Here is a 115,343-nt window from a genome sequence, read left to right as displayed (position 1 = left end):
ATAGCCATTTGAAATCTTTAAAGAGTTCTAAGTCTTCTTCCAAACGCCTTTCATAGTAAAATTTATGATTGCGAAATGCTTGATTATTTAAAGATGTATAAATCGCTACATCTTTTTTTAAGTTTTTGAAGTCTGCCTTCCTAACCTTGTATAAATTGTGAATGCGTTCACGGAGTTTAACGTTCTTATCAGAGTCAAACACATCCATTTTCCCTATATAATTTACAAGTCTTGTTTCTTCATTTGCGTGCTTTTGAAAATACTCTATATAGTAGGGTGGGTTATAGGAACTTCCGAAGCTTTGTAACTTGTCGTAGCAGTTTGCCAACAATCCTAAACCATAATTCACATGAAAATCAAGACCGACTAATATTTTACTGATGCCGTATTCTTGTGCTAGTTTCCTGCCGTAGTCTATCATTTTGTCGATAGCTACTTGGTGATTAGGTAAAGCCTCGAAAAATGTTAATTGTAATGTATCAGCCATTCTATCTACTACTGCAAAAGTACAGGCCGCTACTACTTTTCCAGAATCAACAATGACTATAGGTGTAATCCTACTGCTTTTGCAAATAGTCGCAGCTCCAGAAAGAATCCCCTTTAGAACTGAGCTCGTATTATCTCTATAATAACTATTGTCTTTATATACTTCCTTATATAAATTCAAATATTGGCCGATCATTTTTTTGTCAACAACTTTTATCTCCATTGCTACACCTCATAAGAAAACTGGCTTGTGTATCATACTATTATAACTGTTTTTCCCCTAAAATAGATAGCTCGAAATAATTGTTAAGCTGCATTCGAAAAAAAACCAAAAACAAAAAAGAAGAGTCGGCCTGGGCCAACTCTTGGTCTTGCATATATTTTATTCTAATTTTTTGGCATGCCTTGGTGACTGCTGCCTTTGAGGTCCCACGCATCTCAGCGATGTCTGACTTACTGTAGCCCTGCATCAGCAGAATGGCTATCTCTTTCTCGCTTGGTGTAATTGTTCGGATTGCTCCGAAGGATTTGGCAAATTCAAACTCATTGTACTCTTCACACACCGCGCCTACGGCTAATTCACCTTGCTCAAACTGCTCTATGTGTGTTATAAACATGTTTCGTCTATTTTGCAGGCGCTGGTAGTCCTTGATTACATTATCTGCAACACGGTAGAAGAACGTGGTGAAATTTGCTCTGTCTGCATCATAGGAAGGTAATACGCGCCATAGCTTCTCCATAACCTCCTGACGAACATCATCAAAGCTATGGGATGCAACGTTACTCTTCATACACAGGCTAATGAATATTTTTTCGACATTTGTGAAAATCAACTGGAATAAGCTGTTCTTAATTTCTCGGTTGGTAGTTTGGTTGTATTGCTTAATCAAATTTTTCATATGATATCAACCTCCTAAATGGATTTTGAAAAAATCATATGGAATATACTTGAAACAAATCGTTTAACTAAATTATCATAATTATTATCAAGAATCAATACTTTTTCTGCAAAAAAAATTCCAATTTTAATTGATTTGATGGTTAACTAATTTTTCCCTTCTACGTATAACAACGAGAACAGCAAATACAACAATGGATTGATATAGGGGGCATAAACATGGAAGATGCAATCACGTTAGCAGAGGCATTGCCATTACGAGCAAGTATTAAAAATACAATTGCAGATTTGCAGTCTGAACGAAATCAAGTGGCGACTGTTATCTATGAAAAAGGGGATGACTACGAACTACCATCACGTAACTTTGAACAGGTAACTGAGGAAATAGAACAAGTAGCTCAAGATTTGAGAATGCTAGAAAACAAGATTGCCCTAGCAAATTTACAAAACACTGTCGATTGGAGCGATGAAAAACTCTCTATCCACGAAGCGATTATGCTAGCTCAATATCTACGCCAAGAAGCTAATGAGTTATTAATGTATAGTAAGAAGAAAAAGGTGTCCGTTCATAGAGATAGCTACGGAATTAACCTGTCCAAATCTTCTATTCAAGAGAAAACTCTTTATGACCCTGACACTGTTCGCAACGAATCCGTCAAACTGACAAGAAAAGCAAATAAGCTGTCTTCTATGATTGATGCTGCTAACCACTCAATCACGATTAACTTTGATGCAGACCGATACATGGGTTACTAAAACCTATGTATCGGCTCTATCTAAAGCCACAGGAAATTGTAGACACCGCTTTTAGTAGTCATTTGAGCGTATCAAATGCATACTATTACATTTGATCATTTGGATAACTTAGCCAAACGGATCACGATTAACTCCTTACAAATTAACGCACTTACAACTTACGAACGGAATATACAATTATACTTGTCTCGTTTCCTGTAGCTTTATATGGAGTCTAATCTCCAGATCTACACCATCTAGCAAAGTTCTCACAATTATTAAAGATAATATTATAGCTAACCTCTCCCAATCTCTTATAGGCGCGCCTCACAATTTCTGCTTCAGAATAAGAGATAGGGCTACTATATTTACTTAATCTATGTATCTTATTTCCTTCTGAAAACTCTGAAACAGATACCAATTCAACTCTATTTTTCGAATAGTGGATTACATTATTGCTTCCTACATAAATTCCATGATGAGTAAAATCAACACCAAAAGATTTTAAATAAACATATATATGATCCCCATCTACGAAAGTATCAGGTTCATTAAAATTACTATCTATAAACTTATTAATATTGTTACTTTTTATAGAGTTACCTATTGTGCCTACAGTGTTATCTATTACATCACTTGCCTTGTTACTTATTTTGTGTACATTTCCAACCGCTTTACCTAAATCTTCATTTATCCCATATGCAATTTTCTCTACACCTTTCTGTAATGAATTGTTAATTGGTTTCCCAATATTATTTCTAATAAAGTTATATAAGCCCACATACTCACCCCATTAATTATTTGCTTGTTAGAATATATTTCATATCATTTTATTTAGTACAAAGCCACGTATTTGCTAATAAAAAATTGAGCCATTTAATTCATTCTCCTTTAATAAATATCTTGTTTGCAAACGAATCGAATCCCTGTATTTAAAAATTTTCACAGCAAAACAACCCTTGAATATCAAGGGTTGTTTTGACTGTTGTATGGTGGGCGCAAACGGGCTCGAACCGCTGACCCCTACCTTGTCGAGGTAGTGCTCTCCCAGCTGAGCTATGCGCCCATATTAAGTTGGTGCCGAGGACCGGACTTGAACCGGTACGAGATTTGAGCCTCGCAGGATTTTAAGTCCTGTGTGTCTGCCAATTCCACCACCCCGGCTAAATGAAGCTTGGCAAATGCCAAGCTCTTTAGCAATGACTTGCTATTTAATTTGGTTGGTGGGCCCACCAGGATTCGAACCTGGGACCAACCGGTTATGAGCCGGTTGCTCTGACCGGACTGAGCTATAGGCCCTTTAAAGTGGCGGAGCTGACGGGATTCGAACCCGCGATCTCCTGCGTGACAGGCAGGCATGTTAGGCCTCTACACCACAGCTCCACTCAGTCGCAAAATTCCAGCGACATTTAATAGAATAACATATATATTCTCTCAAGTCAATATTTCTAGACAAGTTTTTTCAAAAAGTGGACATGTTATTTTTTCCAACATGTCCACTCCAATAATAACTTTCCAACTTTAAGCTTTCTAACTTTCACTTTTATATCCTAATCTACAAAATCGAATTCCATCTCTACGATGCGGATCGTATCGCCTTCTTTAGCGCCTGCTTCACGTAGTGCAGCATCAACACCGATGCCTTTTAATATACGGGCGAAGCGGGTGACGCTATCCTCACGACTAAAGTCTGTCATGACTACAAGCTTCTCTAGGCGCTCACCTTCAACGACAAAGGTTTCGTTATCTTTACGAATGGTAAACGGTTTTTCCTCTGCTTCTGCACGATAGATTTTGTAATCCTCTGTTTCTTCGCCAATATCTTCATAAAGCAGAATATTAGGCAGTTCTCTAAGTAGAGTCGATATATCTCTAAGTAGTGGATCTAGACCTTTGCGGGTTAAGGCCGATAATTCATAGATTTTTATATCTTCAAGGCTTTTGCCTTCCTGCTTATATTGTTCCTCTAGCTCTTCTTTAAATATCTGTAAGTTATCTGCAGCGTCTGGGATATCCATTTTATTGGCGACGATAAGCTGCGGACGCTCCATTAGCTTTGGATTATAAAGCTCAAGCTCTGCATTGATTTGCATAAAGTCTTTAAACGGATCTCTGCCATCGACAGCAGCCATATCAATCACATGAACAATCACTCGGGTACGCTCAATATGTCGTAAGAATTGATGTCCGAGTCCAACTCCTTCATGTGCCCCTTCGATAAGTCCAGGCAAGTCAGCCATGACAAAGCTATCCTCTTCGTCAACCTTAACGACCCCGATATTTGGTTGCAAGGTAGTGAAATGGTATTCAGCGATTTTCGGTTTAGCTGCTGATACTACAGACAGCATTGTCGATTTCCCAACGGACGGGAACCCTACCAGACCAACATCAGCTAATAGCTTCAGCTCTAAAATAATTTCAAACTCTTCACCAGGCTCGCCCTTTTCAGCTATATCAGGCGCTTTGTGACGAGAGTTAGCAAAACGGGTATTTCCACGTCCTCCACGACCACCTTTAGCAATAGTTGCTTGATCTCCGTGGCTCACCAAGTCCGCTATAACTGCACCAGTCGCTTCATTTACCACCACAGTACCTGGCGGAACACGCACTATAAGGTTGTCCCCTTTAGCACCATGCTGATTCTTAGTTCTTCCGTTTTCACCCTTAGGCGCACGGAAATGCTTCTTGTATCGGAAGTCGACAAGTGTGCGTAACCCTTCATCCACTTCAAATATAAGGTCTCCACCCTTACCGCCGTCACCACCTGCAGGGCCTCCATCAGGCACAAAGGGCTCACGACGAAAGGCGACCATACCATTACCGCCGTCGCCACCTTTGACATATATTTTTACCTTATCTACAAACATGTTTCCACCTCATATGTATAAATCATTCTCATTTCTGATTATTAGCTATTGTAGAACAGCAGCTCCCATTCAAAGACCTCTGAATCCTGGTGATGCTGTCTTAGTTCCACATTATACTTCTCTAGACGTTTTTTCAAGCAACTTACTGCTTTGTTGTCTTCCGCTAGCTCCTCGCCATAAAGCGAGAATATTATTTTTGGAACCTTGGGCTTTGTAACATTATCGACTGACATAACAATCTGAATATGGTTTAACCCCTGCTCCTGAGCCGCTAGGCTTGTAATCGTACTTAATATTATTGCTAATAATTCTTCTTCATTACGTTTTGTATATTCTAATAAATGTATACGTCGACTGCTACTATAGAAATCAAATTTCAATTCAGGAAAGCGCATAGTCATTGCAATAAGATTTGCACTTAACCGATCATTACCTAAATTCGATAAGCGGCTTTGCATTTGATATTCTCGCGCTATTGCCTCAATGTAATCAATAATCTTTTCCGTTTTTTCTAGTTTGGCATAGGCATGAATAACTTGTATATGATTAACCATATCATGACGTAGTTCTGTCAACATTTTTAATACCTGCTTGTGTGGTTTATTCATTTTTAGTATTTCCATATTCATAACAACCAACCCTAACATATCTTATTACTTAATAAACACATTTCACCGTATTCAATAAGTATGTACTTCCTTTATTCGACAAAGATACATAAAATCCCTTTTAAAATAAGAAAAAGATAATAGCGCAAACGAAATCAAGAACCATTTTAAAGAGTAAAGAGCCAAAAAAAAGATCTGGCTTTAGACCAGACCTTTCTCTATAGGTTTTATGCTTCAGCAGATACTGGGTAAACGCTTACGCGTTTTTTATCGCGACCTAATCTTTCGAAAGCAACAACACCCTCAGCTTTAGCAAATAGTGTGTCATCTCCACCAATACCTACGTTATCTCCAGGGTAAATCTTTGTACCTCTTTGACGTACAAGGATACTTCCAGCAGATACAAGCTGGCCATCTTGACGTTTAACTCCTAAGCGTTTAGCTTGACTGTCACGACCGTTCTTGGAACTACCTACTCCCTTTTTCTGAGCAAATAATTGTAGATTCATTTGTAGCATGTAAGCCACCTCCTTATACGTGTTTCGTTTTATATTCGATATATTCACTATAATTATCTTTAATTGCTTGAATACCTAAGACCATACTCTGTAAAAGTAGCTGCATTTTCTCTTGCTGTAATAAATCCTGTTGTTTTGGAAAATGACATTCTAGTATTCCTAAATCAGATGTTGGTTCTAGCTTAATCCCTAATAAGTGAGAGATGCTATTTACAGTATTCAGTGTTAATACTGATACGGCTGAACAGACAATATCTTGTCCTTGATCTGCATAGCCCGCGTGACCATGGACTTGAAAAGATACGACTTCGTCAGCTCTGTTCTTGTATACGATAATTTCAACCATAGGCTAAGTACTACCTTACTACTATGCGTTGATAGCTTCGATTACAACTTTAGTGAACGGTTGACGGTGTCCTTGCTTACGGCTGTAGTTCTTTTTCGGCTTGTATTTGAAAACTACGATCTTCTTAGCGCGACCATTCTTCTCTACTTTGCCTGTTACTGTTGCATTAGCAACTGTTGGGCTACCAACTTGAACTTGACCGTCTTTAGAAACAAGTAATACCTTGTCAAAGCTCACTGAATCTCCAACTTCTGCATCTAACTTCTCAATGTAAAGCTCAGTGCCTTGTTCTACTTTGTATTGCTTGCCACCAGTTTCGATAATTGCGTACATGTACTGCACCTCCTATTAGACTTAGACTCGCCGTCGAAGGTCTATAAGGCTATATAGCTTATAATTAAGCTGTATACTTATAGTTTAAAACCTTGTACGTGCGGTTGAAGCATGCCGGAGGAAGACCCCAATGGCACACTGCTCAAAATATAATATCACTTTTCCACATACGCTGTCAATAGCTACGCTTACTCTTAGTAAGTTATAATTCTAATATAGCGCTGCTGCTTCCTTTTCATCTCCTGAATAGATAATGTTAAAATGCTCGATATCTACAAATTCCTTCTCACGTATAAAGATGCGTTTGCCAAATTGCTGCTCGATAAACTGCTGATTTTCATTATTAGCACCTTTAAAATCAGCTGCTATCCGTGGATGCATCTCGACAATAATTGCTTCGTCCTTCGTGTGTCGTAGGTAATGACGGATTTCTCTATCAATACGATTGGCTATCGCAATATCTGACAAGACTTTCCCAGAGCCATGACAGGTTGGACAGGTATCTAGAAGGACATCATGTAAGCTTTTTCTTATTTTTTTACGTGTTATTTCTACTAATCCGAGTCTTGTGATACCTAAAAGATGTGTTTTGTTGCTGTCCTTTTGTAGTTCTTCCTCCATGACCTGCAAGACTTTTTGCTGGTTTTCCTCGACATGCATATCAATGAAATCGACGATGATAATGCCACTGATGTTACGTAAGCGTAGCTGTGCCGCTACTTCCTTGGCCGCTTCAACGTTCGTACTAACAACTGTGTCCTCGAGATTTCGCTGGCCTACGAACTTGCCAGTATTTACGTCAATCACAGTAAGAGCTTCTGTGTGATCTATGATTAGATAGCCACCATTTTTCATCCAAACCTTTGACTTTACAACCTTAGATAATGAATCTTCAATTCCATAGTGGTCAAAGATTGGAGCATCACCTTTGTAATGGGTTACACTCGAAATTAGGTGGGGAGCAATGTTTTCAAGTATTTTTGATATTGCCCGATACTCATCATGTGTATCGATAACTATTTCTTCGACATCCTCAGTTAAAACATCCCGTATTACCCTTGGGACAATTTCTAAATCACGATGAACCAAGCTTGGGGTTTTCTGAATTTTAACTGTGCGTTGGATATTCTCCCAGATCCCTAAAAGTAGCTTGTAGTCCATTTCAATCTGCCGACGGTCAACGGTATTTGCTACTGTGCGTAGAATCATCCCTAGTTGATCTTTTTCAAACAGTGATTGAGCTATCTCTTTAAGACGGCTGCGATCCTGCTCATCTTCAATTTTCCTCGAAATTCCAATATGCTTAGATAGCGGCATTAGCACAATGTAGCGCCCAGGTATATTGATATTGACTGATACGCGGGCCCCCTTAGTTCCAAAGGGCTCCTTGACCACCTGTACAACGACCTCTTGACCCTGCTTTAAGATCTGATTAATTTGCACATCATCGGTCGTTCCCTGTTCCTCTAAATGGTTCGCCACGATTGCATCGGAAACATAGAGAAAGGCGTTTTTTTCTAGCCCTATATCTATAAAGGCTGCCTGCATTCCTGGCAGAACGTTACTGACACGTCCCTTATATACATTGCCCACAAGCCGCTCACTTAAAGGCCTTTGAATATAGATTTCCCTTAGAGCTTCATCCTCCAGGACACCAACCCTAAATTCCCTACTATCACAGTTTATAATCAGTTTTTTTCCCATTGTCCATCTCTCCAGCTTTAATATCCTAACATCTGAACTAAGTTTTCCTTATGATAGAAACGGTTTCTTTATCATCTGCTCTTCCATGATGCCAAGGTTTTTTCTATGGATTTGATAGGGAGCTTCTGGCAGTTCACCGTAAGTACGCAGCACTTCGATAATTTCATCAGGACGAACGTTAGCCTCACTTCCTGATTTCACAAGTGCTCGGACGACAACTTTAGTGTCGTCGCTATCTGCTTCTGTGATGCATTCAATCTGGTATACAAACGGCTTTATGTCAAGCTCCCGCTCCTTTTTCTTACTAAACCTAGATATTACCCAGCTGTCTTTTAGGTTTATTTTGTGCAAGGCTGCCTGCAGCTGCTCTTGGAATTTTGCAAGTGATTCTGCACGTGATTTAGCAAGTGATTCTGATTCTGCAGAAGCTTCTGAGTTTTGTGTTTCTGGGTATATATAAATCTCATACTCTGCAGCATTAATTACGCTCATTAAGGTTTTCAGCTTTTTCGGTTCTTCTCCTAATTCATAGAGGTGCGCTTCTTCGATTCTGAGTCCTTCAGGAAGAATTCCGTTCATCTGCTGCATAAATTCGTCTGGAGTCATCGGCTCATTAAGGTCAATATCAAGAAATTCACTTTCACTGGTGGTCCCAACTCCTAAGGCAGAGCCAAAGGCTAGCCGTGGATGGGGATTAAAGCCTTGACTATAGGCAATTGGAATCCTTGCCCGCCTTAGGGCACGACCAAACATTCTTTGCAAATCGAGATGGGAGATGTAGCGTAGACCATCTCCTTTTGAAAAGCGTGCACGCATCGTTCTTATCACTGAACTTCCTCCCCCTTCCAGACAACAACATCTACACCTAAGGACTGACATACTCCGCAGCCTGTACAGTTTGCGGTCCGACAATCTTCAATTGTCTTACCTACTAACGCCCGCTCGTATTCAATCTCTAAATATTTCTTACTAACCCCCGAGCTAATATGCTCCCAAGGAAGAATTTCATCATAGGCAAAATTTCTAAAGGCGTACCACTCTGGATCTATCCCTACCTCCTGATAAGCCATCAGCCATTCACGATTACGGAACTGCTCTGTCCAGCTATCGAACTTGCAGCCGTTCTTCCAAGCTTGGTAAATAGCCTTAGAAAGTCTACGGTCACCTCTAGAAACAGCACCCTCTAGGAAGCTAACATTTGGATCATGCCAGTTATATGTGATGGCTTTAGATTTTATCGCATTTTGTAATACGGAGCGACGACGCTGCAGCTCATTCTTAGATAGTTGTCCAACCCATTGAAATGGCGTATGGGGCTTTGGTACAAACAGCGAGGTGCTTACTGTAACCTTAAGTCCACGGGTTTTGCCTTTATTTACACTACGATAGGCTTCTACTACCTTCTCTGCTAGCTCAGCGATGCCAACTATATCCTCATCCGTTTCTGTCGGTAAGCCGAGCATGAAATACAGCTTCACTTGCTTATATCCAGACTGAAAAGCACTAGTCACAGCGTCAATCAAGTGCTCTTCGTTAACTCCCTTATTGATAACATCACGCAGTCTTTGACTACCAGCCTCAGGGGCAAAGGTAAGCCCAGACTTACGCATTTGTTGTAGCTCTTCAGCTAGCTTGACGGAAAACTTGTCCGCCCTTAACGATGGCAGGGAGATGCCGATTTTCTCTTCCTTAAATTCATCTAGTAGCTCATGGATTAACTCCTGAATTTGTGAATAATCGTTGCTTGCTAATGATGTCAACGATATCTCATCGTATCCTGTCTTATCCACTAATGTGCGGGCAATTTTTCGAAGATTTTCCTTCTTGCGCTCACGAACAGGTCGATAGACCATACCCGCCTGGCAAAAACGACAGCCCCTAGTACATCCCCGTTGAATCTCTAGCATGACTCGGTCGTGGACAACGTTCAAAAACGGAACAACCAAATCCTCTGGATATTCAGTAGCATCTAAGTCCCTTAGCACCCGCTTCTCAACCTTAGCTGGTATCGAAGGGTGATTAGGTGTAATAGAAGCAACCCTACCGTCATCCTTATACTCAACGTCATAAAAGCGTGGCACATACACACCAGGGATTTTTGCTAATCTTAAGAGTGTCTCCTCCCTGGAAATCTGTTTGCCAGTGGATTTTTGTTCTGCTTTTATCTCCTTGTACACATCAGCTATATCTATAACTGCCTCTTCACCCTCACCGACCACGAATAAGTCGAAGAAATCAGCAATCGGCTCGGGGTTAAAGGCACATGGTCCTCCTGCTAGTACTAACGGATGCTCTTCAGTACGATCCTTAGCATACAAAGGTAAATCTGAAAGGTCTAGCATATTTAAAATATTGGTGTAGCTCATTTCATACTGTAATGTAAAGGATACAAAGTCGAAATCCTTAATCGGCGTTTTCGTCTCTGTGCTCGTCAGTACTTGATTGTGGTTGCGGATCTTTTGCTCCATATCGACCCACGGTGCAAAAGCGCGCTCCGCATAGTATGTATCCCTTTTATTTATAATGTGATATAAAATTTTATAACCTAAAAAAGACATCCCAACCTCATACACATCAGGGAATGCCAAGGCAAATGTTACATCCATTTGTGCGTGATCTTTCATCACTATATTCCACTCGTTACCAGCGTACCTAGCTGGTTTTTCTACTTGCGTCAGTATATCATGCTGACAAATCTTCTCCATAATTTCCTCCTAAAAACTTATCCAAAATAGTATCGCTTTATTGTATCAAAGAAATCCCCCAACTTACAAGTTTCCTTGTCACTAACTATGATTATAAAGTTAGCATGTGTTTATAAGTTTAACATGTCCTCCATCGACATGTGCAACGGTACCTGTTCGTCAAAAACCTTATGTAAAATCTCATTATCCGTGAGCGTTCCTATAACTTTATTATTATCCATAACCCAAACAATAGTCGTAATCCCTGGGGAAAAGACCTTGATTATATCTGATATTTTCTCATCCTTGTTTGTTGATATGTGCTTTATTTGCTCAGAAGTCGTCTTAGCTGAAGCTTGCTTATAATTCTTATGTAAAAGGGCATACATCTGTTGGTATTTCATTTGTCTCTGATCCATAAAGGTTGCTAAGAGCAAGAATGCACCTAGAATTAGAAAAGTGACGTTCAAATAACCCAGTGCAAGCATAATTAATCCCACAAGCACAAGAATAGCTCCGATGATATAGCTTAGCCGATATGCCATTCTCGTACCTTCTATCCATCCATGCTCCTGACATACCGTAGCCCGATAAATTCTCCCACCATCCAAAGGTAACGCTGGGAGGAGATTAAATCCCGCTAGCAGCATATTTGCTTTAATAAAGAACATAGCTAAATCCCGCTCGATAACACCAAACTGGAACAGCACCAAAGCTATCATTATCATAATAATATTATTCATCGGACCTGCGATGGCTACGAGCTTTTCTTGCCTAGGCCAGCCTTGGAAGTTCCAATCAACCTTTGCTACACCGCCAAATGGTAGAAATTCGATTTCGGTAACTCGCCAACCAAAGCTACGGGCAACAAACACATGCCCCAGCTCATGAATGATGACAATGAGAAAAAAGAGCAGTGCTTCAAAAACCTGCCCTGAGTAACCTATATAGATGAGGAATACTAGAAAAAGCCAATGTATACGAAGTTTCATGCTGAACCACCTTATGGCAAATAAGCTTCTGGGTCGACTGCTTTACCATCTTTGATAATCTGGAATAGTAGCAGTTCAACATCATCAGTACTATCTACAGTTGCAATGTGTTGACCTTTTCCTACCGTGTCACCTTCTTTTACTACGATATCCTTCACTCGACCGTACACAAACGTTAAATCCTGTTCACCCTCAACATAAATCAGCAGCTCTTCCTTGTCGTTATAGCCAATCTGAGTAACCTTACCACTGGCTACTGACTGCACCTGTTTATTATTTAGAGCGATGAATTCTAGAAACGGCTTATCTTCTGTAAATCTTTTCACTAATAAACCTTCTATTGGTAAGCCAAGCTTATTATCGATAGAGGCTCCGCCATTTTGCTGAGCTGGCTGCCCAGGATTTTGCCCAAATACTGGGATTGCGTCTGGGTTTGTCGGGTACTGGTTAAAGTCATTATATAAGCCTGGGTCAGTTGAAGTCGGTGTCGGTGTCGCGATTCCCTCGTCAAAATTAAAGAAATCATTCTCAAGGTTTAGGGCCTCTAGAACTCCCTCCCAGTTATAGTCACGTTCAACAACATCATTAATAAAGGTTACACTCGATTGTGCCCACGGTGCCGAAAGCTGCTGTAGAGACAAAGTAGAGACAACGAGCATAACAGCAATAGCCGATTGCCAGATCCACTTATTGTTATTTACCTGTTTAGGAATTGGTAATCGGTTCATTTGCTTGTCAGCTTGTCTGTCAAATGATTCCTCGTAGTCGTCTCCAAATTTTAATTTGTCAATCAATTGCTCCCGTCTTCTTTTTACACCTTCTAATTTAATTCGCATACCAATCACCTACTATTTAGGATACTTGTCTATTTGTACAATCCTATGCAGCAGCATTTTAAGATATGCAATAAAAAATAGCCCCCGCAGGAGCTACTTAAATAGTTTCTTAAGCTTTGCCAAAAAGCTATCGTTTTTCTGACGAATGTCTAACAGTGGTACTGTCTGACCAGTGATACGTTTAGCGATATTACGATATGCCTTTGATGCTAGTGGTTCAGTTTGAATGGCAACTGGCTCACCCTTGTTGTTAGCACGTAGAATATTATCATCATCAGGAACTACCCCAATTAGCTCTACAGCCAATATACTTACGATTTCATCGATATCTAGCATATCCTCTTCAGACATCAGTCGCGAATTGGCACGGTTAACAATTAAGTCCATGCGCTTCATTGCTTGCTTTTCTAATAAACCAATCACCCTATCGGCATCTCGCACGGCCGTAGCATCAGGTGTCACAATAATAATTGCGCGATCAGCCCCTGCAACAGCATTCTGGAAGCCCTTCTCAATCCCAGCAGGACAGTCAATAATCACATAGTCGAAATCTTCCTTAAGCTGTGCAATAATTTCTCGAACAGCCTCTTCTTCTAAAGCGTTTTTGTCCTTCGTCTGTGAGGCAGCTAGTAAATATAAGCTTTCAAAGCGCTTATCTTTAATAATAGCTTGCTTTAGCTTACAATTCCCCTCAGCCACATCAACAATATCATAGATAATTCTATTTTCTAAACCGAGGGCAACATCTAAGTTCCTTAACCCTATATCTGTATCTACTAAACAAACCCGTTTGCCCAGTATAGCTAGTGCTGAGCCAACATTAGCAGAGGTCGTTGTTTTACCAACTCCGCCCTTACCAGAAGTTATAACAATTGCTTCACCCATCTAATTCACTCCCTATATTAAATCATTGCTGGTTTTTTGTGTTTAAACTGAATTCTATATTCGTCAAAATAGGCAGTGGTTACACAAGTAGTTTGTGCTTTAAAATCGCCCGCCTGCGTCTTACCAATGCAATCTGCAATCCGTACCTGCGCATTACCCCATGCACCTGCAGATATAACCCGCTGCTTGTCTCCCTTAGAGCCTGCATGTACAGATCCGCCTAGTATTCTGCCCATAACTAAGATATCTCCTGTGGCCAGTACCTTAGCCCCTGCATTCACATCCCCAAAGATAACCAGGTTGCCGTCATGCTCGAGGACTTGCCCAGAGCGGACGGTACCACGATAGATTCTCGCTGTGTTCTCGTCGATTAAATGTACCACTGATTGTTCCGTTGTCTGTGTATTTGTGTCAGTACTAGCATCTTGTCCATTAGTCTTGTCAGCATTTGCTACCACAGGCTCAGTCGTACTAGATTTAATTCTTGTTAATATTAAATTCTCCTTAAGGGATATAATCTCCTCTAATAGCTTGCGTTGTTTTTCATCTAATTCACGTCTACCACAATCAATCTTAATACGAACCATTGGACCGGTAAGTAAAGTACTCAATTCTCTACGCACCTTCTGCTTTAGCTCATCTGCTACATGGGAAAAGGGCTCTTGATCATTTAAAATAAATGCCAGTCCTTCATTACTACCTTTGATTGTTACTAGACTCTTTTTGGGCTGCAATTCTTTCTCCGTCATTAAGAACTTCCCTTCCACAGTATAAAAGTAACAAAACGTATTTTTCTCATATTCTATTCTATATTTCTATTCTAATTTTCTAATGTATTTCCTTATTCGATAACTGACTCAATTTCTCCTGCCAGTAAATTGACCTATTTTTTATTTCTCAATCTGACAAATTTCTCGTACTTTATATATAAACAAAAACCCCTTATGAAAATTCAGCTTTCCATAGGGGGCATAACTTTATTCAATATCTATATTTTGTAAGTGGAAATACTCTTCAAGGATTCTACGGGCTATCATACCGCTTGTATCAGAACCTCCACCGCCATTTGGTACAATTACCGAAACTGCAATCTCTGGATTTTCATATGGAGCATATCCGACGAAAGTCGCATTTGTTCTCCCCTCCACACCAGTCTGAGCAGTACCAGTTTTCGCTGCCACAGACTCTGGAAAGCCTAGGAAAGTGTTATACGCAGTTCCTCCCGGCATTGTTACCATCAGCATTCCTTCCTGCATTACTCTAATATGCTGAGGGTCAATATCTACAACATTGAGCACGTCTTTATCCCGCTCTAGCAATGTTCTACCCCTATTATCTGTAACTTCTTTCACTAAATAAGGAGCTAAGCGTTCACCGCCATTAGCGATTGTGCTGGTATATTGTGCTAGCTGCATTGCCGTTAAGGTCATATTCTGACCAATAGCCGTAAAAGCCAGTTCACCGATTTCATTAACATTCATCGGCCAACCTGAACTATCCTTCGGTAGATCTATGCCAGTCTTTACACCAAGGCCAAACATTGCGAAATACTCCTTAAAGGTATCAATTGCAGGGTGTAAATCACGATTTCGCTGCCAATCAGATTTTAAGCTCTCCCTTAAGGTCGGCGGTGCATTACGCACACGACTCCAGTTCATATGCTGGGAATTTGGATATCCACTAATCCATAGGGCTATTTGGTACATATATACGTTGTTCGATACTTGAATAGCTTGCTTTGGATCGTTCCAGCCGTGTCCGCCACGATGCCAGGCCCAGCTTCTAAATGGGCGGCTCCAGTTGCCAATATACAATGAACCATTATCAAAAATTTGTGTATTTGCATTAATGACCCCTTCTTGGAGCCCCATCAGTGTTGTAGCCATTTTCACCGTCGAGCCTGGTTCATAGGCTGCATCAACAGCACGGTTTAAAAGCGGCAGATTACCCTCTGAAGTAAATAAATAATCGACTGTTTCCTGGGATAACGGACGTTTTGTAAACACATTTGGATCGTAGCTTGGATAGCTCGCCATCGCTAGAATTTCTCCAGTAATCGGATTCATTGCCACAGCAACGGCTTCTTTAACGTCTGGAATTGGGTCACGTTCACGTGTCCTAAGGATTTCTAGCTGTTCCTCAATAATCTTTTGCGAAGCTTCCTGCAGGCGTTTATCGATTGTTAGGGTTAAATCTGCACCCCTAACTGGTGCTTCCATACTAAGCTCGCGAATCGGCTGTGAAAAACGATTAACCTCAACCACTCGCTGACCTGCTGTACCACGTAGGAATTCCTCGTACTGCTTTTCCAAACCATCAATACCGACCTTTTCATCAAGACGATAGCCCATGTCTCGATAGAAATCCCTCTGATGCTCTGGAATCGGGCTTATATATCCAATAGCATGTACAGCTAAATTACCATAGCGATATTCACGGATTGGTTCTACAACAACATTGACACCTGGCAGCTCGTCCTTGTGCTCAGTGATATAAGCAACTACCGTTTGATCAACGTCTGTTTTTAACTGTCTCGGTAAATATCTTGGCAACCTACGTGGTGCCTTATAGTCCATGGCACGAAGAATATCCTCCTGCGGCAAATCTAATACTGTCTCAAGCCTAGCAGCAATTCCTTCGTAATCGACAAGGACATTAGGTACCTCTGTAAAAGTTACAACAAATGCTGGTCGATTAGACACCAGTAGTTCACCGTTACGGTCCATCATCCAACCGCGGGGTGCTGGCATCGAAAGGGTCGTTGTACTGTTGCTCTCGGACTGCATCAGATACTCTTCGCCCTTTACTAATTGCACACCCGCTAACCTTAATAGCAATATAGTGAAAAAGATAAATACAATAAAAAATAACAGATTCAGCCTACGGGGAACATGGGACTCTTCATTCTTCATTAAAAATAACCCCTCGCCTTTCTAGTAATGTTATAACTGGTTGATAGACTATGGCTGCTACGCCAGAACTTAATAACACACTTCCCCAAAAGTAGCGGTCAAAGGATTGACCAATCGACAAGTCAATCAGACCAAACATGGAGTTTATACCCCATATAATAAATTCAAATGATAATATACCCAGTAAGACTGATATGACAAAAACTATAATACTCTTATCAATAAACAACCTAAAGGTAATATTCGCCCAATAAGCAATGAATCCATAGGTAAATGCATAAAGCCCTATATAAGTACCAAATATAATATCCTTTAACAAGCCAATCACAAATGCAAACAGTACAATATTCTTATCCTCGCGAAATATACACAAAAACATTAGCACAATTATTGCTAGATTAGGCACAACAAAATGATTTACTGGTGTCACCATAGGAAAGAAAATAGACAGGAGGGTAGCTTGGAGAAATATTACTAACAGCATTATAGCTCCACTTAGTAAATAATACACTACGATTCCGTCCCTTCACCTACAGTCTGTTCATCCTCTATCCTATCTATTGTATCATTAAATGAATCATCAATCACTAGTGTTTGTCTAATTACCATAACCTCATTTAATGAATGGGTAGAAACAGCTGGTTTGACAAAGACACTCTGGGTCAGTCCACCTTCCGTTCTCCGTCCTGCCTCAACAGTACCAATTACTAGCCCTTTTGGAAATACTTCACCTAGTCCTGATGTAACGACTAAATCGCCACGCTCAAGCTGGACATCAGGGCGAATCATACTCATTTGTAAAAATCCATGCTCAGGTAGATATTCTTCAATTACCCCAAAACTCTCGTCCTTACCAAGGATGACAGCGGAAATACCAGAGGGAGCGCTACTATCAGTAATTAACAGCACCTTAGCACTGTAATTAGATACCGTATATACCCTACCAATTAGCCCCTCTTGATTAATGACCGCCATATTACGTTCAATCCCGTGGGCGCTTCCACGGTCGATTGTAATTAGGTTATCCCAGCGTGCCGGGCTTCGTCCAACAACATTCGCTGCCACTAGATCGTAATCACGAATTGATTCCTCTAAATCTAGTAGCTTACGAAGCCGCTCGTTCTCATCATTAACAATCTTTAACTCCGCTTGAATGAAAGCCATGCTGTTTAACGTATTTCGAAGTGCATGGTTTTCTTCATACAGGTTATTTATCCTACGTATATCGTCATATAAGCCCGCTACATAATTAGCGGGCTTATATATCATTTTTTGAATAAACGCTGATGTATCTAATATAATTTTTTCGGGTAATGTGACTTCCTCTCGCCCCTTAACCGTAAGACTCATCACCAATGCCAAGACAATGATGGCAATAAAGATAATCATCCAGCGGCGCTGTCCAAACCAGTTCTCCAATCTCTACACCCCAACTATTTACTTCGATTTTCCTGAGAACCCTGCCTTTGATGTGAATAAGTGGATATTTTCGAGAGCTTTACCTGTACCAATTGCTACACAATCCAGGGCCTGCTCCGCTACAATCACTGGAATTCCCGTTTCTTTAGATAACAGACGGTCTAAATTCTGTAATAACGCACCGCCACCTGTCATTACGATTCCACGATCTATAATATCCGCCGCTAATTCTGGCGGACTCTTTTCTAATGTTACTTTTACAGCCTCAACAATGCTATATACCGTATCTGCGAGTGCTTCACTAATCTCAGCAGACGATATATCGAGTGTTTTCGGTAGACCTGTTACAAGGTCACGTCCTCTTACACTGGTGCCTTCTTTATCGTCCATAGCGATTGCCGATCCGATAGTCATTTTTAGCTGTTCTGCCGTACGTTCACCAATCATCAGGTTATATTCACGCTTAATATGTTGAATAATAGCGTCATCCATTTCATCACCAGCAACACGAATTGATCTACTAGTTACGATTCCACCTAGTGAAATAATTGCTACCTCCGTTGTTCCACCGCCAATATCTACAACCATACTACCCGTAGGCTCATGTACTGGTAATCCCGCACCAATAGCGGCAGCCATCGGCTCTTCAATAGTATAAGCTTCCCTAGCTCCAGCTTGAATCGTAGCATCCTCGACAGCACGTTTCTCAACGGCTGTAATTCCCGAAGGAACACATATCATAACCCGTGGCTTTCTCGAGAAAAAGCTTTGCTTTTTATTTGCCTTCTTAATGAAATATCTAAGCATCGTTGCCGTAGTTTCGAAGTCAGCAATAACACCATCACGCATTGGGCGGATAGCTACAATATTGCCAGGGGTACGACCAATCATGCTCTTTGCCCCTTCTCCAACGGCTTCAATTTGTTTAGAATCGGTACGCATTGCTACTACCGATGGTTCATTTAAGATTATTCCTTGTCCTTTTGCATACACTAAAGTATTGGCAGTTCCTAAATCAATACCCATATCACGACTAAAACCAAACATTTATTTATTATCTCCCTTCAAAATCCCTGCTGTAGTTACATATGCCCTTTTTCTTTTAGACTATAATAGGTATTGTCTCCAATGATTATATGGTCTAAAACATCAATTCCAAGAATCTCTCCTGCTTCTACTAATCTTTTTGTGACCACAATGTCTTCCCTGCTGGGATTTGGGTCACCACTTGGATGATTATGTACACAAATTAGAGAAGCACTGCTACGCTTTAAAGCACCTTTAAAGATCTCCCGCGGATGAACAATTGATGAATTTAGACTACCCATTGTAATTCTTTCATGACCGATAACCTGGTTCTTCGTATTTAAGTAGATACATACAAAGACCTCTTGCTTCAAATGACGGAGCTCGTCCATCATATAATCAGCTACATCTTCAGGCCCCTTAATGATGAAAATTGCGCTGCGCTTTTGTCTAGCAATCCGACGACCAAGTTCAATCGCCGCCATAATTTGTACCGCCTTCGCAGTACCAATACCTTTAATAGCAGTGATTTCCTCAATGGTAGAGTTCACTATACCGTGCAGCCCTTCAAAATGGGTAAGTACCTGCTCAGAAAGCCTTTGTACAGGTAGCTTATTAGAGCCTGTGCGCAGAATAATTGCTAATAAATCCGTATTAGACATACTACTTGGTCCATAATGCATCATTCGCTCTCGTGGTCGTTCTTCTGCTGGTAGGTCTCGAATCATACATGTTTCCTTAACAACCGATTTCTCCATTTGGGAAACCTCCTACCATTATAATATAAAATTATAATATTTTCACATCAAACACCTGTAAAAGCTCCGCTGTTTTAAAAAGCGGCAGACCAACAACATTAAAAAAGCAGCCACGAATCCCTTTGACAAACAGAGCGCCATGCTCTTGCACGGCATAGCTGCCTGCCTTGTCCAAATAATTAGCCTTAACTAAATATGCAGCCATTTCTTCGTCAGTAATCTCTTTAAAATCAACCTCTGTAAGCTCATAGATTGATTTCTGCTCCTTAGTCTGTGCGTCAATTACTGTAACACCAGATATCACGAGGTGTGTCTTGCCAGATAGCTTGCGAAGCATCCCCTCTGCATCATTAGCGTCCATAGGCTTACCTAGGATTTCTTCACCAAGGACAACAATAGTATCTGCCCCGATAACAATTCCTTCGGACAAGTGTGCCGCTACTGCTTCCGCCTTCAATGCACTAAGCCTTTGTGCAAGCTCCGCTGGAGTTAAAGTACTAGCGTCACGTGTAGCTTGATCTTCATCAACAGCACTGACCTTCACTATAAAAGACAAACCCAACCCCGCTAACAATTCCTTACGTCTTGGAGACTGGGATGCTAATATTATTCGACTTTGCATTTATGAATCCCTTCTTAATTTGGAGTATTTTCCCTATTTATATCTATTATAATCTACGGTAAATCCAAAAAGCAATTCCTAATCCAATGGCACTGGCAAGATTGATACTTAGTATGATATCAATGTCCCAGACTAAAATTAATAAATCTCCAGCTGGACTCCAACGAATTTCCTTCGATTCAAAAACATAAGGTACTCCTAGTTTGCCTAAAATGTCTCCAATAATACTTCCCAACAGCAAGCCTATTAATAGTAAAATAACTAGGATTGCTTTAGATGGTGTGGCTCTTGCCATTGAACTTCTCTCCCCACCGTATAAACTGTGAAACAAACTGTGAAAACGTTATAAACCCAACATAAAAAACACTACCTATTGCTACGCTTGTAACATAGATAGTGTAACAGAAGCAACGCTTGTCTACAACAATGAAATAGTCCTATTTAAAATCAATGTTGCACTAGTTAGAACACTTAGTAAGTTTTTAGTAAACCTTACATTTACTTAGAAGCACTAACAAATGCTCTTGTAATACCCAGCCTAGCTGACTATTTTCAGAGCGTGAACCAGAAATTACTCCTTCTAGCTTTATAAGTTCAGCAGTCCAAAAAAGCAGCGTCTTATCTTGATTGTTGGCACCGTAGGAGCGTAGCTGCTCGATTGTTTCTAGCAGCTCTTTTTGTTTGCTAACTAGAGCCTGCGTACTGGTAAAATCACCCTTACCATTAATCCAGTCGTAGCTAGTCCCTTGTAGTTGCTCTAAATAGTCTAGAATCTGATTATTTAATTGCTCTTCATAAACTGCTGCATCTGCTTCAGGCAAATCTAATATAATTGTTTCAAACGTCATATTAAGTTCACGGTTATATAGTTCTACATCAATAAAGCTAAGCTGGCGTGATACACTATTAGTCATATTCCAGTCTAAAAACCCAGCAGCCATGGCCCGCGCAGGCTGGCTGTCTAGCATTTGAATTCTAATATTATGATTGCGAAATGTACTAATTATCGGAGCAGCATAATCTGGTTTATTAAAGACACCAGCCTGAATAAAGCTCCACTTCATTTCATGAAAAGTAATTGCTCGTTCTATAAGCTTTTCTACAGCTTGTCCAGCGCTTTCTAGGTTACTATCTAAGCTATTGTTGTCATCTGCGTTATTGCTATTATTTAAGTTGTTGCTACCTTCTAAGTTATTACTATCTTCTAAGATGTTCTCCTGATTTTCGTACATTGCAGCTAATGTTGAAGCTTGTACAACTTGTGGTAATTCAGGATTTATTTCAGTATTTGCTTGTCCAGTAAATATAGATAGAAAAAACATCCCTAACAATATACCACAGCCACTAGCTAATAGGGTTGCAAATACATAGGGAAGTAGTTTTTGTTTAAGATTCATATTAATCTCCCTCCACAGCTTGTCTACTGCTTACTCACATGTCTACTGCTTATATACATGTCTACTACTTATATATATGAAGGGAGATCGTTTTTTAGAACTATTAATTTTTTGAAATCATATTCAGTTGAAGCTGAGCATCATTTACAAGCTGTTCACTTGGATTTAGGTCTATAATCTGTTGGAAATCTGCAGTTGCATCGGCTAATTCGCCTAACTCAATATAAGCTAAACCTCTTTGGTAGTAGGCATTAGCATGTTCAGGGTTATAGGCAACTACTGTCGAGTATTCATTGGCAGCTTCACGGTATTGACCCATACGAAAATATGCATTTCCACGATTAAAGTAAACAAATACATATTCATTATCTATTTCAATCGCACGATTTAACGCCTCTGTCGAGTGGTCAAACTCACCCATACGCATATAGGTTGTACTTTTTTGGAAAAATGTTTCAGCATCAGCTGGATTTAACTCCGTTGCCCGTTGGAAATCGGCAATTGCATTCTGAAAGTCATTTATCTCCTGGTATGACCTACCTCTATAGAAATATGCCTCAGCATTATCTGGCTCTTGGGCAATGATTGTATCTAGCTCCTCAATTGCACTAGGGTAATACCTTTTTTCCATGAACTCAATAGCTTGCTCTAGGCCGTTCTCTAGTTCCCTTGGTTCAAGTGGGTCTGGCTGTGCTTCAAACGAGTAAATGCTGATAGCTATAACAAGAACAATAACGAGAACAACTGCGAAAAATATGCTTGTCTTATGCATAGTCGAACCCCTCCTTAATCACGGTTTCTAATTGTATATTTACGCTATTTCAACTACTAAGCTTGTAGCTACCATACTAATAGATACATAGCAATTCCTACTAGAAGAATACCTCCAATTAACTCCGCTTTATTTCCTATAATATTCCCTAAACGTTTACCAAGAATAAGGCCAGCAAAAGTCATAAGCCCTGCAACGACACCAATAATAAGTACTGACGCAAATACATTCATACCTAATGCTCCTAGACCAAATCCTACGGCTAATGCATCAAAGGAGACACTTGCCGCTAGAATCACCACACCAAGGGGTTTTGCTAATAGTGACATATCTACGGCACACTCACCAGTTTCTCCCCTGATTCTATCCCTAACAAAGGCGATTATATAATACCCACCAATGACGAGCAAAACTATAGCTCCAAAAACATTAGCCATTGTCCCGATAAATTCCCCAACCAAATGACCCAGAAGCATTCCGATTAGTGGTGCAAGTACGTGAAAAATACCAACAGTTATCGATATTATATATATTTGACGTCTGCGTATACCACACAAGCCAATTCCTACACATACAGAAAAGGCATCAATTCCTAAGGCCACTGCTATTAAAAAGATTGTAATAAAACTCATGTTTTCCTCCTGCATACTGAAGCCTAGCCAAGCTACACTTCCCATCATATTGTAAGGAGTACCCATGTGAGTACTCCCTATTGTACTATTGTATTATTTAAATTCTCATATATACTACCATATTTGCGGTACTAGCAGCTCAAAAAGATGCTCCTGTAGCTGTACATTGAAGCTATCCCTTGCTTCTATAATGTCTAGGTAACGATTAGTGAAATATTTTAGTTCATCATGCCATTTCTGAAGCACTTGGTATTCCTGATTATCATCGAAGGCAAGAATTATATCTAGCTGCTCTCTAATTTGTTCCGATGTATTCATAAGTTCTCGAATTGCCTCTGAACGCCTATCTGCATCCGTCTCCTCTAATAAGTAGAGACTAGTATCTGAAACCAACCGCAAATACCCAGTCATGCGTTCACCGAATAGACTAAGGGCTTCTTCATCAATGCTCTTTCCTTCGAGCATCATATACTCGGATTTAGCTTGAATTGAGCGAACATACATTGAAAAATCTACGAACTCCTGATGCTCCTTAATGCGCCCTAGCATTCTGTCGGCCTGTCCTTGTGAGCTACCTGCAAACACCATTAGTAGTATTGGCTCTCTTGATATCTGCTCTGCATAAAAACCTGCGTTGATGAACTTATTCACATTAGCCTCAGCAATTGCAGCATTACTATAGGCACCTGCTTGAATGAAATACCATTCACCAGGTACATAAGAAGCCTCTGTTGTAATTATCTCATATACAGGCTCAACTGCTACCTGATTGTTATCAGGGTCTAGTAGGTCGATTGATGGTACATTAGTCTCTGAGTCTTGACCTGGTTGTTGTACACTTGGATTTTGAATGTTTAAAGTGGCATTACTCTGTTCCGCTGTCCTTGATAAATAGGACATTGCTAGCATAAAACCTATCCCTACTGCAAGTACTACAACTACTACCACAGCAATCCAGAAGTGATCTTTTTGTTCATTTTCCTTATCCGTCGTTCGTATCCTATCACGGGAAAGACTTGGTTCCTCTGCCAAACCTAACTCTTTTCGCGCCTGGTAAATTTCATCTTGGCTCTGTTCAAGAGATTTCCTCACTTTATAAAGAGGCATGATCTTATCCATCTCTTGCTCAGCCTTTTGCACGAGCAAACGCGGAAGCATTGACCACGGCATTTCTTGTTTATTGTTTTTTCGTAGTAATTCCTTAACAACACCAATATGAAGGATTCGATATTGTAAATCCCTTGCCAAATCTTCAGTTAAATCACTCATATCTTTGACGTGTTGTAGTAACTCCTGTGCCTTTGTATATTGTGCTGTTTCTAAGTATATCTCTACCGACTCAAGAATTACCTGCTGCTTAATAGCTGGCGGCAGAACCTTCTTTTCTAGCATTATTTTAGCTTTGTCTGCAGCTTCATCATAACGCTTGGCAGCCTTGAGGCTTAACATTTCTTCTATATCATTATTGATTGTCTGCACATCTTCAAATACACCAGCAGGTATATTATCAGCTTGTTCATTATGCTTAGTATAATCCCCATCTCGTTTCTTCTCGTCCATCATCTTCCCTGCCTTCAGCAAGCTTTGCTATATTCCTATGAGATAAGTCTCGTTTATAAATTTTATCATATAATAGACAAGTTTACACCTACTGAATAACTAGCTGACAAGTTCCAATTTCCAATTCTATAGTAATACAAGTAAGTGCAGGGCGCTCAGATACTTCAGCACCACTTAAAGTCACTGGCGGCGACAAATCCATTTTAATTCCCTGGTCAGATAAATTAACTACAAATATACCATTATGCAAATTCAAAAATTCCGTTACAGATGCGTCGGCCAACTCATTTTTTTCCGTTATATCCATGCCTGAATAACGGCTAGCAAAAGCTACATAAGTACTTTCTGGAAATACCATGTAGGAAGACATGTTTATTGCCCCTGATAAACCCTGTTTTACAGCCACATGCTGTGGATTTATTTCTTGATTCTCTACCTTTATGACTGGAGCTGAATCTATAAAGCGAATCATATTTCTAATAAATAGTTGTATGTATTCTTGATATAAGCCTTTGTTTTCTTGGGTTGGGATATTAACGAAGGCCTCCACTATCTCATCTATTGAGCCACTTTTAATTGCCTTCATTTGAACTTCTGATAGATTAGCATCCTCTTTATAAGCTTGTAAAGCTTTTTCTAAGGTCCGCAGATCCATTAACCCTTCGTCTATAAGAATTTGACTAAGTTCAACCTTGCTTGACTTCTGTAAGTTTAATAGCATTCCAACCTGCTCATCCGTCAAATAGTTAAGCTCAACTGCAAGCTCGCCAAAGCGCTTATCCTGAGTTTTTTGCTGATTATGGATTTGCTCGACCTGGTCAGCTGTTAAAACACCCTCACTAACTGCTAAAATACCAAGCTTAAGCTTTGTACTTTTTTCCTGCGAAAGGGCATGCTCCAATGTGTCCCTAGAAATATAGCCTTTGTTTAAGAGAAAACTACCAAAATATTGACTAAGCATCAAAATTCACCTCGCAAGGAATGAATTTATCTATCATTTGCACTAGGGTATCCTTTTGCCATGGTTTCTGCATAAAATCTGCTGCCCCTGCCTGAAGTGCATCCTTAATTACTTCCTTCGTCCCTACTGATGTTAACATCACGACCTTTGCATCAGGGTCTAACTCACGTATTTTACGCAGGCATGCTATACCATCTAGCTTCGGCATAACCACGTCAAGAAACACTAAACTGGGCCTCTCCTGCTTATATAATTCATAAGCCTCTTCCCCATCCTTAGCTTCAATTAAGTCAAAGGTATAATTACAGCTTGAAATAAAATCCTTCAATTGCATGCGAATCAATAGTGAATCGTCACAGATTAATAGCTTCTTAGTTTTTGACATTGTGTTATTTCCCCCTTGGTCTGCAAACTATTTTACAAATTCTATATAGACATCATTTCTACAAGTGTATTCATTTCTCCTTCTAAAAAAGCTATTTTTCTTCAAGTAAAAAAGCCCTCGATGAAGAGGGCGACAGTATTTTTTGATTTCTATTAAAATGGTGTTATGCTTCCAGAAGCTAAATTCCCTTCTAAAGCACTATATGGCCTAGCTTTTGCGTCATTAGTAACGTTAGTAAAATCTATTGTTAGGTTATCAATATAAATGTGATTACCGTCTTCATAGGGATAAAGCTCAAGAAAGATATCGACATTAGGGGCTGAATTATGCATTACACGCAATAACGCATTTTGTGCAAATATATTCTTACCTGCTTCTAAATAGATGTAGCGCTCTGCCACCATATTGACTCCCCTAATATCGATGTTGCCTAATGTTTTAATATAAATTTGTTCCCTGGCGTTATTCGAACTCCCCGAAGATGCAAATGTAACACCTTCTTCGATAACGATATCCCCCGTATCAGAAGTAAGCATTAAGCTCGTCTGACCACTATGTTCAGATATTAGTTCTACGCCCGTTTCTATTGTTATGCCTTCAGGTGCATAATACTCATAATCATTATAGCCAGACTGCGTACCCACGCCAGAGGTAATAATTAACTTCGTCCAGTTAGGATCCTCATCTGTAGTATTTATTATTGGTTGGAATGGCATAGGCTGTAAATTACCGTCACTATCTTCATATAACACAATACCGTCACCACCTTGGCTTAAATCGTCTTCTACAGAAACAACAATCCGCCATTGTCTTTGGGTGCCATCCTCTGCCGTAACTGTATAGTAGAACGGTACTACCAATGAATTACTGAAGTTATTGACTGTTTCACCGCTTACTTGAGGTGTACCGTCGATAGTTGCTGTAGCTCCATCTGATAATACAAACTCTGCTATTAAGCTCTCTAAATCAGCGCCACTCGTTACCTGAATAATTACCATACTATCTTGGTCACGTATTTCTGCTGCACTTACAGTATAGCCTGGAAACTTATAATGAAGAATACGAGCTGCACTAGATAAATCCCCAAGTGCAGGTACAGAATATCCTACGCCGATTCTTCGAGCAATTTCAAATTCGTGTTGCTCTGGTGTTGCTGAACGCAAAAAACCACTTTTATTTATTAACCAAACTTGGACATTAAAGATATTGGTATCTGTTTGCTCCATAGTAAATGGACTTGCTTGGCTTCCGTCTATTGTATCTATAATTGTTTGATCACTAGTGTTCACACGACGAATCAATGCCTGCCTATCCGCATCGTAATAGTAAACTATCATATCTCCATTTGCTTGTGTAAACTGATAATATTCATTACCTCCAATAGTTGTAGTTGAAACATCCGTCGATTGTTGAATATCCCGAGTCATCGTATTGATAGTATTACGGAGATCATTACGAACATCAACATTTCCCGACTGAGTTCCAACTACGATTAAGCCAGAAAAAAGCATGCTATAAGCAGCACCGATTACAAACACAGCTAATACCATAACCACTAGAATCTCAATCAGTGTAAACCCGTCGCGGTTTTTACTACGCTTATGAACCCGTGCATTCCTAGCCATTCTCTCACCCCCAAAAAGAAGCTTTTATGTATGCTTTTAATAAATTATTAATGCACCTCTTGCCAATAGATAATCTCACCTGCCAAGGTCATTATTACTTCAATAGACATCGAACGTTCTCGAATCCCGCTAGTTGGCTCAGTTACACCTGTTGAAAAGATAATAAAGCTCTCGTCGCCGCTCATATAAATTGCCGACACTTGATACTGACCAACCAAACCTGTAGTTTGTCCAGCTATTCCATCATCTATAGATATATTAATTGTCTCAGGTGAGTTGGGAAAATCATCATTGGTGACAATCTCAAAAATAGCACGTTCTATGCCTGCTTCAGCCAAGTACTTAGCAAGCACACGTTCTTCTGTTGCCATTCGTAATCGTATTTCATTATTAAGTGCCATTGTTAATGAACCAATCAGAATCATTAATAGAGCTACAACACCAATTGTGATAAACAAAGCTGTTCCTTTGTTGTTTGCTATACACTTCACTCCAACCACCCCCTACAAACACAAGGTATCTAGTACTCAACAAGCAGCTTACCACCAAGCAATATTGGTTGAATATTCTCAGACTCCACTTGAACTACAATTTGATACAATGCAAATCTTCTGTCTTCGTCATAATTTAATAACGATATCGTAGTATAACCGTGACCATATGTATTGTTTATTGTGAAGCTGCTCCCAATAGCGTTACTTTCAGGATCTAATCCACTAATTACAAGTCCATGATTAGCGCGTAAGTGTTCAATTTGATTCTCTGCTTCGATAATCGCAGCCAAACGCTCTTTACTGGAAGCACTAGCCCTACTTGTAGTGTGGTAAACACCCACAACTGCACCGCCTACAATCGTAATAATTACCATTGCGACTATCACTTCCATTAAACTAAATCCTTGTGTATCTTTGAATCGTTGTCCCACGATTACCACCTCGCTACGCTACATTCTTGTCTAGCTTCTAGCCATTTTATTCGAACCCACATATTTCTGTGTTTTGATTTTACCACAGGGGCAGAAACGTTACACTTTTAAGCATATTTATTTGCACACAAAAAAACCAGAGCTGTTTTGGCTCAGGTTCTTTGTAATCACTTTTATTCAAATGGATAATCTTCTACATTAGAGAAAAAATCTCCTACACTTTTAAATGTAACATCTGTACCACCACTAGTAACATAAAATCCGTTCTTTGCAATCACTGTTCCTGTAAATGAACTACCACCGAATGTTACCCTTCCATTCCTTGAGAATAATACCCCACTTAAACTACTACTGCCGATTCCTGTAATTGTTATATCACCCTCTGCAACAATAACTACGTTGCTCGCCGATGGCCTCCATGCTGTTGACGTATAGCTAGAAGCGTAAATTTTCATATTGCTTTCTAGCAAACCACTCGAAACATAGTTATTTTGTTCATACCAGCTTGCATCTCTTAATTGTGGAATCCCATGCGCTGGAATTGCCATAATAGGTACAGTATCAACTTTAGTGGCAGGAAAGTTTGAATGACTAGTATTGAAATAACTTGGGACAGAAATGTTTCCAGTATAATAAATATGACCATTAGTACCATTTAAAAAATTATTAAAACTCCTGTCAGTGCTTATTATAAAATCACCATTAACATATACATCTCCATGCACCCAAGCCTGACCAAGATCAAAATCACCATTAATGTAAACAGTACCATATATGTTTCTCTGACCTGTTCCATTAATGTAGTTTCCATTAATAACTATATTTCCAGGACTAGAGCTTGAACCTATGCTAGAGTTCACATTTATCATATTTGCATTTCCATCTATTAATATATTACTAACATTAATATTAGAACCACCATTAAAATTACTACTATTAACACCACCAGTTATAAACATTGTTGATTCTAATCCAATAATATTACTTCCTGCAAAGTGCAGTTGACTACCAAATACAAAAACGCTATCAATGAAATCTAACCATTCAGCATCAGGTAGATTGGGATCTGGGCCTAATCCTGGAAGTAAATTACCTTGCATGTTTATACGTAATGCTTTTTTCGTTTCTGTTTTGTTATCTTCTGAAAAGGCGTTATGAATCGCCGAACCTGAAAAAATATTCAACAATTGTACTTCTGTATCAACTTCATACTGATAGTCTCTCATTATACCCATTAAATCAACACTTAGAAAAAATCGGTAAAAATCGTTTCTTTCTTTACGCTCCACCTGAAAATTTACATCAAATAAAATCTCTGTAGGCACCCCGGGTAGGAGTCGACTTCCTTCTGCCGAGCGGTATTCAATCTGATAATCTTGATTTAGAAAAAGGTACCTATAATCAGCGTTATCAGCTTCATTTTCTGCAATTATTTCTTCCACACTTTTCACCTGGGCAGGATTGATAAGCTCCACTTCCCTAGCCGTGCGTATTTCATTAACAATTGCGTCAATCGTAGCCCGGGTCATTTGTTGCGTTTGCGATTTAGTAGTACCTTTATTATAGACAACAAATTGGTTCTGCCATAAAAATTGATAGGTAATTGTAGAGATTATTCCTAAGATAACCATAGCAACAATTAATTCAACAAAGGTAACGCCTTTTTTGTTCTCTAGATATGTTTTCATTCTGAAAACCTCACAATGCTTAGTCCATATAGAATTTCATCAATTGGGCAAATATGCACGAACTGAAATTGTTCGTTGTTCACTTTCATGATTAATAACAATCTTGTTGGCTGGTCTCGTGACCACATTTCCGTTAGTAGAGAAACGAATGAAACCTTCGTTATGTGGATATTCAACGTAAGTAATATCGAATTCCTCACTATATATGTCACCATCGTTTTCTTCATCAAACCCGAATACCAACACTTCTTCCATTACCGTTTGTACCTGAGCTAAATCTTGACTTCGGTCTCCCATCCAGCCTACTGTCTGATAGCTCCCAATAAACAGTCTAGAAAACGTCACAACAATCACGCTCAATATCACTAATGCTACAAGCACTTCAATCAAAGTAAGTCCTTCTCTATTGGAAAGTCGTCGGTGCAAATCCTCCACCTCCTAGACCAGTATCTACACACGTACCTAAATCAATCTCCTGCGGATTATTGATTTTTATCAGCTTATTCTGAATATCATAAGCACTACTTAGGTCCGTTCCATCTTCAAAATAATAATAGCCTGATTGTAATTCTGACAACATGACTTTCTCTTCGATTCGGTTCTGTCCATGGGTATCGTATACCCAAATCTTATCACTAAAGTAGACTACGCCTCTCTTTTTATCATCCTCTTGCGTTGGTAGCTCGCAGCCGATTGCTTCATTTGTTCTTAACACAATCGCTCCTACTCGTGATGGACTATGCTGCTCTAATAGAATTTCCCCAGAAAAATAGATGAAATTTGCATATACATACTGTAATCCATCATGATGGTCAACTACCATATCATCTAAAAAGTAAATGGCAGGTGCAGCTATCGGTCGTGTACCATTGTTATCCATAGCAATTTCATTATTGCTTCTAGATCTTATAATAACTGGTTCATCGCTACTGTGCCCTGGATTTCCAGGCTGTATCTTCCCGCTAGGATTTAACCATTGATTCGTCCTGTCTTTTGCGTCTAGTTCATTCCAGAAGCTATCATTTGAGTCAGGAAATGTACTCGGAAATCCACCAGCATTGTAAACGAAATTACGAATTAAGTACTGCGTACCTGATCTATATTTTCCACGGACGACAATGCTGCCTGTTGTTCCTGGTGCCCCTGACGGATGCTCGCTAATCACACAGACGATAATCTCGCTATCGGTAGCACTAGGATTATCTGCAAAGAATATATCGGCAAGTCTTTTTCTACTCGTATCATAATAGCCTTCAATGCCAGAACTTACTGACATTTGCTCAAGGCTAAAATCTCCCTCCTCAGGCGTACCATAAAAATAAAACGAATATGGTCTACCACCAATCTCATATTCGCTATTACGCATTAAATCTAAGGCGAGTTCGACTCCACTCCGTGCCAAATAATAAGCTTGAAGGTTATGATCTTCTCGTGTCGTTTGATTAATCTCTGAATAAGTGTATGTGGCAAAAGCACCGCCTACAATTAATAACGATATCATCACCATAACTACTAATGGCAATGCAATTCCCCTTTGATTTTTTATATTACAAAACACGGATTGTATCCTCATCGTCTCACCTCAAAAATGTTACTAAACGTGTGTACTAATTACTACTTAAATCAGTACTACTTCTATTAAACTTCTTACATATAAGTTCAGGTGGTTGATTCCCCTTACCAGGTACGAATATATACTGCTCATCTGATAAATCCCAAAGTAAGCTTGTTCTATCCTGCAACTCTTCTAAACTACTAGGATAACTATTGTAAATACTATGATAATAAACAACTGCATTACGAAATGCGACAAGATTATTCTCACATATTCTCTCGTCTAACTGACTTGTAGAATAATGAATAAGTGCAAGAACAACAACACCTATAATTACTGTATATATTATGACTCTATACAACGAGAAGTCTTTATTTCTACTTTTTGATTTAGCTGCATCTTTATCTTTCTCAACATTCCACTTTCGGTTTGTGTACATGTGGCTCACTCCCTAAGATTTTTGGAGCGTGTATATAATGCATGATAATAAATTGGTAAAAATAGTGATTTCATTTAGAAAACCCGACCCCCTTTAAGGGATCGGGTTATGCCCGTAAAAGACTAAGGTGTAGGTGGGTCATTTGGCAATAGTCTTAAATATATTTCCTTAGGAAAACCTGAACCAACAGTTCCGGATTCAACTACATCATCATCAGAGAAAGTATTTTCAAGTGTATCAAAAGCTTTCTCTGGTACTTGAGGTACTAATAAGAATGTTCCATCACCAGTATCCAACGAATCAGCGCCACTAGGTCCTATTATAGAATAATATCCGCCAAAAGGAGCAGTACCTAGAGGTTTCTCAAGCATTGCCATAAATGCAGCATAATCATCAGCATTTTCGCCTGTAACATTACCATTAGACTCTACATCAAACGTAATATCCGCAGCTGGATTCTCAGAAGTAACCAACAACGCCGCTGTTTTAGCTGCTCTGTACTCAGAAACTACAGCCGATGCTCTACTTTTCTCAATCTGTGCAAAGATGTTTGGCGTGATTATCGCCGCTAGGATACCTATGATTGCAATTACTACTAATAGCTCTACTAATGTAAAACCTTTTTGATTTTTCTTCTTTCTTTTTTGGAAGAATTGCATGTTTTCACTCTCCTGTTATTTTTTGTTTTGAATTTTTTGATAGGCTTGACTACATTATACGTGATAAGAGTGATAAAGTTTCCTAAATTATTTCTCAATTTTTCTTTAAACATCTTTAAACGCATAAAACCGAGCCAAACTTACCTTTTTACTAATGAAAGAAATAAGTGCGGATCGGTTTCACTATTAGCTCCCTTTAACCCAAGTGACCAGTTACAGATTAAAGTTCCTAGCATTCCATGTTTTGCATTTGTAATTTTTAATATTTCTAATATAATTCTACCATCTAAAGCCCTATAAATCAATAAATTAAACGTTATTTATAATTCTTTTTTACCAGGACAAACTTCCTTTTTGTTCCATGTTTTATAGCTTCATAAAGTCGCGCATAGCTAGACCGCTTGCAAGGCTAAATGATGGATCAAGTTCTCCATAGACTCCCACTAAAACTGGCAAGCCAAGTTCAGCCTCAAGTGTGGTATCTAAGCCTTGGAGCTCGGCGCAACCACCAGTAATGATAAGTCTATCAAGTCGTACCTTTGCTTGCATTTGATAGAAGTCTATTGAACGCTGGATTTCCTGCGTAAGAGACCCTAGGGTATCGCTTATCGATTGTACAATTAAGCTGTCACTATAATCATCAGTAGATTCAGGACTTGCTAGTTCTATTACGTTATCCTGATTAAGCTTTTGTTTATGCTTTAAGTCGATTGCTGCGGCTACTTCTTTACCTGCAGATTGAATTATCGCTTCAGTCATCTGCAGTCCAGCAATCGGAATTGTTCTTGTAAACTGTATATTATCTTCTTTAAACACTACTAAATGGCAGTTGCTGTGACCCATATTCAAAATTGCTTGGTTCTTCAATGTCTCATCGTAATAATAGGAGTACCAGAGACGATAAAGGGCTAAGGGTTCAATTTCAATTCCATATGGATTAAGTTTAGCTTCCTCTAAAACCCTACAATAGGTATTGATAATGTCCTTAGGTACAGCTGCTAATAAAAGGTTATAGTGAGGTGCATTATCGACTGTAACCTCGCCTAGAATACTATAATCTAGATATAGCTGGTCAATCGGAGTCGGAATATACTTATCAGCTTCGAATTCTAGTGCTTGGTCTAGCTCATCTAAAGGCATAACAGGCAACTTTAGCGTCCGTGTAATAACATGCTTACCACTTACCGCTACATTAAGAGTCGCTCCGCTCTTTAATTTACCTTCATCCTTAAGCTCTAAGAGAGCTTTGGTTACAGCAGAAACGTCCTTAATTGCTCCATCAACTAAAGCATTAGCTGGAATCCTTGCCATGCCATATGTTAAGACTTCATGGTGGTTTTCCTCATCACCCTTTTTAAGCTCCACCATCTTAATAGAGAAGCTACCAATATCCAAGCCTATATGATCAATTTTTCTCTGTAGCAATCGACGTAAAATTTTCATATATATCCTTGCTCCTCTACTATAGTAAAACTAGCAATCAATTAAAATAATGAAAAATAATAACTAATAAATGTATTACCCCATAGCAGGACTAGCATCGCAGCAATAACTAGAAATGGGCCAAAGGGGATTGGTTTGCCCTTCTGATATCCATAACGAACAATCTGATATAGTCCATAAACACAGCCAATTAATGATGCTATAAACAGCAGTAACATCATTTGCTGCCAGCCTGTAAAAAGTCCAATAGCAAAGGCGAATTTAATATCACCGCCGCCCATTCCACCACGTGAGGCAACGGCTAAAAACCACAGGATTCCCCCGCCTAGTAGACTACCTATTAATGCCTGGATAATTGGAATAGTAAGACCCAGTAAACTCGTACCTATTCCTATAATAAATATAAACAGGTTAATTTCATCTGGAATAATCATGTGCTCGATGTCGATTATAAATATTGCTATAAAACATGCTGCTAATACCCAATAAATAATAGTCAACCAGCTAAAACCCGTAATCATAAAAATAATAATAAATATAATTCCCGTAAACACTTCTATTAACGGATATCTAATAGATATTTGAGCCTGACAGCTAGCACACTTACCCCTTTGCCAAATATAACTTAGCACTGGAATCAATTGCTTCCACGTTAAGGTAGTTTCACAAAACGGACAATAGCTTCTTGGCTTTATAACGGACTGCTCATTAGGGAGTCGGTATATAACTACATTTAAAAAACTGCCAATTACTGCACCAATTATAAAAATATAGCCATAAACCAATGCCATCATATATTATCCCTTTCACCTTACAATAGATAAACAATCATTACCTCAAAATCAGATTAAAATTCGCAAAGGCTGCAGTTAAATCCCTATAGTCACCAATACCATCTTCACTACCGATGAACTCTACCCTAACCGTTAATCGTTTAGCATTCTCTAGTCCGTCAAACTTTATCCATCTAGCATAATGTGCAGGTTTTACTGGATTGTCCTCATTAATTCTTAGTGCCGGACTATCTATTAAGCGATCATCGGCATAAAAGCTGACAATAAAATTACTTGAGCTATTCTGTGTATGGTCTTCTACCCCAACATAGGTCTCAAAGCCCTTGTATTGCTGATCTAGCTTAACAACAAACTCCGCACGGCTAGTACCCTGATTGTCCACTAACAGACCAGAGCTAAACTGACGTTGAGCAATGCTTACACGCTGATCAGTTGACAGGTAAAACGGTCCTACATTTCTTAACACTGACAATTGACTAATAGAATGAGATGCGGCTTCTAGTCTTGGTGTCGTCAGAATAACTCGACCATCCTTCTCGTCCCAATCAACTCCAACTCCTAACGCTTCTGAGACTGTTCTTAGTGGGACCATAACCCGCCCTTGATCTACAATCACGAAGGAATCATCAGTGCTCTCAATCTTTTCTCCGTCAACGAAGATATTAATCGTCTTGTATAGCACCTCTAGTTGTGTACGGATTTCTGATGACTGAGCAGAAGCTATAGTTATAAAAAAACTAGTAGAAATAATTGCAATAGCTAAAATTAGTAACTTCTTCATGCGTCTTTTGATTTTTATACTTTTTTCATTATCATAACGTTCTTGCCGCATTTCGGTTCCTCCTGTTAGGCGGTTTTCGTCTATCTTGGAAAAGTCATCTATCTTACTTCTCGTTGCGTTGGAAAATCATACCGTGGAGTCCTTATTGACTCTTGGAATCCTGGGTCTTGCTGTGACGGTGGTTGTTCAATTATTGGTTGTTCAACACCGTCTGTTACAACGGGAACTGTAGGATAAAAAATATTCCCACGGGACTCAAGCTCCAGTAAACGCTCCTTCGTATGCCTTGCCTCTTCAACACCAAATGCAAATAATTGAAGCTCTAACCAAACGTTTTCAGTGCGATTTGGGACAAAGGAATCGTAATAATCTAAACGCATATAGGTTGGCTGAAGTGCCTTTTCCTGGTTATCAAGGTAATGCAAATATTCTTGCATTGATTCAGTTGAGCCCTTTGCTTTTAACGTGTAAGGGACTTCCCAAATGCTATCTCGCCCTTGGATTGACCCTTGATTTAAGGATAGCAGTTGAAACTTCGGGTCTCTAACTTGCGACTGATTTCCAAGCACAAGTAATGGATCACCCTTAAGCACTTCCCAATCAAAACGCTTCATAGACTCTTCTATGGAAGAACGTTTTTCTAGCATCCTCTGCTCTACATCCTTCCCACCTCCAATAGTGCGCTGAAGTTGGGTAATATTTGCTTCAATGCTAGTTTTCTTCCCCTTTAAGCTTGTATACTCAGGAACAAACCATCTGAAAATAGCCCAATAGGAAGCTAGTAATGCTATTACAACAACTAACACTACAAGGAGCTTACGATCCCGTTCAGTCATGGTTAATTGTATATCTTTTAGCTTAGCAAACATAGACCATCCTACCTTCTACTGAGTTATACGACCTTGTATTGAAAACTCTATTAATGAAACAGTATCAAGCGTAATTTCTGCTGAATAATCGATTACAACCTTATCTGTATAAGAAAGCTGATTTAATATATAGGCAAGCTGTCCTACCGATGCCACAGATTGACTATAGCCTTTCATATTAAAGTGAAGGCGTTCATGCTGTAAATTTACATTAGTCTGTTCTGTATCTTGACTATCTGAGTCATTCATTACCTGATACAGTTCAATGGTTGTATACCAAATGTCTTTAGGTGTTGATTCTGTAACATCCTTTAAAAACTCATTAAGCGGTATTGACTGTACACCTAAAGTGTCATATTTCGTCCACTGCCCTTCTAGCTTTACAAGCTCCTCTTGAATCGACAGCAATGATGCACTCTGTTCGGATAATAGTCTTTGCTGACTTTCTAGTGAAGTTATTTCCCGTTCTAAGGCATACAATTGATATTTCCCAAGAAATAAAAAGGCAATGAAGCTTATGACGAAAAGGCTAATAATTGCCTTCTGCAAAAAAGCCTTCGTGTCTACTTCGTACCTTTGCTGATATTCAATTGGCAGAAGATTCATCTTTTTACTTATCATGCTATTGCCTACCAATCTGTTAAATTTCTACTAGAGTTATATAAGCTTGTCTATAAAAATCTTCGCTGAATTACATATATCAATGTTGATGTAATTTTATATAGCATATTATATTTATCATCATAGCATATACAGCTAAAAATGTTGATGGATTTATATACCATCAAACATAGCAACCATCGGTAATAAGAACGATATTACAATCCCACCAATAATTACTCCCATAACAACCATAATAATTGGCTCAAGGGCTGAAGATAGCTTACTAACGGCGTTATCGATTTCACGGTCATAGAAAAAGCTAATCTTCTCTAGCAGCATATCAAGCTCTCCTGTTTCCTCTCCGACAGCAATCATATGTAGCGCCATCGGTGTAAAAACACCAGAGTCTCGAAGTGGATCAGACAAACCTTGTCCATCTCGAATACTGTTTTTAGCTTTCTCTAAGCTTTCAATCATTAGTGTGTTGGCCGTAGTCTTCTTAACAACTTCAATGGATGTGATAATTGGAACACCACTTTTTAAAAGTGTGCCGAGGGTTCTGCTAAATCTAGAAATAATTAATTTCTTCTGTAAATCGCCAAACACAGGTGCTTTTAAAACTATTTTATCTATCATGCGCTTACCTTTCGGGTCATTGAGGAAGCGTCTAAATAAATAGACCGTTAGAATCAGCATACCGATATGAATATACCAATAGCCTGTTAGCATATTACTTAAGGCAATTACAAACAGTGTCGGTGCTGGTAGCTCCATATCCATCCCTTCAAAGATTCCAATAAACGAAGGTAAAACAAACACTAGCATAAAAATCACGGCTAAAATAGCCATTGAGAAAACAACTGTTGGGTAGGTAAGGGCCGACTTAACCTTCTCTTTAATTTCGTCTTCCTTCTCAAAGTGATTAGCCATGCGCTCTAGTACTTCTTCAAGCACACCACCGACCTCACCAGCTTCTATCATGCTCGTGTACATAATAGGAAACACCTTAGGATGCCTAGCCATTGCCTCGGATAATGTCATGCCCCGCTCTAGGTCCTTAATAACCTCTTTTAAAGCAGCTTGCAAGGTTAGATTTTCTACCTGAACCTGCAGGATAGTAAGGGCCCTTAATAACGGAACCCCTGCATCTATCATAGTCGAGAACTGCCTACTAAAAATAGCTAAATCTTTTGTCTTAACCATTTTCTCAGAAAAAGGAAGCTTAAAATTTGTTTTCGTAGTTGCCTTTTCGACTTTTGTAACTATTAAGTTTTGCGCCCGTAATTGACCGATGACAGCTTGACTAGAGTTAGCTTCAATTGTCCCCTCTACGACCTTCCCTGTGCGATCCCTTGCTCGATATCGAAATAATTCTGCCACGATGCATTCACTTCCTAGTCTGTTAATACGTTATGCTAGTCCTACTTTAAAAATTATAATTTATTATACGCTAATTTATTATCAAAAAGAATTAAGGGAACATTAAATTATCTTTAACTTCTACCATATCACTATTCTCTACCAAAGATTACCCAGGGATTTTGTAGTTGAAGCTGGACTAGCCGTTGCGTTCTCCTTATCTACAAATAGTTTGTCTGCAGTTTCTTGCGAAATAAGGCCTCTTTGCAATAATGCTTTCAACGCTTGGTCCATGCTCTGCATACCGTACTTGCCGCCAGTCTGAATCGATGACGGAATCTGGTGTGTTTTACCTTCACGAATCAGGTTGCGTACAGCAGGTGTTACCGTCAGAATCTCCATGGCTGCGACGCGCCCGCCCTCTTGCTTAGGAAGTAGCAGTTGAGCAATAACTCCTTGTAATGTGGCAGCTAGCTGAATACGAATCTGCTGCTGTTGATGTGGAGGAAATACGTCAATAATCCTATCAACAGTTGAGGCCGCAGATGATGTATGCAATGTACCAAAGACTAAGTGACCTGTTTCTGCAGCAGTAATAGCCGTACTAATAGTCTCTAAATCACGCATCTCACCAACAAGAATAACGTCTGGATCCTGACGCATAGCTGCTCGTAAAGCCGAGGCGAAACTCTCCGTGTCCTGATGAATTTCCCGTTGATTGATGACACTGCCTTTATGTTGATGGATAAACTCCAATGGATCTTCAAGGGTTATAATATGCTCGTTTTTATTTTCATTGATATAATCTATCATTGCCGCCAGCGTCGTAGATTTACCACTTCCTGTCGGACCTGTAACAAGAACTAAGCCGCTGCGTTTGTTAGAAAGCTCTCTAAACACAGGTGGCAGGTTTAATTGCTCCATGGTTAATATCTTTGTAGGAATAATACGCATTACAATTGCTATATGCTTTTGCTGCTTGAAGATATTAACACGAAAGCGTGCAACACCTTGAATTTCAAAGGAAAAATCCAAATCACCTTTTTGCGCTAGCTTCTGCTGTTGGTCACGGTCTGTCACCTGCTGCATTAGCTGCTCCATATCTTCATGGGTCAACTTACGATTAAAGGCAGCTTGGTATTTACCAGCTGATGTCAATCTCCCGTGTAGTCGATACATTGGTGTTGCATTTACCGTTAAGTGGATATCCGATGCACCAATTTTAACAGCCTCTAGCAATATATCCTTCATTATCATTTCTTGTCACCCCCACAAATAATAACTTCAATTGTAATTCATGAGTTGAATTGGTCTTTATTTCATTTTACTATTTTATTTATTCATCTGTATAGGATACTCTGACAACTTCATTTAAGGTGGTTATACCAGCTAGTGCTTTCTGGATACCATCTTTCTTCAGTGTTATCATGCCCTGCTCTACAGCGAGCTCTTTAATAACGTCTGCCGATGCTTTAGTAGCAACTAGCTTACGTATTTCTTTCGTTAGTGGCATGAATTCATGGATTGCTGTTCTCCCTTTGTAGCCTGTATTATTGCAGAAGCTACATCCAGCTCCGTGATAGACCGTCACTGGCTCCTTTTCATCTACTCCGATAAAAATGCGCCATGGGTCTCCCTCTGGTAGCTGTGAGCTCTTCTTGCAGTCTGAGCAAATTGTTCGCACTAAACGTTGACCTAATACACCAACTAGTGCTGATGCAACTAAAAACGGCTCCACCTCTAAATCTAGTAGGCGTGTAAGTGTACTTGCTGCGTCATTTGTATGCAAGGTACTAAGTACTAGGTGTCCTGTAGTAGCTGAACGGACTGCTATTTCGGCAGTCTCGCGATCACGTATCTCACCAACCATGATAATGTCAGGGTCTTGGCGAAGGATTGAGCGCAGACCATTGGCAAAGGTCATACCAACCTTCGTATTAACTTGAATTTGGTTAATACGATCAAGTACATACTCGACTGGGTCTTCGACCGTTACGATATTTTTTTGATTGTCATTAATTTCATTCAAGGCTGCGTACAGTGTGGTTGTTTTACCACTACCAGTTGGACCTGTTATTAATATTACGCCATAGGTTTGCTTTAACGTTTCTCTAAATCGTTCTTCCACCTGCTGATTCATGCCTAGTTCATATACAGAAAACAACACATTAGTCTTATCTAATAAACGTATAACTACCTTTTCTCCAAAAATTGTTGGTAGTGTTGAAATACGTAGGTCAACGTTGTTGTTACCTGACTTAATTTGTATACGTCCATCCTGGGGTACACGCTTCTCGGAGATATCCATATCTGCCATAATCTTAATCCTAGATACCAGCGATGGATGTGTTTGCTTGGGTAATTCCATCATATCTTGGAGGATACCATCAATCCTATAACGTACACGTAGTAGTCTTTCTGCAGGCTCTATGTGAATATCTGAAGCCTTTTCTTTAATCGATTGTTGGATAATAGCATTTACTGCCTTAGTAATCGGTGCTTCATCTGTAGCGTTTGCTAGCTCATCAAGGTTAATCGTATCAGTGATGCTATCATCTTGCTTCTGCATTTCTTTAAGCTGTCCACCAAAGGCTTGACGTACTGAATCTGTCAGACCAAAGTATCTAGAAATTACTCTATCGAGCTCATGCTCAGTAGCAATCACAGGCTCCACCTCATAGCCCGTAGCCATTTTCACATCATCAAAGGCTACTAAGTTTAATGGATCTGCCATTGCTAAACGTAAAGTATTATCGCGCTTTTCAATTGGAATAATTTTATGCCTTCTTGCTAAATCTCCATCAATTAGCTTAACAATTTTCGGGTCTAATCGTAGCTTGTGCAGGGCAATCTGTGGAATACCCAACTGAAACTCTAGCACTTCGTTTATACTCTGCTGGGTAATAAAACCAAGCTGAATTAGCGCCTCCCCTAAGCGTACTCCCATTTCCTTTTGAACTCTCAAGGCTTCCTGAAGCTGTGATTCCGTTATTAGATTAGATTCTACAAGTAAATCTCCTAGACGTTTTTTCCCAGGTTTAGCCATGTTGTACCTCCGCAAATATTAATTATCTATGCTAATTATAAACCGTTATCTGCTTTATTGTCATTCAATAATTATATATAAAAAAGACCCCATGACAAAAATCATGTGGGTCGGTTTCACTACTAGCTCCTTCTAACCCAAGTGACCATAATAGAGGTTAGATGTCATAACTCCCATATTTATATGTATTCTACAAAAAAGTGATAATTCCTTTAAATTATTATAAAAAATTAGGTATTAAGGCTTCCAAACTTTTGTAGAGTTCGGTCCTTTTGTACTACCTATTGCTTGTCGTACCTTTTCCACCATTTATGTTATTTGCATTTCTATGTCGTTCTCCAATTTCTATAATTCTAGGAACTGAATCGTAGGAATTACTAGTAATCAGCTCTTGTTGTGGCTGGTTGTTAGAATCCCATACCCTATACAAATCGATTGTATATCCCACTTCCCCAGCTCCGACTACATGCTCACTCAAAGGACTTAATGCTGTATTTAAGTAATACTCAACTTCAGGCTGAATAGTTCGTTTGTTTCTCGTTTCTAATGAGTAGTTGATATAATCTGTCTGATTGCCGAACACCTGAACTTCAACCTTATTATCGAGAATTTTCAAACTGACATACATGTTTCTTCTTTTAGAGTTTGTCAGTTTTAAATCTTCTGATTTCTTAACTACGGACGCATCATACCCTAGTGGCGCATATGGAACTGGACGACTGTTATTATGATGCTCCATAATGTCTAGTCCTGCCTTAAGCGCAGCAACATAGAGGGTAGTAGCAACCTGTGACACACCACCACCGTAGCCCTCTGAGCTTGAATCATTTTCCACTCCTGGTGCAATCGTGTATCCATTGTTAGCAGTATATGGACTAGCTAGCTCATTAAAAGAAAAGGCCGCCTGTGGTGAGATTACAAAATGTTCTATACGCTCGACTGAACGCATCATGTTATGAAGCTGGTTCCTATCTGTCGTATCAATTACTGTCGTATAGGTAGCAAAATGGCGATTAACGTCATGCAACTCCCTTGCTGACACCCTAGGCATCACCTCATTTAAAGCTACCTGAAAGTAATCTGCTGGAAATGCGTAAGCGATAGCGTTCTGAATCTCCATAATCAATTGCTCAATATTTAGGACTGATCCTATTTGCTCAGCTGTTTTTTCGATTCTATTGCCTACTTTATAAACAGTAGCATCGATGACAGGTATATTAACTTGAGTCGCTATCTCTTCTAAATACTCCTGTAATTTTAGGCGGTCATATTGAAAGACTAATGGAATGTGCTGGCGACTAGAGAGAGATGTCAAGGCAAATGCTTCCTCTACTGTTGTCTCTACGTCATAGCGAATCTGCAATTCTACAACTGGAATAATCCATAATTGCTCATCAATTTGAATAGTAATCTGTTTGCTATCTATATTAATTAATGCTCGCTCGATAGCATCTATAGCACCTTCTTTTGTCATATTTTCTAATGGAACACCTGCTACAGAGTAATTATTTTCCATGATGGGACGTTCATTTTCATTAGTGTCCACTTTTTCAGTAATTAAATATGCCATATTACTAATCACTAATAAAGGGACTAGAAAAATGATAAATAATAGCACGCTTTGAGGTACTTGGTGTCCTTGCGTTTTTTTGTTCATCCCATCTTCTCCTTTAAGCCTTACACGCTGTCTCGCACATTTACTTAATTATTACTTTCACTTAATTATTATTAATCCGATACGCTCATGCTTAGTTCTAATAATTTGTTACGACCTAAAGCCTTAACCTCTAAAACTTGCTCTTCGGTCAAAATAGTTCCTGCTTGTATAAGCACTTTGCCATCCTCGCCTAAGAAGTCTCTCGTTACACGCTTTCCTTTTAAAAACAAAGCTTGTCTGTCTTCAAATTGTTTGGCAACATCAGCTGTTGAGTCGTTTGACTCTGCCTTTGACTCTACCTTCGGTTCTGCTTTCGGTTCTGCTGCCACTGCTTTTGGCTCTGCCATTGGAACATCCGCCACCTTAGGAGTAACAACTGCCTCATAAACGTTTGCTTCTGATATTGGTTCAGGCTTTTTTTCTGGTGCTTTTTGTGGAGCTTCTGGAGCTACAACTGGTTTTACTTCAGCTACTTTTACTGGTTCAACTGCAGCTCCACTAGACTTTTTTCCTGCTGACACTGCCTTTACAAAATCGTCAAAGGAAACTAGCTGCTCTGCAATATTCTCTACAACTACAACTACTTCTTTACCGAATGTCAAAATACTCTCTTCTAATATTACTTGACCATCAACTTCATTATTATTAGTTAAAACGCAGCCCAAGATTTTTCCAGACAGTTCATCTATATAGTACTCACTTACATTGCCTAATAATGAACCCTTCTTCGTCATAACCTTATTATTAACAATTTGTACATTCTTCTTAAGCATATCATGTGCTGATGGTGTGTCTGATAATTCAACAATTGAAGCATCGCTTTCAATTGTTACTGCGTAGTCACCTATACCTTCAATTTTCTCAAATGGAATTGCTTTAATACCAAATTCAAGGCTTAAAGTCTCTACGATTAGGTACTCTACAATCCCCTTCTCTGCATTAATTAATAGACTTCTAACATTCCCTACCTCTTTACCATCCATTATACTGAATATTGGAAGGCTTTTGATTTCGCTACTTTTTTTCATCTTTTAGTCACTCCTTCAAGATTTATATTATTTTTTGATTGTTATTGATTTCATCATCTGCTTGCATCTGTATCAATCTTGGAATCGACGACCATGGTAGTTCTACTTTTTTGTTCTTCACTAATAATTTCTTTACTATTTTTATCTTCTCAATTCTAAGATCTGTTTCATGTAAAACATCCTTAGACGGTTCACCAATTTTGTATACTTGCTCTAATTGCTCTAGAGCCAGTCCATAGTCTGGTAACTCTAAGTATAGGTCTGCCAATTCGAATGTAACCATCTGTCTCATATGATTCGGTAAACTCGTTGTTTTTTGCAGCTTTTTAGCAATGGCTATGGCTTTATCATACCTACGTAAGGATTTCTCTTGAATTAATTCGTCAAATGCTACAAACATTTCACTGGCTGTTAGCTCGACTGTAGCATCAGGAGCTAGTGCTGCAGGTACTTCAGGCTCTGTTGATACTTCTACTTCAGGCTCAGATGAAACTATAGTAGCATGTTCTGCTACAGGCTCTGATGATACTTCAGAAACAGATTCTGCTGCTTCTACAGCGGGCTCTGATGTAGCCTCAGCAGATTGTATTGCTACAGGCTCTGGTGGTGCTTTTGGAGCTGATTCAGATTGAGCTATTTCTGGTTTAGCCTGTCCTTTTTTACTATATTCGTTTAAAGCTACTGCAGCAATAATAGCTAATCCTATATAAATTATTGATGCAGTTACTATATCTATAACACTTAAAATCTGCGGTGCAAACAAGCCTACAAGGGCTGCTGACCAAAAAGTATATTGTCCTAAAGGTTGGCTAAGGATTTTAAGCCGGCCATGTAACAAAAGGTATGTGATTATAATTGTTGTTACATATATTCCATAATAATATCCCATAGGACAACCCCCTAGTTCGTATAAGCTTCAGCAAGTCTATATTCAACATGTCTTTATTCGACAAGAATATCTATATTTCCTCTAATTTTTACAAAAGATTACTATAGAACTAAATTATCAATTCTATCAACTAGATAATTTATCTCTGGTTTACTAACCTGGGCATCAGCTCCTACGACTTCTCCCCTATGACGAAGCGTATCTGTAATTAAGGATGAGAATATTACTACTGGTAACTGACGTAAGATAGGGTGATCTTTTATTTTTTTTGTAAAATGGTGTCCATCCATCTTAGGCATTTCGATATCTGTTATGACAAGCTGTATATGATCGGCAATATTGTGTCCATAATCATTTACTAATTGCTCTAATCTATCCCATGCCTGCTTACCGTCATGGTAAAAATGCAAATTGTAAAATCCAGCTTGATTTAAGGTTTGCTTCAATAGTTCACGTAGCATAACAGAATCCTCTGCTATTAAAATGTGTTTATTGGATCGCTCACGCTCACCTAGCTCTTTTACAGTTTCTACATTAATTCCAGATTGTGGGCTCATTTCTACTACTATTTTTTCGAAGTCTAATAATATTATCAGACGGTCATCCATTTTAATAATACCTATGGTTGTACTTCTATCAGCATCGGCAAACTCAGATGGCTTCTCAATTTGTTCCCAGGAAATTCTATGAATGCGATTTACACTATGAACATGGAAAGCAACCTTAATCTTATTAAATTCAGCAATAATAATTCGATCGTCCTTCGGATTGTTCGAAGGTGGATAACCCATTACCTTTGCTAAATCAACGATTGGGAGCACTTCCCCACGGAGTTGAATTACACCTTCGGCATGGGGGTGGCTGTTAGGAAGCTGCGTAACCTTCTGTGTTGTTACTATTTCACGTACTTTCATTACATTAATTCCAAAGCTACCATTACCAATACCAAACTCAATAATCTCAAGCTCATTGGTACCCGTCTCTAATAAAATTCCTTTTTCCTTGTCCTTCATCCCATATCTTCCCTTCGGTAATCTTCCCATTTTTAAAATCTATATTTCTTATTCGCCTTATGTTTTGATTTTCCTCTTATTTTTTGCGCATTTACATGTTATTCGTTACATATTTAGCTAAATCAACAGATGCTTTCCATATATCACCAGCACCCATAGTGAGAACTATATCCCCTGGCTTCATTTGTCGCTTCATTCGCTCAATTATTTCTTCCTTAGTTTGTACGAACTCCGCTCGATGATGACTATTTTTGCGAATCATTTCAACAAGCTTCTCAGCACTTACACCATCTATCTTTTTCTCTCCTGCTGGTGAGTAAATATCTAACACGTATACCTCGTCTGCATCTGCGAACGCTCTACTGAAATCGTCAAATAAGAAAAATGTGCGTGTGTAACGCTGCGGCTGGAAGATTGCTACTACATGCTTACCGCTAGCCTTCGCTGCTGCAAGTGTTGCTTGAATTTCTGTTGGGTGGTGGGCATAGTCGTCAACGATTGTGATATCGTTTGCCTCTCCCATAATTGTAAACCTACGTTTTGCCCCCTGGAAGCTTTCTATCTTCTGCTTTGCAGTTTCAAATGATACTCCCGCTTCCATACAGGCTATAATTGCTGACAGAGCATTAAGTACGTTATGCTTGCCTGGTACTTTCAGTTGTACACTTCCGATAAAATCTTGTTTTCTATAAACATCAAATGATATATGACGACCTACCTGCTTTAAGTTGTCTACATAATAGTCTGCGTCTGTAGATAGTCCAAATGTGATGATTTCACATGCTAAATCCTTCGTCATTTCCCGCAGGCATTTATCTTCATAGCTAATAATAGCACATCCATCGTGCTTGATTTGCTGTAGATATTTTCTATAGGCTGCCTTTAGATTTTCAAATTTCCCGTCATAGTTCTCTAAGTGATCTGGTTCAATGTTTGTAATCACAGCAATTTTAGAAAAATAGTTTAAAAAGCTGCCGTCACTTTCGTCAGCCTCAGCTATTACATATTCACTTAATCCTGCCTTGGCGTTACTTCCTAAACCCATAACCTCGCCGCCAATAACGAAAGTTGGATCTTGACCACTCTTTTCCATTATATATGCTATCATTGAGCTTGTTGTCGTCTTGCCGTGAGCCCCCGCTACGGTTATTCCATCCTTTCGGTTTAAAATTCTCGCCAGCATTTCAGACCGATGGATAAGGGGTATCTTCTTCTCCAGGGCTGCCATCAGCTCTACATTATCCTTTGGTATATCTGTCGAATAGATAACCAAATCAGCTCCTGATACGTTTTCTGCATCATGCCCAATGTAAACCTGTGCTCCCTTTTCTTGAAGTCTCTCTGTTAAATCTTTTTTTACTACGTCGGAACCCGTTACTTCGTATCCCCAATCGAGCATAACCCTAGCAATGGCGCTCATTCCATAGCCACCAATTCCTACGAAGTGTAATTTTTGTGAATTGTTCACTCTTTCACCAGCCTCTGCTCTTTATTCGTCCACCAATTACGCGCTTCGGAAATCATGTACAATGAACCAGCGACGCAAATAATCTCATCCTGCTTCGCCGCACGCAATGTAATCTCTATAGCTTTAAAAATATCTTTCTCTGTATATATGTTTATGTCTCCTAAGCTACTTAATGTTGGCAATTCTTCTATGTTTTCCTTAATCTTATTCTCAATCTCTTTTTTAAATTCTTCCTCTACTAATTCGACAGTGGCGCTGCGTTCACTGATTGGCATTGTAATTACGATTGTACTAGCTTTTTCTATGATAAATTGTATCATTTTATCAATTTTTTTGTCTTGGAGAAACCCAATGCACCAGATATATTTTTTATCAGCACCAAACTGTGCCTCTAAGGAACTTGTTAGTGCTTGAAAGCCTTCTGGATTATGAGCACCATCAACAATTACTAGCGGATTTTTCTGCATAACTTCAAAACGCCCTGGCCAGAATGTTTCCATTATACCTTCTTGGGTCTTCGCAGCTTCTAATGTGATTAGTTCTTGCTCCTGTAGGATTTTCAGGGTAGCAAGTGCAACAGCCAAATTATCTGCCTGATAGCTTGCAGTTAGCCTTGTTGGCCACGTATCTACGTTAAGAAACTGTCCGTTATTAAATCCAAGTTGTTCATTGTCAACTCTAAATTGTTCGTTATCAAATCTGAATTGCACACTCATTTCTTCTAGGCTAATATTATCTATTTTATTATAGAAATCCTTGCCCAATTCGTATAATTTCGAGTTTTTTTGCCTACTTTGCTCTCGAATTACGTGTACAGCCTCTAGTTGTTTAACTCCACTTATAACTGGAATCCCATTTTTAATAATTCCAGCTTTTTCGAATGCTATATCTGCTAGGCAACTACCTAGTATATTTATATGGTCGTAACCAATATTTGTGATTACAGATATTATTGGGCTTACAACATTAGTTGCATCAAGCCGTCCACCAAGCCCCACCTCAAGCACTACATAATCTATGTTCTGCAAGGAGTAGTATAGTAATGCCATTACCGTAATTACTTCAAATTCAGTAACGTCGCCAAACTCGTTCTGTGGCATAGAATTTATGACCTGATTAACCTGCTCGGCTACCAAGCACAAGCTTTGCTGGTTAATATCAGCTTGATTAATTGCTATCCGATTATTAAAGGCCTCCAAATACGGGGAGGTGAAGAGTCCTACCCGATAACCATTTGCCTCGATTGCCTTGGCTAGATATTTACAGGTTGAACCCTTACCGTTAGTTCCAGCCACATGGATAATCTTTAAGCTCTTCTCTGGATTATCAAGCTCATCTAATAACCATTGAACTCGTTGTAAGCCTGGACTAATACCAAAACGTTGAAATGATTGCACCCATGCAATGACCTCTTGTTGTGAGTTGAATTTATTTAAGCTCATTAATGCGTTCCTCGACCTTTTGCAGCTTCGCTTTATAGTCTGCTTCCTTAGCGCGCTCCTGGTCAATTACTTGAGCTGGTGCTTTGGCAACAAATTTCTCATTATTTAGTTTGCCTTGGACGCGATCAACCTCAGCCTGGAGCTTTTGCCGTTCTTTCTCCAAGCGTGCGATTTCCTTGTCTTTATCAATTAACCCTTCTAAAGGCAGGTAAATCTGTGCCCCTGATGTAACAGCAGTCATTGCCTTCTCTGGCGTTTTGAGTTCTAAATCTATGTCTAAACTCTCAGTATTACATAACCCCTGCAGGTATGCCTTGCCCGATTCAAAAATCTGCTTGTGGTTATCAGTATTTGGTTTGATAAGTAAAGCTATTTTTTTGCTTGGTGGTACGTTCATCTCTGCGCGGATATTACGCACATTTCTTACTGTATCCATTAGGACCTGCATTTGCTCGGCTGCTTCCGTGAATACAAGCTGTTGACTGTACTCAGGGAATGGCGCAACAACTAAAGCCTTGCCTTCATGCGGTATATGCTGCCAAATCTCTTCTGTAATGTAAGGCATATACGGATGTAAAAGCTTTAATATCTTATCTAAAACGTAGCAAAGCACTGATTTTGTATTCGCTTTCGCAGTTTCATCCTCAGCATTTAATGTAAGCTTCGCCAATTCGATATACCAATCACAGTAGTCACTCCAGATGAAATCGTAGAGTACGCGACCTGCTTCGCCAAATTCATAACGTGTTAATAGGCGGTCAAAGTTTTTAACTGTTTCATTAAGTCTGTGTAAAATCCATTTGTCAGAGGTTTTTAAGTCGCCTGTAAGGGAAACCTGCTCATATTGTAAATCGCCTAAGTTCATCATTACAAAGCGAGAGGCGTTCCAGATTTTATTAGCAAAGTTACGGGAGCTTTCGACCTTGTCCCAATTAAAGCGCTGGTCGTTACCAGGTGTAGTTCCAGTGGCAAGCATGAAGCGCATTGCATCCGCACCGTAGTTCTCTATAACCTCAAGTGGGTCTACGCCGTTACCTAATGATTTGGACATTTTACGGCCTTCTGCATCGCGCACTAGTCCCGTAATTACGACGTCGGAGAACGGTTTTTGATCCATGAATTCAAGGCCGCTAAATATCATTCTAGCAACCCAGAAATAGATTATATCGTAACCTGTAATTAGTACATCCGTCGGGTAATACTTGTTTATGTCCTTGGTATTCTCAGGCCAGCCTAGGGTCGAAAACGGCCATAGTGCCGAGCTAAACCAAGTGTCTAAAACATCCTCGTCCTGGGTAATGTTCGTACTATTACATTTTGTACATGCTGATGGTGTTTCCCTAGCAACTATAACCTCATTACAGTCAGCACAATACCAGGCAGGAATCCTATGCCCCCACCATAATTGACGGGATACGCACCAGTCACGGGTGTTTTCCATCCAGTGTAGATAGATTTTCGTAAAGCGGTCTGGTACAAAGCGTACATCATTTTTCTTAACGACATCAATAGCAGGCTCAGCTAGCGGTTGCATTTTTACAAACCATTGGTCAGACAAATAGGGCTCGATAACCGTACTACAACGATAGCAATGACCTACAGAATGGTCGTGTTCTTCTACTTTTTCTAATAAGTCTAGGTTTCTTAGCTCTTCAACAACTTGCTTACGCGCCTGATAACGCTCCATACCTGAGAACTTGCCTGCATTATCGTTCATGTAACCCTTTTCATCCATGATCGAGATTGGAGTTAGCTTATGACGCTGCCCAATCTCAAAATCGTTCGGATCGTGGGCTGGAGTAATCTTCACCGCACCAGAGCCAAACTCTGAGTCTACGTATTCATCAGCAATTACTGGTATCTCACGGTCCATCAATGGCAATAAGACTGTTTTTCCAATCAAATGGCTGTATCGCTCATCCTCTGGATGTACAGCTACAGCTACGTCGCCAAGCATTGTCTCAGGACGTGTTGTAGCAACTGTTATATAGCCACTACCGTCTGTCGCAGGATACTTAATATGGGTTAACTTACCCTGCTTATCCTCGTGCTCAACCTCAATATCTGAGAGGGTTGTTTCACAACGTGGACACCAGTTAACGATGTAATTACCACGGTATAAAAGGCCCTTCTCGTATAATCTTACGAACACTTCCCTAACAGCCTGGGAGCAGCCTTCATCCATTGTAAAGCGCTCTCTTGACCAGTCGCAGGAGCAGCCCATCTTTTTTAACTGATTGATGATTATATCACCGTATTTATTCTTCCATTCCCAGGTTTTTTCTAAAAATTTCTCACGCCCTAAGTCGTAACGGCTCAGTCCATCTTGGGAAAGCATATTCTCAACACGGTTTTGCGTTGCAATCCCTGCATGGTCAGTCCCTGGCAACCAAAGTGCATCATAGCCTTGCATGCGTTTCCAGCGAATTAGGATATCCTGTAATGTATTATTTAAGGCATGCCCAATATGTAGGTTAGCTGTAACATTTGGCGGTGGGATAACAATCGTAAATGGTTTTTTATCGGAATTATTATCGGCCTCAAAGTATTTACCATCTAACCAAAATTGATAGGTTTTTTCTTCTATTTCCTTTGGATTGTATTTCGTTGGAATCTGTTCATATAGATTAGTTTGCATGTTGTAACCTCCTAAAATTATATCTTCAATAGTTGATTTTAACTTCGTGTGTAGAACGCAAAAAAGCCCCTGCGTCTTAAAGGACGAGGAGCTCGCGGTACCACCTTTATTCGTATGAAATAGATATACTAATGCTATCATTTAATGTTCCATACACTCTTTAATACAGATAACGGCTGCAACCGACTTTCCCTACTACAATTTCAGAAAAGCAACGATGTGGACTACTTCCCTTTGGTCGTTGATGGAGACCTCTCAGCCGTGGGTCACCTTTCTGTAAAAAACGAGTCAAAACTACTACTTCCACATATTGTGTTAGTCTAATTATTCACATTCTAGTAGTAGTTTAAACTTGTTTCGTTATAAAAGTCAAGCAGAAGGGATTCTAATTCTCATTCCTGCTCTCCACTCACCATCTTCTAGCTGTTTGTTAGCACTTAGCAGCTCTAGTCTGCTAATTTTATAGGTTTCAACGATTTTATTGATATCATCATCTTCTTGAATTACATAGTATTTAACTGGTGTAAACTTCTCCTCACTATTCCAAGCCTTCCACCATGCTGATTTCGTAGGAGCTTCATCTGTTGCTTCTCCGCCTTCTTCGCCTTCAGCTACTACTTCTTTCTTCACCAAGTCCTTAGTTCCTATTTTCGAAAAACGAACCTTCACTTTTAATGGAGTCTCTAAAATCTCCTCCATTTCTTGTTCTTGATCGCTGACTTCACTATCATTAGCTTGATCTTCACTTACCAGTTGTTCACTAGCTTGGTCTTCAGCTTGGTCTTCAGCTTGGTCTTCAGCTTGGTCTTTGCTTGCTTGGTTTTCACTTGCTGCTTGATTGTTAGCTTGCAGCTTACCTTCAGTAATCTCTTTCTCTGCAGCTACGTAATCAGTAGCTTCTTGTTCGTTAGTTTGCTGGCTAGCTTGGGCTGCTACAGACGCTGCTGCTTCCGTTTCCTGCTGAGCCTGTTCTTCAGCAGCTTTTTTCTTAGCTTCTACTTCCTTTTTAGCTTGTTCCTCAGCGGCCTTCTTTTTAGCCTCCGCTTCTTTCTGGGACTGTTCTTCAGCAGCCTTTTTCTTAGCTTCTGCTTCCTGCTGGGACTGTTCTTCAACTTGTTTGCTAGCCTGCTCTTGACGTGCTAGCATTTCCTTACGCAACTTGCTTGCCTGATCATCATATTGCTGTTCAGCTCGTTGTGCTTGATCTTCTAAAAATGAGTACGGTTTATATGCTGGTGTGTTTGTTGGTACTGACTGTGGAGTTGGCTGTGGTGCTGATTGTTGTAATGCTTGCGCTTCTGACGCCGAAAAGTCAGATTGGTTTTCATTATTGTTATACCATGGGAACGCCCAGCGCTTTTGGGAGAAGTCTTGTTTCCAGTCGTCCTCAGTAGCGCCTGTGTTCGAATCAACCTGATGGTTGTCTGAGTCCCTAATAAAGGCATTAGCATCTATATTAGGATTGTAATAATTATCATTATGATTACTATCCTGATTAGCTTGCTGCTGTTGGTTTGATTCTAGCTGTTGATTGGTATCTAGTTGCTGATTAATTCCTTCCACTATAATCCTACATTCAATCTGAATTATACCCTCGTCTTTAATTACAGTTCTAACATCCTCAACATTCACCTTCACTTGATCCTTAACTTCTATCCGTTCAGCAGGAATCATTACTCGCACAGGAAATGCCTTATCTAGCTTTTCTTCGCTAGCTTCTGGTTTTGCTAGCCATGGTTGATTTACACCTGACTTAATGTCTGTCGGCGTTGATTTCATAACAGGCTTGTATTTCCCCTTTAATAAGAGCATACCAGTTAGTGTATACATATAATCATCTTCTCTTAGTTCAACCTTAGGAATCAGATCTATTTCAGTAATTGAATCGACACCTGGACCGGTTACCTCCAATTCATCTTGAAACTGGATCTCGAATACATTCGATTTCATATTTTGATTACACCTCCATAAATAAACAAGCTTATAGTCTTTGTACACAAACTATTGACAATCACTAAAGTATATGAAGGAAAAGCTAAAAAATACCGCCGATTGATTAATCGACGGTATTTTTTAGAGTATATTACTATTGAATTACTTATTATTATAGTCTTTTCATCGCATTGTAGGTTGCTTCGATTGTCCTATCGATATCTTCATCGGAGTGGACAGTTGACATAAAGCAGGATTCGAACTGTGAAGGTGCAATATATACCCCTTCTTCTAATAGGTTACGGTAGTATTTAGCAAAGCGCTCTAAATCTGATTTAGCTGCTGTCTGATAGTCGTAGACTTCATTCTCATTAAAGTATAGACAGAACATAGAGCCTAGCTGGTCAGCATAATATGGAATTCCTAGGTCCTTAGCATTTTTTTCAATCCCAGTAGCTAGGCGCTTAGTCTTCTCCACTAAGCCTTCAAACACCCCTGGCTGACCGAGGATTTTCAGGGTTGTGTATCCCGCAATCATAGCTAATGGATTTCCTGATAGAGTTCCTGCTTGATAAATTGTTCCTGCTGGTGCTATATGCTCCATGATTTCACGTTTACCAGCGTATGCTCCAACTGGCATTCCACCACCGATTACTTTTCCTAAACAGGTTATGTCTGGGTCAATGTTGTATAGGGCCTGTGCTCCATTATAGTGGACACGGAAGCCACACATTACTTCATCAAATATTAGTAATGCACCATAGTCTTTCGTTATTTTACGGATAAATTCTAGATAGCCTGGCTTAGGAGTTACTAATCCCATGTTCCCTGCCACTGGCTCCAGGATAACTCCCGCAATATCGTCACCGTACTTCTCAAAGGCGAGCTTTAAGCTTTCCTCATCGTTATATGGCACCGTAAGTGTATGGGTTGCTACGCTCTCAGGTACTCCTGGACTATTCGGTAAGCCAAGGGTTGCAACTCCTGAACCAGCTTTAATTAACATGCTGTCAGCGTGTCCGTGGAAACAGCCTTCGAATTTAATAATTTTATTACGCTTTGTATAACCACGAGCTAGGCGCAATGCGCTCATAACAGCTTCAGTGCCTGAGCTAACCATGCGTACCATTTCAACTGATGGCAAGATATCAATTACTAGCTTTGCCATTTCTGTTTCTAATTCTGTTGGGGCTCCGTAGCTTGTTCCTTTGTCTGCATACTCTTTGATGGCTGCTACTACTTCTGGATGGCTATGACCTAATATAAGTGGTCCCCATGAACCTACGTAGTCTATGTACTCGTTCCCATCGACATCAGTAAACTTAGAACCTTTAGCTTCCTTGAAAAAAACTGGGTGTGTACCCATAGCGCTAAATGCACGAACTGGACTGTTTACACCACCTGGTATAACCTTCTTTGCTTCTTCAAAAGCTTTTGCAGAGTTTGGTCTAATCACAATTAGCCTCCTATTTAATATGTTTATCTTCCCAATCCTGAATATCTTGAGCAAAATATGTAACTCTTATTTTCTTAAACTCTCTCAAAGAGTATAAGGCGCTACGCTCATGAATATCCACTGTGTTCGCCATATCCTGTAATATGTTTTCACAGTCTTCTCGGTCACGGCCATGAATCATCGTAAATACGTTGTACGGCCAGTCTGGATAGCTAGGTCTTCTATAGCAATGGCTAACGGCTGAGAATTTAGCTAATGTTTGTCCGACTTCGTCTATGCGCTCCTCTGGCACTGCCCAAACTCCCATGGTGTTAACTTGAAATCCTGCTTGACGATGATGGAGTACAGCAGCAAATCTGCGCATATGACCCGTCTCTTTATATCGTATCAAATAGTCTAGTAATTCATCAACGGATATACCGACTTTATCAGCGACTTTGTCAAATGGCCTCGAAACAACCTCTAGGTTACCTTGTACTTCACGAATTAGGCGAATCTCTTCATCAGACAGCTTCGTGTCTGTCGGTGCTGATTTATGATCATATACTGGCTCATCAGACATACGAGCGCCACCGTTGCTTTCTAAATCTAGCTTAACACCTATCTTAAAAAGCTTAAGTGTCGGTAACAAACGGATTGAGTCTACGCCCGCAAGCTTTCCTAATAATTCTACCGATCCCGTTAAACCGAGCTTGCTATCTGGTGGTATAGCAATCGTAAACCACAGATTAAATTCATGGGCCCGCTCATAATTATGACTAACTCCTGGGTGCTGATTAATTATTTCTGCCGCTGCCTCAAGCTGCTCAGGCTTAACCTTAGCTGCCACAAGGCTTGAGTTATACCCTAGGCTTTTAGTATCAAAAATAGGGGATATCTGACGAATTACCTTCTGCTTTTTTAAGTTTTCGATGCGACTCATAACCTCTTGTTCTGAGACATCTAAGCGCCTCCCCAACTCTAAAAACGGTTCTGCCACTAATGGAAACTGTGACTGTAATTGGTTTAATAGCTTTTTATCAATTGTATCTAATTGGTATTCTACCATCTAATATTCAACTCCTGAAATGTAATACGTATACTTTAGCCAGGGTTTATTTGCTTTCTTTTAACCATTTAGCTATATCTTTTGCGAAATAGGTTAGAATTATATCTGCACCTGAGCGCTTAAACCCAATCATAGTCTCCATGACTACAGCCTGTTCGTCTATCCAACCGTTTTGGGCAGCCGCCTTAATCATTGAATATTCTCCGCTTACGTTATAGGCCGCTACAGGCAAATCAAAGCTTTGCTTTAACTCTTTAATAACGTCCATATACGCTAATGCTGGCTTAACCATTAAGAAATCCGCACCCTCTTCAATATCTGTTTGGGCTTCGCGAATCGCTTCTCTAACATTAGCTGGATCCATCTGATAAGTTTTACGGTCACCAAACTGCGGTTTTGAATCAGCAGCATCACGGAAAGGACCATAGTAAGCTGACGCGTATTTAACAGCATAGGACATAATCGGTACGTCAACAAATCCATTATCATCTAAGGCATTACGGATTGCATACACACGACCATCCATCATATCTGAAGGGGCTACAATATCAGCCCCTGCTTCTGCATGGGATACTGCAACCTTTGCTATTAATTCTAGTGAGTTGTCGTTAGTTACATAGCCGTCTTCTACAAGACCACAATGTCCTAATGGATTGTATTGGCATAGGCAAACATCTGTCACCACTAGCATGTCTGGAGCAAGGTCTTTGATTCTACGAATTGCCTGCTGTACAATACCATCCGCTGCGTAGGCTTCCGAGCTAATATAGTCCTTTTCTGCTGGCAAACCAAACAGAATAACAGATTTAATATCTAATTGCTCTAGCTCACGCACCTCTGCCTCTAGCATGTCAATTGATAGATGGAATACTCCAGGCATTGATGGCACTTCATTCTTTTGCTTATTGCCATGCACCACAAAAATCGGATAAATTAAATCGTCTGTAGTAACAATATTTTCTCTGACTAAGCTACGCATTGCAGCAGTTTTTCTTAATCTTCTATGTCTTTGAAATGGTTCCATGCGTTACCCTCCCAAACTTCGATTTGTTTCAACATCTATTTTTTTGCTACTTCAATAGTTGCATTTACTAAGCCGTTTAATGTGGACTCTTCAGCTTCAATTGCTACTTCAAAGCCTAGCTTTTGACATGTTTGTGTTGTCATCGCACCAATGCTGACAATCTTCACGCCTTTAATTAGCTCTAGCACATCTTGACCAGTACTAGTTAATGCTTCATAGAAATTGCTAGCTGTTGATGAGCTTGTAAAGGTAATAATTTGAATTCTTTTCTCCTGTAATAGCTCAACCACTTCATCTGCGTTACTTGCATCCATCTTTGTCTCGTAGGTATCTATTTCTGTTACCTCTAGTCCACGCTTCTTTAGCTCTTCTGGAAGCATCTTGCGCGCAATGTCGGCACGTGGAAGCAGGACTTTTTGTCCTGGCTTAAGCTGATCTTCAATAGCATCTAGTAAGCCTTCAGCGATGAATTGTGCTGGAAGCACGTCTACATTTAAACCATAACCTTCAAGGATTTCTGCTGTTTTTGGTCCAACACAGGCAATTTTAGCATTGCCAAAGTTACGGATATCGACCTTGTTTTCTTTTAAATATTTCATAAAGTGTGAAACACCATTAGGGCTTGTAAAAATTACCCAGTCAAATGTTGAAAGCTCATTTAATGCTGCATCGATAGGCTTTCTATCAACTGGAGGCAATATTTTAATAGTTGGGAACTCATACGGCTCGCCACCAAGCTCTTCAATCATATCAGATAGGTCGCTTGCTTGACTTCTAGCCCTAGTAACAAGAACGCGTTGACCAAACAACGGTTTCTTTTCGTACCAGTTAAGCTTCTCTCTTAATTTAACTACTTCACCAACTAAGATAATTGCTGGTGATGTGAACTGCTCACGCTCAACGATTTCTACAATTGTCTCAAGGGTACCTGTTAGTGTCCATTGCTCTGGACGTGTTCCCCAGCGAATTAGTGCTACTGGAGTTGTCGCTGGACGACCGTGCTTCACTAGGTTACTTACGATACTAGGAAGATTAGAGATTCCCATATAGAAAGCGATAGTGCCTGTAGCAGTCGCTAATTTAGACCAATCAATATTAGATTCATTCTTCTCAGGGTCTTCGTGTCCCGTAACAATTGCAAATGAAGAGTTATAGTCTCTATGTGTTACTGGAATACCTGCGTATGCTGGAACGGCAATTCCTGATGTAATACCAGGAACGATTTCAAATTCTAAACCGTTATCTACAAGTAGTTCAGCTTCTTCACCTACTCGACCAAAGATACAAGGATCTCCACCCTTTAAACGGGTAACAACTTTACCCTCTAAGGCTTTATCTACAAGTAATTGATTGATTTCCTCTTGGCGTAATGTGTGGCGATCTGGCTTTTTACCAACATAGATTAACTCACAATCAGTACTTGCATGGGCTAATAATCTTGGACTTGATAAACGGTCATAGACTAAAACCTCTGCCTTTTTAATGCACTCTAAACCTTTTACTGTAATTAGACCTGGGTCTCCAGGGCCTGCTCCGATTAAATATACTTTTCCCTTAGACATTGGCAATCTCCTTTGCTTCCTCTAGTATCTCTGCTGCTCCCTCTGCTTTTAATAGTGCAGCTACTTCGACTCCTAATGCTACTGGATCTTTACCTGTTAGTGTATGCTTAAGCACCTTCGATCCATCTATTTTTGCAACCATACCCGTTAGTGTTACCTGCTCGCCATCCCATGTGCCGTATGCTCCAATTGGTACTTGGCAGCCACCTTCTAATTGCTTCAAGAATGAACGCTCTGCAAGTACTGCCTGTTCAGTCGGTACATGATTAAGATGGTTTAATAAATCTAATACTTCCTTATCATCAGCACGGCATTGAATGCCTAATGCTCCTTGGCCAACTGCTGGCACACAGATAGTAGCGTCAATGGCCTCTGTGATTTGCTGTGATTGACCTAAGCGGTTTAACCCCGCACATGCTAATATAATTCCTGCTAAATCCATTTCATCGATTTTGTTAATACGAGTGCCTACGTTTCCACGAATAGATGTGATTTCTAGGTCAGGACGCATATTCAATAGCTGTGCACTTCTACGCAAGCTGCTTGTTCCAATGCGAGCACCTTCTGGTAAAGTATCCATCGTGTACTGGTTGTCCTTAGTAACTAAGGCGTCCCTCACGTCTTCGCGAACAGTAGTTGCACCAATCACAAGACCCTCCGGCATTTCTGCAGGCATATCCTTCATACTATGAACAGCAATATCAATTTCCCCATCAAGTAATGCCTGCTCAATTTCTTTGACAAATAGACCTTTACCGCCAACCTTTGAAAGGGTAACGTCTAGGATTTTATCTCCCTTAGTGACAATTTTCTTTACTTCAAATTCTACCGGCAAGTTCAGTTTGCTAAGTTGAGCTATTACCCAGTTTGTCTGTGTTAGTGCCAATTCGCTCTTTCTACTACCAATAATAATTTTTCTCATAATTACCTCCAAAGTCGTTAGTCAATTCTAAAAGTCTCAATTTAAGATCTAATTGCAATTTATTATCTAGTTGCAGCCACATTGGTCAGTTAGAATCAGTTCTTTTGTATATGAATGTATAATTGCTCTTGCTTCTTCGATGCGCTGTTCACGCAGCAACTCTAAAATAGGGGATTGAACAGCCTGTTTGAAAATTTGTCTGCGCGTTTGTTCATCTGGCTCATTTTTCAACAACCATTCTCGCAGCTGCTGCATCCAGTCTAAAAACATTTGGTATTCATCACAGAAGTGTTCTTCAAGCTCTTCGCGAATTTGCTTCGCTAATGCAGGACTAGCACCTGAGGTTGAAATACAAATCTGTAGCTTGCCTTTGTCAATTCTTGAAGGAACAATAAAATCACATAGCTCCTGGTTATCTATAGTATTTACTAAAATAGAGTGCTTTTGGGCATCTGTGTATACCTGCTGATTAACTTCCTGTGAGTTGGTAGCTGCATATACTAGGAATGCGCCGAGTAAGTCACCCACTTCATAATACCTAGGCTTCCACTCTACCTCTCCCGCTTCAGCTAAAGCTGATAAGGTTTTCGTAATATCTGGACTAATAACTTTTACCTTAGCTCCATCCTCAAGTAAGGTCATGACTTTACGTTCAGCGACATTACCACCGCCAACAACGACACATAGTTTGTCCTTAATTCTTAAAAATATCGGGTAAAATCTCTCCATAGGCATAACCCTAAACCCAATGGTGGAAGGATGATACCCACCTAGAGAGGAAGTAATTAAAGATAATAAAAGCAAAACCTAGCATGTTTAATATTGCTAGCTTACGTCCCTGCCACCCAAGTGCCACACGTCGGTGTAAATAAACACCATATACTATTAGCACTAAGCTACTAATAATAAATTTCACATCTGTCCAAATATAAATACTGTTCATATAAGCCCAAATCGTCCCTAATACCAAGGATATTAGTAATACAGGAAACGCTATAAGTGCTAGTAAGTATGAAAACTTATCTAGTTTATCTAGCGGTGGGATTTTTCTATACAGGTTAGAAAATACCTGCTTGTTTTTTAGCATTCGTACCTGTAACAAATACAAACACGAAAACAAAAATGATATAAAAAATAGCCCATAGCTAATAAACGCAAATATTATATGAACGACTAACAAATCACCTTGCAGCAATTCGTTAACTCCAGGATCAGCCTGTCTGCTGACAAATAAATTCAGAACTACAATTGCGAATCCTACGGCGTTTGCCATAAACACAAGTAAATCAACTTTATATAAATAATTAATTATAAGACTTAATGTAACTAGCATCCACGAGTAGAAAAACAGAGTTTCAAAAAGTGTCAAAATAGGTATTTGTCCAATTTCCTTCATACGCATGTGGAAAAACACAGTTTGGAATATCCAAACTACGACTAGTAAACCAAAGGCTAGACGGTTGGCTTTTTTATTGCTTTGGATAAAATCATAAAAATATAATGTAACACTTAAAGCGTATATGACTATCATTACAATATAAAGCCATGCATAATCACTTAAAAGCATTAACCAACCCCCCCATTACTTAACAAGTTACTTATTAGATTAACAGCTTTTATACAATCAAAATTAACAGCTTTTATTTATTGGACTAAGCAGGTTACTTACAAGCGGCCAATGGAAGCTAGGTACTTCTCAGATTTTACTGAGCATACTGTAGATTTAGGCTTACGATTCCCAAGCTTAACGACATTGGCCTTATAACAGGGTTCTTCTAAAACGCCAAAGATTTCGGCAATCAATTCAATTTGTTCCTTTGAATATTTCTTGCCTGCTACTTCTTTTGCATGGGTGATAGGCTGCTTTAGAATCTGATTAATAATGCTTTTTGTATGCTTGCGAATTACTTTCTTCTCACGTTCTGATAGGTCTGGAAGCTTATTGTATAAGCTTTCCATTGTGTTTTCATAGATAGCATCTGTTTTGTGCTTTAAGGCTTTTATCAGTGGGATTACCTCTAGGGTGTCAAGCCAAGTGCTGAAATTATCTATCTCCTCTTCGATGATTGTATCGATGACGTTAACTTCTTGCTCACGTAATTTCTTATTCGCTTCTACAACACCTTCGAGCTCGTCAATATCATACAGGAATACACCATCTACCTCATTGATTTCTGGATCCAAATCACGAGGAACAGCTATATCAATCATAAAAATCGGACGATTTTTACGTCTAATCATTACTCGCTCCATAATCTTTTTGTCAATGACAAAGTCAGTGGCCCCCGTTGAACTTACAACGATGTCCACTTCTGATAATGAGTCTTCAATATTCTCCCACTCTACCGCAATACCATTAAATTTCTCAGCAAGTTCCTGTGCTCGCTGGTATGTACGGTTTACTACATAAACCTGTTCAACGCCTGAGCTATTTAGATGCTTTGCCGTCAATTCACTCATTTTACCAGCGCCGATAATTAATACTTGCTTATCGTTTAACTGACCAAAAATCTTCTTTGCTAGCTCTATTGCAGCATAACTAATAGAAACAGCATTCTTCCCAATATCTGTTTCAGTATGACAGCGTTTACCAACACAAATCGCGTGTGGTAGTAGCTGTTTAAGAATCGTTCCTATTGTGTTATTTGCTAATGCAACATCATATGCCTCACGTACCTGTCCTAAGATTTGTGTTTCACCAAGCACCATAGAATCTAAACCACAGGCAACTTTGAACAAATGAATTATAGCTCGTTCGTTAGCATGGGTATATAGATATTGCCTAAATTCAGAACGATCAGTGTTGAAATACTCTTGCAGAAACATTAATAGGTTCTGCTCACCACAATGAATATTATCAACAATGAAATAGAACTCCGTGCGATTACACGTCGCTACTAAAGAACACTCCATAATACTATTCATTGATCGTATTTTTTGTAGAACATCAGGAACTTCATCTTTGGTGAATGTGAATTTTTCCCGAATCTCTACCGGTGCAGTTCGGTAATTAATACCAGCGGCCAAAATGTACATTTTTCTAAATTCACCCCATCAATTCATCGCTTCAGAATAATGCTTTACTTTTTTATTATTATATCATTGTATAAAAATCAGAGTATGACTGTTTTGTGAACAAATTGCTACAGATATATGACACATATAACAATACACACATTTGCCCAGTTCATAATATCATATAGATATATTAACTATGTAAGGAGGCTTTAACATGCATACTGTCTATGATACTAAATTATCTTCCTATAGTCCAAATAAAGATTTACATTTTTTATTAGGCCATACGATTTTACATTTCCCGCCAGGATGTTTCCACGATGCGGCTATTGTATCATCTTTAGCTCAGGATTATAACCGCAATTATAAATCTTCAGAAAAATTCAAAAGCTATAAATTTCGCTATAAAAACCGCTAATATATAGCTCCATTACAAAAGGGCTGTTGTACAACAAACTTAAAGTTTGCTGTAAACAACAGCCCTTGACTAGCTTATCAGCTTCCTGCGGGTTTTTGTTCCTGTGCTTCTTCTACTCCATCCGCTTCCTCATCGGTAGCTTCTTCATCTTCAGTTTCTTCTTCATCATCTTCAGTCTCATCATCTTCTGCAGCCTTCTTCGGTTTATCGCCGTTTTGTTCAATATCCTCTCGTTCCTCAATCGTCTTGAGCATATTTTCTAACTGCTCACAACCTAACATATTAACCGCTACCATTAATAGAAGAATAATTAACAATATTTTCTTTTCATTAGTCATATTAGCTGCTCCTATCTTGGCGCCTGCGGAAATATTGGTGCGCGTTGCTCGAGCTGGTGACGCATTTCCCCAAGTCTATCTTCATCAATATCGACACCTCGCCCTGGTTGTAGATCCTCATATAGCTCTTGTTGTCGCTCATCATCTACAACTGGTACTTGAGGTTCATTAAGTGGTCTATCTGGATAGTCTGGTTCAGTAGCTGGTGCTTCAGGTCGCTCAGCTGGAGAACAAGCAACTATTAAGGAAATTACAGCAAACACTAACATTATAGATAACAACATTTTCTTAAGCTTCATAATTCTCACCTCTTAATCAATAATTAGTACTATTTTTAGCTTGAGGAGGTTTTTTATGTATACAAAAAAGTAGCCATCATATTGTGATATGATGGCTACTTTTTCATATTAAATCATATTTCAATCTTGTGAGTAATTATTTGAGATTACTGCTCCCAGTCCCATTTCCAATCTTCAAACTGCCAAGGCCACTTGTTCTCTTCGTTCCACTCTGTTTCTGGGAATCCAATTACGCGACATTCATCGTCAAATTTATAGGTATGGTTTTGATACCAACCTCTATCATTACCTTCAAATCCACGCATTCCATCGATTAACTCACGAATATCTTCAGTTGAACCGTATTGACCTCCGTGACAAGATGCACATAATTCCTCCACAGTGCCATGTAATAACTTACCTTCATTATTATTTTCATGAACACTATGGCAATCAGTACAAGCCATCCAAGACTTAGTTCCAATGTAATGATCCATAAATTGCTGGCGTGATGCACGGGCTTTGCCGTCTGTAGCAACACGGGAAGTTCCTTCACCAAACTTCACTTCCATTGGTCTAAAGAAGTCTAAAACATTATCCCCAGGACGGAAGTTCAGATTGTCTTGACGAGGTGTAGTCTCACCATGCTCATCTAAAGTTGTTCCACGGATATGACATTGTGAACAATTATGAATTTGTTGATCTACAGTTAAATGCACAGTAGGATTAACAATTAAGTTTTCACCCATAGGGTTTGCAGCATGATTAGAACCAGGTCCATGACAGTTCTCACAGCCTACTCCTAAGTTTGCAGTCGTTTCTGCTATAGTTAAGTTCTTGTCAGCTTCCCACTTTGGTAAGTCGAAGCCTGTTACGTGACATGCGATACAGTTAACTTCAAAGATTCTTGCTTGGTTACGATCTCTCCATTCGTAGTTATGACTCCAATCTACAAAGCTATATTGGTATTTTAACATACGAGTTCCATAACCATCGCCTAAGTTAACAGCAAACGCTTGGCGGCGAACTCCTGCACCTACATGGAAAACATCAACTTTCATAGAGTGTACTAATTCTTGCGCTTCATTATAGAAATTAGCTACAAATACTCTATCTTCACCACTTAGACCATCGAAAACAACATAGACTCCACCTACACCTTGAAGGCTAGTTCCATCTTGAAGCTCAATGTCTCTAGTTCCCTCAATTCCAGTCTCTTCGTTCTCATCAAATACCACTGGATTTCCAAACTCGTTTAACATCTCAGTTTGCCATGTGTCTACAGGCTCTTGTCTGATGTTGTTCGCATCTCCAGTTTTGTTTGGATGCGATGTTACCATAAACTTGTCTTTCATGCTACCGTGACAAGTTAAGCAGTTGTCCATACCCATGTAAGTTTCATTAGGCAAAGCCTTACCTTGAATGTGATATTTCAAACACAATTCATTAAATGACTTATTATGTATCGTCACATTCTTAAATCTATTTTTTCATAATAAATTCACTAAATCTAGTGACATCCGTCACTTATTTAGAATTGTTTTTATTTTTATATTACACGTGTTAAATGTTATGAATGGCTCTATAATTAGAGTGATGCTAAGTGTTTGAAAAAAACAAAAGACCTCACAAAGGAACAATTTCCCCAGTGAAGTCTTCATAAATTTTTTATATATGATACGTTTTACATAGTCTCTGTTGCTTCTGTTGCTGCAGGTACTTCTTTCTTGCCAAATTTGTCTTTAACAAATACAACAACATACTCTAAGACAATGTATGCAATGATAATGATACCGAAAGCACCAAAAGTCATCGCCCACTCAACAAATGTTGGTGAGTAGCTAAGAATCTTAATTGGTCCTTGGCCATCTGGTGTAAGTGATACTATCTGTCCTGCTGTTACTGTATTGTGTCTAGCAAACATCATTGCTATCAATACTAGTACGCTTGACATCATTATTGCACGTTGGTTATTAGATAATAGGAATACCACAGCTAAAGCAAGTACTAAAATCCCAACTTCCATAACCCAGAAATTGATTGCATAGTCCCCAAACAGAAGGAAATTAGCAGCTTCTTGTCTTTCTAGATTTGAGCTAGTTAAGCCCATAAAGATATGGAATGCATTTAATGCAAAGTATCCTAGGATAAAGTATCCTAAAAGCTTTCTGAACTGATTTACTAAGTGGTTTGTATTAGCACGACTTTGCTCACGATCTACAAAGTAATATAGAATAATTAATGCTGCAGCACCTGTTACTAGTGCTGAAACAATCCACATGATTGGCATCATTGGAGCAGTCCAGTAAGATCTAGCAACTAAAGATCCAAATACTAATCCTAAGTTACTTGTAGCAGAAACACCAGTGATAATAGCTACAATTGCAAGATATCTTGAAAGTTTTTTGTAGCCTAGTGCGTAAGTAAATAGCTCTAAAATCAAGAATACTAGATATGCACCATATAACATACCCATCAATACGAATACCGACTTAAAGTTTGGTGATAATACTAGATAAATTGCCATATTCAATACGTATTTTAACTCTAAAGCGATAATTATGAATGCAGTAATCATAGAAACAATCGCTAAAATAACTGGTCTTAGACCCATTGATTCATATGGTTTGAAATGGAATACGTGAGCTAACGATGATAGTAAGCATAGCCCCGTACAGCCAACTGCGAAATAAACATAAGCTGTAATTAATATACCCCAAGGAACTTCATCAGACGTTCCCCAAACACCGTGCCCATATAAGAACGACATTACTCCACCATATGCAAATATAACAGCCAGAACAGCAGCAAAACCTAGTAGAGGAATGTTCTTATTAAAGCGACTAGGCATTGGCGTTTCTTGGTGTAGTGCTTCTTTCATGTTTGTCTCCCCCTTTATTATTTTCTCTTATAATATATTTTCGGCTCAGTTCCTAGCTCTTCTCTTAAACGTACAAGATTTTCACTAGCAACAACTTTAGATATTTCACTATTTGGATCGTTTAAGTCTCCGAATACACGAGCTTCTACTGGACATTGGATAACACAAGCTGGTCTATGTCCACCTTGAACGTATCCATCGCAGAAACGACATTTTTCAGGAGTCTTCCATTTATAACTCCAAAACCTTGCATTATATGGACAAGCAGCCATACAGCCCTTACATGCTATACATTTTTTATTGTCCATAACTAGAATACCATCTTCATTTAAGTACGTAGCAGTTGTTGGGCAAATTTTAGCACACGGCGGATTTTCACAGTGATTACATTGTGAAGTGAAATGCTCCGGTACACCGTTAGCACCAACGTAGTCTCTTTCTAATTGAATGAATGTTTCATCTGGTGGCATATCCCATTGCGTGCGGCAAGCTTTTTGGCATAATCCACACCCAATACATTTAGTATTATCAATAACCATGCCATACTTCCTGCCAGAATTCGAACCTGAAGCTTGAGCCAAGTTGTCAACCGACATCAATCCGCCAGAAATGAGAGCGACGCCAGCGCCTGTAACAGCAGTTGTCTTAATAAACGAACGTCGCGAAAGCTGTCTTTTCATGTTTCTTCCTCCCTTTATTTTTTCTCTTTTTGTTTTTGTTTTCCCCAGTTGAAGTTTAAATTATGAATTTTAAAGATGTGATTAATATTACATTTCCTATCATACTATATTATGAAATAAAATTGAACTACTAATTTTATTTAATCTTCTACACAATCATGCTACTAGTTTTTTATAGTAATTTATAGCTAGTTATTATTCCAGGCACCCATCATCACTAAGATTATTTCATAGTAATTAATTGTGATATTTACATCATTTATAGCTAGAAAGTAACTTTTTATTTATGAAACATCAAAAATTTTTATATTAATTTTGGTAAATTAAAAGTAATTATTGGCAGTGTTGGCAGCTTAAAACTTAGAAAAAAGGGCACTAATGCTATGATTAGTAACCCTTTTTCTTCTGTCAAAAAAACCACTTATAATATAGCTTCACAATATTGTATAGCTATTATTGATTCCAAGGCTCAGCGCCAGTGAATGTTTGCTGTCCTTTACCTTCGAAGTAAGAAGCTTCCCAAGGCCAGATAGATACCCAATCAGCTTTGTCTGCAGCGTTACCGCCAGATTTTAATGCCCATGTGTATTGCTCTGGTGATAAACCGAAGCTACGTCCTTCTTCGTCAAAGTTAAATATGTGTTGGCTATGACCAGTTCTTCCACCTTCATTATCCCAGTTACCAAAACCATAACCAGACCACCCTGTGCGACCATTTAAAACTTTCATGTAATCTTCTGATTTATCTCCATGACATGCGATACATGCATCAACTGGTTGAGAACCTTTAATACTCTTGTTGTTTGGATCATTACCTACATTATGAGAGTCATGGCAATCAAAGCAAGCTTGTTGTCCATGAACTGTTTGTCTCTCAAAGATGTAATCTTGCAAACGGATATCCATGTCATGCTGATGGTCACGTCGACCTTTACCATCGATTGATGTTGCACGGTTACCAGTACCCCAAGCTGGGCGTACATAATCTTGCACATCTAAGTAGTCATGAGTTCCTAACATAAATCCACGTAAATCGTTAGATTCCTGACTTAAATCAAACTTATTTTTACCGCCAGTACGTGTATGACATTGTTCACAAACCATTTTACGAGTCGGGTCGTCATAAGACAATTTAGCTGGGTTGATAATTTTTCCTTCAGCCATTGGGTTAGCAGCATGATCAGCACCTGGTCCGTGACATGCTTCACAGCTAATACGCAAGTCTGCTGCAAAGAAGTCACGCAGGTCTTCACGCTCACCATTCTTATACTCTTCTAAAGCATCTTCCCATGCATAAGCATCAAAACCGGTTACGTGACAAGCGATACAACGCTCTTGCCATGATCTGTGCTCACCATATGAATAAATTGACGCTCCAAATCCACGCATTTCAACTGCTAATAATTTGTAACCAGCGCGATCTAAGTTACCTTCGAATTGAACTGTTTGAGACTTGTCAATTGTCCAAGAGATTCCACCGTCTTCAGTAGTAGATAACCAAGCTTCACGAGGTCCACCATCGTAGTAAACCATATAACGTTGCTTACGAGTAGCACCTACAACGAATTCTACATCTTCAATAGCAACTTTCTCTGTACTAATGTAAAGAGTATTTCTGTCTTTTTGATCTAAGATTACATAAGTATCAAGTTCATCCCACTGTGGAACTACATCTTCCCAGATGTTCTCTAAGCTTCCACCTAGACGTGCTGGTCCTTCAGTTATTTTAATTGTATGCCAAGATGTTTCCCATTTTTTGTATTGATCTTGGTGACACATTTGGCATGCATCAGGACCAGTGAAGCCGCTAACATATTCATTGTAAACAGTTCTATGGTCTGTTGCAACTGGGTCTGGTGTAACTGGCTGATCAGGTGCTGGTGCTGGAGCTGGATCTGGCGTCGCAACTTCATCTGCACAACCAACTACAACTAGAGCAGCAATCACTAACATCGCCATTAATACTAATAAACGATTTTTGCTCATTTCAATTTTCCCACCTTTTAAGTTTTTGTGTTTTTGATGAATTCACATCTTAATCACATTTTGACATACATCACACTTCCTTCATATTGTCATAAGTCCATTAATATAGGGAAATTTTGTCCTCTTGTTTTTTTGCAATGATTTTACTTAATTACTTCAATCGGAGGAGTATATTTGTCACTTTCTTTTAAATAATTATAAATAATTGATATGCCGCTTTATTTATAGGCGTTTCTAAATCTATTGGAAAACTAGATTGAGAGTTTTTTTAATTTATAAATATCATCAGCAATTGTTATATTTATAATCTTGTTGTTTAATATGTCACTTTTGCTCCACATGTCAAATGTCATCTTTTTTGCATTGCATTTGTACCATAGATTTTTTTTCATATAATTATAATTCTATATACTTTATAAACTGGCGTAAAATAAAGAAAAACCTAGTAAAGACGCAGAATTTGCTATATTAATATTAAATCTTCCTGTATAATGACATATGAAAATATGCTACATTTTTTCTTCATAAATTCCTGGCAGGTGATTAACATTATATTTCAAGAATTCTTTATTACCTTTCGCTCAGAAGTCTTTATGGTATACGGTTTAGCTTTTTTCCTTATGGGTTTTGCAATTGCTTTACAGCCTAAGAATTTTAGTAATATACCATTAGCTAAGAGCCTAAAATTTTTAGCACTATTTGGTATAGCGCACGGACTTGTTGAGTGGGGTATTATGTTTATTCCATTTCAACGTGAGTACTTATATCTCGACGGAATTAATAACATCATCGTATTTAAAACATTTTTAAATTCATTATCATTTATGTTTCTATTTATGTTTGGAAGTAGTTTGCTTTCGGAAACGAAGCAGCGCTGGAATGGCATCCATTATATACCAGTTGTGATTTTTGGCATGTGGTTTATGCTCTTTATTTTATCAAATATTTTCTATTATGATGATTTTCGTACGTGGATAAACTCAAGTAACGCCTGGTCACGCTATTTATTGGCTTTACCTGGTTCAATAATATCTGCATACGCAATATACCTACAAATACCTTTGTTAAAGCAACGGCGTTTCAAGGTCTCTAGCTCGAAATTGCAAGGCTTTAGTGCGGCGTTCTTACTATATGCTTTTGCTGGAGGATTGATAGTACCTGAAACTACCTTTTTGCCCGCTAGTGTAATCAACACGAAATCGTTTTTCGAGCTAACTGGTATACCAATATATCTAATCCGAGCAACTAGTGGAGTATTAATGGCCTATTATGCTGTATTAATATTAAGAATCTTCAAAATTGAGATAGAGCGTCAGCTTGAGCAAGCACAAATTCTTAACTCTGTATACAATGAGCGTGAACGTTTTTCACGCGACCTCCATGATGGTATAATTCAATCGGTATATGGTGTAGGTTTATACCTTGAAAACGCATCTATGTCAATGGATAAAGAACCAGAAAAATCAAAATCACACATAAAAACTGCGATTGAAAAACTAGATGATGTAATAATTCAAATGCGTAATTACATTAACAACCTTAGGGCACAGTCTAGTAATAATACTAATATTTTAATAAATTCAATTTTTGAAATCATACATGATTTCAAAATTCACTCAAAAATCAATGTTGATTTTGCCTACGATGAAGCTTTCAATAAGTTTTATCCATCTGGTGATGTAACTCAAAACATTAAACTAATAACATTCGAATTATTAACTAACGTAATTAAACACGCTCAAGCAAGCAATGTGAAAATTAAACTTAAAAGCAATAATAATATTATTACATTAATTATTTCTGATAATGGTAAGGGTTTTAATGAGAGGAATTTAAAAAAGCGCACCTCACAGGGCTACCATCAAGGCCTAAACAACATTAAAGAAAGGGTGTATTCTTTAAAGGGTTCACTATCTATCAATAGTAAGCCTAAGCAGGGTACTACAATTGAAATTGAAATTCCGTGGGAGGATGATTTGGATGACTAAAACGACAAAAATTTTACTTGTGGATGACCATGAAATTGTCCGCTTAGGGCTAAAGGGCTTGTTAGAGCAAGAAGGACAATACGAGGTGGTCGGACTAGCAGAAAATGGTAAACAAGCTGTAGAGATTTATAAAGAATTGCGACCAGACTTAACACTAATGGATATACGTATGCCAATCAAAAATGGCATAGAAGCATGTAGGGCAATTAGGGATATTGATACTAACGCTAAGGTTTTAATGCTAACATCTCATACTGACGAAGAGGCCATGTACTCATCAATTCTTGCAGGTGCTGTCGGCTACGTTAAGAAAAAGATTGGATTTGATGAGCTTGTACGTTCAATTAACCAAGCATTATCAGGAGTGCATATCCTAGATTATGACGGCACGCAAAAGCTAATTCAACGCATGCAGCTTGAGTCAAAACAAAAAGAGCTAACCGACCAGGAGCATGAAATTCTTAATTTGATTGGCGAGGGTATGACCAATAGAGAAATTGGTGAAGTGCTATGCCTAAGTGAAAAAACGGTCCGTAATTATGTAAGTAACGTGTTCAGTAAGCTCAATTTCTCTAATAGATCACAGGCAGCGGTTTACGCAGTCCGAAAAAATATGTTTGATGAAATCTAAAATATTTTTGATGGAATCAAAAAGGAAGCTAAAGGCTTAGTACAAGCCCCTAGCTTCTTTTTTTATTAATCATCTATAGTTGAGACATCCCCAGTTGGAATATTTAATTCCTTAGCTTTTAAGACTCTACGCATAATTTTACCACTTCGGGTTTTAGGAAGCTTGTTTCTGACCTCAATAATTCTCGGTCGGGCATGGGCTGCAAGTCTTTCTCTTACGAAGTTCATAATATCCTCTTTTAGTTCGTCAGATTCATGAAACCCCTGGCGCAAAGTAATATACGCCTTAACAACCTCTCCGCGAACGGGATCTGGTACACCGATAACCCCTGCCTCTGCGACCGCAGGGTGCTCTACAAGCTTACTTTCTACCTCGAATGGGCCAACACGTTCACCCATTGTGTTAATTACATCATCAATACGACCCTCAAACCAATAGTATCCATCTTCATCCTTATAAGCTGAATCCCCTGAGATGTACCAGCCATTGACGAAGTAATCTGCATACTTACTTGGATTATTCCATATCGTCTTCATAAGTCCAGGCCATGGCGGCTTAATCGCTAGGTTACCTAATTCATTAGTCCCCATTGGTGTTCCGATATTATTAACGATTTCTACTTCAATTCCTGGTATTGGCTTGCCCATAGAGCCTGGCCTTATCTCTAAAGCTGGGAAATTAGCAATTACTGACGAACCAGTTTCAGTCATCCACCAGTTATCATATATCGGGACACCAAAAGTATCCATACCCCACTTTATTAACTCTGGGTTTAGCGGCTCTCCTGCAGATAATATATGTCTTAAGTTTGATAAATCATACTTTTTAGCAATCTCTGTTCCTGCTGCCATGAGCATACGGAAGGCAGTCGGAGCACTAAACCATACAGTTACTTTGTGTTTGGCTAATGTCTCATACCAATGCTCTGGATTAAATCTTCCCCCACGCATAACTACTGGGGTACCGTTAAGCCATGGTGCCCACATTCCTGCACTTGTTCCTGTAATCCAACCCGGATCTGCAACACACCAATAAATGTCAGTAGGTTTTAAATCATAGACCCATTTACCCGATATATACATATGAACCATCGCATAATGACTTAACAAAACACCTTTAGGCTTACCAGTCGAGCCCGACGTGTAATGAATCATCATCGCATCTTCTTTGTCTAGCCACTCGACAATAGGCGTGCTATCATGACGCATAATTTCTTGATATGCAACCTGCCTTTTACCTTCATCTACCTCATCCGCGCCAACAATAATAACGCGCTTAAGCTCTGGCAGCTCATGAAGTGGAACACGTTCAAGTAGTTCTGGGCTAGTTACCAAAACCTTTGCTTCACTATCTTCTAAACGGTCCTTAACTGCCTTCTCCATAAAAGCTTCAAAGAGCGGCCCTGCAATCGCACCAATACGAATCGTACCAAGCATCGCAACATAGTACTCTGGTGTACGAGGTAAAAAGATAAATACGCGATCACCCTTAGCAACACCAAGACTTTTGAGCCCTCGAGCAAATCTATTTGATAGTTTTTGTAGCTTTTCGTATGTATATTGCTCGTCACGGTCACCATCGCTGTAGTAAAGGGCTATATCGTTGGCTGCTCCCTGTTCACATTTCCGATCAATTGCTTCGTATACAATATTACACTTGCCAGATTTATTCCAGGTAAATTCCTTTTCAGCTTCTTCCCATTTAAAGGTAGCTCTTGCTTGCTCATAATTCTCTAGATTAGGAGCTATTGCCATATTTATCATCCTTTCTAAAACGTATCGATCTTCTATATATTATATGTTTCCTTTATTTTAATATAAATCTTTAGAAATAACCAACATTAAACGCAAATCATAGAAAAAATGTAACAAGAGCAGAGATTTACATCCCTGCTCTGTTGAGTCTTTGAGCCAAAGCTTATATTAGCCGAAGTTTCTATTAGTTGTATTGCTCTAGGTACGCATCATCACGGGCACCTTCGCCCCGTTGAATATCCCGTGGCGCTTCATATAATTCACCAAGCCTGGCCATTTCAGCTGCTTTACGTGCCTCATGGGCTTGCTCAATCGCTACTCCCAGTACCTCTAATGCAAGTGTAGGATTATGTGCCCCCGTACTGTTATCAGCAATAAAGAAATCTACCCTAAGCTGCGCACGACGCTGCAAATATCGCGCCTCTTCTAAGCTTTGTTCATTATAGTTGCCTTCCTCTAAAGCAAGAGCTATTTCTTCTATTGCATCAACTAAAGCATAGGCAGCTATATCTAGTAGTCGTTTTGTCTTATCTTGACGGTCGTAAACCTGTTGCCGTAACCAGTCTACACTTTGTATATGGCACGTACGACAGGATTCATTTAATGTGTTTAATGGACTTTGCCAATGGTGAGATGACATCTTTGTATTACCAACCCTCACATACGGCATATGACAGTCAGCACAACTAACACCAGCTTGACCATGGGTACTTAAGCTCCAGAGCTCAAATTCAGGATGTTGAATTTTGATTACTTCAGCCCCAGTAATAGCATGGGTCCAGTCGTTAAAACCTATATCATCGAAATACCTTTCAATATCATCTGGGTGAAAGCCGTTGTCCCAAGGGAAAATTAGGTACTTATCATCTGGTCTAAAGTAGTATTCTACATGGCATTGTCCACATACATAGGAACGCATTTCCTGTTGCGTTGCATCAGCGACATCAATGCCTAAGCGATCCATAGCCTCGATAAAAGCTGGATTTCTTACAGTCAAGCTCATATCTTCAGGATTATGACAATTTAGACAACCAATTGGATGCACTACTTCCTCCTCTAAATCACCCCAAGCCATTGAGTAGTAATCTACTCCTTCCCTTTCAATTATTAGGTGGGCTTGTGATGATTTACAGGTCCAGCATACAGCAAGTGGTCTACGACTTTCATGAATATGTCTGATATCTTCAACGGAGTATACATGTCCACGATCTTCAAGGTAATCTTCAGCAAAGCCCATACCACCATAGATAATAGGTAAATATGGATACATGATGGTTTTATCCTCTGGTACTGAGCCGTTATATCTTGTCGGGCGCATTTCATAGTTTCGTTGATAGCTCTCCCAGTGTTCAGGATAGAACTCACCCCATACAGAAGCGTCGGCTTCATCGTCAGCTATTTGACCTGGAAAAACTTCAATTTGTGGTTGATATTCAGGCTGTACTGCTAAAGAATAGGCGATATACCCACCCATTACAATAGCAATTGCTACAAGCATTATTATTGCTACTTTTTTTGCATTTTTCATTAATTAACTCCTCCATCTATGAACGTCTATCATTCTAACTATGAACTTCTATCACTATGACTATGAACGTCTATCATTCTGAATAAACTCACCATGTGGTGTGTGTCTATGGCAGTCTATACATGTCTTATGATCACCTAACTCACCTATTAGGTTTGTTTTATTAACTTCTTCGAAGTGGCATCGAACACAGTTATCTTGAATAATTGGGATGCTAAGTGTTGGGTGTATATCTATCACATCAGGAGTTTGACGTAAAAAAAATACCCAAGCATGGCGCACCGCAGCATGCCCCTTACTAGTCCACTCTACTACTGGGCCCTTGGCCACATGACAATCGTTACATGTTGCTTCATCAGCGTGGGCTGAATCGGCCCACGAGTAATAATATGGATTCATTATATGACAGGTTGTACATGCTTCAGGGTCCTCTAAGAAATATGCTATACCGCCACTTAAAGTGGGAAATAAAACTATTACGGCAATGATTATGATTACTGCTACTATGATAATTGCCTTTCGACTCATCTTGTTGCTCCCCTTTTTAGTTTTCTTTATCATATATACAGTATTTACAAAAAAAGCTGTTGTTAGTCTTTTATGGACGTATTTTCCCATACAAAAAAGCACCCTATAATAAGGTGCTTTAATATTTATAATATTCAACTATTTTTGTATATATTTTTGGAGATTAGGTTATGGTCGTATATCACATAATTCATAGATTGTCTTCCATACTTCATCCTTACCTAAACCAGTTTCACTTGAAAATAGTATCGGATGCTTACCCTTTGGCATACCCAGTTCCTCACGAATAATCTTCGCGTGTCTAGGTGCCTTTGTTTTCGGTATTTTGTCATGCTTTGTTGCTATGACTTCATGGGGAATATCAAAATGGGACATCCATTCATACATTAGTTTATCATCCTTAGTAGGTGGATGACGCAAATCTATGATATGAAATACGGCCTTTAACTGCTCCCGCGATGTTAAGTATGTTTCGATCATCTTACCCCATTCAGCACGTAATGTTTTTGGCACTTTAGCATATCCATAACCTGGCAAATCAACGAAATGCATAATATCATTGATTAGGTAGAAGTTAAGGGTCTGTGTTTTACCTGGACTTGAACTTGTACGGGCTAAGTTCTTACGTTGAATAAGTGTATTAATCAAAGATGATTTGCCCACATTCGAACGTCCTGCTAATGCTATTTCCGGAATTGGTGCCTTTGGGTATTGCTCGGGCTGTACTGCAGATATAACGATTTCCGCTTTATTTACCTTCATGTTTGATCACCTGCAATATATTCCGACGACTGTGCTTCAGCAACGTATGGCGGAGTATTTATCTGCTTGCGAATGGCAAGCTCTAATACCTCGTCTAAGTGCTCTACTAAATGCACTTCTAGTGTTTTTAATACACTTTGTGGTACATCCTGTAAATCCTTTTCATTTTCTTTTGGCAGTATGACTGTTGTGATTCCTGCTCTATGGGCGCTTAGCACCTTTTCTTTGACACCACCAATAGGTAAGACTCTGCCCCTTAAGGTGATTTCACCCGTCATAGCTACCTCTTTAGCTACGGGTACTCCAGTAAATGCAGACACCATAGCTGTTGCCATGGAAATTCCTGCTGATGGACCATCCTTTGGCGTTGCTCCTTCTGGAACGTGTATATGAACATCATATTTTTCGTAGAAATCTTGTTCAATATCAAGGGATTCGCTCCGAGAACGAATATAACTGAAGGCTGCTTGGGCTGACTCTTGCATTACTGAACCTAGCTTACCTGTCAAGGTTAATTTGCCTTTACCCTTTGTGATAGCTACTTCGATAGATAGTGTATCTCCACCCATTTCTGTCCATGCTAATCCTGTAGCAACTCCGACCTGGTCTTCCTTCTCTGCTAGGCCAAAACGGTAACGACTAGGGCCTAGATACTTGTCTAGATTGGTTGATGTAAATAGCACGCGCTTGCGTTTCTTAGAAACTAGGATTTTAGCAGCCTTACGGCACAGGGTAGCCATTTGTCTCTCTAGATTACGCACACCAGCTTCTCTCGTGTATTCGCGAATAACCTTTTCTACAACTTCAATATTTATTTTCACCTGTTCCTTAGTTAGTCCATGCTCTTTTAATTGCTTCGGTATTAGATATCCTTCAGCAATTTTTTGCTTCTCTAGCTCAGTATAGCCAGGAATATGAACTAGCTCCATTCTATCTAATAAAGGTCTAGGTATACCCGCAATACTATTAGCCGTTGTAATAAACATTACCTTAGATAAATCATAGGGCATTTCGATATAATGGTCACTAAAGCTGTTGTTCTGTTCTGGATCAAGGACTTCTAGTAGCGCCGCTGACGGATCACCTCGGAAATCCATACTCATTTTATCTATTTCATCTAGAAGAAATACGGGATTTATAGTTCCAGCCGTTTTCATACCCTGCATAATTCTACCTGGCATAGCTCCTACATAGGTTCTTCTATGTCCACGTATTTCTGCTTCGTCACGTACCCCACCTAAGGATATTCGGACGAACTTACGATTAATAGCCCTGGAAATGGATTTAGCAAAGGATGTCTTACCAACCCCAGGAGGACCTACAAAACAAATAATCGGACCTTTTAGCTTGCCTACCATTTGTTGTACAGCAAGGTATTCTAGGATGCGCTCCTTGACTTTATCTAAACCGTAATGATCTTCATTAAGAATTTTTTCACAGTTGTCGATATCAATCTCATCATCCGTAGTTTCTAGCCAAGGTACATCGAGTAGCCATTCAATATAGTTGCGAACGACTGTACCTTCAGCAGAGCTTTGTGGCATTTTTTCAAGACGCTCAATTTCTTTAACTACTTTTTCTTTAACATTGTCTGGTAGTTTTTTGCCTGCAAGCTTTTCCCTTAACTCAGCACCTTCTTGTAGTCGGCCCTCTTTTTCACCGAGCTCCTTTTGAATTGCTTTTATTTGCTCACGCAGATAGTATTCCTTTTGCGTTTTTTCCATTTGCTTCTTAACGCGTTGACCAATTTTCTTTTCTAACTCTAGAACTTCTTGTTCATTGTTTAAAATTTCATGTATTTTCTCTAGCCGACCAGCTATATCGCTGATTTCAAGTATTTCTTGTTTATCCTTAAGCTTTAATGTAAGGTGCGAGCTTATTAAGTCAGCAAGACGCCCAGGCTCTTCTATATCACTAATAGATGAAAGGGTCTCCTGATTAATTTTTTTAGAAATTTTTATATATTGTTCAAACTGAGCCAATACAAGACGCATTAGAGCTTCCGTTTCCAAAGGCTGCTCATTTGTCTCGATTATCTCTTGGTAACTAGCCTCGTAGTATGATTCATTATCAAGAAATTCTGTGATTTGTGCTCTATGTAAGCCTTCAACCAGTACTCTAATGGTATCATTAGGTAGTTTAAGCATTTGACGAACCTTTGCTACTGTACCAACATGAAATACTTCATGGATTTCTGGATCGTCGATTTGGACATCCTTCTGTGAAACAAGAAGTATCAAGCTATCATCAACCATTGCTTGCTCAAGTGCGTTTACCGATTTCTGGCGACCCACATCTAAGTGTAATACCATACTTGGGTAAACAATCAATCCGCGCAGTGGCATAACTGGTATTATTTTTTTATCGTTTACTGCCATGATTCTCCCCTCTTTCTGCAACCGCTTTATATAAGCAAAGCTAAGTTTACTATCCTACGGTCTGCTTAACATTTTAACTGAAAATATTGGGTTTGTCTAATAATTAAGAACGCTTCTATAATATCTTCTATAATGTTGATGCAGATAATACCTCGCCCGTTGGTACTGGAATACTTCCTTCAATCTCTTGCTCCTGAAATACTCCCTCTAATACTTCCTCTAACCTTTCTACAGCGACTACCTCAATTCCTTGCATTTCGTTAAAGATTTCCTGCCAATTTTCCTTTGGAATGTAAACCTTTTTCACGCCTGCTAGCTTGGCTGCCTCTACCTTAGAGATTACGCCACCGACAGGCTTAACGTTCCCATGGATACTAATTTCCCCTGTCATTGCAATTGTATTGCTTATAGGTAGGTTTTTTATTGCCGAATAAATGCCTGTGGCAATAGTAACACCCGCTGACGGACCGTCGATTGGAATCCCTCCTGGGAAGTTAAGATGTATATCAAATTTGCTAGCATCAACATCCATATATTTACGTAATACTGTTAGTACATTTTCGACAGAACCTTTCGCCATGCTTTTACGTTTTACCGTCCGTCGTCCACCACCTAAGGTCTCTTCTTCAATTAAACCAGTAATAATTACTTCACCCTTACGCTGGGTTGGTATTGCCGAGACCTCAACCTCCAAAATCGTCCCCATATTCGGTCCATAAACAGCTAGTCCATTGATAAAGCCTACCTGAGGTTGATTTTGAATACGTTTCTCCTGTCTCGGTGAAATCTGGCTGTTATGTACTACCCACTCTACATCAGATGTCTTGATATGTTCACGGCCTTCACCAATAGCTAAGCCTGCTGAAATCTGTACAATATTAACAGCTTCCCGGCCATTTGTAGCATATTGTGACACTACTTCAATGCCTTGATTATCGATTGTGAAGTTGATTTTGTCTACGGCATTCCTTGCAATTATAGCTATTTCGTTAGGAAGTAGCGCACGGAAAAAAATCTCTAGGCAACGGGAGCGAATTGCTGGTGGAATTTCATCAGCAGTTCTTGTTGTAGCCCCTACAAGTCTAAAGTCCGCTGGCAGGCCATTCTGGAATATGTCATGGACATGATTTGGTATATTTGTATTTTCTGAACTATAATATGCACTTTCTAGAAAGACCTTACGATCTTCTAATACCTTTAGTAGTTTGTTCATCTGAATCTGGTGTAATTCGCCTATTTCATCAATAAACAGCATACCACCATGAGCCTTAGTTACTGCACCGTATTTTGGCTGCGGAATCCCTGCCATACCCATAGCACCAGCACCCTGATAAATAGGATCATGTACGGAACCAATTAATGGGTCAGCAATACCTCTTTCATCAAAGCGAGCCGTAGTAGCATCGACTTCAGTGAACTTAGCATCCGATTTAAAGGGTGATTCAGAGTTTTTCTTCGCCTCTTCTAAAACTAGCCTTGCTGCAGCGGTTTTACCGACACCTGGTGGTCCGTATATGATTACATGCTGAGGATTTGGTCCACATAACGCAGCCCTAAGAGACTTTAACCCCTCAGACTGACCTATAATTTCAGAAAACTTAGTTGGTCTTGTTTTCTCTGCTAACGGTTCAGTGAGTGAAATAGTACGAAGCTGCTGTAATTTTTCTAATTCTTTCTTGGATTCTCTTTCTACTGCACTTCGATTTGATCGTTGATTCCTAAGTAAAGTCCAAAAGTATACCCCAATAACTATGGCAAAGAAGGCTTGGACAAAACCCACAATAACTAGTATCGACATATTTACTACCTCCTAAGTATTATCATTGATGCTTGTAAATCTTAATTGCAGTTAGCAATAAAACGTATAGCTACATGTTAATTGTAGTATTTCCTAATGTTGCATAATTAAACGGCAATTTTTAGAATTGTAATACTACATTTTTTCATGGGTACTTCTTTATTTTATGGGCAAGCTAATCATAGATGATGTTGCAAAGGAGGTGACATATATGGATGTAAAAAGATTTTTCCTACTGACACTCATTTTAGCTTTAATGGCGTTTACCATTGTAGCTTGTGGCTCTACAGACGAGCCTGCTCCACAGGATCCTGGAGATGAGCCGCCAATAGATGAACCACCTGGAGAAGTCCCTAACGGCGAACAACCTGGCCAGCAACCTAATGGTGAACAGCCTGGTGGCGATCAGCCCGGTGAGCAACCAGCAAACGCAGGTGCAATTCCCCATGCCTTAGATGGTGTCTATGAGAACTGTATGCAATGCCATTCAGATATCACGGCTACCCATGAACAATTTGGCGATTTTGATAATTGTACAGCTTGCCATCAGCCTCAATAATTACGTGCTTATACAAACTTTTCAAACGAATACAATGCCTGTAATTTTCCTTACATACAGGCTTTTATAAACAAACTATATAAACATGCGACCACTAATAACTTACTTAAACAGTTAATTAGTGGTCGTTTTTAAATTTAATTATTTTAATGATGTAGTTTTTTAACGTAGGTCTTCTCCCGTTAATGCTCTATATGATTCCTGCAATAATGACTTGGTGTATTGTGGATTGTGTACACCAAGGCTTCCATCAGACCTTACAAGATAAGCATTATATGCAGCTACATATACTTCTAAGGACACATCCCTAGGATTTACCCTTTGTCTTCTTTCTTCATCAGTAAATAATAGTAGCTGCCCTCCACCTTCTGACAATGCAATAGCACCTGTCTCCTCAAATATAGCATCCTCTAATTGCGAGACCCATTCAAGCACTTGGTTTTGAAAACCATTCAGATTAAAATCAGTTATTCCCGCATGACAATTGCCGCAAATTATTGGTGCATAAGCATCGTCAAGTACAAATGTATGTAGCGCATAGCCCTCTAATGTTTCAGGCATATGACATGAGATACAGGTGTCTTGCAGGTTTTCATGTGCTATCGAATGCCCATAGGTTACATTAGGATACTCCATACCTCCGAGTCCTGTGGTAAGAGCCGCTGGGCCGTGATGGGGAGCTGTCAGCCTAACACCGCCACCATTTGCAAAAATCTCATACTTAGCCCTTGCGTCAGTACGACCATGGTGACAGGTTATACACAATGCCCCCATTCCAGCTTCTAACGGCTCGTCTGTAAATGGTACGTCTACAGTTCCGTTCCTTAAGTATTCTAAAGCACGGTCGGAATGACATGCTTGACAATCTATACTGACTATATGCTGCCTTGCAAATTCTCCTGTCGAGAAAGCATAGCCATCATGACAGGCTACGGCACAGCTTTCACGTTGTGCAGGACCAGTAAGTGTAAACATTTTACCTGAGCGTTTCCACTCCTCTGTAACTCGGTTCGTTAGTTCGAAACCATCGACTAAAACTATCTCATCTGGCGGCACCAGCATTGGATCTCGCTCAGGGGCTTGATATGGTTCTGCTTGTGGGGCACATGCTGAAATAATAATTACTATCACAATAACAATCAGATTCATCAGTAGGGCATTTTTCCTCATAGTAGTGTTACTCTCCTTTTCTTTTCTAGGTTATGTTCTACTATATATTGCCCATACATCCAATGAATTACTTACAAAAAAACCCCTTAAGAGTCAGATTTTTAATCTCTGTTTCTTAAAGGGTTTTGTTTATGCTGTTTCTTCGTTTTTCTTCTTTTTCTTCTTTTTCAAAATAAGCTCTGGCTGCTTTGATTCCGTAACAACCTCTGTGTTTATACAGCACCTCTCGATATCGTCCCTAGTTGGTACCTCGTACATAATATCGAGCATTATGCCCTCAAGGATTGAACGCAGTCCTCTAGCGCCTGTTTTACGTTTGATAGCCTGTTTCGCAATCTCAACCAGTGCTTCTTGATCAAACTCAAGCTCAACACCATCAATTTCCAAGAGTTTTTTGTATTGCTTTACTAAAGCGTTCTTTGGTTCAGTTAGGATTCTGATTAGTGCCTCTTCGTCTAAGTTCGATAATGTAGAAAGAACTGGTAAGCGACCAATAAACTCAGGAATTAAACCGAATTTAAGTAAGTCCTCTGGCAACACATGCTTTAACAGATTATCTTTTTCTTCTTCCTTGCTAGTTGGTTTTGCTTCTGAGCCAAAACCAATAACCTTTTTACCCATACGACGCTTAATGATTTGCTCTAAACCATCAAATGCACCACCACAAATAAATAAAATGTTTGTAGTATCAATTTGGATAAATTCTTGATGTGGATGCTTTCTACCGCCCTGTGGTGGGACACTAGCCGTAGTTCCTTCTAGAATTTTCAGGATTGCCTGTTGAACACCTTCCCCAGACACATCACGGGTAATCGATGGATTTTCAGACTTACGGGCAATCTTGTCGATTTCATCTATATAAATGATACCCCGTTCTGCTTTTTCCACATCGTAGTCAGCAGCTTGAATTAGCTTAAGTAAAATGTTTTCTACATCTTCACCAACGTAGCCAGCTTCAGTTAAGCTAGTAGCATCAGCGATTGCGAATGGCACATTTAAAATCTTTGCCATTGTTTGCGCAAGTAATGTCTTACCGCTTCCCGTAGGTCCAATCAATAGAATATTGGACTTTTGAAGCTCTACGTCATCATTTTTTTGCACGGAATTAATTCTTTTGTAGTGATTGTAAACAGCAACTGCTAGTGTCTTCTTTGCATTCTCCTGACCAATTACATATTGGTCTAAAACCTCTCGTATTTCTGTAGGTTTAGGTACTTCCTGCATTTCTACTTCTTCTTCACTGCCTAATTCCTCTTCTACAATTTCAGTGCAAAGCTCGATGCATTCATCACAAATATAAACCCCTGGGCCAGCGACTAGTTTTCGGACTTGATCTTGGGTTTTGCCGCAAAAGGAGCATTTTAGCTGTCCTTTTTCGTCATTAAATTTTAACATCGAGTATTCACCCCTCTATTTAGCTTCTTTAGCAGTTATAACTTCATCAACGATACCATAGGCTTTACCTTCTTCTGCACTCATGATATTGTCTCGATCTGTGTCCTTTTCGATTTTCTCTATAGGTTGACCAGTACGTTCTGCTAAAATTTTGTTTAAACGGTCGCGTGTCTTAAGAATATGCTCTGCATGTATTTTAATATCAGAAGCTTGACCTTTAACTCCACCAAGCGGTTGGTGAATTAAAATCTCACTGTTTGGCAAAGCAAAACGCTTGCCTTTTTCTCCAGCAGCTAGCAAGAATGCGCCCATACTTGCAGCAATTCCTATGCAAATAGTTGAAACCTTTGGTTTAATATATTGCATTGTATCGTATATTGCTAATCCAGCGGAAACAGATCCGCCAGGGCTGTTGATATACAAGCTTATATCCTTATCTGGGTCCTCCGCAGCCAAAAACAATAATTGCGCAACTATTGAATTAGCTACATTATCATCAATGCCACTGCCTAAAAATATTATACGATCTTTAAGTAGGCGAGAGTAAATGTCATAGGCTCTTTCACCACGACCAGTTTGTTCAACTACCATAGGTACTAAGTTCATCGTTACCCCTCCTTATACAACCTGTATATTAGGATAATTCTAATATATTATCTACTATACTACATTTTTCGAAATTACTCTTTTTTGTATGTGTTGTATTTACTCTTTATTGTATGTGCTGTTTTCCACAAGGAACTCAACTGCTTTACGCATTGCAAGCTCATTCTTTAATGGCTCAAGATTACCTTGGGCTACTAAGATTGATTTAACTTCCTCTGGTTGCTTCTTATACATATCTGCAATTACAGCAATTTCGTCATCAATATCTTGGTCAGTAATTTCGATGTTTTCAGTATTAGCAATCGCTTCTAAAACCATTTGACTGCGAACTCTTCTTTCTGCTTCAACTTTAAATTGTGCTTCAAAATCTTCTTTTGATTGACCTGTATATTGAAGGTACATATCCATATTCATACCTTGGTATTGCATGCGTTGCTCAAAGTCTTTTACCATTTGTTCAACTTCTGTCTCAATCATTGACTCTGGTATATCAAGATTTGCATTGTCGACAGCTTGATTAACAGCTAACTCACGTTTGTAGTCCTTAGCTTCAGCTTCTCTTTTCTCTACCAGCTTCTTGCGAATATCTTCTTTTAGCTCATCTAACGTTTCAAATTCACTAACGTCTTTAGCTAATTCGTCGTCTAATGCTGGCACGTTTTTACGCTTAATCTCGTTTATTTTAACTTTGAATGTAACTGGTGCTCCAGCTAGTTCTTCAGAGTGGTATTCTTCAGGGAATGTAACTTCAATTTCCTTCTCTTCATTAAGCTTCATACCTACTAGTTGCTCTTCAAACCCTGGAATAAAGCTTCCAGAGCCGATTTCTAGTGGGTAGTCTTCACCTTTACCACCTTGGAATGCAACTCCGTCTTTAAAGCCTTCGAAGTCAATCTTTGTTGTATCACCAGTTTGCACTTCACCGTCTTCAATAACTTCTAGCTGTGCATTGCGATCTCTATATGTCTCTAACTCATTATCTACTTCTACATCTTCAACTTCAAAGGTTTTCTCTTCTTTAAGCTCTAATCCTTTGTATTCGCCTAATTCAACTTCTGGCTTAACAAAAACTTCTGCAGTTAAACGAAGTGGTTGATCCTTACCCATTTCTTCTATTTCAATGTCTGGCTTACTTACAGGTGTAATACCAGCTTCCTTGATAGCATTATCATAAACTTCTGGAAGGATATGGTCTAAAGCGTCATTATATAATGCTTCTACGCCAAACTTTTGTTCAAAAATCTTACGTGGTACTTTACCTTTACGAAATCCTGGGACGTTTACATCCTTTACAACTTTTTTAAATGCAAAATCGAGACCTTTGTTTACAATCTCCGCGCTTGCCTCAATTTGCAATTTCACCTTGTTAGTATCCACTTTCTCCCATTTAACACTCATTAATTACTTCCTCCTTAAAATTACTGCCTACATCCGTTATGTATACAGGTTTCTATTTTCAAATATAACCACTATATTATAACATAAGCTTTTTCTTTTTCAAATAATTGAAGTATATAGCCTTCATTTTAACCAAAGTTTTCTATAGTATAACAAGATTAAAATAAAATTCGATATTAGAGCATATTTAAAAGAGCGCTTGCTCAATTTAACCAAAATAGCAAACGCTCTTTTTACTATCTCAAATAGTAAGTTAACTTGATTGTAAATTATCTCGATAGTAAATTATCTCATTTCGTACGTATGACAAGCTGCGCAGTCCGCGTAAGTGTCGTCAAGTGGATGATTCGGCTGCTTTTCTTCCCTTATTAACGCTCCATCTGTATGGCAGCCAAGACAGTTATCGCCTAGTGTCTCATGGACCGGTGATAAGATTAATGTCAAGTCTCCAGTTCCCGCACCGTCCCCATTTTCAGTTACTGGTGGCTCATCACCGACTTCAGGCTCTTCTACATCTGGAGGGAATAACCCTCCACACGCTGCTACAAGTAATGCAGTCATAATGACTATTGTTGCTAACAGTACTTTTTTAGGTATATTCATATTGTAGCTCCTTTGTAATCTTTTTTAAAATAGTGTTGAAAGGTTTATAAGATTCGTTGCTTTTATATTTTTTCATTTAGCTGGCTAGTATATGTATAGGAAAGCAAAAAAGCTTACTATTTATAAATAGTAAGCTTTTTTAATGGGGTGATCGAGGGGACTTGAACCCCCGAGTGCCGGAGCCACAATCCGGTGCGTTAACCACTTCGCCACGACCACCACAATGGCGTGTCAGGAGGGATTCGAACCCCCGGCCAACGGCTTAGAAGGCCGTTGCTCTATCCAGCTGAGCTACTGACACATGTTATATGGAGCGGGTGATGGGAATCGAACCCACGCATCTAGCTTGGAAGGCTAGTGTTCTACCATTGAACTACACCCGCATGTGCACCACTAAGTCACTATACAATAGCTTTTCTTGAAGTGGTCGGGGCAGAGGGATTCGAACCCCCGGCCTCTTGGTCCCAAACCAAGCGCTCTACCAAGCTGAGCCATACCCCGTAACAGCGACAAGATTCATTGTATCATGCAGTGGGTTCTGTGTCAATATTTTTGAAGAATTTTTTCATGCCATTTAATGCCATTGCGCGGTGGCTAATTTCGTTCTTACGTTCAAGTGAAACTTCTGCCATTGTCTTGCCCTCTTCTTCAATGTAGAATAGCGGGTCATAGCCAAAGCCTTCCGTTCCCCTAGGCGTGTCTATTATCAGCCCATGACATTCACCTTCAAATAAAATAGGCTCAGGGTCACTTGCATCCATATACGCTATACAGCTAACAAACTTGGCCGTTCGTTCCTGAGGAGGAACTGCTTTAAGCTCTTCTAATAACTTCTTATTATTCATAGCGTCAGTGGCATCTTCACCAGCATATCTAGCCGAATATACACCTGGCTGTCCACCCAGTGCATCTACAACTATACCAGAATCATCAGCAATTGCTGGTAGACCGGTAACTTCCATAACTACCCTAGCTTTGATAATAGCATTTTCACAGAAGGTTTCGCCATCCTCAATTATATCAGGCAGATCGCTAAATTCATCTAAGCTAAGTATCTCCCAGCCTAGCTCCTGTAGCGATTGTTTGAATTCACGGACTTTTCCTTTGTTTTGCGTAGCCAATACAACCTTCATATTATTCTCACTCACCATTCACTGAACATGCTTCTTGTTCTTGCTTTTGTAATTGTTCAATTTTTTGTTGTTCTATTTTTCGTTGTTCGATTATCTCTTCTACTTTATTTATTAATATAACTATTTCTTCTCCTAATACTTCCTTTTGCTTTTCAACTAGTGCTAAACAGCCCTGTTTGGCAGTGTCAATCAATACCGCTAATTCACTTGCTGAGAAAGGATTTTCTTCCCCTGTCCCTTGTATTTCTACAAATTTCCCTGCTCCAGTCATTACTACATTCATATCTACCTGGGCAATGGAGTCCTCCTCATAGCATAGGTCAAGTACTGGTATATCATCAATAATTCCTACACTTGTAGCAGCCAAAAAGTCCGTTACAGGAATTAAAGATATCTGCCCCTTATTATATAAGCTATGGAAAGCGTCCACCATTGCAACGAATGCCCCAGTGATTGCTGCCGTTCTAGTACCACCATCAGCTTGGATAACGTCACAATCAATCCAAATTGTACGTTCACCGACCTGTTCTAAGATGGTAACTGAACGCAGTGCTCTACCGATTAGCCGTTGAATCTCCATAGTTCTTCCACCGAGTTTGCCCTTCGCTGCTTCACGAGTTGTGCGCGAGTGAGTGGCCCTAGGAAGCATTGAATATTCAGCTGTTATCCATCCCTTTCCCTGTCCACGTAAAAATGGTGGGACTTTATCTTCTATAGTTGCTGTACAAATAACCTTCGTATCTCCAATTTCAATGAGTACAGAGCCTTCAGGATGTTTAATATAGTCGCGTGTAATCTTAATCGGTCTTATCTCTGTGATTTGCCTACCGTCGTATCTTGTTTTTTGCACAATATGCCTCCTATGTATTTCAGTCAAACTTACTAACTAAACTTATTAGTACATGTTTAAACAGTCACTAATATACTTTACCGTAGTTGGATATAAAATTCCAGTGAAAAAAAGCCCCCTTTCCAGGAAGCCTAAATACTTATTTTTGAAATTATTATATTTGAACTTGTTATAATCCAATACGATTAATAACTTGCGGCCTAGTCATTGCCTCAACACTTTGTTCTTCTGCCATAACTGGTTTTTCGCCGTTGATTGTAATACTAATTGCATCTATGTCTTGAATCTCTGTCAGCCCTAATATTAAGGATTGGATTACTGTAAATTCTCCATGAGACCCAGGTCCATATGTAGTCAATCTATCGTCAAAGTCAACATGCAGGTTAGTACCTGTGCGGTTAATTGTATTTATTTTCGTTGTTGGAATAGTAGCAGAGTACAGATTATCCTGCAGTGGTCCACGGAGTGTCTCTGCAATAACTGCCTCGAGACGGTTTTCTGTTCTCGGAATTATTCTTGTTACAGGCACGTAATACATTTTTCCACTTTCATCAACTGCTTGGAAATACAACATAACATGAGAGGTCAGGGCTGGACTACCGATGTTAGCCTGCCCTGATACTTCTAGATTGATTCCAATTGTACGTGATACTGGCTCCTCTAAGGAAGTACCACCAACTGGCATTGATTCAATGTAGTGACCCTCTACCATGAAGTGGACACTCTCAATTGTCGGAAACTCAGTTAATGTCCAGACAACTGCTTCAATCATCTGTCTTTCGTGCTCTTTAGTTTGGTAGTTAAGAAACTCTTTAGTAAAGTCAATCTTAGCTACCCCATCATTAATTGACATGCCAATAACTTCAGTACCCGCTGGCAGGACTGGCTCTAAACTAGTTCCAGCAATTTGCGATAAAACTGGCCCACCCTTAGTCATAAATCGCAATGTCTCTTTAGCGATTCCCTCTGACCTTGGGATCTGGATTCCCATAGGTACAACCAAACCATTTCCGTCAACGAAATAGATTGATAGCTCTAGTGATCCAGTTGCTCCAACCCGCTCACCGGAGGCAGCCTCATCTACAATTAAATCATCCTGATCCATAATTGGAACCATATCAAAGTCCGGTGGTGGATCAATCGCATCCGTACTTGTTTTCTTTTCTGGACCGAATAGGCCACAACCAGTTATTGCAAAAACTAAAATCACTGACAGTAATAGTAAGCATAGCTTTTTTATTTTCATTAAATTTGCCTCCTCCACTTCCGTACTTACTAACATGTATACGAGCCTATAGCGATTTTATGCTCGTTTTTCGAAAGAAATGAGACAAATTATTTTTTGGACGTAAAAAACAGCCTCGTCACCGAAGCTGTTTGTATGCTGCACCTATCGCACCATTAAATTCTGGAAATTTAGGAACTACAATTTTTGCCGCTATGCGTTTTTCTAACAGGCGCAATACCCCTGTGTTTTTAGCTACTCCACCTGTGAACACAACAACATCACTCGCTAATTTAAGCAATAATGGCTCAATCCGCTTAACAATAGTGTCGTTTATTCCTGCTGCAAGTTCTTCCTTAGATGTACCTTCAGAAATTTTGCCAATAAGCTCTGACTCACCAAAGACAGCGCACGTAGCATTTAATTCAACAGGATTATCAAAGTGACTAGCTAAATCCTCTAAAGGAATTCCTAGCACCGTAGTCATATTCTCTAAAAACCTACCCGAGCTAGCTGCACATTTGTCATTGGTTATGAAATCTACCATCTGCCGCTCACGAACTAGGATGACCTTGCTATCCTGACCACCAAGGTCGACTAAGGTAAAGTCATCACAGTCTACTTGATATAATGCTCCTAGCAGATGTGCCTCAAGCTCTGGTATTTGCTTAGCACCAGATAACTTAACAGTATTTCGTCCATAGCCCGTTGATGTTACCTGTTTAACACCACTTAAGTTAAGTTTTGCGAAATCAACCTGAAATTCGTCTCCGATTTTCCGACCATAGTCTCGATAGAAATCTATTGTATTAAAGGTACGCAAATCTTCAATGCCAGCTTCAGATAATATCGCAAGCTTTACACTCCTACTACCTAAATCAATCCCACAAACTTTATTAGGATTTCTATCCTGTGTTTCCACAGTATTAAACTTTTGAGCTTTTGCTGGGATTCCTGTGGAATACTTCTTCTGTATTAGCATTTCTGTAAATGCATCGATACGTATTTTTGTCCTCGCATCCACCTTGCCTGGACGGTCTGCCTCTAATGTTAGAATCGGTAGGTCTATATATTTCTTGAATACTATATCATCAATCTGACGGTGACAGAAGGATTGTGTATAGTGAATAATCCCGTCTAGCTGTCGCCTTTCAATCTCTTTTTTAATATCTTGTAATCGAAAATGAACATCATAGGGATATGTATAGCGTACATATTGTTCAACCAAATCATCAACGAAATAAGGCATTGAAAATTGCCTCTGTACTTCATTAAAGACAACGAATGCACCCTTCGATTCTAAGTACTGGTATATATCCGTAATAATTGGCGGAACTCCAATATAGCCTAGTCTTAGGGTTTGTTTGAAGGGCTGCCTTTGCTTAGCCTCATCAATAAGCTTATCAAGATGGTGGGAGAATTCCTTATAATCACTAATAAAGTCACTACAGCATACCTGCCATAGATGGTTCTCAAAGCCAGTGATAATATTATCCTGCCAGGTCATGCGGTCCAATTCAATAATTTTACGACGTACCTGATCAAGCTCCTTTTTCATCTGATAAACTTCTTCCCAGCTTGTACCTAAGGCTTTTATTAGCTTGTCCATCTCGTGCTTAAGGGAGGTTTTGTCCCTATCATATGGATAGGCAAAGGGCAGCGCTTCCACTCCGTGTGTTTTTAATGTCTCCATCAAAGAGTGGGTATAGCTACAGTCGCCAACCATCACCGCTATTACCTTCTCGATATTGTTATCGAGAATCGCCCCATATAAACCTTTTATCCAGCTACAGGAGGTTCTTGGATAGCCTGTACGCTCTGCGTGTTCAATACATTTATCTGGATTGTCAGCGGTTACGAATAAATTGTTAACATCTACTGGTATATGACCACTGGCAAATATAATTTCTACAGGTATAGTTGTTGTTAATCCTACCTTTTTCAATCAAATCAATCTCCTAACGAACCCTAAAGGCTTCAGTCTTTTATCGAACCCCTAGGGTCTCAATCTCTGCGTTAACATTCATATTAAGCCACCTTGAGCCAATTTCCGAGAATGGTCGCGTATGACCACTAACGTAAAATTTGTAGGTTGGCTTATATTGATTATTGGCATCTTCAGACCAATTTAGTATTTCATTCTGATATAATATCGCAATCGTCTCCCTGGCTGTTTCTTCCGCTGAGCTTATCAGCTCTACCTCTGGCCCCATCACCATACTAATTGCATTAGCCATCAACGGATAATGGGTACAGCCTAGAACTAAGGTGTCTACGTGCTGAGTTTTAACTGGCTCTAAGTATTCAGCAATCAAACGACGTGCATCCTTAGAATAGACAAGGTTTTGCTCAACTAATGAGACAAAGGGCTGACAAGCCTGACTGACTACGAACATGTTTGGATTGATTTTTAGAATCGTATTTTGATAGACACTACTGTTAATTGTTCCTTCTGTGCCAATAATCCCTACGCGATTATTCCGTGTAGCTGAAATAGCCGCGCGCACCCCTGGCTGAATTACGCCAAGGATAGGTATATCGAAGTGCTTACTGGCCTCAGCCATGCTCGCAGCAGTTGCTGTATTACAAGCTAGTACAATCATCTTTACGTCCTGCTTTAATAAAAACTCGATTATCCTAAAGGTAAAATCCCTCACCTGGGATAAGTCACGAATCCCGTATGGACAATGGGCTGTGTCTCCATAGTATACAATATTTTCCCTTGGCAATTGGCGCATAAGCTCTTTAACTACCGTTAAACCGCCTACACCTGAATCTAAAACTCCTATCGGTCTAGTACTCACTAGCCTACACTTCCTTTAGCTTATTTTTTCTTTGACTGCTGTTTAAAATAACCACCAAGGGCTTTTCTTGTATCAAAAATAGTAACATAAGCATTAGCATCAGTGCTAGCAATAATTTTCTGTACATCTGCTAAATCCTTACGCTTAATCTGTAAATTCAATATATCTCTTTCGCCTTCCCAGCCATGGGAGTCAATTACTGTCACTCCGTAGCCGCTCTCACGCAGAACCTCAGTTAATGTTTTACTATGATTCTTTGAAATAATTTGCACGTTTAGGAAACCAACCGCTAGCTTTTCTTCAAGCCATCCACCGACGATGTTACCCGTAGCAAAGCCTAAGCCGTACATAATTAAGTTAATGGGGTTTTCAAGCTCATTCACAACAATCCCTAGCACGACAATAAATATAATTACCTCAAAAAAGCCAATGAAGGCAGCGTAATATTTCTGACCGCGCATTAGCATTAGCATGCGAATCGTCCCCATTGATACATCGAGAATTCGTGCACCAAATATAAATAGATACCCAAATAACAAACTCACCAAACCACTCCTCTAAGAAACTGACTATTTAATATTTGATTTATATATTTAATATATTAGTTTAGGATAGTCAGCATTTCTTATACTAGTGTATATTGTTTGCCAATTTTTTTCCACTTTGTCTATCCAAATATATTATTGTATTTAATATAATATATCTTCCAGCTTCCATTAGACATTTCCTTCATATAATATGTTCCACTTACATCTTTTTGTTTAGAAGTACTGCTATCCGCTTGTATAATTTCAATTTCATAGACAAAGTTTTCAATTTCTATAACAGCAAATTTATTACGCAAATACACTGAAGCAATATTTCCTTCAATAACATTATCAATTATATAAGTGCCGCCTGCATCAATAATATAGTCTATAAAGTCAGCTTCTATGTCTGCTGCATGCCTTTGAAATCCTGTGGTATATTGTTCACTGATGCTTAGTAATTGCGTACTGTCAGCGTTAGCTATTGCTCCAAAATACTCATTATAAAAACTTTCAATTAATTTAGTCAACTCATTTTTTTCTGGCAGTTGACTCTGCTGTAAATGGAGCGCTCTATGAAGCATTGTTACAGCTTCAGCACGGGTTGCATTTGCCTGTGGCCTGAATTCTTTCATAGCCCCTGCTTCAGTATTGTAGCCTTTAATAATATCAGCTTTACTGACCTTGGCAACACTCTCTACAGCCCAAATGCTTGGAGTATCAGCAAAATGCTTTACATCCCCAGCATTAAAATCAATCGAATCAGCAAAAGCCCTGGCAATCATTGTAGCAATAGCCTCACGACTAATTCTTTCATTTGGCAGAAAATAACCATCATCCGTTCCTGTAGCAATGCCGTTACCACTTGCAACCTTGGCAATATTGTAATACCAGCTTTCTGTATTGGAAACATCCTTGAAGGTTTTCCCTTGCTGATTATCTTCTACCTGTAGCGCCCTAACCAGTAAAGCAGCAAACTCAGCACGTGTTATATGATTGTTTGGTCTAATTTCTATGTCACCAATTGCGTTTATATATCCCTCTAATAAGTCAGCATTGATAAAATCATCTAATTCAGCATAGGCCCAGTGGTCACTATAGTCGATTGGGTAGTATTTTTGCAGTGTAGTAGATTCTGAACCGTAAGCTACTGCCTGGGAAGAAAAAACTAATATTAATAACAATACTGCTAATAGACTGATTTTTTTCATTTTCATGTTCCTCTCTTAGTTGTTATGCATTTCTTTATAGATTTTTTGCAATACGATTATTATATCATTTGCAATAGATTTTTTAGCTGGTGAATAATGTCTATAGTGCATATTTTCCCCGCATGAATGAATATAGTTAAATATTAGCTATATCCAAGGGGTGATTACAATGAGGTATCCTGTTACAAATATGGTGTTTGAAGGTGGTGGCGTTTTAGGCATCGCCTATCTTGGAGTATTAGATTATCTATACAGTCAAGGTGTATTCCAGAATGTTAAAAGGGTCGCTGGAACATCAGCTGGTGCTATTACTGCCTGTGTTAGCAGCTTCAATTTGCCTTTTAATGAAATTAAAGCAATCGCTGACTCTCTAGATTACCGAAAAGTCCCGCAATCAAAGGCTCATTCAGATCTTAAACATATCCCCGCTCCTATAAAGCATGAAATTGATAAGCTCTTTGGTGATGTCAACAGTATCTACCGTATCGTTAAAAATTACGGCTGGTATTCTACAGACTACTTTTACCATTGGCTGCAAGAGCAAATCGCTAATCAATTTGACAGCAAAAAGAAAAAGCCTCCGTATACATTCAGAGACTTCCAAAATACTGATATTCATAGATCTAATCGTACTTTTAAGGATTTATATATAATAGGCACAAACATTTCCTATAAAACATCAAAGGTATTCTCTTATGAAACAACTCCAGATATGGAGGTTGCCGAGGCTGTAAGAATTTCCATGTCAATTCCGCTATTTTTCGAAGCTGTAAAAACGACAGACCCAGCAATAACTGCAGAAACTAAGGTAAACGTTTTCTGCGATGGCGGAGTAATGGATAATTATCCAATTAATACATTCGACTATCCAAGGTTTAACGAGACAAAGCATTACGGTTTCAACGTTAATACGCTTGGAGCCCGCTTTAAAAGCAAGGTCAAATATAGTGAGATTACCAATATTCTAAGCTATATCAAAAATCTCAATCTGGCTCTCACACAGATTCAACAGGATATATATAATCATAGCCCATACGATCAAGCACGTAGTATTGTCATAGATACCAAGGATGTGTCATCAACTGACTTTAACATCAGCCCTCATGATGCTACCTATAACTTCTTGTATTCTCAGGGCTATCTAGCTGCTAAAGGTTTCTATCGTCAATAACCTCATCAGCAATATTACCAGCGTGATCTCCTATACGCTCTAAATTACTAACGATATCAGCAAATATCATACCTGCCCTTGCCGAACAAACATTTTCCTTGGCACGGATAATATGCCTATTTCTTAAATCACGTTCCATCTGATCAATTACGTCTTCTTTTTCAATAACCTGTTTAGCTAACTCTACATCATCAGTATCTAAAGCTTTAATAGCTAGTCTAACAGAAGATAATACGAGGTCAAACATTTCCTCTAGCTCTTTAACAGCAGCTTCCGAAAATTCTACCTTATTCGCTATTTGACTATCGATATTCTCCATCACATTTTCCATATGGTCACCAATACGCTCAAAGTTACGAATGTTGTTTAACATTACGTGGTGTAACCTAGAATCTTGAGTAGTCATCGAATGTGATGAAATCTGTACTAAATACTCAGTTATTTTTTTATCAAGGTTGTTCAAGGCATCCTCATACTGTGGGATTAGCTCCCTGTGCTTTTTGCCCTTAGTTTTAAAATATAGACCGACTTCCTGTAAACCATTTTCTGCTAGGTGGGCCATGCGCATAACTTCTTTTTTCCCTTGACCTAGTGCAATACCAGGAGATTGTCGAATAAACTTCTCATCTAAATGCACAGCTTTATAAGGAATCGCACTATCTTCACCAGGTATAATTTTTATTACTGCCCACGCCAGTAATCCGATAAAAGGCAATTGAATCAGGGCATTTGATACGTTGAAAATACCATGTGCAAAGGCAATGGTCATTTCAGGATTAAGATTCATACTAGCCTGAATAAATTCTATTAGCCTTGTGAACGGCCGCAGTAATAATATTACAATGATTGCTCCTACAACATTAAATATCACGTGAGTCAAGGCGGCTCGTCTTGCTGCCACAGAAGCCCCAATAGCTGCTAAAACCGCAGTGATAGTTGTACCGATATTATCACCAAATAAGACTGGCAATGCAGCATTTAAATCCATTAATCCTTGTCCATATAAAGTTTGCAGTAATCCAATAGCTGCAGATGAGCTTTGCACAAGTACCGTAAATATAGTACCTATTAAAACCCCTAATAGCGGGTTGTCACTCATGGTCACAGTTAAATCTGCAAAAGCTTGTACATCACGTAACGGACGTAGACCATCACCCATAATGTTCAAGCCTAAGAACAATGCTCCAAATCCAAAGAACACCTGTCCATAATTATTAGCTTTATTGTTTTTGAAGAAAAAGATTAAAAAAGTCCCGACTGCAATTATAGGTAAAGCATAGGCAGAAATTTTAATACCAATGATAAAGGCCGTAACCGTTGTACCAATATTTGCTCCAATGATAACGCCAATAGCCTGCCTTAACGTCATAAACCCAGCATTAACTAAGCCAATAGTTAATACTGTAGTACCAGTACTAGTCTGCAAAAGAACCGTTACAACCAAACCAGAAAGAACACCCTTTATTGGGTTTGTTGTGAACCTTTCTAGCATGTCTCTTAATCCATCACCAGCTACTTTTTGTAGACCATCGCCTAGGTACTTGATGCCAAATAAAAATATCCCCAAGCCACCAAAAAACATAAACAGCATCAGCTGTACATCCATAGATGTAACTACCTCTCTTCCTCTTTCTTGTAGTTGTCTCTTTTTAATATGCTACAAAAAGTAAAAAATAAGCCTAAATACAGTTGAATTCTAATGTTTAAGTTAAATAAGCCAACAATAATGTATATTATCACTTTGATTTTCAGAAGAAAATAGCCGTTTTCAGCAGTTTTTACTTGTTTATGTACTTATTTTAATTCCTTTTGCCTTCATTCTGCAAATTTCGACACTTTTTGATTAATATGCATCCACTTTTGCTATCGCCAAAATTTAGTCATGTCTTTTTTATCCTCGATATTATAGCTAATCATATTATTCAGCAAATTAAAATCGACTTTATCTGACCATTTAATTCTAAAAAGTTCCTGTGTATGGGAGTATCCTGCTTCCTCAATCTCTTTTTTAAATAGGCTAATGACTACTGACTCGGGGGCTACAGCTATATGCCCTTTAGCAATACTAAAACCTATGATAAATGTTCCATGGTCACTGAACATTGGCTGATTCCACTTTATTTCTTCTTTTAATTGAGGAAAATTCTCTTTAATATAATTCAAGATATCATCCATTCGCTTTCTTTTGTCTAAATCATCAATACTAGTCAGAAACATTTGAAAATCTTTCATTATATTGACACCTCATTTCTGTTTAAGTTCAATTGAAATACATACATTCTGTCCGCTCTCACGTATTATAAAAATTTAAAGCCCGCCTTATGGCGAGCATTAAATTTATACGCTATTCCAGTTATCTCTATTATTTTCATTGGAAGTACCTGCTTGCTTTTTCTTTGGCAATGAGTTAAATACTAATGAGTATGACACGTCAATCAGTTTGTTAATTAGTTCAATTTCTACATCCTCGTTATAATAAATGGAATTCCAATGATTCTTATTTAGATAATACCCTGGATTGGTAGCGTTATATTCATTCGTAATACCTCTGACACCTCAGGGCGATTCTTCAAAGAAATTATTTGTTTTCTATACTACCTACCTTAGCTCTGCACAATTCTCTCAATGTTTCTTCCATAATAACACCCTAAAAACAGTATTGAAATAATAAGTTATATTAGATGCTTACCTATTATATTTTATTTCTAAAATGTTAGAAAAAAGTCTTGAATACAAAGCCTTAATATTTGTCTCACTTTCTACGTCATTATAAAAACCAATTTCATTAATAATATTTAAACTATCAAAATCAGGATGAATCAACGCAGTTACATACATTCCATCATCAAAAACTGGCACTTCTTCGTAACTCAATTCTTTGTTAGTAAAAGGAACATGAGATTTATTATTTCCAATGAAATAAAATGGAATTTTAGAATCCTTATAAATCTGAACGTATTCAGGATTAGATGCTTCTGACAAATTTTCTTTAGTTATAAATATTGCATCATACTTTGAGTCCAAATTATTTACTTCTAAAAGGTTAAATTCAATTTCTTCAAACAATATTTGAGTTTCTCTAACTTCTGGAGCAGAACCTATTACTCCTATACGCAATTCTATGCCGTCATATTTTTCAGTTGGATCACCGTTTATATCAGAACAACCAGAAATAAAAATTGATATTATAATGATAAAAAATATTATTTTTTTAATAATTTTCAATCCCTTCAAATTTACCAAAATTCCCTCTTTCATCTTGTATTTCATCATATTTAACTAAATCAAACAATTCAATAATGTCTTCAAAATCAGTTAATTTAATTATGCCTACCTACTCACAACTTGTCTACTTATATGGATAATGGGAAATTAAACTAACTTATATTATAGTTCACCGTTTCACTGTACTGAAGTTTTAAATTGTCCCTGTGTAAATTGAATAAATGCATTAATACTCATCAAATATTTCAAATGATCTAACCCTAGTGTTTTTATTTATATTTGTTGTAAAGAATTTGAATAACCAATCGTTTTTATTAATTTGACTTCTATCTCCTTCTTCAGTTTCTTCAGTTCCTTCATCAGTTCTTTCAGATTCGCCTGTTTCTTCATCAGTTCTTTCAGATTTGCCTGTTTCTTCATCAGTTCTTTCAGATTCGTCTGTTTCTTCATCAGTTCTTTCAGATTCGCCTGTTTCTTCATCAGTTCTTTCAGATTCGCCTGTTTCTTCATCAGCTCTTTCAGATTCGCCTGTTTCTTCATCAGCTCTTTCAGATTCGCCTGTTTCTTCAGAACTTCTTATCTTATAAATTTCATTCCCCAGTTTATTATTTAATTCTACTGTTATTTCACTTCCTAGAAAAAAAGAATACTCTTCAATAACTTTTGACAAAATTTCCTGTGCTTCTAAGGTTTTCATATTAGTTCTAGAATGTTTAATGCATAAAGAAATTATTGAGCTTTTTACTTCCTCTAAAGCCCTAGAATAATTAGGATTAACAAATGATATGTTACAATCCAAGAGCTGTCTAAAAAACTTGTCATTTTTAATATGTTCATTATTTTTATCTTGTCCTAACCAGCCATGTAAGCAACACTCATAATAGAAGAGCCAACTACTGTCATATAGACTCTCTTCTATCAAAAGAGATTCATAGTATGCAAAGTCTAAAGTCCCACCTAAGAGGTTTTTTGAATTCAATATCATTACCAAGATATTTATTATCGCATTATCGCTCTTTAGTAATAACTTACTTACATCTTCATCTATAGTAATATCTATATTTTTTGCAAAACTCAGTGCCCATGACACCTCAAAGTCATTTTTTAACTCGATATTATCTTTAATAAGAGCATTAAGAAATTCTTTTATTTTTTCATAGTTCAACGGATAACCTTTATATTTATACCCTTCAATGGTCTCAAACACAGTAGGTATTATTGACGTATCAACTAGGATTGATTGTAATAATAGAGATTCAAACATATCCCAATTCTCTCTATATATCACAATACTTCTTAACACTTTTACTGCATAATTTAATATTCCTTTTTCATCTGATTCAATCTTATATTTATAAATTGTACTGAAAAATTCTTTTATATCAGTATGCTGCAGATTAACCGATTTTTTCTTATCATTTTTATTTGATCTGAATTCATACTTTTTAAAGAAGTACACCCATTCAGATTCCAAAACTTGAGGTATCTTTATTACTTTGGTCTTTGAATTATTTAATTCTAATCCATAATTTTTAAGAATTTTATTCAAAATATTTAAAGCTCTTTCAGCTTCTTCTAAAGTACTAAAATAATATTCCATATCATCTGTATATCTATAGCCTACTAACCCATTAGCGTAATCTCTTTTAAAGTCGTCATCAATTGTTGCCCCGATTATTTCCTGTATTATTAGAGATACACTTGGACCAATAGGAATTCCTACAGTTTGTCCATCTTGCAAGTTCCTTACTAGTCTATCAATCACATTTCCAAAGTACCCGTCATCTCTCTGATTTGCCTTTGCGACTTCTTTAGTGTGTAGTGCCCATGGAATAGAATGAGTGTAAATGCTCGGATAAAATCTTGTAATATCGGCTTGTAGAATATACTTTTTTGAGACAAGATTATGTATTCTTCTATTAATCTTTTCAGACATTTTAAATTTAGGTACTATGCTACCTTCAGAAACTTGAGGAATAGTTAATGAGAACTGTGACTTTGAAAAATGCGCCTCTAATGCTTCCCATTTTTCTTCAATAAGTTGAGCTAATAATATATAATGAAGCGGATGTGGAACTGACATCGTTCTACGAAAGTTTACGGTTTTGGGTATTGAAAAATCTATAAGTTTACACCATTTATTCAAACCTTCTTTAGAAAGTTTCGATTTTGTTAAATCAAGTCCATCTATAATCTCACTTAAAGCAGTAGATTCAAATTCACTTGGTATCTGCCTTGCAAAGTACCCTTTCGATATTATTTTTTTTGCTATTTCTTTCTCAATCGTCATATATTCCACATCCCTAATTAATTTATTTGTACAAACAAGGACTAAGGTTTTACTCTACTTCTGATTCACATAATGCATCGATAAATAATTTTTTTAATGAGAAAGAGACAGGTTCTTTGACCCAGTATCTATATAATTCTATGCAAATTAAGACATTATCCCATAATAATCCATATACTTAGCTAAAATGTTTTAGTTAGTTTATCTGCAGGGGGACAATGAATTAAATTTCCTTGTTCTCATAAGCATTACAATACCAATCCTATACGTGCCAACTATACAAGGAAAACCGACGTCAATTTATGGTAAGGTTCTCCTTACTGATGTATCGGCAGTTTTCATAAATCTCCAAAACCTCTATCATTTATAGTATGGGTTCTCCATATCGTTGTACTAGCATTTTTTTATTTTAAAGTAAAGGCTGTTCGCAACGATTATATAGATTCGTGGCAGAGCAGCCTCTTGATGCTACAATTATACAATCTCTATTATTATAATTTAGAGGACCTCGAACTAATTTTTGCAGATTATGTTGTTAGTTTAATGATTTTAGGATACATTCAACAATTTTGCACTATTCATACCAATTCGAAGTATCAACTTCATACTTTATAGTTTTGATGTTGTGGTCACAATCTAATTCAACTGTAAATGTTAGCGGAAAACTATCACTATATTCTGCACCATCTCCATATTCACAATCACGATCTGACCCATACTGTAGATTAACATATACTATAGCTTCTCCTGATACTGTAATTAATGATTTTTCTATAGCTACTGATAATATTTCATTAACTTCTATATAGTCAATAGTCGTATGTGTAGATAATACATCTAATTCCGATGGTATTCCTTCTTCTATAAAATAACCACTTATGATTTGATCTAATTCTTCAAAAATTATTTGTTTTTCAATAGGCGGTTTTACGTAAACTACATATGGCTTTGCATTTGTACTTTCAGCAAACTCTTTAAATTTTGTTATAATACCTTTCTGGAATCTACCTTTTCCAACTATTCTGAATTCATATATCCTTTTTTCTCCGTCTTTTACTGCATATAAATCAACTTTAAATCTCTTACCATTGAAGTCAAATATTTTTTCGGATTCAGTTAAAAAACCTTCATTTTTTAACTCTTGTTTATATTGCAATATCATAGCATCATGATAACATTTGTTTAAATATATTTTATCTAATTTCATATTACTTCTCTCCTATACAAACCATATTTTTGCAAAATTTGTTAACTTCGTAATATACTATATGTTCACTTCCATTTTCAAGTAATTCATTGAATTTCTCCGCAATTTCACTTGGAATATCATCTATAGAAATTTCATATGTTTGGAAATCTTCAAGCATTATTTTAGAACAAATTCTATGATTTATTGTATTATCGTCAGGATATATAATTCCTCTAAATGCATCAACAAATGGCTTACTCATATTATCCACATCAATATCTGTTTTTTTAGAATGAATATATATTATTTTCGAATAAATATTTTCTCTCAGTGGAAGTTCTGCATACATAGATTTGTACGGTTTAAATTCTTCAATTAGCCTTTGTTTATATTTCTGATATCCTTTTGATTGAATTGAAAATGGCTTTAATGCTGAAACAAAACACACCATGTTATCACATCCTTTGTAATAATCAATTCTTTATTTTATTTATGAATATATGTATATCACATGCGAATCCTATACATTCAATGATATAACTGGCTTCCATCTAAAACCGCCATCATTTGTGGTACGGTTCACTGTTTCTTACCCTAAACTGCTATTTAATGCAGCTTCCCATTATAGAGTTTGTCCTTATTTATGGATAATGGGAAGTACAGTCAGTGTAGCAATCGATTTAACTACTATTGGTTCCCAGCCAGCTGCAGATGGTCTCGATTGATATCCAATTCTAGTACTATACTTCGTTTCAAAAGTTGTACTATCGACCAACAGGTATTAGAAAATCTAAAATATCTTCTTCATAATTCTGAATAGCGTCTTTAAACCCCTGGAGAAAAAGCATTACATTTCCGTCACTAGACAATACCGGACTTTTAAATTCATAACTCTTAAATGGATCAGCATCTAGAAAAGATTTTGCAATAAAGCAAAACATCTCATGATTAATCCAATCCATAACAGTAGGGTCTATATGCCAAGATTTTTCATCACAATAGGTAATAATTACTATCCGTCTTTTGTCCCCATGTAGCCTAACCATTCGTTCTAATAGGCGATTAAAATGCATGTCCCCAAAAGAGTATCCTGCAATTAATAAAGACGAATTTTCTGCCAACGCTTTCTGGAAGTTATATGAATATGTGCTAAAAGGATAGGTTAGTAATTTATCAGTTTTCTTTAAACCCGTGATAATTGGACCCACTGTGGCCTGTTCATGTGATTGAGAAGTATTAGTTGATCTACCAAACCACGTTTTTTTTGCATTCTCATAATTAGTGAACTTGTATAGATCTTCAAAATTGTCTTCGAAAATATACTCATTAGGGTCCTTAAAGTTTGGGTAACCATAAAATATACTTCCGTGAAGTTGAAGTAATCGTGTCTTTTTAGTCAATAATTTTGAGGGATCAAATCTAGAATATATCTCCCCTATGTCCAAGTAGCCATCTTCAAAATCATTAGTTTCTAAGCTTTGTTGTACACAGTCGTCATAGTTTAATGTGCAAATATCCCAAGAATATTGTTGTATAGCTTTTCTCCAGAAAGAAGCAAACCAAGAATGTTCACCTTTAGGCTCATATTTGTCAACGTAACTATAAATTCGGTCTGCAACAACTTTAATTAAATCATGTTTCGATACGGTAATTGCGTGCTGATTAAACCATTTATTATCCCTTGGGCTAACAAAAGCGCCTAACGCTGGCTTATATTCTTTTACTGTCGTAGGCTCCCACCCACTAGAATAAGAATCAAGCATCTCTAAGACATGAAAAATTTCTTCGAAATTGCAAATATCGGGAGCATAGTATGTATCAAGCAATTTTGATACGTTGTCGATAAAGTTAGCCTCTATAGGAAGTTTAGTTTTAAAATCGATGAACTTTTGAGTTGTTGATCGTACTTCCTGTGTCAAGTCTTTTGCTAATGGCCCCCCAATTTCTATGCTTGCCCCAGCCCCTAAAAAAGCTGTTACTCTCATATAAAACCTCCTTCGTTCATCTGCAATTTCTCTTAAATTTTCATTACAGAGATAGTTCGGTAAATCGTTTTAATTATTAACTATCTTCAACAATATTTTCATGGACATAATTAACTACTTCATTTTAATACGCTATACGTCTTCCCAAAGTTATTGGGGTTATCATTCAATAACTTAATAACTTAAGTGCCTTACCTGGCACTGAGTCTTAAGAAATCAGATTAAAACATTATGCTAAATATAAGCTTTTGCTTATTGATGAAATTGGTTATTTACCTATTGATAAAGAAGATATTAAATTATTCTTCCATCTTATTGATATGAGGTATGAAAAATAGAGCACCATCTTAACAACAAACGTCAGTTTTAGGTCTTGGGATGAAATATTTCAAGATCCTAAAATAGCAAACGCTATACTTGATCGTGTATTACACATGCAACTGTAATTAATATAATAGGTGATTCATACCGCATAAAAGATCATCTCGAAAAAGATAAAGAGTAGTTTTTGTACATTCTTAAACAGTCAAATGCACATGTTTATGCTGACATTTGTATAGGTGCTTATATTAGAATTTACGATTTGTGGTGATCGACCATTTAGGTCTCTCTTGTTTCATAGGCTACTTTCATAACCTTCCGCTACCCTACACCGAGAAGTTCATCTATGATGCTCTCTTGATTCTTCTCATCTTCTAAGACCTTCACCTTCATCCCAAGGTTCGACTTTCCTTTGTCCCTTTCGGTTTAACATGACGACGCTGCAGAATTCACTTATGTTACGGACTGCTATTTTGCTCTCTTTATGAGGATGTTGCATTGGGGCACCCCTTTCACTTGGAGCCTGCTACATGGCTTTCTGGAATTACCACAGTCAGACTTTCACTACCTAGCAGACTATGACTTTTCAAGACTTACCATAGCCATAATTAGACGTAAATTGAATAGCACGTAATAAAGGAAATGTTTCAGATACTGCTTCTTTTCTTGGACTTTTATCTTTAAGACTTATTGAAATTTCTTTAAAAACTTCTGGTATTGACTTTACAGTAATATTCTTATCGAGATTACTTAGATATTTTTTATCTATTGATTGATTAAGGCTATAAATAGCAATTTTATCTACACTATTAAAATGAACAGAAGGTAGAATAGAAGAATAATGAAATGAAGCTGCGTTAAACTTTTTGTTAATTATATCAACTCTTTTTTCCCAAGTCTTTGAATCATTGCTAGTTTCGATATGCACTAACTTCTTATTGATAGGGTCATACGCCAAGACATCAATTTCACCTTCATAACCACCGTTTGAACGTTTGCCGAAATTTACATTATTTTTCACAAAATACCCTTGATATACGTACCATTGAGTTAAAAGTGTCTCTAAGAAATTATTTACCATTAGTAAACCTCCCATTTCTACTTTCTAACATGCTATTTCACGATTTTTCTTTGCTGTTCGAAGCATATGGTTAAGAGAAAGTTGCACGGCATTTACTTTAAAACTATGCGTTACTACCAACATCAAGCTTTTTTCTTTCCCTTCAAGGATTAACTTCTTCGAGTACAGTAACAAACCCCTCAAATAGACACTCGTCTTCTATCGAGGTATTTCCAGATACTCCAACCCAATATTTAAAAGCTTCTTGTCTAAAAACATCCAACTTATCTGTCCTTAAAGTTAAGTATTGTTGATTGGACCTGTGAATTTTTCCTGTTAGTTCTACTTTAAATACTTTTTTGTTTCCTGCACCTAATTGCGACCACCAATAATTAACAGCTTGTGTAATATCACAATCATTAGGAATAACCCATATACCTCTTTGTCTAGAAGGATAGCCTGGGAAGAAGTCTTTTCTTACTTCTTCAAATAATATTTCTCTAACATATCTTATATAATGATTTAATGTATCCGCTAGCTCTGATACAGCTCTATTTGAATCAAAATGATAAAAATTTGCAAATGCAGGATCTTTTTTCCCTGTGTTAATGTAATTTTCCATGGCAGATGCTGCATAGTTAATAGAAAAAATCTGACTTGTATTAGGGTCAGTGATACCCTTTCCATAGCTATCAAAAAAACCAAAGAAAGGATTTCGATTTTTACCAACGAAGTATGTTTGTCCAATACTCCAATTTGTCAACGAGTTGAAACTATTTGAATTTTGAATATGATAATAGATTTCATTTTTTATACATTCCATTAGAGGACTCCCGCGTTATATATTTTTTTATCTATGTATTAATTTGATACGCTCTTTCGCATAACGTTCGCTGAATTACCGAAGCGTCTTTCCGCATACGTCTTTGCAAAGTTTTGGTAATTTCAGTGTTAGACGAAGTTTGCAACTTTCATAGTCGTTGAAATTCACAGATTGTTTTTTTTATCCTATTCAAAATATCTAAGATAATATTGGGTAATTCTAAATTAATCTTTATATCAGAAGAAAAAAACCTTTTTCTATTTTTATATTTATCTATATTTCCTTCTGTAAAATCTGGTTTGAGTATAAATTTTTCCTGAACCTTCCCGTCTTTTATTACAAAAAAGATTTTTGGATTTTGCTCCCAAGATGAATTATGAATCAGTTCATTACGCATATTTATAACAAACTGAATTGTTTCTGAACTATCAAAAACTGTTCCCGTAAAATCGATTTTATTCAACTCTTTCTTATTACCATACAGTTTGTTTGATGATTTTAGGTTGGGATAATTTTTAAATTCTGTATGTATACTTTCTAATTCAATTGCAGTTTTGGTGAGCAAATCAAAAGAAGAGTATATAGTAATAATCAAATTACTCAATATTGAAAAAACTAAGGATGTTTGCATTGACTTTTTCCAAAAGACACCATCACTCGTGCTTTCTATATGTTCGGTATTACTTAACTGTATATAAAAATTGATTAAACCCCAGTTAATAGACAAGATGTTTTCTTGTACTGAACCTATTAACGATTGACAATCAGCGAGATATAAATGTTTATAAACACTATCTTTTTTAATTGAATTTATTAATCTCTCAAACTCCTTCTTACCAACACTAATATCTGAATCCAGTCCCGCAGTATATACCCATATAGGAAGAACTTTCAGTTCCTGATAATACTTCGAACTATCCTCGAATATCTTATTTTGAAATATCTCGTATAAGCGAACACATTCATTGTCTAGTGAATATATAATCTCATCTCCGGGATACGAGTAATCCTTCATTAACTTAGCTAAGTAAAATCCTTGACTTTTGTCCAAAACTGAAGATGATATCCCATTACTATAAATATAAGCCACTTATAATTCACCTCCGAAATGCAAAATTTCGTCTAACTTATTATTCCCGATACAGGTTCGGTAATCGTTACATATTAGTGTGATTTACGACGACATTAATGTCGGTAATATTTCTATGTATAGTATTAAAGTTATAATGAACCAACTTCGCATTATAGACATTAGTACCCTTGAAATCGGACTTAATATATACTTAATTTCATCTTTCGCCGACAACCTGCCAATATCCTGCTCTTTCGACAAAACTTGTCAATTTTCGACAAGTTTTCTTTTTTCCTTATATCCAGCAAAAAGCAAGCCTAAACAAACCGATTATATAATCAGTATGTTTAGGCTTTACCCATTTGTTGCGAAGAGGGGAAAGCTATATTTCTATTTCCCCTAATCGTACTAGTTCCACGACTGCTTGCGAGCGCCCTTTCACACCCAATTTCTGTATGACGTTTGATATATGGTTCCGTACTGTTTTTTCGCTTATAAATAATAGTGCGGCGATATCTTTCGTCGTTTTACTTTGAACCAATAAATCAAACACTTCGCGCTCACGATTTGTCAATAGTGGTCGATCTTTTCTACTTTTCACAATGCTACCCCTCCTGCGCGGCACAAGGTACCAGGAAGCTAAGGATACAGTCATCATATAGTATGTTACAGATTTTTGAGGGGTGCGACTCTAGAAGATTTTAGGCTCCGGCCTAAGCCTATTTTTATAATATGAAGAGTTAGTTAACGTGGTTCCACTATCTTAGCAGTCTTAGCTTTTATTTTCGTGAGCACGATATCTAGTCTTTGGATCTTTACTAAACATTTCGTAGAACCCGATAGCCAGCATAAATCCTCCATATATTTTGCGCAGATAGTCCGTGTCAAGACTTGCCGCTACCTGTGCGCCAATAAACGCTCCGACTACACTACCTGCGATTAAATATAGTGCTACCTTATAGCTTATGTTCTTCTCTCTAATATGCGTGTATATAGCTATTAATGATATTGGCAAGAATACTGCCAATGTAGTTCCTTGGGCTGTTTGTTGTGAAATTCCAATTATCAGGACAAGGGCTGGTATTAGAAGCTTGCCACCACCGACTCCCATGCCAAGCAGAATCCCCATTGCGACACTAATTCCGACGATTAATATAGTATCCATTAGCCAATCACCATTCTTATACCAGCAACTATCATCACTATTGCAAAAATACGCTTCACCCAGACCATCGATATTTTCCTCAGTGCTTTAGCACCTATGTAAGACCCTACTACGCCACCGATAGCCAACTTCCAAGCTAGCTGTAAATCTACGTGGCCATTTTGCAGGTAGACAAATGTACTAACCACCGATGTCGGAAAGATTATAAGTAACGCAGTTCCATGGGCTAGACGACGCTCTGTATGTAATATATAAATCATGGCTGGAACAAGTACTGTTCCTCCAACCCCTAACAACCCATTAATAATTCCTGTTAAAAAACCAATGATGACAGAATAGATTTTCAAAAAGAAAAACCCCTTTCACCAAACAACAATCGTTATTGTTAGTATGGAGTAAGGCGTTCTTTTCATACATTTCCTCATGCATTTTAGCTATTATCAAATTAGTTCTGCTCGTCAGCACTTCTCAGTATTGTTAAAAGCTGCTGCCATGTATGCTTGTCCTCACAAGCTATTTGTACATCTGCTATTAACTGTTGAACTGGCAAATTACTATGGTGATGCTCTGTTAAAAATATAAGCAGCGGATGACTTCCTATTTGCTCTAGCCTCTGTTTAGATAGAATCGGATGTTTATAGTATATATATAGAAAATACGGTCGTCGCCTAGTTATGACACGATTTATAATATCTTGCCTTTCTGCTGAAGGTTTTTTCTGAATATAACGGTCGATAATTACTGCAAGTACTTTATGCGCAATCGTAAATTCGCCCTTTATCCTTCCAACATCATGGAGCAGGGCTGCTTTTTTTAACAGCTGTATTTCTAATTCACTTAGGTTACGATCTTTCTCTAAATGCTGTAAAACAGTTTCATATACTCGAAAAGCGTGGTATTGATCAGGCTTTGACATAGCAAAAAACAGTTCTTGCTCTTGATTATTAAGCTGTTTGCATACTTGAAACTCGTCAATCCCCTTATAATGGGCCGTTAAGGCCCACGCCAATTGTTTAATTCGTTGTCCTATTGCAGCCATTAAAATCTCCCCTGCTACCTTGTTAATTGATTAGATGCTACTTTTGTTACTTATTGTATTGTTTTTTTGGATAGAGTCAATTCGAATTGGCAAATTAGGAAGATATTTTTTTATTAAATTGGCGTTCATCATTTTCGTAGTATAGCAATATATAGCATCCCTTAAATCAAGCACTGCCACACCGCGTTCGTGTTTGCTTAAATACAGAATCGGCAAGGATATATTCTCAAAAACAAACACAGTATCTCCAAACCTACTACACTGCTTAATACAAGAACGCTTGGAAAGTGCATCAGATGATTGAAGAAGATGTACAGGCTCAAAACCAAAGCGCTCTTTCAGCTTTTGTCCATCCGTTAGCTGCATAGACGAGCGACGGTGCTCACTGTGTACTGGATTTATAATTGGAAAGTGAAATTGTAGGTATTCAGCTTTTATTCCATGAAAGTACATAGCTTTTCACCTCGTAACTAATTTCAGTAGGAGACCTCGTCCTTATTTTTACCAATAGAAATAAAAACAAACCTGCTACCGTCTATACAGACTATGTAGCAGGTTCAATAATCACTTACTATTCCTTCGTTAACCAGTTCTTAAATGCATGCTTAGTTGTTTGCTTATTCAAGTCAGCTAATGAGGTTGTCAAAGGTATTTCCTTCGGACAGGCCTGTACGCAGTTCTGCGAGTTACCGCAGTCAGTAATCCCACCACGTCCCATGATTGACTCTAAGCGTTCTTCCTTATTCATAGCACCCGTTGGATGAACATTGAATAGACGAACCTGATTGATTGGCGCAGGTCCTATGAACTCACTTCGTTCATTGAAGTTCGGACAAGCTTCCATACAGCAGCCACAGGTCATACATTTAGATAGTTCGTACGCCCATTGACGCTCTCTTTCAGCAAATCTCGGACCTGGACCTAAATCATAGGTGCCATCGATTGGTATCCATGCCTTTACCTTTTTCAAGCTATCAAACATCACCTGACGATCAATCATTAAGTCTCTAATAATCTGGAATGAGCTTAACGGTGCTAAACGAATTGGTTGCTCTAGTTTATCGATCAAGGCCGTACACGCCTGCTGCGGCTTGCCATTAACAACCATAGAACATGCACCACATACTTCCTCCAGACAGTTACATTCCCAAACTACCGGAGTTGTACGATGACCTTTTGCGTTTACTGGATTCTTCTGAACTTCCATTAACGTACTAATAACGTTCATGTTTTTTCTATAAGGTACCTTAAATTCTTCTGTATAAGGTGAGCTCTGGGGACTATCCTGACGCTCTACTATTAAATGAATAAATTTTTGTTCACTCATGGTTTAGCTTGCCCCCTTATCAACATCATACACCCTTGGACGAGGCTTAATATGTGAAATATCTACTTCCTCATACTCAAACACTGGACCATCTGGAGTATGTTTTGCTTTTGTTGTCTTTAACCAGTTCTCGTCATCACGTTCTGTAAAATCTGGTTTATAGTGAGCACCACGAGATTCATTACGATTTAATGCACCAATCGTAATTACTCTAGCTAGCTCTAGCATGTTCCAAAGCTGACGAGTGAATACTGCTGTCTGATTGCTCCACTGAATTGTGTCACAAACATTTATGTTCTTATATCGTTCCATAAGCTCTTGGATTTTCACATCTGTTTGTGCTAGCTTGTCGTTATAACGTACTACGGTAACGTTGTCTGTCATAACGTCCCCAAGCTCTTTATGCAGCTGGTACGGATTCTCTGTACCATTCATATTGTAAATCTTTTGAACCTTTAGTTCTTGGTCTTTCAGTTGTATTTCAAACACTGATTCTGCTACATCGTCAGTGGATTTTTGTAGACCCTTCATGTACTTAATAGCGTTCGGGCCAGCTACCATTCCTGCGTAGATTGCAGATAATAGCGAGTTAGCACCTAAACGGTTTGCTCCATGATATTGGTAATCACATTCCCCAGCAGCAAATAGTCCTTGAATGTTTGTCATATGGTTAATGTCAACCCAGATTCCACCCATCGAGTAGTGAACTCCAGGGAAGATTTTCATTGGAACCTTACGCGGATCTTCTCCTACGAACTTTTCGTAGATTTCCATAATACCGCCAAGCTTAAGATCTAGCTCCTTAGGATCTTTGTGTGATAGGTCTAGGTATACCATATTCTCACCATTGATACCTAGCTTCTGGTTAACACATACATCGAAAATTTCACGGGTTGCAATATCACGCGGTACTAAGTTACCGTATGCTGGATATTTCTCCTCTAGGAAGTACCAAGGCTTGCCATCCTTATATGTCCATACACGCCCACCTTCACCACGTGCAGATTCAGACATTAAGCGTAGCTTATCATCTCCTGGAATCGCCGTCGGATGGATTTGAATAAACTCACCATTTGCAAAATAAGCGCCCTGTTGGTAAGCTGCTCCAACTGCTGACCCTGTATTAATAACAGAGTTAGTTGATTTGCCGAAAATCATACCAGGTCCACCAGTAGCTAAAATAACAGCGTCCCCTTTAAAGACCTTAAGCTCCATCGTTGATAAATTCTGTACAACTACACCACGACATACTTGCTCGTCATCTAAAATGACTGAAATCATTTCCCAGCCTTCATATTTAGTAACTAGACCAGCCGCTTCATGTCTACGCACCTGCTCATCACAAGCGTACAGAAGCTGTTGACCAGTAGTAGCACCCGCGTAAGCTGTACGGTGATGCTTTGTACCACCAAATCTACGGAAATCTAGTAAACCCTCTGGTGTTCTATTGAACATAACACCCATACGATCCATCAAATGCAAAATCCCAGGTGCTGCGTCACACATGCCTTTAATAGCTGTCTGGTTTCCTAGGAAGTCGCCACCATATACCGTGTCGTCAAAATGCTCCCAAGGTGAGTCTCCCTCACCTTTTGTATTCACTGCTCCATTAATCCCACCTTGAGCACATACGGAGTGAGAACGTTTTACAGGACAAAGCGAGATTAGGTCAACTTTAACCCCTGCTTCTGCAGCTTTTATTGTTGCCATTAAGCCAGCTAAACCTCCACCGACTATTACTAAATTCTGTTTGCTCATCTGTTCCATTCCCTCCTATACAAAAGCTAAAATCGCGCGCACACCAACGAAAGAAAGTACGAAGAAGAGTGCTGTGGTAGCTACTGCTACAACCTTTTGCGATTTCGGTCCTACCGTAATACCCCAAGTGATTAAGAAACCCCAAATTCCGTTAGCAAAGTGATATGCTGCAGAGATAATCCCCAAAATGAAGAATCCTAATGCGAATGGACTTGCAACTATACCAGCCATAGTATCAAAATTGATAGGAGTACCAAAAATAACGTGGGCTAAACGCAAATGCCATACATGCCAAATTAAGAAGAAGAATAAGATAACTCCACTAATCCTCTGTACTGCAAATGCCCAATTGCGCGCATAGCCATACGTACCAACATTGTAATTAGACGTGTATGCTATGTACATTCCATATACCCCATGAATAATTAACGGGATAAAGATGAAGAACAGTTCTACAAATAGAACATACGGAAAACCCATGATTCCCATTAGTCCATTGACCACAGAATCATAAACCTCCGCACCCATTAAAGCTATCGAATTTACATACAAATGCCAAATTAAAAATAAACCTAAAGGTATGATTCCTAATAATGAATGTACCTTCCTTAGTAAAAAGTGATTTCCACGATCCATTTAATTGGTTCCCCCTTCCCTTTCTTTAATAAAGCTTCTGTTTTATTCTAGTAAATATTCAACTCTATCTACTATTAGAACAACTCTAGTATCTTTATGCCCCCTTTATATAAAACATTAAAAAATATCGTTATGTGTTATAATACACCCACTAAAAAGCACAGTCAAGAAGCACCAACAACTACCAACGTGCCGCTTTAGTGCTTCTCCAATACTTTTTCACTAGTTATTTTGTCGTTGAATTTCGACAATTTACTAACTCAATCCTTTATATAATAACAATCGCTAACAGTAGCTAAAAACTACTATTATCTTGCTTGTTAACAATAGATGAATATTACAGTAATATTACAAAGCGTACCGTAATTACCTAAAAGACCATATTATTTAGTTTCGTTGGCTTTAAGGCTCGCTAGTATTGTTTGCGCCAATACATCACCTATGCCAAGTTGACGGAAGTCCTCTACGCTAGCATTACGGATTCCTTCTATAGAGCCGAAATGCTTTAGCAGCGCTTTACGGCGTTTTTCCCCAACCCCTTTTATATTATCAAGCTCGGATGTAAAGGTGTTTTTATTCTTTGTTTGACGATGAAAGGTAATCGCAAAACGATGAACTTCATCCTGTATTCGTTGTAACAGGTAAAAGGCTTCACTCGACTTCTCAAGGGGGATAATTTCTGCGTTTTTACCGAATAGGATTTGCTCTGTCTTATGCTCGCGGCTTTTTTTCAAGCCACAGATTGGGATATCCAAGCCAAGTTCATTTTCCAGTACATCAATAGCGCTCGATAGCTGTCCTTTACCACCATCTATTACAATTAAGTCTGGCAGCGGCAGGCTATCCTTTAATACCCTTAAATATCGCCTGCGTATTACTTCTCGCATGGTCGAATAGTCGTCTGCCCCCACAACTGTTCTTATCTTATATTTACGGTATTCCTTACGTGCAGGCTTGCCGTCAATATAGACAACCATTGCCGATACTGGGTCAGTACCTTGAATATTGGAATTATCAAAGGCTTCAATTCGTCTCGGTGTCTGAATATTCATAGCCTTAGCTAAATCCTCAATCGCCTTAAATGTTCTGTTGTAGTCCCGTTCTAATATTAAGAATCGCTCTTCTATCGCTATCTTAGCATTATTATTTGCCATATCTACAAGCTGTTTCTTCGCGCCACGCTGTGGCACCTTTGTTTTAATCGATAGCCATTCCTCTAATTCGACAGCATCCTTTACTTCTGGCAGTAATATTTCCTTTGGCAAAGCGTGATTTTCGTGGTAGTACTGGGTTACAAAGGTCATAAAGTCCTCTTGCTCGTCCCCATAATGCTTGAACAGGCTAGCATCACGTTCAATCAGCTTACCCTGGCGCATGTAAAACACCTGCACGCACATCCAGCCATGCTCGGCGTAATAGCCAAATATATCACGATCAACTGTATCAGTAAGGATGATTTTTTGCTTTTCCATAATAGTTTCAATGGCTTGGATTTGGTCACGAAATTCTTTAGCCCGCTCAAAATCCAATATCTCCGCTGCCTTTTGCATTTTAGTTCGCAGTTCATCGCGGAGTCCTTTATAATCACCCTTAAGAAACTTCGTAATATCTGAGACAATTGATTCGTAGTTTTC

At 38.5% G+C, this 115,343-nt stretch carries 109 protein-coding genes, 8 tRNA genes, 2 pseudogenes, 2 riboswitches and 2 other annotated features (2 of these 123 running past the window's edge); of the genes and pseudogenes, 7 read left to right on the top strand and 112 right to left on the bottom strand.

What is annotated here, in order from left to right; translation table 11 throughout:
* On the bottom strand, positions 1-709 hold the 5' portion of the coding sequence (locus BHF68_RS01425) for a hypothetical protein (RefSeq protein WP_069641857.1). It extends 368 nt beyond the left edge of the window; the window shows 709 of its 1,077 coding nt (coding positions 1-709); its start codon is at positions 707-709; its stop codon lies beyond the left edge, outside the window.
* 40 nt (positions 710-749) lie between these two features.
* Positions 750-1,385 (bottom strand): RNA polymerase sigma factor, encoded by a 636-nt coding sequence (locus BHF68_RS01420; protein ID WP_069641856.1) that lies wholly within the window; start codon positions 1,383-1,385, stop codon positions 750-752.
* Between the two features lie 218 nt (positions 1,386-1,603).
* Between BHF68_RS01420 and BHF68_RS01415 the strand changes: the two genes are divergently transcribed.
* Positions 1,604-2,140, top strand: a complete 537-nt coding sequence (locus tag BHF68_RS01415) for a hypothetical protein (protein WP_069641855.1) — start codon at positions 1,604-1,606, stop codon at positions 2,138-2,140.
* A gap of 214 nt (positions 2,141-2,354) precedes the next feature.
* On the opposite strand, the gene BHF68_RS01410 is transcribed toward BHF68_RS01415, so the two are convergent.
* The 62 genes from BHF68_RS01410 to hemA form a co-directional block, all read right to left on the bottom strand.
* Complete coding sequence (locus BHF68_RS01410; RefSeq protein ID WP_069641854.1) at positions 2,355-2,900, bottom strand: lecithin retinol acyltransferase family protein; 546 nt, start codon at positions 2,898-2,900, stop codon at positions 2,355-2,357.
* Between the two features lie 209 nt (positions 2,901-3,109).
* Positions 3,110-3,185, bottom strand: a tRNA-Val gene (locus tag BHF68_RS01405).
* 9 nt (positions 3,186-3,194) lie between these two features.
* Positions 3,195-3,283 (bottom strand) — tRNA-Leu (locus BHF68_RS01400).
* 57 nt (positions 3,284-3,340) lie between these two features.
* A tRNA-Ile gene (locus tag BHF68_RS01395) sits at positions 3,341-3,418 on the bottom strand.
* Positions 3,419-3,425: 7 nt separating this feature from the next.
* Positions 3,426-3,502, bottom strand: a tRNA-Asp gene (locus tag BHF68_RS01390).
* A 167-nt stretch (positions 3,503-3,669) separates the two neighbouring features.
* Positions 3,670-4,986, bottom strand: coding sequence for a GTPase ObgE (gene obgE / locus BHF68_RS01385; protein ID WP_069641853.1), 1,317 nt, complete (start codon positions 4,984-4,986; stop codon positions 3,670-3,672).
* 41 nt (positions 4,987-5,027) lie between these two features.
* Positions 5,028-5,609 carry a Spo0B domain-containing protein gene (locus tag BHF68_RS01380; protein ID WP_176719857.1) on the bottom strand — a complete coding sequence of 194 codons (582 nt, stop codon included), beginning with the start codon at positions 5,607-5,609 and terminating at the stop codon, positions 5,028-5,030.
* A 212-nt stretch (positions 5,610-5,821) separates the two neighbouring features.
* Positions 5,822-6,112 (bottom strand): 50S ribosomal protein L27, encoded by a 291-nt coding sequence (gene rpmA / locus BHF68_RS01375; protein ID WP_069641851.1) that lies wholly within the window; start codon positions 6,110-6,112, stop codon positions 5,822-5,824.
* 13 nt (positions 6,113-6,125) lie between these two features.
* A complete protein-coding gene (locus BHF68_RS01370) occupies positions 6,126-6,458 on the bottom strand; it encodes a ribosomal-processing cysteine protease Prp (protein ID WP_069641850.1) in 333 nt (110 codons plus the stop codon).
* Positions 6,459-6,479: 21 nt separating this feature from the next.
* Positions 6,480-6,791 (bottom strand): 50S ribosomal protein L21, encoded by a 312-nt coding sequence (gene rplU, locus BHF68_RS01365; protein ID WP_069641849.1) that lies wholly within the window; start codon positions 6,789-6,791, stop codon positions 6,480-6,482.
* 13 nt (positions 6,792-6,804) lie between these two features.
* Positions 6,805-6,907: a sequence feature (ribosomal protein L21 leader region), on the bottom strand.
* 94 nt (positions 6,908-7,001) lie between these two features.
* Positions 7,002-8,495 carry an Rne/Rng family ribonuclease gene (locus BHF68_RS01360; protein WP_069641848.1) on the bottom strand — a complete coding sequence of 498 codons (1,494 nt, stop codon included), beginning with the start codon at positions 8,493-8,495 and terminating at the stop codon, positions 7,002-7,004.
* 48 nt (positions 8,496-8,543) lie between these two features.
* A complete protein-coding gene (locus tag BHF68_RS01355) occupies positions 8,544-9,323 on the bottom strand; it encodes a TIGR03936 family radical SAM-associated protein (protein WP_069641847.1) in 780 nt (259 codons plus the stop codon).
* Entirely contained in the window at positions 9,320-11,200 is a 1,881-nt protein-coding gene (locus BHF68_RS01350) for a TIGR03960 family B12-binding radical SAM protein (RefSeq protein ID WP_069641846.1), read from the bottom strand. The genes BHF68_RS01355 and BHF68_RS01350 overlap by 4 nt, the downstream gene beginning before the upstream one ends.
* Before the next feature lie 110 nt (positions 11,201-11,310).
* Positions 11,311-12,171 (bottom strand): site-2 protease family protein, encoded by an 861-nt coding sequence (locus BHF68_RS01345; RefSeq protein WP_069641845.1) that lies wholly within the window; start codon positions 12,169-12,171, stop codon positions 11,311-11,313.
* 11 nt (positions 12,172-12,182) lie between these two features.
* Positions 12,183-13,007 carry a M23 family metallopeptidase gene (locus BHF68_RS01340; RefSeq protein ID WP_069641844.1) on the bottom strand — a complete coding sequence of 275 codons (825 nt, stop codon included), beginning with the start codon at positions 13,005-13,007 and terminating at the stop codon, positions 12,183-12,185.
* A gap of 93 nt (positions 13,008-13,100) precedes the next feature.
* On the bottom strand, positions 13,101-13,892 hold the full coding sequence (gene minD / locus BHF68_RS01335; RefSeq protein WP_069641843.1) for a septum site-determining protein MinD: 792 nt from the start codon (positions 13,890-13,892) through the stop codon (positions 13,101-13,103).
* Positions 13,893-13,909: 17 nt separating this feature from the next.
* On the bottom strand, positions 13,910-14,641 hold the full coding sequence (gene minC / locus BHF68_RS01330) for a septum site-determining protein MinC (RefSeq protein WP_069641842.1): 732 nt from the start codon (positions 14,639-14,641) through the stop codon (positions 13,910-13,912).
* A gap of 228 nt (positions 14,642-14,869) precedes the next feature.
* Positions 14,870-16,804 (bottom strand): penicillin-binding protein 2, encoded by a 1,935-nt coding sequence (mrdA, locus tag BHF68_RS01325; protein ID WP_069641841.1) that lies wholly within the window; start codon positions 16,802-16,804, stop codon positions 14,870-14,872.
* A complete protein-coding gene (mreD, locus tag BHF68_RS01320; protein WP_069641840.1) occupies positions 16,794-17,315 on the bottom strand; it encodes a rod shape-determining protein MreD in 522 nt (173 codons plus the stop codon). The genes mrdA and mreD overlap by 11 nt, the downstream gene beginning before the upstream one ends.
* Complete coding sequence (gene mreC / locus BHF68_RS01315; RefSeq protein ID WP_069641839.1) at positions 17,315-18,223, bottom strand: rod shape-determining protein MreC; 909 nt, start codon at positions 18,221-18,223, stop codon at positions 17,315-17,317. Before mreC ends, mreD begins: the two co-directional genes overlap by 1 nt.
* A gap of 18 nt (positions 18,224-18,241) precedes the next feature.
* A complete protein-coding gene (locus BHF68_RS01310) occupies positions 18,242-19,270 on the bottom strand; it encodes a rod shape-determining protein (RefSeq protein WP_069641838.1) in 1,029 nt (342 codons plus the stop codon).
* Positions 19,271-19,305: 35 nt separating this feature from the next.
* Positions 19,306-20,007, bottom strand: coding sequence for a RadC family protein (gene radC, locus BHF68_RS01305; RefSeq protein WP_069641837.1), 702 nt, complete (start codon positions 20,005-20,007; stop codon positions 19,306-19,308).
* 31 nt (positions 20,008-20,038) lie between these two features.
* Positions 20,039-20,629: a Maf family protein gene (locus BHF68_RS01300; protein WP_069641836.1), complete on the bottom strand. Its 591-nt coding sequence runs from the start codon at positions 20,627-20,629 to the stop codon at positions 20,039-20,041.
* A gap of 46 nt (positions 20,630-20,675) precedes the next feature.
* The gene (locus tag BHF68_RS01295) at positions 20,676-20,924 is read right to left on the bottom strand and encodes a DUF4321 domain-containing protein (protein ID WP_069641835.1); all 249 of its coding nucleotides are present in this window, start codon (positions 20,922-20,924) and stop codon (positions 20,676-20,678) included.
* A gap of 187 nt (positions 20,925-21,111) precedes the next feature.
* Complete coding sequence (locus tag BHF68_RS01290) at positions 21,112-22,026, bottom strand: hypothetical protein (protein WP_069641834.1); 915 nt, start codon at positions 22,024-22,026, stop codon at positions 21,112-21,114.
* A gap of 103 nt (positions 22,027-22,129) precedes the next feature.
* The gene (locus tag BHF68_RS01285) at positions 22,130-22,798 is read right to left on the bottom strand and encodes a tetratricopeptide repeat protein (protein WP_069641833.1); all 669 of its coding nucleotides are present in this window, start codon (positions 22,796-22,798) and stop codon (positions 22,130-22,132) included.
* 68 nt (positions 22,799-22,866) lie between these two features.
* Positions 22,867-23,496: a manganese efflux pump MntP gene (locus tag BHF68_RS01280; protein ID WP_084019119.1), complete on the bottom strand. Its 630-nt coding sequence runs from the start codon at positions 23,494-23,496 to the stop codon at positions 22,867-22,869.
* A gap of 48 nt (positions 23,497-23,544) precedes the next feature.
* Positions 23,545-24,993 (bottom strand): SPOR domain-containing protein, encoded by a 1,449-nt coding sequence (locus tag BHF68_RS01275; protein ID WP_069641832.1) that lies wholly within the window; start codon positions 24,991-24,993, stop codon positions 23,545-23,547.
* Between the two features lie 85 nt (positions 24,994-25,078).
* Complete coding sequence (locus BHF68_RS01270) at positions 25,079-25,951, bottom strand: cyclic di-GMP-binding domain-containing protein, MshE-related (protein WP_069641831.1); 873 nt, start codon at positions 25,949-25,951, stop codon at positions 25,079-25,081.
* Entirely contained in the window at positions 25,944-26,336 is a 393-nt protein-coding gene (locus BHF68_RS01265; RefSeq protein ID WP_069641830.1) for a response regulator, read from the bottom strand. The genes BHF68_RS01270 and BHF68_RS01265 overlap by 8 nt, the downstream gene beginning before the upstream one ends.
* A 152-nt stretch (positions 26,337-26,488) precedes the next feature.
* Positions 26,489-27,961, bottom strand: coding sequence for a PilW family protein (locus BHF68_RS01260; protein ID WP_069641829.1), 1,473 nt, complete (start codon positions 27,959-27,961; stop codon positions 26,489-26,491).
* 47 nt (positions 27,962-28,008) lie between these two features.
* Positions 28,009-28,452, bottom strand: a complete 444-nt coding sequence (locus tag BHF68_RS01255) for a hypothetical protein (protein ID WP_069641828.1) — start codon at positions 28,450-28,452, stop codon at positions 28,009-28,011.
* 29 nt (positions 28,453-28,481) lie between these two features.
* Positions 28,482-28,886 (bottom strand): type IV pilus modification PilV family protein, encoded by a 405-nt coding sequence (locus BHF68_RS01250; RefSeq protein ID WP_069641827.1) that lies wholly within the window; start codon positions 28,884-28,886, stop codon positions 28,482-28,484.
* Positions 28,887-29,059: 173 nt separating this feature from the next.
* Positions 29,060-30,574 carry a PilW family protein gene (locus BHF68_RS01245; RefSeq protein WP_069641826.1) on the bottom strand — a complete coding sequence of 505 codons (1,515 nt, stop codon included), beginning with the start codon at positions 30,572-30,574 and terminating at the stop codon, positions 29,060-29,062.
* A gap of 39 nt (positions 30,575-30,613) precedes the next feature.
* On the bottom strand, positions 30,614-31,000 hold the full coding sequence (locus BHF68_RS01240) for a type IV pilus modification PilV family protein (RefSeq protein WP_069641825.1): 387 nt from the start codon (positions 30,998-31,000) through the stop codon (positions 30,614-30,616).
* Positions 30,978-32,147: a hypothetical protein gene (locus tag BHF68_RS01235; RefSeq protein ID WP_141706206.1), complete on the bottom strand. Its 1,170-nt coding sequence runs from the start codon at positions 32,145-32,147 to the stop codon at positions 30,978-30,980. The genes BHF68_RS01240 and BHF68_RS01235 overlap by 23 nt, the downstream gene beginning before the upstream one ends.
* Before the next feature lie 34 nt (positions 32,148-32,181).
* Positions 32,182-32,568, bottom strand: a complete 387-nt coding sequence (locus BHF68_RS01230) for a hypothetical protein (RefSeq protein WP_069641823.1) — start codon at positions 32,566-32,568, stop codon at positions 32,182-32,184.
* 122 nt (positions 32,569-32,690) lie between these two features.
* Positions 32,691-33,227 (bottom strand): prepilin-type N-terminal cleavage/methylation domain-containing protein, encoded by a 537-nt coding sequence (locus BHF68_RS15680; RefSeq protein ID WP_069641822.1) that lies wholly within the window; start codon positions 33,225-33,227, stop codon positions 32,691-32,693.
* Positions 33,228-33,390: 163 nt separating this feature from the next.
* Positions 33,391-33,474, bottom strand: a riboswitch (cyclic di-GMP riboswitch).
* 119 nt (positions 33,475-33,593) lie between these two features.
* Positions 33,594-34,670, bottom strand: coding sequence for a type IV pilus assembly protein PilM (gene pilM, locus BHF68_RS01220; RefSeq protein WP_069641821.1), 1,077 nt, complete (start codon positions 34,668-34,670; stop codon positions 33,594-33,596).
* A 41-nt stretch (positions 34,671-34,711) separates the two neighbouring features.
* A complete protein-coding gene (locus tag BHF68_RS01215; RefSeq protein ID WP_084019117.1) occupies positions 34,712-35,464 on the bottom strand; it encodes a prepilin peptidase in 753 nt (250 codons plus the stop codon).
* Between the two features lie 37 nt (positions 35,465-35,501).
* Positions 35,502-36,296 carry a stalk domain-containing protein gene (locus tag BHF68_RS01210; RefSeq protein WP_069641820.1) on the bottom strand — a complete coding sequence of 265 codons (795 nt, stop codon included), beginning with the start codon at positions 36,294-36,296 and terminating at the stop codon, positions 35,502-35,504.
* Positions 36,297-36,343: 47 nt separating this feature from the next.
* The gene (locus tag BHF68_RS01205; protein ID WP_069641819.1) at positions 36,344-37,114 is read right to left on the bottom strand and encodes a hypothetical protein; all 771 of its coding nucleotides are present in this window, start codon (positions 37,112-37,114) and stop codon (positions 36,344-36,346) included.
* Between the two features lie 15 nt (positions 37,115-37,129).
* A complete protein-coding gene (locus tag BHF68_RS01200; RefSeq protein ID WP_069641818.1) occupies positions 37,130-37,735 on the bottom strand; it encodes a PilN domain-containing protein in 606 nt (201 codons plus the stop codon).
* Between the two features lie 153 nt (positions 37,736-37,888).
* A complete protein-coding gene (locus BHF68_RS01195) occupies positions 37,889-39,097 on the bottom strand; it encodes a type II secretion system F family protein (RefSeq protein ID WP_069641817.1) in 1,209 nt (402 codons plus the stop codon).
* 138 nt (positions 39,098-39,235) lie between these two features.
* Positions 39,236-40,333: a type IV pilus twitching motility protein PilT gene (locus BHF68_RS01190; RefSeq protein ID WP_069641816.1), complete on the bottom strand. Its 1,098-nt coding sequence runs from the start codon at positions 40,331-40,333 to the stop codon at positions 39,236-39,238.
* Between the two features lie 79 nt (positions 40,334-40,412).
* The gene (locus BHF68_RS01185) at positions 40,413-42,122 is read right to left on the bottom strand and encodes a GspE/PulE family protein (protein WP_069641815.1); all 1,710 of its coding nucleotides are present in this window, start codon (positions 42,120-42,122) and stop codon (positions 40,413-40,415) included.
* Between the two features lie 99 nt (positions 42,123-42,221).
* Positions 42,222-42,305: riboswitch (cyclic di-GMP riboswitch) on the bottom strand.
* A gap of 94 nt (positions 42,306-42,399) precedes the next feature.
* Positions 42,400-43,779: a VanW family protein gene (locus BHF68_RS01180; RefSeq protein WP_069641814.1), complete on the bottom strand. Its 1,380-nt coding sequence runs from the start codon at positions 43,777-43,779 to the stop codon at positions 42,400-42,402.
* Positions 43,780-43,850: 71 nt separating this feature from the next.
* A complete protein-coding gene (locus BHF68_RS01175; RefSeq protein ID WP_069641813.1) occupies positions 43,851-44,807 on the bottom strand; it encodes a PRC-barrel domain-containing protein in 957 nt (318 codons plus the stop codon).
* Positions 44,808-44,829: 22 nt separating this feature from the next.
* On the bottom strand, positions 44,830-45,696 hold the full coding sequence (locus tag BHF68_RS01170) for a hypothetical protein (RefSeq protein ID WP_069641812.1): 867 nt from the start codon (positions 45,694-45,696) through the stop codon (positions 44,830-44,832).
* Between the two features lie 101 nt (positions 45,697-45,797).
* The gene (locus tag BHF68_RS01165; protein ID WP_069641811.1) at positions 45,798-46,709 is read right to left on the bottom strand and encodes a chemotaxis protein; all 912 of its coding nucleotides are present in this window, start codon (positions 46,707-46,709) and stop codon (positions 45,798-45,800) included.
* A 91-nt stretch (positions 46,710-46,800) separates the two neighbouring features.
* Positions 46,801-48,177, bottom strand: coding sequence for a UDP-N-acetylmuramate--L-alanine ligase (gene murC, locus BHF68_RS01160; RefSeq protein WP_069641810.1), 1,377 nt, complete (start codon positions 48,175-48,177; stop codon positions 46,801-46,803).
* Positions 48,174-49,619 carry a bifunctional folylpolyglutamate synthase/dihydrofolate synthase gene (locus tag BHF68_RS01155; protein WP_069641809.1) on the bottom strand — a complete coding sequence of 482 codons (1,446 nt, stop codon included), beginning with the start codon at positions 49,617-49,619 and terminating at the stop codon, positions 48,174-48,176. Before BHF68_RS01155 ends, murC begins: the two co-directional genes overlap by 4 nt.
* Positions 49,606-52,257, bottom strand: a complete 2,652-nt coding sequence (locus BHF68_RS01150) for a valine--tRNA ligase (RefSeq protein WP_069641808.1) — start codon at positions 52,255-52,257, stop codon at positions 49,606-49,608. Before BHF68_RS01150 ends, BHF68_RS01155 begins: the two co-directional genes overlap by 14 nt.
* Positions 52,258-52,333: 76 nt before the next feature.
* Positions 52,334-52,577 (bottom strand) — a binding site (T-box leader).
* A 49-nt stretch (positions 52,578-52,626) separates the two neighbouring features.
* Complete coding sequence (locus BHF68_RS01145; protein WP_069641807.1) at positions 52,627-54,207, bottom strand: LysM peptidoglycan-binding domain-containing protein; 1,581 nt, start codon at positions 54,205-54,207, stop codon at positions 52,627-52,629.
* Positions 54,208-54,361: 154 nt separating this feature from the next.
* Positions 54,362-55,645: a glutamate-1-semialdehyde 2,1-aminomutase gene (gene hemL, locus BHF68_RS01140; RefSeq protein ID WP_069641806.1), complete on the bottom strand. Its 1,284-nt coding sequence runs from the start codon at positions 55,643-55,645 to the stop codon at positions 54,362-54,364.
* Positions 55,646-55,655: 10 nt separating this feature from the next.
* Positions 55,656-56,693, bottom strand: coding sequence for a siroheme decarboxylase subunit alpha (gene ahbA, locus BHF68_RS01135; RefSeq protein ID WP_069641805.1), 1,038 nt, complete (start codon positions 56,691-56,693; stop codon positions 55,656-55,658).
* A gap of 46 nt (positions 56,694-56,739) precedes the next feature.
* Positions 56,740-57,717, bottom strand: a complete 978-nt coding sequence (gene hemB, locus BHF68_RS01130; protein WP_069641804.1) for a porphobilinogen synthase — start codon at positions 57,715-57,717, stop codon at positions 56,740-56,742.
* A gap of 35 nt (positions 57,718-57,752) precedes the next feature.
* Complete coding sequence (gene cobA, locus BHF68_RS01125; protein WP_069641803.1) at positions 57,753-59,279, bottom strand: uroporphyrinogen-III C-methyltransferase; 1,527 nt, start codon at positions 59,277-59,279, stop codon at positions 57,753-57,755.
* Entirely contained in the window at positions 59,272-60,201 is a 930-nt protein-coding gene (gene hemC, locus BHF68_RS01120; RefSeq protein WP_069641802.1) for a hydroxymethylbilane synthase, read from the bottom strand. Before hemC ends, cobA begins: the two co-directional genes overlap by 8 nt.
* A gap of 66 nt (positions 60,202-60,267) precedes the next feature.
* Positions 60,268-60,930 carry a precorrin-2 dehydrogenase/sirohydrochlorin ferrochelatase family protein gene (locus tag BHF68_RS01115; RefSeq protein WP_069642256.1) on the bottom strand — a complete coding sequence of 221 codons (663 nt, stop codon included), beginning with the start codon at positions 60,928-60,930 and terminating at the stop codon, positions 60,268-60,270.
* Positions 60,931-60,940: 10 nt separating this feature from the next.
* Entirely contained in the window at positions 60,941-61,768 is an 828-nt protein-coding gene (locus BHF68_RS01110) for a cytochrome C assembly family protein (RefSeq protein ID WP_069641801.1), read from the bottom strand.
* A gap of 98 nt (positions 61,769-61,866) precedes the next feature.
* Positions 61,867-63,237, bottom strand: coding sequence for a glutamyl-tRNA reductase (gene hemA, locus BHF68_RS01105; RefSeq protein WP_069641800.1), 1,371 nt, complete (start codon positions 63,235-63,237; stop codon positions 61,867-61,869).
* Between the two features lie 196 nt (positions 63,238-63,433).
* On the opposite strand from hemA, the gene BHF68_RS01100 reads away from it, so the two are divergent.
* Positions 63,434-63,637 (top strand): hypothetical protein, encoded by a 204-nt coding sequence (locus tag BHF68_RS01100; protein WP_069641799.1) that lies wholly within the window; start codon positions 63,434-63,436, stop codon positions 63,635-63,637.
* Positions 63,638-63,714: 77 nt separating this feature from the next.
* On the opposite strand, the gene BHF68_RS01095 is transcribed toward BHF68_RS01100, so the two are convergent.
* From BHF68_RS01095 to BHF68_RS01070, 6 genes are all read right to left on the bottom strand, one after another.
* Positions 63,715-63,975 (bottom strand): hypothetical protein, encoded by a 261-nt coding sequence (locus BHF68_RS01095; protein ID WP_069641798.1) that lies wholly within the window; start codon positions 63,973-63,975, stop codon positions 63,715-63,717.
* An 11-nt stretch (positions 63,976-63,986) separates the two neighbouring features.
* Positions 63,987-64,274, bottom strand: a complete 288-nt coding sequence (locus BHF68_RS01090; RefSeq protein ID WP_069641797.1) for a hypothetical protein — start codon at positions 64,272-64,274, stop codon at positions 63,987-63,989.
* Between the two features lie 146 nt (positions 64,275-64,420).
* Entirely contained in the window at positions 64,421-65,725 is a 1,305-nt protein-coding gene (locus BHF68_RS01085) for a cytochrome c3 family protein (protein WP_141706205.1), read from the bottom strand.
* Between the two features lie 212 nt (positions 65,726-65,937).
* Positions 65,938-67,134, bottom strand: a complete 1,197-nt coding sequence (nrfD, locus tag BHF68_RS01080; RefSeq protein WP_069641795.1) for an NrfD/PsrC family molybdoenzyme membrane anchor subunit — start codon at positions 67,132-67,134, stop codon at positions 65,938-65,940.
* 17 nt (positions 67,135-67,151) lie between these two features.
* Positions 67,152-67,814, bottom strand: a complete 663-nt coding sequence (locus BHF68_RS01075) for a 4Fe-4S dicluster domain-containing protein (RefSeq protein WP_084019114.1) — start codon at positions 67,812-67,814, stop codon at positions 67,152-67,154.
* 453 nt (positions 67,815-68,267) lie between these two features.
* On the bottom strand, positions 68,268-69,800 hold the full coding sequence (locus BHF68_RS01070; RefSeq protein ID WP_069641794.1) for a multiheme c-type cytochrome: 1,533 nt from the start codon (positions 69,798-69,800) through the stop codon (positions 68,268-68,270).
* Between the two features lie 593 nt (positions 69,801-70,393).
* Between BHF68_RS01070 and BHF68_RS01065 the strand changes: the two genes are divergently transcribed.
* Positions 70,394-71,788: a sensor histidine kinase gene (locus BHF68_RS01065; RefSeq protein WP_069641793.1), complete on the top strand. Its 1,395-nt coding sequence runs from the start codon at positions 70,394-70,396 to the stop codon at positions 71,786-71,788.
* Positions 71,781-72,419 carry a response regulator gene (locus BHF68_RS01060; protein ID WP_069641792.1) on the top strand — a complete coding sequence of 213 codons (639 nt, stop codon included), beginning with the start codon at positions 71,781-71,783 and terminating at the stop codon, positions 72,417-72,419. The genes BHF68_RS01065 and BHF68_RS01060 overlap by 8 nt, the downstream gene beginning before the upstream one ends.
* A gap of 65 nt (positions 72,420-72,484) precedes the next feature.
* Here BHF68_RS01060 and acsA read toward each other — a convergent pair whose 3' ends face one another.
* From acsA to lonB, 6 genes are all read right to left on the bottom strand, one after another.
* Positions 72,485-74,173 carry an acetate--CoA ligase gene (acsA, locus tag BHF68_RS01055; protein ID WP_245669615.1) on the bottom strand — a complete coding sequence of 563 codons (1,689 nt, stop codon included), beginning with the start codon at positions 74,171-74,173 and terminating at the stop codon, positions 72,485-72,487.
* Positions 74,174-74,357: 184 nt separating this feature from the next.
* Positions 74,358-75,701, bottom strand: coding sequence for an ammonia-forming cytochrome c nitrite reductase subunit c552 (locus BHF68_RS01050; RefSeq protein WP_069641790.1), 1,344 nt, complete (start codon positions 75,699-75,701; stop codon positions 74,358-74,360).
* A gap of 60 nt (positions 75,702-75,761) precedes the next feature.
* Positions 75,762-76,229, bottom strand: a complete 468-nt coding sequence (locus BHF68_RS01045) for a NapC/NirT family cytochrome c (protein ID WP_176719856.1) — start codon at positions 76,227-76,229, stop codon at positions 75,762-75,764.
* Between the two features lie 168 nt (positions 76,230-76,397).
* A complete protein-coding gene (gene yihA, locus BHF68_RS01040) occupies positions 76,398-76,991 on the bottom strand; it encodes a ribosome biogenesis GTP-binding protein YihA/YsxC (protein ID WP_069641788.1) in 594 nt (197 codons plus the stop codon).
* On the bottom strand, positions 76,988-79,369 hold the full coding sequence (lon, locus tag BHF68_RS01035; protein ID WP_069641787.1) for an endopeptidase La: 2,382 nt from the start codon (positions 79,367-79,369) through the stop codon (positions 76,988-76,990). Before lon ends, yihA begins: the two co-directional genes overlap by 4 nt.
* Positions 79,370-79,496: 127 nt before the next feature.
* Entirely contained in the window at positions 79,497-81,167 is a 1,671-nt protein-coding gene (gene lonB / locus BHF68_RS01030; protein WP_069641786.1) for an ATP-dependent protease LonB, read from the bottom strand.
* A 211-nt stretch (positions 81,168-81,378) separates the two neighbouring features.
* Between lonB and BHF68_RS01025 the strand changes: the two genes are divergently transcribed.
* Positions 81,379-81,726 (top strand): hypothetical protein, encoded by a 348-nt coding sequence (locus BHF68_RS01025; protein WP_069641785.1) that lies wholly within the window; start codon positions 81,379-81,381, stop codon positions 81,724-81,726.
* A 162-nt stretch (positions 81,727-81,888) separates the two neighbouring features.
* Here BHF68_RS01025 and BHF68_RS01020 read toward each other — a convergent pair whose 3' ends face one another.
* The 17 genes and pseudogenes from BHF68_RS01020 to BHF68_RS00945 form a co-directional block, all read right to left on the bottom strand.
* Positions 81,889-82,896, bottom strand: a complete 1,008-nt coding sequence (locus tag BHF68_RS01020) for a hypothetical protein (RefSeq protein ID WP_069641784.1) — start codon at positions 82,894-82,896, stop codon at positions 81,889-81,891.
* 129 nt (positions 82,897-83,025) lie between these two features.
* Positions 83,026-84,291, bottom strand: coding sequence for an ATP-dependent Clp protease ATP-binding subunit ClpX (clpX, locus tag BHF68_RS01015; protein WP_069641783.1), 1,266 nt, complete (start codon positions 84,289-84,291; stop codon positions 83,026-83,028).
* Between the two features lie 15 nt (positions 84,292-84,306).
* Complete coding sequence (gene clpP / locus BHF68_RS01010; RefSeq protein ID WP_069641782.1) at positions 84,307-84,897, bottom strand: ATP-dependent Clp endopeptidase proteolytic subunit ClpP; 591 nt, start codon at positions 84,895-84,897, stop codon at positions 84,307-84,309.
* Positions 84,898-84,996: 99 nt separating this feature from the next.
* Positions 84,997-86,295, bottom strand: a complete 1,299-nt coding sequence (gene tig, locus BHF68_RS01005; RefSeq protein ID WP_069641781.1) for a trigger factor — start codon at positions 86,293-86,295, stop codon at positions 84,997-84,999.
* 285 nt (positions 86,296-86,580) lie between these two features.
* Positions 86,581-86,898, bottom strand: a complete 318-nt coding sequence (locus tag BHF68_RS01000; RefSeq protein ID WP_069641780.1) for a hypothetical protein — start codon at positions 86,896-86,898, stop codon at positions 86,581-86,583.
* Positions 86,899-87,041: 143 nt separating this feature from the next.
* Positions 87,042-87,117: transfer RNA gene (locus BHF68_RS00995), tRNA-His, on the bottom strand.
* A gap of 5 nt (positions 87,118-87,122) precedes the next feature.
* Positions 87,123-87,199 (bottom strand) — tRNA-Arg (locus tag BHF68_RS00990).
* Between the two features lie 8 nt (positions 87,200-87,207).
* Positions 87,208-87,281: transfer RNA gene (locus tag BHF68_RS00985), tRNA-Gly, on the bottom strand.
* A 41-nt stretch (positions 87,282-87,322) separates the two neighbouring features.
* A tRNA-Pro gene (locus BHF68_RS00980) sits at positions 87,323-87,399 on the bottom strand.
* A 23-nt stretch (positions 87,400-87,422) separates the two neighbouring features.
* Positions 87,423-88,031, bottom strand: coding sequence for an XTP/dITP diphosphatase (locus tag BHF68_RS00975; RefSeq protein ID WP_069641779.1), 609 nt, complete (start codon positions 88,029-88,031; stop codon positions 87,423-87,425).
* A 7-nt stretch (positions 88,032-88,038) separates the two neighbouring features.
* Positions 88,039-88,881, bottom strand: coding sequence for a ribonuclease PH (rph, locus tag BHF68_RS00970; protein WP_069641778.1), 843 nt, complete (start codon positions 88,879-88,881; stop codon positions 88,039-88,041).
* Between the two features lie 169 nt (positions 88,882-89,050).
* Entirely contained in the window at positions 89,051-90,127 is a 1,077-nt protein-coding gene (locus BHF68_RS00965) for a GerMN domain-containing protein (RefSeq protein ID WP_069641777.1), read from the bottom strand.
* Positions 90,128-90,245: 118 nt separating this feature from the next.
* Positions 90,246-91,088, bottom strand: coding sequence for an acyl-CoA dehydratase activase (locus tag BHF68_RS15905; protein WP_254006220.1), 843 nt, complete (start codon positions 91,086-91,088; stop codon positions 90,246-90,248).
* Positions 91,083-92,051: pseudogene (locus BHF68_RS15900) on the bottom strand (2-hydroxyacyl-CoA dehydratase family protein); the annotation flags it as partial. The pseudogene BHF68_RS15900 and the gene BHF68_RS15905, both read right to left, overlap by 6 nt.
* A gap of 40 nt (positions 92,052-92,091) precedes the next feature.
* Positions 92,092-92,910 (bottom strand): glutamate racemase, encoded by an 819-nt coding sequence (racE, locus tag BHF68_RS00955; protein WP_069641775.1) that lies wholly within the window; start codon positions 92,908-92,910, stop codon positions 92,092-92,094.
* A gap of 20 nt (positions 92,911-92,930) precedes the next feature.
* A complete protein-coding gene (locus BHF68_RS00950) occupies positions 92,931-93,455 on the bottom strand; it encodes a DUF2179 domain-containing protein (protein ID WP_218070313.1) in 525 nt (174 codons plus the stop codon).
* A 122-nt stretch (positions 93,456-93,577) separates the two neighbouring features.
* Positions 93,578-94,648 (bottom strand): S-layer homology domain-containing protein, encoded by a 1,071-nt coding sequence (locus BHF68_RS00945; protein WP_069641773.1) that lies wholly within the window; start codon positions 94,646-94,648, stop codon positions 93,578-93,580.
* A 169-nt stretch (positions 94,649-94,817) separates the two neighbouring features.
* On the opposite strand from BHF68_RS00945, the gene BHF68_RS00940 reads away from it, so the two are divergent.
* Positions 94,818-95,819, top strand: a complete 1,002-nt coding sequence (locus tag BHF68_RS00940; protein WP_069641772.1) for a patatin-like phospholipase family protein — start codon at positions 94,818-94,820, stop codon at positions 95,817-95,819.
* On the opposite strand, the gene BHF68_RS00935 is transcribed toward BHF68_RS00940, so the two are convergent.
* The 7 genes from BHF68_RS00935 to BHF68_RS00905 all read right to left on the bottom strand — a co-directional run bounded on the left by BHF68_RS00935 (position 95,797) and on the right by BHF68_RS00905 (position 104,508).
* A complete protein-coding gene (locus tag BHF68_RS00935) occupies positions 95,797-97,425 on the bottom strand; it encodes a Na/Pi cotransporter family protein (RefSeq protein WP_069641771.1) in 1,629 nt (542 codons plus the stop codon). The two genes, BHF68_RS00940 and BHF68_RS00935, sit on opposite strands and share 23 nt — an antisense overlap.
* 257 nt (positions 97,426-97,682) lie before the next feature.
* Positions 97,683-98,051, bottom strand: a complete 369-nt coding sequence (locus BHF68_RS00930; RefSeq protein ID WP_069641770.1) for an iron chaperone — start codon at positions 98,049-98,051, stop codon at positions 97,683-97,685.
* Positions 98,052-98,504: 453 nt separating this feature from the next.
* The gene (locus BHF68_RS00925; protein WP_218070312.1) at positions 98,505-99,077 is read right to left on the bottom strand and encodes a hypothetical protein; all 573 of its coding nucleotides are present in this window, start codon (positions 99,075-99,077) and stop codon (positions 98,505-98,507) included.
* Positions 99,078-99,270: 193 nt separating this feature from the next.
* Positions 99,271-101,334 (bottom strand): reverse transcriptase domain-containing protein, encoded by a 2,064-nt coding sequence (locus BHF68_RS15895; RefSeq protein ID WP_069641769.1) that lies wholly within the window; start codon positions 101,332-101,334, stop codon positions 99,271-99,273.
* Positions 101,335-101,908: 574 nt separating this feature from the next.
* Complete coding sequence (locus tag BHF68_RS00915; RefSeq protein WP_069641768.1) at positions 101,909-102,541, bottom strand: pPIWI-associating nuclease domain-containing protein; 633 nt, start codon at positions 102,539-102,541, stop codon at positions 101,909-101,911.
* Position 102,542: 1 nt separating this feature from the next.
* Entirely contained in the window at positions 102,543-102,974 is a 432-nt protein-coding gene (locus BHF68_RS00910; protein ID WP_069641767.1) for a RusA family crossover junction endodeoxyribonuclease, read from the bottom strand.
* A gap of 313 nt (positions 102,975-103,287) precedes the next feature.
* Positions 103,288-104,508, bottom strand: a complete 1,221-nt coding sequence (locus tag BHF68_RS00905; protein ID WP_069641766.1) for an SIR2 family protein — start codon at positions 104,506-104,508, stop codon at positions 103,288-103,290.
* A 212-nt stretch (positions 104,509-104,720) separates the two neighbouring features.
* Between BHF68_RS00905 and BHF68_RS15010 the strand changes: the two are divergent.
* Positions 104,721-105,013, top strand: a pseudogene (locus BHF68_RS15010) (ATP-binding protein); the annotation flags it as partial.
* A gap of 402 nt (positions 105,014-105,415) precedes the next feature.
* On the opposite strand, the gene BHF68_RS00900 reads toward BHF68_RS15010, so the two are convergent.
* The 12 genes from BHF68_RS00900 to uvrC all read right to left on the bottom strand — a co-directional run.
* Entirely contained in the window at positions 105,416-105,910 is a 495-nt protein-coding gene (locus BHF68_RS00900; protein ID WP_069641765.1) for a hypothetical protein, read from the bottom strand.
* Between the two features lie 142 nt (positions 105,911-106,052).
* Positions 106,053-106,712 (bottom strand): DUF2441 domain-containing protein, encoded by a 660-nt coding sequence (locus BHF68_RS00895; protein ID WP_069641764.1) that lies wholly within the window; start codon positions 106,710-106,712, stop codon positions 106,053-106,055.
* A 148-nt stretch (positions 106,713-106,860) separates the two neighbouring features.
* Positions 106,861-107,802 carry a hypothetical protein gene (locus BHF68_RS00890; protein WP_069641763.1) on the bottom strand — a complete coding sequence of 314 codons (942 nt, stop codon included), beginning with the start codon at positions 107,800-107,802 and terminating at the stop codon, positions 106,861-106,863.
* A gap of 364 nt (positions 107,803-108,166) precedes the next feature.
* Positions 108,167-108,385 carry a helix-turn-helix domain-containing protein gene (locus tag BHF68_RS00885; RefSeq protein WP_245669614.1) on the bottom strand — a complete coding sequence of 73 codons (219 nt, stop codon included), beginning with the start codon at positions 108,383-108,385 and terminating at the stop codon, positions 108,167-108,169.
* Positions 108,386-108,556: 171 nt separating this feature from the next.
* Positions 108,557-108,949, bottom strand: coding sequence for a sulfite exporter TauE/SafE family protein (locus tag BHF68_RS00880; RefSeq protein WP_084019110.1), 393 nt, complete (start codon positions 108,947-108,949; stop codon positions 108,557-108,559).
* Complete coding sequence (locus BHF68_RS00875) at positions 108,949-109,296, bottom strand: sulfite exporter TauE/SafE family protein (RefSeq protein ID WP_069641762.1); 348 nt, start codon at positions 109,294-109,296, stop codon at positions 108,949-108,951. The genes BHF68_RS00880 and BHF68_RS00875 overlap by 1 nt, the downstream gene beginning before the upstream one ends.
* A gap of 98 nt (positions 109,297-109,394) precedes the next feature.
* Positions 109,395-109,988, bottom strand: a complete 594-nt coding sequence (locus BHF68_RS00870; protein ID WP_069641761.1) for an HD domain-containing protein — start codon at positions 109,986-109,988, stop codon at positions 109,395-109,397.
* A 30-nt stretch (positions 109,989-110,018) separates the two neighbouring features.
* Positions 110,019-110,441 (bottom strand): hypothetical protein, encoded by a 423-nt coding sequence (locus BHF68_RS00865; RefSeq protein ID WP_069641760.1) that lies wholly within the window; start codon positions 110,439-110,441, stop codon positions 110,019-110,021.
* Positions 110,442-110,559: 118 nt separating this feature from the next.
* A complete protein-coding gene (sdhB, locus tag BHF68_RS00860) occupies positions 110,560-111,315 on the bottom strand; it encodes a succinate dehydrogenase iron-sulfur subunit (protein ID WP_069641759.1) in 756 nt (251 codons plus the stop codon).
* 3 nt (positions 111,316-111,318) lie between these two features.
* Positions 111,319-113,073, bottom strand: coding sequence for a succinate dehydrogenase flavoprotein subunit (gene sdhA, locus BHF68_RS00855; RefSeq protein ID WP_069641758.1), 1,755 nt, complete (start codon positions 113,071-113,073; stop codon positions 111,319-111,321).
* 15 nt (positions 113,074-113,088) lie between these two features.
* Positions 113,089-113,709 carry a succinate dehydrogenase/fumarate reductase transmembrane subunit gene (locus BHF68_RS00850; protein WP_069641757.1) on the bottom strand — a complete coding sequence of 207 codons (621 nt, stop codon included), beginning with the start codon at positions 113,707-113,709 and terminating at the stop codon, positions 113,089-113,091.
* A 383-nt stretch (positions 113,710-114,092) separates the two neighbouring features.
* Positions 114,093-115,343, bottom strand: the 3' portion of a protein-coding gene (gene uvrC, locus BHF68_RS00845; RefSeq protein WP_069641756.1) for an excinuclease ABC subunit UvrC. 525 nt of this gene lie beyond the right edge of the window; only the last 1,251 of its 1,776 coding nucleotides appear in the window; the start codon falls outside the window, past its right edge — the gene reads right to left on this strand; the stop codon is at positions 114,093-114,095.

The sequence above is a fragment of the Desulfuribacillus alkaliarsenatis genome (assembly GCF_001730225.1).
In the GTDB taxonomy this organism is placed as follows: domain Bacteria; phylum Bacillota; class Bacilli; order Desulfuribacillales; family Desulfuribacillaceae; genus Desulfuribacillus; species Desulfuribacillus alkaliarsenatis.
The sequence above is the reverse complement of the archived record's forward strand: the minus strand, read 5'-3'. Positions and strand labels throughout refer to the sequence as shown.

What these genes read in the sequence shown, in the direction of transcription:
- BHF68_RS01420 (WP_069641856.1), bottom strand. Translation starts at nt 1,385, where the DNA reads ATGAAAAATTTGATTAAGCAATACAACCAAACTACCAACCGAGAAATT.
- BHF68_RS01415 (WP_069641855.1), top strand. Translation starts at nt 1,604, where the DNA reads ATGGAAGATGCAATCACGTTAGCAGAGGCATTGCCATTACGAGCAAGT.
- obgE (WP_069641853.1), bottom strand. Translation starts at nt 4,986, where the DNA reads ATGTTTGTAGATAAGGTAAAAATATATGTCAAAGGTGGCGACGGCGGT.
- BHF68_RS01380 (WP_176719857.1), bottom strand. Translation starts at nt 5,609, where the DNA reads ATGGAAATACTAAAAATGAATAAACCACACAAGCAGGTATTAAAAATG.
- rpmA (WP_069641851.1), bottom strand. Translation starts at nt 6,112, where the DNA reads ATGCTACAAATGAATCTACAATTATTTGCTCAGAAAAAGGGAGTAGGT.
- BHF68_RS01370 (WP_069641850.1), bottom strand. Translation starts at nt 6,458, where the DNA reads ATGGTTGAAATTATCGTATACAAGAACAGAGCTGACGAAGTCGTATCT.
- rplU (WP_069641849.1), bottom strand. Translation starts at nt 6,791, where the DNA reads ATGTACGCAATTATCGAAACTGGTGGCAAGCAATACAAAGTAGAACAA.
- BHF68_RS01360 (WP_069641848.1), bottom strand. Translation starts at nt 8,495, where the DNA reads ATGGGAAAAAAACTGATTATAAACTGTGATAGTAGGGAATTTAGGGTT.
- BHF68_RS01350 (WP_069641846.1), bottom strand. Translation starts at nt 11,200, where the DNA reads ATGGAGAAGATTTGTCAGCATGATATACTGACGCAAGTAGAAAAACCA.
- BHF68_RS01345 (WP_069641845.1), bottom strand. Translation starts at nt 12,171, where the DNA reads ATGAAACTTCGTATACATTGGCTTTTTCTAGTATTCCTCATCTATATA.
- BHF68_RS01340 (WP_069641844.1), bottom strand. Translation starts at nt 13,007, where the DNA reads ATGCGAATTAAATTAGAAGGTGTAAAAAGAAGACGGGAGCAATTGATT.
- minD (WP_069641843.1), bottom strand. Translation starts at nt 13,892, where the DNA reads ATGGGTGAAGCAATTGTTATAACTTCTGGTAAGGGCGGAGTTGGTAAA.
- minC (WP_069641842.1), bottom strand. Translation starts at nt 14,641, where the DNA reads ATGACGGAGAAAGAATTGCAGCCCAAAAAGAGTCTAGTAACAATCAAA.
- mrdA (WP_069641841.1), bottom strand. Translation starts at nt 16,804, where the DNA reads ATGAAGAATGAAGAGTCCCATGTTCCCCGTAGGCTGAATCTGTTATTT.
- BHF68_RS01310 (WP_069641838.1), bottom strand. Translation starts at nt 19,270, where the DNA reads ATGTTTGGTTTTAGTCGTGATATGGGTATTGATTTAGGAACTGCCAAT.
- radC (WP_069641837.1), bottom strand. Translation starts at nt 20,007, where the DNA reads ATGGAGAAATCGGTTGTTAAGGAAACATGTATGATTCGAGACCTACCA.
- BHF68_RS01300 (WP_069641836.1), bottom strand. Translation starts at nt 20,629, where the DNA reads ATGCAAAGTCGAATAATATTAGCATCCCAGTCTCCAAGACGTAAGGAA.
- BHF68_RS01295 (WP_069641835.1), bottom strand. Translation starts at nt 20,924, where the DNA reads ATGGCAAGAGCCACACCATCTAAAGCAATCCTAGTTATTTTACTATTA.
- BHF68_RS01290 (WP_069641834.1), bottom strand. Translation starts at nt 22,026, where the DNA reads ATGAATCTTAAACAAAAACTACTTCCCTATGTATTTGCAACCCTATTA.
- BHF68_RS01285 (WP_069641833.1), bottom strand. Translation starts at nt 22,798, where the DNA reads ATGCATAAGACAAGCATATTTTTCGCAGTTGTTCTCGTTATTGTTCTT.
- BHF68_RS01280 (WP_084019119.1), bottom strand. Translation starts at nt 23,496, where the DNA reads ATGGGTACTCCTTACAATATGATGGGAAGTGTAGCTTGGCTAGGCTTC.
- BHF68_RS01275 (WP_069641832.1), bottom strand. Translation starts at nt 24,993, where the DNA reads ATGATGGACGAGAAGAAACGAGATGGGGATTATACTAAGCATAATGAA.
- BHF68_RS01270 (WP_069641831.1), bottom strand. Translation starts at nt 25,951, where the DNA reads ATGCTTAGTCAATATTTTGGTAGTTTTCTCTTAAACAAAGGCTATATT.
- BHF68_RS01265 (WP_069641830.1), bottom strand. Translation starts at nt 26,336, where the DNA reads ATGTCAAAAACTAAGAAGCTATTAATCTGTGACGATTCACTATTGATT.
- BHF68_RS01260 (WP_069641829.1), bottom strand. Translation starts at nt 27,961, where the DNA reads ATGGCTAGGAATGCACGGGTTCATAAGCGTAGTAAAAACCGCGACGGG.
- BHF68_RS01245 (WP_069641826.1), bottom strand. Translation starts at nt 30,574, where the DNA reads ATGAAAACATATCTAGAGAACAAAAAAGGCGTTACCTTTGTTGAATTA.
- BHF68_RS01235 (WP_141706206.1), bottom strand. Translation starts at nt 32,147, where the DNA reads ATGAGGATACAATCCGTGTTTTGTAATATAAAAAATCAAAGGGGAATT.
- BHF68_RS01230 (WP_069641823.1), bottom strand. Translation starts at nt 32,568, where the DNA reads ATGTACACAAACCGAAAGTGGAATGTTGAGAAAGATAAAGATGCAGCT.
- BHF68_RS15680 (WP_069641822.1), bottom strand. Translation starts at nt 33,227, where the DNA reads ATGCAATTCTTCCAAAAAAGAAAGAAGAAAAATCAAAAAGGTTTTACA.
- pilM (WP_069641821.1), bottom strand. Translation starts at nt 34,670, where the DNA reads ATGAAAATTTTACGTCGATTGCTACAGAGAAAAATTGATCATATAGGC.
- BHF68_RS01215 (WP_084019117.1), bottom strand. Translation starts at nt 35,464, where the DNA reads ATGATGGCATTGGTTTATGGCTATATTTTTATAATTGGTGCAGTAATT.
- BHF68_RS01210 (WP_069641820.1), bottom strand. Translation starts at nt 36,296, where the DNA reads ATGCGGCAAGAACGTTATGATAATGAAAAAAGTATAAAAATCAAAAGA.
- BHF68_RS01205 (WP_069641819.1), bottom strand. Translation starts at nt 37,114, where the DNA reads ATGTTTGCTAAGCTAAAAGATATACAATTAACCATGACTGAACGGGAT.
- BHF68_RS01200 (WP_069641818.1), bottom strand. Translation starts at nt 37,735, where the DNA reads ATGATAAGTAAAAAGATGAATCTTCTGCCAATTGAATATCAGCAAAGG.
- BHF68_RS01190 (WP_069641816.1), bottom strand. Translation starts at nt 40,333, where the DNA reads ATGATAATGAAGGATATATTGCTAGAGGCTGTTAAAATTGGTGCATCG.
- BHF68_RS01185 (WP_069641815.1), bottom strand. Translation starts at nt 42,122, where the DNA reads ATGGCTAAACCTGGGAAAAAACGTCTAGGAGATTTACTTGTAGAATCT.
- BHF68_RS01180 (WP_069641814.1), bottom strand. Translation starts at nt 43,779, where the DNA reads ATGAACAAAAAAACGCAAGGACACCAAGTACCTCAAAGCGTGCTATTA.
- BHF68_RS01175 (WP_069641813.1), bottom strand. Translation starts at nt 44,807, where the DNA reads ATGAAAAAAAGTAGCGAAATCAAAAGCCTTCCAATATTCAGTATAATG.
- BHF68_RS01170 (WP_069641812.1), bottom strand. Translation starts at nt 45,696, where the DNA reads ATGGGATATTATTATGGAATATATGTAACAACAATTATAATCACATAC.
- BHF68_RS01165 (WP_069641811.1), bottom strand. Translation starts at nt 46,709, where the DNA reads ATGAAGGACAAGGAAAAAGGAATTTTATTAGAGACGGGTACCAATGAG.
- BHF68_RS01155 (WP_069641809.1), bottom strand. Translation starts at nt 49,619, where the DNA reads ATGAGCTTAAATAAATTCAACTCACAACAAGAGGTCATTGCATGGGTG.
- BHF68_RS01150 (WP_069641808.1), bottom strand. Translation starts at nt 52,257, where the DNA reads ATGCAAACTAATCTATATGAACAGATTCCAACGAAATACAATCCAAAG.
- BHF68_RS01145 (WP_069641807.1), bottom strand. Translation starts at nt 54,207, where the DNA reads ATGAAATCGAATGTATTCGAGATCCAGTTTCAAGATGAATTGGAGGTA.
- ahbA (WP_069641805.1), bottom strand. Translation starts at nt 56,693, where the DNA reads ATGGTAGAATACCAATTAGATACAATTGATAAAAAGCTATTAAACCAA.
- hemB (WP_069641804.1), bottom strand. Translation starts at nt 57,717, where the DNA reads ATGGAACCATTTCAAAGACATAGAAGATTAAGAAAAACTGCTGCAATG.
- cobA (WP_069641803.1), bottom strand. Translation starts at nt 59,279, where the DNA reads ATGTCTAAGGGAAAAGTATATTTAATCGGAGCAGGCCCTGGAGACCCA.
- hemC (WP_069641802.1), bottom strand. Translation starts at nt 60,201, where the DNA reads ATGAGAAAAATTATTATTGGTAGTAGAAAGAGCGAATTGGCACTAACA.
- BHF68_RS01115 (WP_069642256.1), bottom strand. Translation starts at nt 60,930, where the DNA reads ATGGAGAGATTTTACCCGATATTTTTAAGAATTAAGGACAAACTATGT.
- BHF68_RS01110 (WP_069641801.1), bottom strand. Translation starts at nt 61,768, where the DNA reads ATGCTTTTAAGTGATTATGCATGGCTTTATATTGTAATGATAGTCATA.
- hemA (WP_069641800.1), bottom strand. Translation starts at nt 63,237, where the DNA reads ATGTACATTTTGGCCGCTGGTATTAATTACCGAACTGCACCGGTAGAG.
- BHF68_RS01100 (WP_069641799.1), top strand. Translation starts at nt 63,434, where the DNA reads ATGCATACTGTCTATGATACTAAATTATCTTCCTATAGTCCAAATAAA.
- BHF68_RS01095 (WP_069641798.1), bottom strand. Translation starts at nt 63,975, where the DNA reads ATGACTAATGAAAAGAAAATATTGTTAATTATTCTTCTATTAATGGTA.
- BHF68_RS01090 (WP_069641797.1), bottom strand. Translation starts at nt 64,274, where the DNA reads ATGAAGCTTAAGAAAATGTTGTTATCTATAATGTTAGTGTTTGCTGTA.
- nrfD (WP_069641795.1), bottom strand. Translation starts at nt 67,134, where the DNA reads ATGAAAGAAGCACTACACCAAGAAACGCCAATGCCTAGTCGCTTTAAT.
- BHF68_RS01075 (WP_084019114.1), bottom strand. Translation starts at nt 67,814, where the DNA reads ATGAAAAGACAGCTTTCGCGACGTTCGTTTATTAAGACAACTGCTGTT.
- BHF68_RS01070 (WP_069641794.1), bottom strand. Translation starts at nt 69,800, where the DNA reads ATGAGCAAAAATCGTTTATTAGTATTAATGGCGATGTTAGTGATTGCT.
- BHF68_RS01065 (WP_069641793.1), top strand. Translation starts at nt 70,394, where the DNA reads ATGGTATACGGTTTAGCTTTTTTCCTTATGGGTTTTGCAATTGCTTTA.
- BHF68_RS01060 (WP_069641792.1), top strand. Translation starts at nt 71,781, where the DNA reads ATGACTAAAACGACAAAAATTTTACTTGTGGATGACCATGAAATTGTC.
- acsA (WP_245669615.1), bottom strand. Translation starts at nt 74,173, where the DNA reads ATGGCAATAGCTCCTAATCTAGAGAATTATGAGCAAGCAAGAGCTACC.
- BHF68_RS01050 (WP_069641790.1), bottom strand. Translation starts at nt 75,701, where the DNA reads ATGAAAAATGCAAAAAAAGTAGCAATAATAATGCTTGTAGCAATTGCT.
- BHF68_RS01045 (WP_176719856.1), bottom strand. Translation starts at nt 76,229, where the DNA reads ATGAGTCGAAAGGCAATTATCATAGTAGCAGTAATCATAATCATTGCC.
- yihA (WP_069641788.1), bottom strand. Translation starts at nt 76,991, where the DNA reads ATGAAGGTAAATAAAGCGGAAATCGTTATATCTGCAGTACAGCCCGAG.
- lon (WP_069641787.1), bottom strand. Translation starts at nt 79,369, where the DNA reads ATGGCAGTAAACGATAAAAAAATAATACCAGTTATGCCACTGCGCGGA.
- lonB (WP_069641786.1), bottom strand. Translation starts at nt 81,167, where the DNA reads ATGTCGATACTAGTTATTGTGGGTTTTGTCCAAGCCTTCTTTGCCATA.
- BHF68_RS01025 (WP_069641785.1), top strand. Translation starts at nt 81,379, where the DNA reads ATGGATGTAAAAAGATTTTTCCTACTGACACTCATTTTAGCTTTAATG.
- BHF68_RS01020 (WP_069641784.1), bottom strand. Translation starts at nt 82,896, where the DNA reads ATGAGGAAAAATGCCCTACTGATGAATCTGATTGTTATTGTGATAGTA.
- clpX (WP_069641783.1), bottom strand. Translation starts at nt 84,291, where the DNA reads ATGTTAAAATTTAATGACGAAAAAGGACAGCTAAAATGCTCCTTTTGC.
- clpP (WP_069641782.1), bottom strand. Translation starts at nt 84,897, where the DNA reads ATGAACTTAGTACCTATGGTAGTTGAACAAACTGGTCGTGGTGAAAGA.
- tig (WP_069641781.1), bottom strand. Translation starts at nt 86,295, where the DNA reads ATGAGTGTTAAATGGGAGAAAGTGGATACTAACAAGGTGAAATTGCAA.
- BHF68_RS01000 (WP_069641780.1), bottom strand. Translation starts at nt 86,898, where the DNA reads ATGAATATACCTAAAAAAGTACTGTTAGCAACAATAGTCATTATGACT.
- BHF68_RS00975 (WP_069641779.1), bottom strand. Translation starts at nt 88,031, where the DNA reads ATGAAGGTTGTATTGGCTACGCAAAACAAAGGAAAAGTCCGTGAATTC.
- BHF68_RS00965 (WP_069641777.1), bottom strand. Translation starts at nt 90,127, where the DNA reads ATGAAAATAAAAAAGCTATGCTTACTATTACTGTCAGTGATTTTAGTT.
- BHF68_RS15905 (WP_254006220.1), bottom strand. Translation starts at nt 91,088, where the DNA reads ATGCTAATACAGAAGAAGTATTCCACAGGAATCCCAGCAAAAGCTCAA.
- BHF68_RS00945 (WP_069641773.1), bottom strand. Translation starts at nt 94,648, where the DNA reads ATGAAAAAAATCAGTCTATTAGCAGTATTGTTATTAATATTAGTTTTT.
- BHF68_RS00940 (WP_069641772.1), top strand. Translation starts at nt 94,818, where the DNA reads ATGAGGTATCCTGTTACAAATATGGTGTTTGAAGGTGGTGGCGTTTTA.
- BHF68_RS00935 (WP_069641771.1), bottom strand. Translation starts at nt 97,425, where the DNA reads ATGGATGTACAGCTGATGCTGTTTATGTTTTTTGGTGGCTTGGGGATA.
- BHF68_RS00930 (WP_069641770.1), bottom strand. Translation starts at nt 98,051, where the DNA reads ATGAAAGATTTTCAAATGTTTCTGACTAGTATTGATGATTTAGACAAA.
- BHF68_RS00925 (WP_218070312.1), bottom strand. Translation starts at nt 99,077, where the DNA reads ATGAAAGAGGGAATTTTGGTAAATTTGAAGGGATTGAAAATTATTAAA.
- BHF68_RS15895 (WP_069641769.1), bottom strand. Translation starts at nt 101,334, where the DNA reads ATGACGATTGAGAAAGAAATAGCAAAAAAAATAATATCGAAAGGGTAC.
- BHF68_RS00915 (WP_069641768.1), bottom strand. Translation starts at nt 102,541, where the DNA reads ATGAAATTAGATAAAATATATTTAAACAAATGTTATCATGATGCTATG.
- BHF68_RS00910 (WP_069641767.1), bottom strand. Translation starts at nt 102,974, where the DNA reads ATGGTGTGTTTTGTTTCAGCATTAAAGCCATTTTCAATTCAATCAAAA.
- BHF68_RS00905 (WP_069641766.1), bottom strand. Translation starts at nt 104,508, where the DNA reads ATGAGAGTAACAGCTTTTTTAGGGGCTGGGGCAAGCATAGAAATTGGG.
- BHF68_RS00900 (WP_069641765.1), bottom strand. Translation starts at nt 105,910, where the DNA reads ATGGTAAATAATTTCTTAGAGACACTTTTAACTCAATGGTACGTATAT.
- BHF68_RS00895 (WP_069641764.1), bottom strand. Translation starts at nt 106,712, where the DNA reads ATGGAATGTATAAAAAATGAAATCTATTATCATATTCAAAATTCAAAT.
- BHF68_RS00880 (WP_084019110.1), bottom strand. Translation starts at nt 108,949, where the DNA reads ATGGATACTATATTAATCGTCGGAATTAGTGTCGCAATGGGGATTCTG.
- BHF68_RS00870 (WP_069641761.1), bottom strand. Translation starts at nt 109,988, where the DNA reads ATGGCTGCAATAGGACAACGAATTAAACAATTGGCGTGGGCCTTAACG.
- BHF68_RS00865 (WP_069641760.1), bottom strand. Translation starts at nt 110,441, where the DNA reads ATGTACTTTCATGGAATAAAAGCTGAATACCTACAATTTCACTTTCCA.
- sdhB (WP_069641759.1), bottom strand. Translation starts at nt 111,315, where the DNA reads ATGAGTGAACAAAAATTTATTCATTTAATAGTAGAGCGTCAGGATAGT.
- sdhA (WP_069641758.1), bottom strand. Translation starts at nt 113,073, where the DNA reads ATGAGCAAACAGAATTTAGTAATAGTCGGTGGAGGTTTAGCTGGCTTA.
- BHF68_RS00850 (WP_069641757.1), bottom strand. Translation starts at nt 113,709, where the DNA reads ATGGATCGTGGAAATCACTTTTTACTAAGGAAGGTACATTCATTATTA.